The following is a 115,343-nucleotide window of genomic DNA, read 5'->3' as shown; positions in this document are numbered from 1 at the left end:
TTGTCTACAGTCTGGGTACTGCGTTTCGCAGTGCTTTTTTTATGACTAGTTCAATGAAAGATTAATGAGTGCAAAATACATCTGAGGGATATAAACCATGAAAAAGACAATCTTTATTTATTTGATAGGATTATTAATCTACTTGGTCGAAGCTAGCTTTCAACATTCATCCGCCTTAATATCGACTATCATTTTTTATTTTCATTTTTGTCATTGAAACTTTAAAATGGCTGAATCCTCAATTTATTATAACTACAAGTTGCTATAATGTTACCGTAAATAAATTATATCTTTAATATCACGATTCCTTCTTTGTTTTTCCTAGTCGCTGGGCAGCGGAAAGTTTTTCACCATCAAGAGCTACTATTGTTTCGCAATATTTATCATACTTCTACTCATTTTGGCAATCTCTTTTAATGATTCATCTTGTTAATAATAAAATTAACGTGACAATTTGCAGCAGAGCAGGAACAGAATATAACGAACCCAATTCCTGTAAATCCTAATAATATCGAAATGGCTTAAAGCAAAGTCGCTTTTATATGATCATTCATTGAAAAAACCAAACTTCCGATAAAACATAAAAGTAATGGCTTCCAGCCAGAATTAGTATGTAATAAATGTTTTCATAAATGGACAAAGTATCCTTTAGCAAATCCAGGTATGAAAAAAACCGGACTATTTAGCCCGGATTCTTTTCAAACATTCTTATAATCTTTTATAACCTACGAGTCTCGTTTTATAGTAATTCGTACTTAGAGAATTCATTTCAACGCCTTTACTTGAGCTGGCATGGATAAATTGTCCGTCTCCTAAGTAGATTCCCATATGGGAAATGATCTGTTTTTTATCCGGACTTGGCGAAAAGAAAATCAGATCTCCAGCCTGCGGATTCGTAACATTCTTTCCAAGATCAAAATAGGTGGACGATGATACTCTTGATATCTGATAACCGGCCTTTTTGAATACATAGTAAATGAAGCCGCTGCAATCAAAGCCGCTAGGTGAGGAACCCGCCCATGAGTAAGGAACACCTATTTGTTTTTTTGCTTCTGAAATGACTGTACTCACTTGCTTGGCCGGCGTTACGGGCGCTGATATTTTGTTTGTATTTTCTGAAGGAGTCTTGGCCGGCGCAGTGCTGCTTAGGTTCTTTGAATATTTTAAAGTTTGGCCAACATATATCGAGTCCGATTTCAGGTTATTTAAGGACTTTAGATTCGGAACTGTAGTGCCTAGTAGATTCGCAACCTTCCACAGGCTATCGCCTTTTTTCACAATATATGTATTTACCTGGTCAGGTTTTGTAGCATTCTGATTACTAGGTTTATTGCCCTTCACAGGCAAAATTACTGTTGAAGTCTTAGTAGATTTGGCCACGATTAATTTCTGGCCGGGATATATAAGATGGCCTTCAAGCTTATTCCATTCTTTTAGCTCCGCTAACGAAATGGCGTGTCTGTTGGCAATCTTAAGCAGAGAATCACCCGATGCAACCGTATAAGTCTGTGTTTGCTTGGTTTGGATTGATACGGTTTTCTTAGCGACTGAATGATTGGTTTGGGAAACAATCAGCTTTTGATTAGGATAGATCCGATCAGAAGTGAGTCTATTCCATTCTTTTATTTTGGCGGCAGTCGTGGACTGTGATCTTGCTATGTGCGAGAGAGTGTCGCCGTTTTTTACTGTGTACGCATCAGCCAGGGCAGATGTGGTGAAAGCAGTCGATAAAACGGCTGCAGCCGACAGAGTTATCATTTCCTTTTTCATTTTTCCCCCTCCAATATGCATCTATTGTTTACAGCTTTTTTATTTCTTTCTGTTCTTTAATATTTTCTTAATGGCCGGCGTTCTTCGATCGGCTACTTGTATAGGTTTAGATTGCGTAAGTGCAGTCTTAGAATTGGATATGCGGGCAACAAGTTTATATGTGCCGCTAGAAGCATAGGTACCGTTATCTAATTTTCCATCCCACTCTGATGTTATGTTTCCACCAGTCCAAGATTTCTTGGGAATAAGCCTTTTAACTACCGCATTTTTTGAATTGAGCACTTCCAATGACACCGATCCACCGGATGTTGCATGAAACGAGATTGGAAGTTTAGTAGTTCCATTCATAGTAAAAGTTGTGCTCTCTACTTCTATAGGCGATAGTGGCAATGGAGTATTTGATAAGGATTTAGCGGCATCAATTCTCCCGTAACCATATAGCGTATCCTTCCCTATATTTCCTAAATCAAGACTGGATTTCTTTAAAATATCTATCACTTGAGAAGAAGATAGAAATGGGTTTTTTGATAGAATAAGGGCTGATACTCCTGTCACCATTGGTGCGGCCATCGAAGTGCCACTCATGTATTGATAAGTACTTTTTGTGATTGTTGAATAGATATTATTTCCAGGCGCTGCAAAATCTATATATTTTCCATAATTCGAGTAATAAGTTATTCTATCGTTTTCATCTGTGGCGCTAACTCCTATTGTCTGTGAGAGGGCTGCAGGATATGAAGGCTGAAAAGTTCTTTCATTTCCTGCGGCTGCGACTAGCAGCACTCCTTTAGATTCCGCATAATCGACAGCATACTCTAATGCTGAGCTTTCAGAATCCGTCCCTAGACTAAGATTCATAATGTTTGCGCCTTTATCAGCCGCGTATATAATCGCATCTGCCACTGTATAAATATCTGCATCTTCCCCTTCAAAAACATTAATCGGCATAATTTTTATATTTGGCGCGATACCTGCGATTCCTGTCTTGTTCATTGTAGCTGCAATGATACCAGCGACATGGGTACCGTGATCATCGGCTGGAAAGGTTGAACGGCCAGTAATGGCATTATACGGATTCACTATTTTTCCTATTAAATCGGGATGGTTAACTTGAACACCGGAATCAATCAGTGCCACTTTTATACTGGATGATCCTTTTGTTTGCTGCCACGCCCCCGGCAAGTTCAGTTTTCCTGTATACCATTGTTTTTTATAGTTAGGATCAACAGGAGTAAACCGAGCATCCATTCTATAGTTTGGTTCAACATATTCAACCTGTTTGCTTGCCATTATTTCTTTCGCCATATTTTCAAGGTGCGGGCTGCTGCTTTTCACAAGCGTGAAGTTCCCTGTTGGGTTTGATTCGAGCTGGACTAGAGCATGCTTTTGAAGTAATTTACTTTTTTCGTCAACTGATGTGCCGGACTTAAATTTTACAATGAGTTCTTGTTTTATGTAGTCGCTTGATTGCTTGAATAGTTCATAAGTGTTTATATGATTATTAGACTTAACCTGTGCCTCGGCTGACGATGGAGATATAGTTTGGAATAAAAATATACAAACTGCTAATAGTAATGCAGAAAAATGTCGCATGATGTTAGTCTCCTATTCTATGCTTTCAGTTTTTCCCTTTTTAATATTATCGGATACTCAGAGTTATCTTTTACTCTTAATATATCTTAAAGCTTAGATGGCTTCTTACCAACCATCTATTTTCCTATCTGTTTGGTGTTATATTTTTAAAATCATTTGCATAAGACATTCTCCACTCCTATCAAATTACCTATAAAACTTCCATTTTTTATAAAAAAATAAAAATTTCGCGAAAAAAGAAGGAATTTTGTAAGCGTATTCAGAATATATAGAATAGTGAATGAATAACCATTCATTTTACTATACTTTATTACGAACAAGGGGGTACCTTATGAAAGGTCTTGGCTTACAAAATAGCCGTTTTGGCGAGAGGAAAGGTTTCACCGTTGCAATTATTGCTGCCTTATTAGTTCCGCTTATCTATGCGATGATCATCCTTACCGCCGATTGGGGCCCGTATGACAACTTGGACAGTCTCCCAGTAGCTGTGGTCAATAATGATGTCGGGGGTATGTCGGGGGAAAAAGCAATTAATGTCGGTGATGATTTAGTGGCTGATTTAAAGGAAAACAAAACCTTGGGATGGGATTTTGTTGACTCTAAACAAGCCGAAAGAGGATTAAAAGATTTAGATTATTATATGGTAATCGAAATTCCGGAGAACTTCTCAAAGAATGTCGCTTCTGTTATGGATGAAAATCCTCAAAAGCCGGAATTGAAATTCACGCAAAATGAAGGCTTGCACTTCATGGCGGCACAGGTAACAAACAATGCTGCTGAACGGCTTAAAAATCAATTGTCTGATAAGATTACCGAGACTTACACAACGACTGTGTTCGCCAGTCTTGGAGACGTTGCAACAGGCTTTAAAGATGGTGCTGATGGTGCCGAGAAAATAAATGCCGGTGCAACTCAACTCCACGATGGGACAGGCCAGATCTTAGGATCACTTACAGAAAAAGCGCCTGATATCAGCAGGTTGGCGGATGGCACAAATAAGCTGGCGGATGGGTCAGGTTTGCTCTTGAGCTCACTTCAAGGCGGTGCCGGAGATATCAATAAGCTGGCGAATGGAGCGCAACGATTAGATAGCGGCGCGAATGAATTGGCTGCCGGTACGGGCGAGATTGAAGCTGGAGCTGCAAAAGTACTAGCTGGCCTAAAGTCTGCTGAAACTGGAAGCAACGATTTAAATGCGGGTCTCAAAGGTAAGCTTATTCCTGGGAGCAAAGCAGTTGCTGATGGAGCTGACGCTGCCAATAAAGGGGCACAAGTACTAGCGGGTGGTACGCAGCAGGTTGCTGATGGTATTGAAAAACTTAGTCAGCATCCTCTGCTAGGTCCTGTGTTAATGGCTGATCCAGAATTCCAGAGACTTCGTGCTGGAAGTAAAGAAGTGGCTGGCGGTGCTGGAAGATTAGCCCAGAGCACACCAACATTAGCGGCAGGAGCCCAAAGTATTTCAACAGGCCTCTCCGGCCAAGTGGCACCGGGCATGAATAAACTTGCTGGTGGGCTTGACCAATTAGTGGCTGGCCAAACAGCATTGCACGCAGGTGCGCAAAAATTAGATGCTGGAGCAGGTACATTGGCAGCTGGAACAGGGGAACTGGCTGCAGGAAATGCAAAAGTGAATTCTTCATGGGGTAAGCTAACAGATAGCGTCGCAACGATAAACGGAGGACTTACCACCGTAAATAATGGAACACAAACGGTTAAAACCGGTTGGGGTACATTAACAGATGGCGTGAAGAAAGTGGACGGCGGTATCGGCGAACTCGAAAGCGGTTCTAACGAATTAGCAACAGGGCTTGCTGGTGGCGCTGAGGAAACGGGAAACATTAATGGAGCAGATGATAACATTGCCCAATTTGCCTCTCCCGTGCAATCAGACGTTAAAAGCATAAATACATTCCCGGAATATCGCTATGCGAATGCGCCTTACATCATGTCATTAGCCCTTTTCGTCGGCGTATTAATCCTGTCTCTTCTATTTGATTTGAGTAGACCTGCTGTGACAGCTGTTTCTTCTTTCAGATGGTATGCAGGAAAGTTCGGTACTATGGCCGGATTTGCAACCGCGCAGGCGTTAATTGTGTCGTTCTTTGCATCATTCTTTTTAAAGTCAACACTGACAAACGGTTTTATGTTAATCCTTTTCTCAGTGTTTGTAAGCTTAACATTCCTAACGATTGTTTTCTTCCTGGTAGCCTTAGCTGGAAATATCGGTCGCTTCGTAGCCGTTATGTTCCTTGTCCTTCAGCTATCAACAACAGGTTCGGCCCTGCCGATCCATATGCTTCCGGATAATCTTCAGGCGTTAAGTAAATTCTTGCCATTGACTTATTCAATTGGCGGATTCAAATCAATCATTACGTTAGACCATTACGGATCATTCTGGGCAAATACAGCTGCACTGTTTGTCTTCCTTGCACTATTTGCTGTCTTAACATTAGCGACTGTGTTAATCCGCGGCAATAGGCGGATTAAACAGGATGAAGCCGCAGCTTAATTTTGATTCAGGCCTTCCCTGAGGAGATTTTTCCTCAGGGAGGTTTTTTACTGTTCACACGAAAAAAAAGAAGAGCCTATTGCAGCTCTCCTTAAACGATCCATTTTGGTTCAAAAGATTATTTTACGGAAGTGGTGATTGACTTTCTATTCTTTGCTGAATCTATTGCATTGATCGTCAATTTGCTTCCCTTTTTCTGCGGCTTTATCGTTACTTTATAATTTCCTTTGCTATCAGCTGTTGCCTTGCCCAAAAGTTTGCTTCCTAATTTAACTTCTACGATCATCTTGGCTTCTGTCTTGCCTGTGACTGATTTCGTTTTGGTCGTCACTGTATTGACCGATAATGCTCTTGGCGGTGTTTTATCGATAACGTACAATTCTGTGTATTCACTCTGATTGTCATCGTCATCCGTAGTAGTAACAGCAATATATGTTCCTGCCCTTTGCGGTTTAATCTTTACTGAAAAGGTTCCATTTGCCTTTACTAATGTTCCATCATTCACATAATCATCATTCACTTGAACCCACACGTAACTGCCAGGATCCGCCTTTCCAGTTACTTGTGTATCATTGTCATCGACGGGATTAACGATTGGTTTCATTAGCACAGGGATATCGCTGCCTCCGCCTTCTGCCATAGAGGCAGACAGGACATACGGAGCACCTGATGCATAATTTGCTAGATCCAGCGCTACAACATTATATGTTCCAGGTTCTAAATGATAGGCTAATAATCTAGCACCATCCTCTTCTAGCATATCATCCATTTCTATCCATTCATCATTCTCATCAATTAAGCCAAAACCCAACTCAATCGGATCGGAATAATTGGTCGCCCCAATTAATACGAGCGTGCCGCTTTCAGGAACTGTAACTGTGTAACGATCAATGTCATAAGGTGTAAATGACCCAGTCATAAACGTATCCAGCGGTAATTCATTGGCATTATGATAATCATTATTCGGTTCTTTTTCTGTAAGATACTCCTCATCAGCGTATGCCTTCACAGAGAAATTCTTTTTCGTAATCGATGCTTTTTTAATAGGTTTTTTACTCTTTTGGCTATCGATCATCGCTTTCCTTATAGAATCATATGTTGAGGAATTGGCTAAAACATCATGGCTATTGCCAAATGCAAACAAAAATATGATTGCTAAGAATAATGTCCCTAATTTTTTCACAAATCATGCCCCCTAGTAAAATATACCTAATTATAACATTAATCTAAGAAATATTTACCATAAATATTTGATGTTTTCTGTTTATAAAGTCAGATTTTCAGTTTTTATAAGTAAAAAGCCAATTGGCATCGGTACTCCGGGCCAATCGGCTTTTCCATCCAGTTATTGAATTAATTCCGTGCTTTCAGCTTCCATTCCATCTTCAGACGGTATTTCACTTTCATTGTAAATATCTTCCGTTCCTTCACTAGAGTCAGAGTTTTCCTCTTCTAACATAGGATCCTCCTCTTCATAGCTTCCCTCTTGTTCTTCCTCATAATATTCTTCTTCGGTATAAGTCTCACTGTCTTCTTCTGGAGCATATTCTTCATAAGTATCTTCCGTTAATTCGTCTTCAGAGTAAGACTCATCTGTATATGAATCTTCATACTCAGAGTATGCATCTTCCGGAATATCCCACAATTCATACGTATCGTAAAAGTCTTCATATACCTGCACGTCTTCCCACTCCATCGGATTTTTGATCCAGGAATCAATAAGTGATACAACCTGCTGCATTGGAATAGAAAAACTAAGCGCTGTTTGATTGATATAAGAAGCGCTATTAATGGCGATTACTTCGCCGGTCTCCTTATCAATCAAAGGCCCGCCGCTGCTGCCCGGATAAATTGGAGCGGTTGTTTGGTATACGTCATCATAAACAAAAGGAGAGATGTCGAAGTCCCTTTTTAAACCGCTGATTATCCCTGTCGAAACCGAATCCTTCAATCCGTTGGGGCTGCCGAAGGTGATCACCTCATCCCCTTTCACTGCCTGATTTTCGGCAGTCGGCAAAGGTTTCTTTCCTTCTAACGCGGGCACATGAATAACGGCTACGTCCATTTCATCGCCAATTCCAATCACTGTGCCTGAAAGAACTTCATCGTCGACGGTTTGTACATGTACATCCTTGTATCCCGAAACTACATGGGCATTCGTCACAATATGCCCCTTGTTATCATAAAGAAAGGCAGAGCCGAGAGAGGAATCTGTTAATACCTGAAATACTTTATCCTCTGAAAATTGGATTATATCTTTTAAGCTTCTCTGCTTCTTTACTTGTACCGGTGCAGCAACTTCCTTTTCCACCACCTGTACTGTTTTCACCGTCTCCACTTCTTTTACTACCGTTTGAGGTGCTGGCTTTTCCATCTTATACTCCCAGACCAACCATCCTGCAACTAAAACGGCTGCTGTTGCGAAAACAGCGAAAAATTTAGATTTAAATACGGATTTCACAATTTTATGCCCCTTTGTTTATATACTGGTTTACTCCATTAATATCGACCAATCTATTAACAATTCAATAAACAGTAGAATCATTTTTATATTTCGACAGAAACCAGCTTAATCCTGCAAAAGGTTAACTGCAGGAACAAAAAAAGGTAAAAATCTTAACGATTTTCACCTTTTTTATCCTATGATAGAATTCGATCTATGTTCTCCATAAATTCTTCTGCCACCGTATCCAGCTTTTCGCGGGCTGTCTCCATCGTATCCCCTTGGACACCGAAGTAGAATTTAATCTTTGGCTCTGTCCCTGATGGGCGGAGACAAATCCAGGTACCGTCTTCGAGGAAATATTTCAGCACATTCGATTTTGGCAGCTCAATCGTTTCTTCTTCGTTTGTTAAGAGAGAAGATTTGATGCTGTTTTGATAATCCTCTTGGACTACTACTTTTCTTGAAGCCAGTTCTTTAGGTGGGTTTTCCCTGAATTCATTCAGGATCCCTTGAATTTGGCGGTTGCCTTCAATTCCCTTTAAGGTAAGAGAACGTAAGCCTTCCAGATAAAAGCCGTACCTTTCGAAGACAGAAAGCAAGCCTTCATAGAGGGTCATGCCTCTTTTCTTATAATAAGCACAGACTTCCACAGCCAAAAGAGCTGCCTGAATCGCATCTTTATCCCTGGCGAAGCCTTTGGCAAGATAGCCATAGCTTTCTTCATAGCCAAAAAGGAATGTGTGGCTCCCTGTCCGGTCATATTCGTTCATTTTTTCGGCGATGAATTTGAATCCGGTTAAGACATCTTCTGTTATCAGGCCGAAGCGGCTGGCAATCGTTCTTCCTAACTCGGAGGTGACGATCGTTTTTAACACGATTCCATTTGAAGGGAGTGTTCCTTTTTCCTGTTTTTGCGTCAAAAGATAGTCCAATATTAATGCGCCGGTTTGATTGCCGGTTAAGACTACGTATTCACCTGCATCATTTTTCACGGCTATTCCGAGCCGGTCGGCATCAGGATCGGTTGCAATCAGGAGGTCGGCGGACACTTCATTGCCAAGGCGAATCGCCAATTCAAACGCGGCATGCTCTTCCGGATTTGGAGAAGCAACGGTCGAAAAGTTCGGGTCCGGCAGCTCTTGTTCTTTCACAACATGAACATTCTCGTATCCTAAATCGCTAAGGGCGCGGCGCACTGATTTATTAGCCGTTCCATGCAGCGGTGTGAAGACGATTCCTAGATCCACTTCTTTGGGGAGACCCGGATTTTCAGAAATCGAGAGTAATTGCGTATTATATTCATCATCTATTTCTTCCCCGATGATTTCAATGAGTCCGTTTTTCTTTAGAATCTCTTCCGCTTCGACTTGAAGCAGCAGTTCGTTATCAATTTCATTCACGTATTCGATTACTTGGTCAGCAGACCCAGGAGGAAGTTGTCCACCGTCAGGGCCGTATACTTTGTATCCATTATATTCTGGCGGATTATGGCTGGCTGTGATGACGATGCCGGAATAGGCATTAAGGTGTCTTACCGCGAAAGAAAGCTCAGGTGTTGGACGGAGCTCGTCGAATAAATACACCTTTATCCCCCCGGTGGCGAGCGTTTTCGCTGCTTCTAGTGCAAATTCAGGAGATTTGTGACGTGAATCATAAGCGATTGCCACCCCGCGTTTCTTTGCGTCTTCTCCGAATGAGCAGATATAGGCGGTGAGTCCTGCTGTCGCTTTTCTGATTGTATATAGGTTCATCCGGTTTGTTCCGACACCGATTTCGCCTCTCATTCCTCCTGTTCCGAACTCTAGATTCTTGTAGAACGCTTCTTCCAGCTTGCTTTCGTCCCCTTTGATTTCTTCCATAAGAGAGCGTAATTCTTCATCCAACTCCTGATAATTGTTCCATGATGAATACGTGTCTTTCCAGCTCATCCAATCCGCTCCTTTTTCCATGCTTTTTTATATAAAAGATACCATATTTTGTCCTAAATAATAAGGTATCATTGGACTCAAAACTGCAGAAAAATCATAAGTATTTGCTGCCTTCGCGAATGCTCAAATTAGCCAAGTGATTAGATGCGATAAATCTCCCGACGGATTCGGGGTTGGTTTTTGAATACTCTCTTAAGGCCCAGCCAATCGCTTTTTGGATGAAAAACTCTTTGCTTTCATTATTTCGCAAAATAAACTTATAAAGAAGCTCTTCATTTGTTTCTTCTTTGTATTTCAACTGATAAAGGATGGATGTTCTTCGGAGCCAAAGATGATCGCTGATGCTCCAATTTTCTATTTCTTCATGGATCACTTCTGGATGTTCCCCGGCAATTTTGCCTACCGGCTTCTGGGCAAGCATATCAACGGTATCCCACCATGATTTCGCTGTTATTAAATCTTTCACTAGCAGCAGCTCCTGTTTCTTGAGCTTCTTAAGTGACCTTTCTATATAATCAATTGCCGCATATTGATATTCTCTTTCATCCTGTTTCCAGAGTTCGGTGACAAATTCCGGTTGAAAGTCTTCTTTTAATATTCCACTTTCCTGATAAAACTCCTTCATTAACACTTTTCTTTGCGGTGTTTTGATACCAAGAAACGGGAATAAATCCTTCATATATTTTTGCATCGGCTCTGCCTGTTCTTTATTTCGATGGCTTTCAAATATACTAATTAATCTTTCGATGTTCAAATCAACCCACTCCTTGTTTATTGCAATATGATGTTCTCTTTACAATAGCCGTTTATGAAGCAAACAATTAAAAAGGGCTTTGGACCTAACCCCAAAAAAGGAATTTGTCTATTTCATGTCGAATGTTATATTAATTTAGCAAATCATGAAAAAAATCGGGACTTTGAGTTCATTTATTTTGGGGTATTATAGGTCCGCGACATGGGATAACAAACTTTCGATTATCATGAAGTTTGGATCTTAAGATTAGGGTACCCAGACCCGGATCGGGACCCACATACGTAGAAAGTTACGGGTCACAAATTATAATCTGCCTTTCTCTCTTAGCATAGAAAGGGTCCCCTATTTTCGCTCCAATTCAGCAGAGGGGGGGCCATACATATATTGGAGGTAGTCAACTTTGGAAATTACCAAGCATTTTTTATTTAACCTGTCTTTATTAATGATACTGTTATTTTTTTGTTTGGTGTGTTCTGAAAGATCTAGCGAAAAGCCTTTTTCCAAGTTGAGGACCACTTTTTGTTTCATCGTCTCTTTAGCGATTTGCATGGTGTTTTCTTATGAGCTTAGCAACGATTTAAGGTTAGATTTACGGAATTTACCCGTTGTGATCGGCGGCCTCTATTTAGGAATCGGTCCCCTTCTCGCGGTTGTGACCATCGCTATACGCGGGTGTTTCGGTTTGGACATTGGATTCTTGACAAATATCCCTTTATATGGAATTTTACTCTTTTTGTTATGGCGCATCCATCCTTGGTTTTGGCGACAAACTCCAAGATGGCGTATCTTAATTTCGATTCTTTTAGCAACTTTCATTAATTTTATCACGATGGCAGGTCTGAAATATTTTTATCCATCCGTTTTAGGATGGGATGTTTGGATTGCTTATTTGGTTATTCCGCCTCTTGGCGTTGCTATTATTTCCTATTGTATAGAATTTGTGAGGAAAAATATCGTCATCCGGCAACATTTGGTTAAGTCTAAAAAATTAGAAGCCGTTGAGCAAATGGGAGCTGCTATTTCCCATGAGATTCGAAATCCTCTAACCGCTGCGATGGGGTTCGTACAATTGCTACAGGAGGGTGACATTGAACCAAAGCAACGTTCGACCTACCTATCTCTTGTAAAAGGTGAATTGCAATCAGCCGAGCGGGTTATCCAGGATTATTTAACCTTTTCCAAACCGTCGCTCCATAAGCTGGAGGAACTGAATGTCTCGACTGAGATTCATCATGTTTTAAATATCTTGCAGCCTTTGACTAACCGGAATTCTATTGAAGTTTCCACTAAATTTTCTGCGATAGGGCTCATACAGGGAGACCGGCAGAAATTTCATCAATGCTTTCTGAACCTGATTAAAAATGCGATTGAATCCATGCCGCACGGTGGATTATTAGTCATAGAAACAAAGTCCTCCACCTCTCTGGTAACCATCTCCGTAAAGGATACGGGGGTAGGCATGACGAGAGAACAGATAGACCGATTGGGAGAGCCATATTACTCCACAAAAGAGGCGAAGGGCACAGGACTTGGTATGATGGTGGTCTACAGCATCGTACGGGCGTTGAACGGAACCATACGCGTACATAGTGAACCAGGAACAGGCACAGCATTCGAGGTAACATTCCCGCCATACCTTCCCTCGATGAAGAATGAGAAGTTTTGAACATGAGGTGGCACCCTCCAGTATTTGGAGGGTGCCTGTTTTTGTGATCATCGTAAAATTTATAGTTAGGAAAATATCAGAATTGGGCTATAGCTTGTAAAATTAGGATTAGCGCTCGTAAATTTGGATTAGCGCTCGTAAATTTGGATTACCGCTCGTAAATCTGGATTACCGCTCGTAAATCTGGGTTACCGCTCGTAAATTTGGATTACCGCTCGTAAATTCGGATTGGCGCTCGTAAATTTGGATTAGCGCTCGTAAATTTGGATTACCGCTCGTAAATCTGAATTACCGCTCGTAAATCTGGATCACCGCTCGTAAATCTGAATTACCGCTCGTAAATCTGAATTACCGCTCGTAAATCTGAATTACCGCTCGCAAATCTGGATAGCCGCTCGTAATTCTGAATATCCGCTCGTAAATCTGGATAGCCGCTCGTAAATCTAGATCACCGCTCGTAAATCTGAATTACCGCTCGTAATTCTGGATCACCGCTCGTAAATCTGAATTACCGCTCGTAAATCTGGATAGCCGCTCGTAAATCTAGATAACCGCTCGTAATTCTGGATTACCGCTCGTAAATCTGGATTACCGCTCGTAAATTTGAATTACCGCTCGTAAATCTAGATCACCGCTCGTAAATCTGAATTACCGCTCGTAAATCTGGATCACCGCTCGTAATTCTGAATATCCGCTCGTAAATTTGGATCACCGCTCGTAAATCTAGATAACCGCTCGTAAATCTGAATTACCGCTCGTAAATCTGAATTACCGCTCGTAAATTTGAATTACCGCTCGTAAATCTGAATTACCGCTCGTAAATCTGTTATTACCGCTCGTAAATCTGGATTACCGCTCGTAATTCTGAATAACCGCTTATAAATTCTATTAATCTAGTATAAAAACAAACAATGCTGCCTATCAATTAGAATTTTTTCATTCCCCCAGCAGGATCCTTATTCAAGTATATAAAGAATTTTATGCCCTTCACGAATATTTCTATTTGTCCTCTCCTATTTCTGTTTTTTCGAATGCACAAAAAAAGAGCCATTCATTTCCCCCTTCCCTTCTATGAGGGAGGCGGAATGAATGGCAACCTTATGATAAAAAGATAAATGATGCCTGGCACCTACAACTTAACTATGTTGTGCAATGCTGTAGGTGTTTTCGATGAGACGTTTGTACTTTCTCTCTACGCTTACCGATGAGCGGTCTAGTTTTTTGCCGACCGCGGCATAGGATTCACCTGATGAGATGAGTTGTATGACTAAGCGTTCTTCTAGGGTTGACCAGTTTTTATAATTGTTTTTGCTGCCGCTCTTTCTTTCTTTCATTCTTTCATTCCTGCACCAGGCGGGCTCGGGTGGGATAGATTGATATTTGATTTTGGAAAATGTGATTCGCTCTTTGTTTTCCGCAGCCCAATTCCAAAAATCATCGGGATCAATCAGATACCATTTCTTTATGTTTCTTGTCGTTTTCTTTGTGCACTTTAGACCGTGCTTCAGAATCCAATGTCTCACGGTTTTCGCGTCCACCTGCAGCAATTGTGATAATTGATAGGTCGTTAATAAACCGGTTGAGGCTTTTGTATTAGACAGCCCTAATTTCTTGAGCATTTGAAGAACGGAGTCTTCCGTCCTCCCTAATTTATCAGCCATTGTCGAAATCTTTAATTGCCCAACATTCTCTCTCAGGTAATTTCTTTCCTCATTTGTCCAATATCTTCTCATTTAAGACAAACACCCCTTTTATAAGAACATCTCTTACAACGTGTCAGAGTTAAATGTCATTTCATAGAAGTGATTCAAATGATTTACAATGAATTGCTGGTTCAATCCGATGAAACTTTGCAAGCTATCCGGAATGAAAGGATCCATGCATTCTAGTGTTACAGGATCAAGCGATACCCTCAAAAGCGCTTTTTCATCCTTATCCATGCATCTCACCGAAATTTTTGTTTGTTTGCTGACGATATCGATTAATTCGTATCTCATTAGTATGCCAACTCTTTTTCTAGAATTCTATTATAAGCGAGGGATAAGTTTTCCAAACATTCTACACGAAGCTTTTCGTCACAGATAAAATCATATTTAAGTTCGTCTTCCATTCTTGAATAAATAATCGTGATGTCCTCATCTCCCAGCTTTACTAGCTGGTTATTTCCCGCATAATTTAAAATTTCTCTTTCAAAAAACTCTACAGTTCCAAATAAAACAGTCAACACAGTCTCCACCTTCCGGAAAAAAATATTTTTAAAAATGTGGCTGCCAATTGGTTTTCGATAAATAAAAAAGGCAATTCTAAAAAGTCAGAATTGCCAAAAAAGTAAAATACGCTCGTCTATTTTTTGGCAACCCGGCGATCATAGTGCATTTGCACCTTAGACCCGTGGCTTTGCGTCCTTATTTTTCAATAAGTTTGCCTTTTTCACATTTTCATTACCATTATAATACAACTAAATTACTAATATTTCAACATATTTCGTCAAATTTTTTACATTTTATTGGCTTTTTATGATATTTTATGTATTTTCATTATGTAATTTGACCCAATTATCGAAAAAGTCCGAAGATATTTTTAAAAAATAGGTTAATAAGTCCATAAAAAAAAGAGTCCGAAAATCGGAATCTTTAAGGTTCATAGTTATATAGGTATTTAGCTTCACAGGTGTGAAGGTGTGAATTTTCCTATTTAAATCTCTCTGTCTCTTCCGACATCTTTATCTCCGGTCTTCAAACAGCGGCAGGAGGATGATAACGGAAGTTCCCTCATTTTCTTTGCTTTTTATATGTAAGTTACCGCCATGATTTTTGATAATTTTATTGCATATCATTAGTCCCAAACCGGTGCCTTTTTCCTTTGTGCTGAAAAATGGTTCTCCAATCTTGGATAAACGCTCTTCCGGAATGCCTACTCCTTCATCTTGAACGCTAATCAATGCAAAATTCCTGTCTTTTTTTACACTGACTCTGATATTTCCACCGTCTGGCATAGCCTCGATAGAGTTCTTTATGACATTAATAACCACTTGTTTGATCTTATCAATTTCACAGCTTATTGTAAGTTCAGGTTGTTCATAGCTTATATCAATGGCAATGTTAGAAAGCACTGCTTCAGAGTTAAGGAGAACGACGACACTTTTGACAAGGTTTACGAGATTGACTTGTTCGAAGTCATTCGATTCAGGTTTCGCCAATACCAGCAAATCATTCACGATTCCTTCTATTCGTTCTAATTCCGTTAAAATAACCTCACCATAATGGCTCGACTTATCTTCCGTTAAAAATTGGGCAAACCCTTTAATGGCGGTTAACGGATTGCGAATTTCATGAGCGATCCCGGCTGCCAACTGGCCTACGATAGACAGCTTTTCGGCATTTTGCAATTGTTCTTCCGTTTTCTTTTGCCCGGTGATATCCTTGATGATGATTTGAAAGATTTTTCGGTTTTTAAAAACGGTGGGTATGAGCTGGATTTCTACTTTCCTTACTTCCCCGTCGATTCGGGTCAGGTTTTTTTCGAAATTGATGTGCTGTTTAGCAGTAAGAAAGCTGTTTAAAACGGTATGGTCAGAAGGAGAAATATAGTCATATAATGACGTTCCCACAATTTCGTTGCTGCTTGTAAAGCCTAGCAGTTTCTTTCCTTCATCATTGATATACGTCCACACTCCAGATTCGGTTAGCATCCCGATAGTATCCTTGGAGAACTCTACTAATAACCGATATTTTTCCTGAGTCTCGAGGATTTCTTCCTCTGTTATCATTTGCTCGGTAATGTCCCGGGATATGCATACCAGTTGGTCATTATTGATACTTGAGCAGTTCATCTCCAGCCAAATATAATCCCCTTCTTTTCGTCTGAAACGGAATCTTTTTCTTTCTTCGCTGTTATGGATGTATTCCTTGAATTTCTTCTTCAGTTCTTCTTGATCATTAGGGTGGCAATATTCAAAGAGGCTATTTTTATGCAATTCGTGTTGGGCATATCCAAGCATGGAAGTGGCCGAAGGAGAAACGTAAGTAAACGTACCATTTTTATTATGTATGGAAATTAAATCCTTAGAGTAATTGAGGGCCAAATGTAAATTAGTATCCTCGTTTTCATCAATAAATATATTTAAAGAGTTCTCGTTACCCGTTGTGAACTGCAAGTGACTTTCCTCCTTGTTCAAAAATCAATTTACTTCATTTATGTATACCTAAAGAAGTTGTCGAATGGTAAAAAGTCCTATTTCCATTATCAAGAAAAAAGCCATTATTATCAATGTTTTTTTACAAAAAATCCTTATGAAATTTATGTAAGACATATATAAGCGACAAGCACCATCCAAAACTTGGATAGTGCCTGTCGAATTCTTTCTATTTAAGATACTTTTCTAGTACTGGTTTCACCTTTTCTACAACATAGGGAGAGCCACCCTTGTCTTCGACGTTTTCCATCATCCATGCCATCAGCAGGCGTGGGTTTTCGGTGTTATAAACGGCAAACCAGCCGTTCTCGGCTCCTTTTTCAGCTTTAGTTTTCTTCATTTCCGCGGTTCCTGTCTTTCCGGCAAGCGGAATGCCCAACTCACTTGCGGAGTGCGGTGTGCCGTTCGGGTCTGTGATGACCTTTTCCAGCATGCCTGAGACCTGTGCTGCTTGGTCGGCAGAGATTGCGTTCTCCTTCCACACTTTCTTTTCCGTTTTATCGCCGATGATTAACGATGGAGCGAGTACGTTTCCTTCATTCTGGAAGGCCGTGTAAGCCGTTGCAACATGCAGTGTGCTCATTTGTGTCTGTCCCTGCCCGTAGCCGCTGTCCGCAAGGCGTCCCTCACTTTCAATCTTGCCTACTTTCGAAGACGCGATCGGGTAATCAAACGGCATCTTCTCTTCATAGCCGAAACTTTTGAGTCCGTCCGAGAATTTGTCGGTTCCCAACTCAAGTGCGCGTTGTGCAAAGTAAATATTGTCCGAATAAATCAGCGCATCAGACATATTTACAGGCTTACCAGGGTCTGCCACCCTTGTAATGGAGTGGTCCTTCCAATTCTCCTTGCTCCACTGTTTTCCGGAAACCTTCATTGTCTTCGCCGGATCTACCCCGTTTTTCAGCGAGATCGCGGCTGTCAACGGCTTTATGGTCGAACCGGGTGCATATACCGAGTTAAAGCGATTTAGCAGCGGTTTTTCCGGGTCATCTTCCAGCTCTTTTTGCTCTTCGTTTGAAATGCCGAGCACAAATTTGTTCGGATCGAATGACGGACTGCTAACGAGCGCTAACGTTTCACCGGTTAGCGGGTGAATCGCTGCGGCAGACCCGGTATCATTTTTATATTGGGCAAAAATTTCCTTCTGTAATTCGGCGTCTATCGTGAGCATGATGGTTTCGCCTTCCTCGGCCGGTGTTTCGGCGATAACCTTGTCCTGCCCATTTTCGCCCTTAATGAAAATCTTCGCACCTGACTTCCCTTTTAACCGGTCTTCGAAAATCTGTTCAAGGCCTCGTTTTCCAACTACATCGCTTGCGCTGTAGCCTTTCCCTTTTTGCTTTTCCAGTTCTTCTGCAGAAATGGGTCCTACATACCCGATCAGATGAGCCGTAATTTCTTTATACGGATATACACGTTCGGCAACATCTGATATCGCTACAGAAGGGATCGCTTTCAGTTTATCAAGTAGGGCAGTTTGTGCCGGGTCGACTTTTTTAATCGGCACACTCATAGACGGCTGTACCCATGATTGGTTTAGCTTCTTCTCAATTTCTTCGTTAGACATATTTAATAGACTGCCAACCCGTGAAATGATGCTAGTTTCTTCACCTACCATTTTCTCAGGCACCAGTGCAACTTCGGCAACACTTCCGTTCATGGCCAGCCCCCGCTCAAGACGGTCAACAATTTCTCCACGAACCGCAGGATCGGTCGTCATACCAATTTCATCGTTTGCCTTCATTCCTGCAAAAAAATAACCCGGATTCCAATTAATATACCAATTCGTTTGATCATCACGTTTTTCTTTTACAAGCTTGGCCTGCTGATCAAAGTTTACGGGTCCGGCGAGCGTGTCCATTTTCACCGAAAATGGCAGGGTTGCCGTTTCATCATGCTTCTCAGGATCTTCCGGTTTTTTATAGGTGACCTTCAGGTTGTTAACCTCAATGTCCTTGTAGATTTTTTCATAACGTTCCATGAAATCTTTTTTACTCAATGTTTCTTTCGCATCCGTTGACAGATAATCATACATTTGGTCAAACTTCTGTTCATTCCAGAGCTTTGTGTACGCGGTGAGGCGGTCCTCCGGTGCAGGCTCTTTCTCACACCCGGCTATCACCAGCAGTATACTAAAAAGCAAAAGCAGCTTCTTCATTCTCTATCTCCTCTTTTTTTCTATGAATTTGCCAAAATAGCAGAATCTATTTGTTGGGGTAAATTAACTCAAATGGGCGAATAGTCCCTTCTACCATTATATACAGTCCGGTTAAAAAATGAAATATGGGGCACTTTGACAATGATTCTTCCGGGCGGAGTGTGAATGGGAAATCCATGCAGGTATAATTTTCGCGATACAGGGGTATAGATAGATAATTCTTACATACAAAAAAAGTTTATCCTCTCTCTTTCTACAAAAAAATTCCCCAAACGAGGTGTCATTCTTGCCAAACACAAAATATTTCCGAATAGGCTATAGCCTTATTATTATCCTAATCATCATTTTACTGGCTACTAAGGTAGATTTCATATTCAGGCCTTTCGTTATCTTTTTCCAGACTCTTTTTCCTCCTTTCTTAATTTCAGGTGTGCTTTATTATCTCTTAAGGCCGATTGTATTCTTTCTGCATGACAGAAGGGTGCCAAAGTCATTGTCGATTATCCTGATTTATTTGTTGTTCATCGGAATCGGCACTCTGGTAGTGTTTCTCGTGGGTCCTGAATTGCAAACACAATTCAGGAGCTTGATAGACAATTTGCCTGCCATCGTGGAAAGTCTAAGAGGGCAGGTACTTGACCTAAGAGAAAGCCCATGGTTTTCCAGATTTCAGGAAAACGAATATCTCACCTTTGAGGAAGTCAGCACAAGCGTGAGTGATTATTTTACATCACATGTTCCTGAAATCGGAAGCAATCTCGGAAATTTCATTGGCATCATTACGAGCATTGTTGCCGTGATCGTCACGGTCCCCTTTATCGTTTTCTATCTATTGAAGGATAGTGAAGGTGCTTCAAATGGAGTTCTGAAATTCCTTCCTTATTTTCAAGCAGAGGAAGCAAAGGTGATCGTAAAAGATATGGATGAAGCGCTAAGCTCCTATATCCAAGGACAGGCAATCGTTTCTTTTGTCGTCGGGGTCATGATGTACATCGGGTATTTAATCATAGACATTGATTATTCGCTCATCCTGGCAATCATCGCGATGCTCACCAATGTCATACCGTTTGTCGGTCCTTTCATTGCCATTATTCCGGCCATCATCATTGCGTTCATCACATCACCTTTCATGGCCATTAAGGTTATCCTCGTCGCTGTCGTCGTCCAGCAAATAGATGGGAATTTTACATCTCCTTACATCATGGGCAAGAAGCTCGACCTGCACCCTCTCACCATCATCCTGCTGCTACTCGTGGCCGGAAGCATGGGAGGACTGCTCGGGATGATCATCGCCGTGCCGTTTTACGCCATTTTAAAAGTAATAACTAGCCACGCATACAGGCTTTATCGACTTCATAAGGATAAGGGTAAGATTTTGGAGTTATAAGATTTTTGTTATTGTGGTGGAGGCCCGGTTTTGTTGCGAGTTTCCGTAGTTTTGTTGCCGGGTTTCCGGTTTTGTTGCTGGTTTCCTCTGTTTTGTTGCGGGAATTCTGTTTTTGTTGCCGGGCCACTGATTTGAGCAGAAATCTTACTTCTAGCAGGTATACGGATTCTCATGTTTTTTTGGATTTCTCACTCATTTCTTTTACTAAGTCTCCATTCGCTCGCAAGCATTCCGTAGACAACATGATCCACATAATGGTCGTATAACCATTCCGCTTGCCGGATTTGTCCTTCTTTTGTGAATCCTAGTTTTTCCGGGATAGCTCTGCTTTTTTTATTTTCCGGGGCGGCCCTGATTTCAATTCGGTTCAGGTCAAGCTCTGTAAATCCATAGTTCACAAATTCTCTGCAAGCCCTTGTCATAATCCCCTTACCCTGAAATGGTTCTCCGAGCCAATATCCGATCACGCCGATTTTATTTTGTTTATGAATGTCGTTATAATTAATTATTCCGGCGATGGATCCTTTATATAGGATGGCAGCGGATTTAAGAAATCCCCCGGTTTCGATTACTCCATTTAAATGGTCGAGAATGAATTCTCCTGCATCATTGACATCCTGAATATAATCGACCCAGCCCAGCCATTCGCGAAGATAATTTCTCGAGCCTTCTATCAGCCTGTAAAGTTCCTCTGCATCCTTTACATTCAGCAACCTCAAGGAAAGATCCTGATCTATATGATGTGAAAACATGTTGGCCGCCCCCTTTTCCATAACTTTATGAGAAGCGAGCGGAATTCATACTTACCCTTGAATCAAAAAAAGAGACACCACTTTGAAAGTGATGCCACCCTTGTATTAGTTTACCGTTTGACGGCTTTGTTCGATGATTTCATCGATCCCGTCGATATTTTGAAGCATCTCGATTGGGTTTAGGAGATTGATTAGCGTATCGTTCGCTCTGACTACTCCGATTAGGTAAGAGGCGTTTTGACTGAACAATCCGTCTATCTCCTTGACTTCACTCTCCGGCACATCGAGAATTTCCTTTGCTTCGTTCACCATCATTCCGACTTGGGAGCCGTTGATATCGATTAAGATGATAATGCCGTCTTCGTTCGTTTCTAACGTGCGGTTAAACAAAATTTGGGACATATCGAGTACCGGTACGACTGCATCGCGTATGGTTGTCAGTCCTTTTACATACTTAGGCATCTGGGGGAAATCGGAAAGATCGAGTACTTTCTCAATCGAAATGACAAAGGAAACCGGTACTCCAAAATCTTGTTTGCCTATACGAAAAACAATATACTTTAAAGAATTCATAATAGCCTCCTAGTTGATTTTTTTATACTTTGTTAAAGGTGAAATCGTTTCCAGCTGATCATAAACTGCAACAAACGCGTCCACGACCTCAGGACGATACATGGTTCCTCGATTGCGGACGATTTCTTCGAGGGCCTCTTCCTTGCTTAGGCTTGGGCAGTATATCCGGTCTGAAACCATTGCATCATAGGCATCCACTACAGAGACAATTGAAGCACCCAGGCTGATTTCTTCCCCTCTGAGGCCATATGGATATCCTTTTCCATCCCATTTCTCATGATGCTGTTCCACGATAGAACTTGCTTCAGTTAAATAGGCAAAACCTGTTTCCCGCAAGATCTCTGCCCCATACAAAGGATGCTTTTTCATGACTTTCCATTCTGCTGAAGTTAACTTTCCAGGCTTTTGTAAAATTTTCAAAGGGATTTTAACTTTCCCAATATCGTGTAAAAAGGCACCGTATGTAAGGGTGATGAGTTCGTCACTGGAAAGACCCAGCTTGTCTCCAACTAAATCAGATAGCCGTTGGATTCTTGAGCAGTGGTTTAATGTATACCCGTCCTTTTCTTCTATATCGGCTGCAAGTTGATGAATTTTCATCCCTTTGTTTACATAAATTTCTTCGAATATCGGTTCGGATGTAACAATTAAAAATTCACAATTTGTAATGGCCTTGAATCTGATAGGGGATGACGACGGAATGCTTGTTGTCGTACTTCCTCCATTAATGGTCACTTTTTCATGTCCGATATGAATTTCAAGAGAGCCTTTTAAAGACGTTATTGATCTTAGAAAATCGGGGTTGGTTGCCCAGTCAGGGCTGTTGCTGAATATATCGCCTTTCCCCAGCTTGAAATGGATCACTTCCACACCGTCTTCAGAAGACTGTAATGTAATTTCTGTGTTGATTATACATATTTTTTTGGTTTCCCCATTTGGGGCATTCATTAATTCCATTGGTTTCATCACAGTTATTACATCCTCCCTTATTAAACAATGCTGTCTCCATCACCTAAGAAGCTTTATTAATTAATCGTTTGATTGAAAACTATCACGAATTTGATTGGCGCTTCCCGATAGCTCTTTCATATGGTTGGCAATTTGGATATTATCGTCGCTGATCGTTTCGATGGTGGCGCTCATCTCTTCCAGGCCGGAAGAGGCTTCTTCGATGATCGCGGCTAATTCATTGGTGGATACCTCGACCTCCGATGACTTGCCCCTTACATCCTTGACTAGGCTTTCAAAGTTGCCAAATTTGTTGTTCAATCCGTCCATGGTTTGATTCAATTCAGTGAAGTAATCTGAGACTTCCTTAGTCACTTGTACGCTTTCCGTAAATTTGCTAGCGCTTTGGGTCATCTTGTCGAGGGCAATAGAATTCGTTTCATTCACTTCGACCAGATTCTGGGCAATGTTTTCCGTCGTTTGCTTGGTTGTTTCCGCCAGCTTCCGAATTTCCTCCGCCACGACGGAGAAGCCTTTTCCTGCCTCGCCCGCTCTGGCAGCCTCAATACTTGCGTTGAGCGCAAGTAAATTCGTTTGGGCTGTAATGTCTTTAATTGTATCCGCTAATTCATTGGTCTCGTAGATCTTGCTTGTAAGATGTTCAAAGGTTGAACTTAAATCTGTGATCAGTTGATTCAGATCATTCATTTCCGTTTGCAGGTGGTTAACCTTTTCTTCGCCATTCCGGGCAATGGTGTTTGTTTTTTCTGTTTCCTGGAACAACTCGCCCGTTACTTCTTCCATTTGGTTCATGGCAGCAACACTGGAATGCGCATGGTCGGCAATCATCGTCACTTGTTCACTTTGGGTCTGGCTGCCCGCTGCCACCTCGGTTATCGCCGTTTTGATTTCCCCCTGTGCATCGGAGTTATGCTGGATTTGGCTGTTGATGTTATTAATCCTTCCAACCATCGAGGTTACTGCACGCTCCAGCAATTCTTTTTGCTCCTGTTTCTCGACAGTGCTCTTTTCAGCAGCTAATAATAAAGTTTCCACCCGTTTCTCTTGACCTTGATTGAGTTTTATTAAAATCCAAAGCGAGACAGCAGTTAAAACAAATGTTAATATGCCTCCTGAAAATGCGTCCTTCGCTGCTTGACCATCTGCAAATAAGAAGTTGGTAATCGTAGCAACCAGACCTAACCCTGAACCTAATAGAAAAACGGTAGGATTGAACTGGATGACGGCATAAACTTGAATGAATGCGATGATTTGATAGTTTTGCACGCTTCCTCCATCTAAGACAATAAGGAGTAATTGGAATGCATATATTACAAGAATGCTTACATAAGGAAATATGATTTCTTTTTTTACGATATATTGAAATAGTACAAAGAAAACCGCGAACAATAAAATTTCAGCACCGTATATGATGCTTGCTAACACGTCTCCCATTGAAAGGCTATAGATAATTCCGACTACCAGAGAGAATAAAAAAGAATAGAACATAATTAAATTTTTCTGCCGTAACGTTTTGTGATTCATTTCTTTGATTTCATTCATAGATGATTCCTCTTTTCTTTTTGTTATTACTTATATCGGCAGGGATCATTTTTAATTAATACATTTTTAATTAATTTATCTTTAATTAAATGCTTTTTTATGTTGAGTATTGGTTTGAACGACTTATAGGAATATAATACTAGTTATATCGACCTACATTATTTATATTTAATATTAAATAATAACTTTTTTAGTAAATGACAAAAAAATAGATCCCATGCAGCATTGTGCACAGGATCTAGTATCTAAAATATTTTATTTTTTTTGCTGCGGTGTTCTTTAATCCACTTCTCCAACGCTACAATTCCCAATATTGCCGAAATGGCAATTCCTGATATGGCTACAAACAAAGAAATGTACTCAAAAAAGCTATAGTCGGGAATTTTGCCCCAGCGGATTTTTCCTTTCCAGTCTTCTATGACCAGATTCATTCCGTAAATCCCTGATAACACTGTATAGATGGTCAAGATTTGCAATAGATAATTGTTCCGGTTCGTCGTCAATTTATCTTGATTCTGGTATAGACCCGAGAGAGTATTTACAACATCCTCATAAAGCCGGTCGATATCGAATACTTCCTTTAAAATATGCGTGATCTCTTTCCCGGATGTCGTGCTGTTTACTTCCGGGAACAGATATTTCGCAGAAAACTCCGTGATCATAATAATTAAGAGTTCTGTCTCTGATTGGTCTTTTTCAATATCGATTCTCGAATGTTCATGCGTCAGCTTTAAAAGCACAATTTTATAGTAGAAGAACAGTAGCAGCGCATAGTACTGCTGGCCGTACATCTCGCTCGCAAGCGCCTCTTCAAGTTTTCCGGACGCTTTGGTCACACAAGCGAAATGATACTCGCTTGCGATAAAATAGGTTTCATCTCCCCAGCGATCATAGACATTTTTTTTGTAATGTCGGTCAATGTATGCGGGGTTCAACGCACCCACATATGGTTTGCCGTCCAAGTCATAACCGTTCAATTGGCTCGCACGATACAAATCAGTTTTTGTAATGGAGCTGTCTTCATCCAAAGAAATATGGCCAACAACATACATTCGCTCGTCTATAAAAAAAGGCAGACTGCCAAAATAAGTAGAATTAGATTCTTGCTGATCAATGAAATCTGTCAAATTTGGGATTAGCTCATTGAAGATAAAATCCTTTACTTTTGTATAAGATCCATTTGCACAACCGACTTTCGTGTTTTCTTCATCTTCAACAATCGGCTCTAATACCCGAAAGGTGTCACCAAAATAAAGAACATCATTGTAATCCAGTTCATCAGGCAAGGTAACACGTATGTTCATCATCCCAATATGGAACGGACACAACATAATGTCAATTGAATTAATTGTAAAGTCGGTTTGCAGGTGTGGTGATTGAAGAGTCGCCTCCAGCTCCAGGTTTTTCGTAAAACGTCGAATGCCTTCTTTGGACTGAATACTCCTGGGAAACAAAATCGGTTCTATATTTGGGAGGAAAAATTTCTCAAGCGTACGATGGGAAACCTTCATGCCTCCATAGAAATCGTCCTGCTGTTCCATGTCCTTCAGGTCAAAAAAAACAAAATCGTCCTTCAACAGTCTGCTTGTAAATTCCTTCGTCTTGCTATTCTCCATCATAAAAGGAAAAATAAACTGAAGCATCGACCGTCTCGTTTTCAAGTCTTGTGTCATCTCTTTGTTTTTTTCTTGAAAATCAGCCATGCCGATTCCTCCTGCACTTCATTATCTCTATAAATGGTACCCAACCAACTGGTTTTTCAAACGAGGGCGGAATTGTAGGGGTTTGAAAAAAAGAGACCTGTTATGGCCTCTTTTGAATATATGTTTCAATCCAATCACAAACTTCATCGAAGCTCACTGGTGATTCTTTATCGGCCACCATTCGTACTGTAAAATCCTCTGCTTGTTTCGGATGAACTTTTAAATGAAATCCATTTAATCCAAGAAACATATATAATCCTGCAAACGCTGTTCTTTTATTCGCATTATGGAAAGCATGGTTCTTAGCCAAGCTTTCATATAATGCCGCTGCTTTTTCTATAATGGTAGGATAAGCATCCTCGCCAAATGCACTCTGCTTTGGACGATTAACCGCACTTTCTAATAACTTATAATCTTTTACACCCATCATTTCCCCTGGAGTGTATAGATTAATCTGGTGTGAATTAAGAAAGATTACGCGTTCCGCAGATAAATAATGCATATTATCTCTTAGCTAATCCTTTGAATGTTTCATCATACTCATTTATCATATTATTCATTAGATCAAGAAAATTGTTATCAATGCCTTTCGGAAGGGGAACTTTCCGAGCCTTTTCAATTTTTACCGCTCCTTGTTCAAAATGGAATGAAACTTGATCGCCCTGTTTTACATTTAAGTGCTCTAAAACCTCTGCTGGAAAAGTAACACCTAAGCTGTTTCCTACCTTTGTGACCTTTCTTTCCACTTGTTTAACCCCCGTTATCGTCATATTATCACTCCTATCTTTATCATATGCTTTAAAATTTATAACAGTAATAACAAATTTTATTCCACTTTACATTATAACATATTATAACACGTTATAAATAAATTTAGGGGATAATAGACAATAAAAAAATTCCTCAAGCATAAGTTTGCCTGAGGACCATCGGGAACACATCTACTATGCTCCCCCATTTGGGTACTAGAAACAGAGGTTTCCAGAAATTAAGAAAATAGTTGAAATTGCTTTCAAGGACTTTCTTAACATGACACATAATCATTCGTTATATCGAAAAGACAGTCCTTTTCCGATATTAGTTCTATTTAATCATTATTTCTACCTTAAAATAAAATGCGATTTTAGGACATATTAAGTGAATAAGGACGATGAGAGTTCATTTTCTTTAAAATGGCTATATCTCAAGGATCAAAATATAACTATAAGTATATTTTTTCAATACTTGACTTAATTTTGATTTTCGAGATATTTAAAGGGAATTGTCAGGATGAAAAAAAAATTATGAATTTAGGTTTCCTTTGATTTCAAAGTGGGTATTTAGAAAGAAAAAGCATAACTTCAAAGGAGAGACAGACTTGAGTCGAGTAAATCCCAAACCTGCCGGACAGCTTTCAAACAGCTTGGCAAAACCGTTGCTTAGTTCAGAGCAAGCAGGAATGAGCAAACGAAAGCAAATGAAAGAATGCCTTAGTAAGATGAAGAAAAAGAAATTTCAATCATAATCACCCATGACGAATCGATGTCGTTATGGGTTTTTTTCTATTATATCCCACTGACCGGAGATCTCAGTTATATGGAAAATCATCATATTCATTCCTTCCACAGGGATGATTTTTTTTGCAGAAAAAAAAGATTGTTTTTCAGAAAACCCGGTCGCTCCCTTCAAATTACCATGCAAAATGAAGTATAATAATAAGATGTAAAAAAATCGGACATGCGGAGGCTGAATCATGAATAGTGAGTTGATGTTTTTTGCTGAACAGCTGGCAGATATGTTACATCCGGGAGAGGAAGAAAGTCTCACGGTTGTTCAAAAAGGAATGATGCTCTACCGTCAGGAGCTTGTGTACCAGAAGCAGGAATCAGAGGATAAGATTACTGCTTTTGTCCAAGATGTTGTTCCAGTAAAGGTCGAGTTGGATTTGCATATGGCCAGTCTCAGCTTTTGCAGCTGTAAAGCAGAGTTTTTTTGCCGCCACCGGATGGCTGTTTTCTTTTCCTCCTATGCTAATATTGCGAGTGTGACCGATTGGGTTCAGAGCTGGAGGGAAAACAGACGTCCTATTGCCCAGCAGAAAACATCTCTTCCTATCCAGATAGCCAGTGATATCCTAAAAGAGAAATCAAGTTCAGTGCTGGAAAAGAACTATCCTGCCTGGAAAGAATTCTTTACTTCGGCCTATTCAGAAATCGTTGAAGCTAATTTGAACCTCCCCCCTTACTTAATTGATGAAAAAATCAGATTGTATTTGCAAAAAATCAGGTCCAAGTCTCCCTTGGAAAGAGAATGGAAAAGTCTGTATTCATTTGTAGCCGACCTTACGACATTGCTGCTTGCTTTGGAAACAATTAAAGAAAACATGACAAAGTCAAGCGTTGCAAGGATTTTTTATTCGCTCGCAGATGACCTGGCAGAGGATGTGCATGCTTCAGTCCAGCATGTTAGCAGGCAAGCTCGCCCATTCGCTTTCGATCCTTTTTTGGAGGCTATCAAAAAAGAAGTAACCGGTCTGCTTGATGGCCTGGATGCGCTGGAGTATGAAAAGACAGATGTTTATCGGTCGATATGGAGCTATCTTTTGACCAATTCCTCCTGGAGGCAACAGGAGCTTGAGCGTGTACAGGAAAGGCTTGGCTCCAAAACACTTCATCCCATAGAAGAACAAACCTATACGATTGCAGCCATCCATCTTAGTATTCTGGCTAATCGGGATAAAGAGGCCGCAATGCTACTCGACAAGCTTAATGCTGATGCATGCCCTTATTTATTTTACTGGCTGAGATTATTGTCAGACCTTGATATGGACCATCGCGCCGCTCCTTACATTGATTTTCTGAATGCCAATGTTGGCAGCTTTCTAAAGGGGTTGGACGATTACTATAAAGGCAACGACTTTGTGAGAACCTTTTCCGGTCCGGTAAGCCATTACTGCTATAAAATGAAGCGGATGGATGTGCTGGAACGATTCTACCGCGAGTGCCTCCCATACAGCTACTGGAATTATGCCAACTTCCTGTTCGAGCAGGAGCACTACAGAAAATGGGTGGAGATGCATATTTACAGCAATATTAGTATTGATGTGATTGGAACGGAGAATTTGAAAAGAATAGCGGCCCACGACCCCGCTTTAGTATTGCCGCTTTATTACCATGCCGTCCAACAGACGGTCAGCATGAAAAACCGCTCGGCCTACAAACAGACGGTGCGTTATTTAAAAAAGATGCGAACTCTTTATAAAAAAATGAAAAAAGAAGAAGTATTCCTCGAATACATGCAGTATGTAACGGAATCGACAAAACGATTGCGTGCATTTCAAGAAGAATTGCAAAGGGGTAAGCTGATCGATGCTTAATCTTAATAGAGGAAAATTCAAGGTCAACACCACCGCGTTGGAGAATGGTTCATACGCGATCTCGGTCGTTGATGAGAAAAATCAATATATAAATACGGAGTACAGCCGCAAGCTGCTTTTTACTTGGGATGAGGCGAGTTTTTACGGAACCCGGTTGGATACGGATAGTATCGATGGTATGCCGGTATTTATTCTCGATGCCTGGGGGCTACTTAATTTATTTGCGACAGAAGGCTTTAATTCTTTCATTAATTGGGAGTGGTCGGAGCTGTCTTCCCTTTGTTTGTCGGCCGCACCAATCCTCCATGAAACCATTATCGGCGGAATACCGATGCCTGATTTTAAAAGCCTTCAAAACGGGCAAGTAGCCTGGAAGCTCCCCGAAGAAGTGGAGGAGGAATTTTCTTCTTCTTTCTGGGATGAAAGGATTCAAGCAGACGATCATGCTGACGTGGATATGACGGTTAGAACATTCGTTAGCAACTGGTATAACGAGTCGGCTAATGTATTTCTCGAACGCTATTCACCGGTCAAGGAGAATTGGCTAAGTGCTGTAAGGGCGCTGAGGGAAACCCGTCTTTCTCCTGAAGAGCTAGAGGCTTTTTTTGACCGGGACAGTTGGCTTGCATGGCTTGGGATCACCGAAGATGCCAAGCCGTTCACAATCGGACTCCGTCTATCTGAACCGATAGGCGGAGAAGGGCCTTGGAAGCTGCAAATCATTCTTCGTTCAAAAAAAGACGAAACAGAGATTATCACACTTCCTGAAAAAAGGCTACCGCGCGGATGGAATAAATATAGCAGCGAAATCAATAAAATGGTGAAACGGTGGCTTACAGTGGTCCCTTGGCTTAAAGACAAAGGTGGCTCTTTCAAGGAAGAGCTTTCTGAATCCGAGGCATGGGAATTTTTGACGGAAGCGAGCGAGAAGCTGATGTTTCTCGGTGCTGAAATTCTGCTTCCTTCCTGGTGGTTGGCGCTTCGAGAGTCCTCCTTGAAAATCAAGGCAAGAGTGAAAAGCCAATCTACCCGCGGTCCTTCCTATGTCGGACTGCAGGCACTGATGGACTTCGACTGGAGATTTTCAATCAATGGCGAGGACCTGTCTGAAGATGAATTCCAGCAGCTCGTCGAGGATAAACGAAGGCTCGTCTACATCCGCGGCCAGTGGGTAAAGCTTGACCCGTCATTTATTAAGCAGATTCAGGAGCTGATGGATGAGGCTAACAAAAAAGGGCTGCAGCTGAATGATTTGCTCCGACAGGAATTTCTCGATGAAGTTGAAGATGAAGCCGAAAATGATGATGACGAAGACATGCTGAAAATCCAATTTGAGCTGAACCGAGATTTAGAGAAGATGATCGGCAGGCTCCGGGAAACCAAAAATATAGCGATCCTAGAAACGCCCGAGGCACTTCATGGTGATTTACGCCCTTATCAGTCATTGGGCATGAGCTGGCTATTATTTTTACGGGAAAACGGCTTTGGCGCCTGTCTGGCTGATGATATGGGTCTTGGGAAAACGGTGCAGATGATTGCTTATCTGCTGCATGTTAAAGAACAGCAAAAGCTGGTCGAGCCTATTGAAGAGGATAAGCAAGATAGCAACGACCAACTTGCTGACGGTTCAACGATACCGGCTGTTAAGGCTTCGCTTATCGTTTGCCCGACTTCTGTCCTCGGCAACTGGCAGCGCGAACTTGAGCGGTTTTCGCCCGATTTGAAGGTCCACCTTCACTACGGCTCGAACCGCGCCAAAGGAGAAATATTCTCACGTCTTGTCGCAGATTATGATGTTGTGCTCACCTCTTACGGCTTGACGCATCAGGATCATGAGGAATTGATGTCGGTACACTGGAACAGTATCATTTTGGATGAAGCACAAAATATTAAAAACTCCCAAACAAAGCAGTCCCGCGCCGTACGTAAATTGAAGGGCCAACATCATGTTGCCCTTTCAGGGACGCCAATGGAAAATCGCCTTAGTGAATTGTGGGCCATTTTTGACTTTATTAATAAAGGATATCTCGGCACACTTGGCCAATTCCAGGAAAAATACGTAACAAGCATTGAACGTGAAGATCAGAAAGAGAAAATCAAAGAGCTGCAAAGCTTGATTCAGCCGTTCCTGCTCAGGAGGACGAAACGGGATAAAGAAGTCGCTTTGAACCTGCCTGATAAACTGGAACAAAAGGAATTTGTCCCACTAACCGCCGAGCAGGCATCGCTTTATGAACAGTTAATCAAGGATACGTTTGCCAACATCGAACAGTTATCCGCGTTCGAACGAAAAGGCATGATTCTGCAGATGCTCGGAAAGTTAAAGCAGCTTTGTAATCATCCTGCCCTTTATCTAAAAGAAGAACAATCTGACATCCGTGAGGCACCGAAACGCTCCGGAAAGCTCGAGAAACTTGCCGAGCTCGTAGATGCCGTGCGGGAGCAGGATGAAAGCTGCCTGATCTTCACTCAATATATCGGAATGGGCAATATGATGAAGGAATTACTGGAAAAACGGTACGGCTTTGAGGTACCTTTCTTAAATGGCAGCTCTGGGAAAAAACAGCGCGATGACATGATAACCAGCTTCCAAAACGGTGAATTCCCGATTTTCATCCTGTCCTTGAAAGCAGGAGGAACGGGCCTTAATCTCACCGCCGCTAACCACGTCATCCACTTCGACCGCTGGTGGAACCCCGCTGTTGAGAATCAAGCAACGGACCGGGCCTATCGAATCGGGCAGAATCGTTTTGTTCACGTTCATAAACTCATCTGCACCGGAACGCTCGAAGAAAAAATTGACGCCATGCTTGATAAAAAACAAGCATTAAATGACGAAATCATCTCAAGCGATAATTGGATCACCGAACTTTCCACAGATGAAATTAAAGAACTGATTGCGCTTCAATGAGGCTTGCGGTGATAAATTTCTGTTTTCGGTGATATAACCTAGGTTTCGGGCATATATTCTAGATTTCGGTGATATATCCCTGTTTTCGGTCATATATCTCAAATATCGAGCATATATCTCAGATTTCGGGCATATATCTCAAATATCGAGCATATATCCCAGATTTAGGCATATCTCTGTTCAGTGATTTATCTCAAGTTTCGGTGATATCTTTGTTTCGGTGATATATCCCAGATTTCGCGCATATATCAGGTTTCGGTCATATATCTCAATTTTCGGGCATATATCTCAAATATCGAGCATATATCTCAGATTTCGGGCATATATCTCAAATATCGAGCATATATCCCAGATTTAGGGCATATCTCTGTTCAGTGATTTATCTCAAGTTTCGGTGATATCTTTGTTTCGGTGATATAACTCAAATTTCGGTGATATATTCTAGATTTCGGTGATAAACTTTGTATTTCGATGATATATCTTAAATTTCAGTGATATACTCCTGTTTTCGGGCATACATCTCGGATTTCGAGCCTATATCCCTGTTTTCGGTCATATATCTCAAATATCGAGCATATATCCCTGATTTCGGGCATATCTCTGTTCTGTGATTTATCTCAAGTTTCGGTGATATATTCTAGATTTCGTTGATACACTTCGTATTTCGATGATATATCTTTAATTACGGTGATATACTTCTGTTTTCGGGCATATATCTCGGATTTCGAGCATATATCCCTGTTTTCGGGCATATATCTCAAATATCGAGCATATATCCCAGATTTAGGGCATATCTCTGTTCAGTGATTTATCTCAAGTTTCGGTGATATACTTCTGTTTTCGGGCATATATCAGGTTTCGGGCATATATCTCAGATTTCGAGCATATATCTCAGATTTCGGGCATATATCTCAAATATCGAGCATATATCCCAGATTTAGGTCATATCTCTGTTCAGTGATTTATCTCAAGTTTCGGTGATATAACTCGAATTTCGGTGATATATTCTAGATTTCGGTGATAAACTTCGTATTTCGATGATATATTTCTCTTTTCGGTGATATCTTTGTTTTCGGTGATATATCCCAGATTTCGGTGATATCTCGAATTTCAAGCATATCTCTCATTCTGTTACAAAAAGGCAGCTTCCGTTTCTCCGGAAGCTGCCTTTTTTCAAAACTTATCTTCTGCCTCAGCAGGAATATCTCTTAATTTTTCATTCGTGGATCGAGTGCGTCACGCAGGCCGTCACCCATTAAGTTGAAGCCTAGCACCGTAAGCATGATCGCAAGGCCTGGAAATAAAACAGTCCATGGTGCTTGAAGAATGAATGAACGTGAGTCAGCCAGCATTTTCCCCCATTCCGGTGTGGGAGCTTGTGCGCCCATTCCGAGGAATCCAAGTGCCGCACACTCGATGATGGCTGTTGCAATCGCCAGCGTGCCTTGGACAATGATGGGCGCTAAACTGTTAGGGAGAATATGATGGATTAAAATCCGTGAATCTTTCATGCCGATTGCCTTTGCGGCCGTGATATATTCTTCTTCTTTCACGCTTAATACGCGCGAACGGAGTAGGCGCCCAAAGGTTGGGACGTTAATAATCGCAATGGCTATAAGAGCATTTTGCAAAGACGGGCCCAATGCCGCGACTACTGCGATGGCCAGTAAAATACTCGGAAATGCAAGGATTATATCAAAGATCCGCGATATAATCGTATCCACCCATCTTCCATAATAGCCGGCAACAATTCCAAGAAAAGAACCTACGATTACTGAGCCTGTTACCGAAACAAAACCTACCCAGAGGGAGATCCTGGCTCCATAGATGATCCGGCTGAAAATGTCCCGTCCGAATTCGTCCGTCCCGAACCAGTGCTCCCCGGACGGAGCCAGGTGTTTGTTTGACAGTTCTTGTTTCGCCACATCATAAGGAGCGATTAAAGGGGCAAGTATTGCAAGTAAGATAAAAAATGCAACGATCGATAATCCAACAATAGCCAGTTTATTCTTTTTAAAGTTTTTCCATGCCTCTTTCCATGGTGACACGGCTTTTTCCTCTGCCGACTGTACTTGCTGAGGTAATATGGGAGGTATATTACTTGCAGTTTCTGCCATGATTCTTCCCTCCTATTTATACTTGATTCTCGGATCGATTGCCGCATACAGCAGGTCCACGACCAGATTAATCAAGACAAAGATTGTAGCGATTACAAGAATTCCCGATTGAATGACCGGATAGTCCCGGGAGCCAATTGCATCATAAATATATGTACCAATGCCCGGCCATCCGAAAATGGTTTCTGTCAAAATCGCACCGCCAAGTAATAGTCCGGTTTGAAGTCCAATTACTGTCACTACTGGAATTAGTGCGTTTTTTAAAGAATGCTTGTAGACAACCCAGAACATTCTCATTCCTTTTGCCCGGGCAGTCCTGATAAAATCAGAACGCATTATCTCAAGCATTGACGAACGTGTCATCCTGGCGATGATTGCCATTGGTATCGTCCCAAGTGCAAATCCAGGCAAAATTAAATGTTTGATGACTTCTATGAATTGATCGAACCTGCCAGCCATAAGTGTATCAATCAAGTAAAGGCCGGTAATCGCTTCTACCGAATCACGTATATTATCTCTGCCTGTTGTCGGTAATAAATCCAACTGTATCGACACAACATATTGTTCCATTAACCCTAGCCAAAAAACGGGCATCGAAACTCCAATCAAGGCAAGAACCATGGCAACATAATCAAACCAGGAGTTCTGGAACCAGGCGGAAATGATCCCTGCATTCACGCCGATTACAATGGCAAACAGCATCGCCACTAGTGCTAATTCGATTGTGGCCGCTAGATATGGCCAGATTTCCTCTGAAATAGGAGAACCCGTTTTTAACGAAATTCCTAAATCTCCTCTAATAATACCACCTAGATATTCTATAAACTGTGTATACCAAGGCCTGTCCAAGCCTAGTTCAGCCGTCAGAGCCGCTATGGCTTCCTTAGTTGCTTGTTGTCCTAACATGATCTGAGCCGGATTGCCGGGAATCGCGCGGATCATCATGAAAACGATGAACGCCATACCGAGCAAAACCGGAATCAGCGCACCTAAACGCCGTACCGTGTATGAAAACATCGTGTCACCTGCTTCTTATTTGTCTAAGCTTTCATAAAAAACGGGGAGTATGCATGAATCCATACTCCCCAGTTGTACTAAATTAATCCAATGTCACATCCTGGAATGATTGTGAGCCCTTTGGATGTGGGACGAACCCTTTAATTTTACTGGTACCCGCCAGCAACGGTGTTGAGTGTACAAGTGGAACCCATGGTGCATCTTCATGGATGATCTGCTGTGCTTGTTTATATAATTCATTTCGTTTTGCTTCATCAGGAGTCGTTTGTGCATCAATCAACAGCTTATGGACTTCATCATTGCTGTATCGTGAATAGTTATTAGACCCGATGCTATCCTTGTCAAGCAATGTGTAAAGGAAGTTGTCCGCATCACCGTTATCTCCTGTCCAGCCTAGCATGAACATTGGAGCTTCACCGGCCTGAACCTTTTCAAGGTAAGCACCCCACTCAAAAGTAACGATTTTTGCATCTATGTTTACTTCTTTTAAGCTAAATTGAATGGCTTCTGCCACTTTTTGTCCGTCAGGCATGTATGGACGCGGTACCGGCATAGCCCAAAGATCCATTTTGAATCCTTTTTCAAGTCCTGCTTCTTTAAGTAATGCTTTTGCTTTTTCTACATCGTATTCATATCCCTGTACGCTATCATCGTATCCACCAATAGAAGGTGGCATTGGATTCTTCGCAGGTTCTGCTGTTCCCTCATAAAAGTTTTTGATAATATCATCTTTGTTTACAAGGTGGTTAATTGCCTGCCGTACTTCTTTTTTATTAAACGGCTCTTTTTCTACGTTAAAGCCTAAATAGCCAACGTTCATGGATGGACGCTCGAACAATTGAAGCTTGTCATCCTCTTTAACCTTGCTCATATCGCTTGGGTTCATACCGTCTATTAAGTCGATTTCACCTTTGATCAAAGCATTAAGACGTGCAGAATTATCTTTAATAACCTTAAATGTAACTCCGTCAAGCTTTGGTAACTCTTTGTTCCAATATTTATCATTCTTTACTACTTTAATCGTATCGCCAGGTTTCCAGTCTTCAAATTTGAAAGGACCAGTACCTACGGGATTCTTGTCAATTTGATCAAATTTCGAAGGACTTGCAATTGCGAATGGACTCATCGCTAGGTTCTTAAGGAATGGAGCTTGTGGACGTGCCAGTGTGAATTCAACTGTCTTTTCGTCTACTGCTTTAACCTCTTTAATGACGTGTCCTTCGTCACCTTCAAAACCTCCGAACATGGACGCATAATAAGCAAATTTCGCTTCATCCTTGCTCTTTGCCCAGCGTTCGAAGTTCTGGACGACAGCATCTGCATTAAAGTCTTCGCCGTCATGGAATTTAACACCTTCACGTAGATTAAATGTGTATTTCAAGCCATCATCAGAAACGACCCATTTTTCAGCAAGGCCTTCTACAATTTCCGTGCTGTCTTTTTCAAAGTCTACAAGAGTTTCATACATTTGTTCTGTGACAATATAAGATTCTCCATCTGTTACGATAGCCGGATCAAGCGAAACTGCATCTCCGCCTTTTCCGTAAATCATAACACCTCCGCCTTTTTCGCTGCTGCCGCCTTCTTCAGAAGATCCTCCACCGCAACCAGCTAGAACTAGAGAAAGCGCAAGAACACAGCTTAAAAACAGCCATAACGACTTTTTCTTCTTCATATTTCTGACCCCCATTAATCTTTTTTTAATTAACTTATGCCAATTTATATATACGCCTTGTCATTCATATAAATGACAAGCTGCGTAGTGGCCTGGTTCAATTTCTTTCATGATCGGTTTCACCGATTTGCAAACATCCATCGCATGCGGGCATCTTGTATGGAAAGCACACCCTTTTGGCGGATTGGCCGGGCTTGGCACATCTCCCTGTAAAATGATCCGTTCCTTTCGATACTCTATATCCGGAATCGGAACGGCAGACAGAAGTGCCTGGGTATACGGGTGCTTCGGACTTTCATAAAGCGCCTCACTTTCTGAAAGCTCGACGATATTCCCAAGGTACATCACTCCGACGCGGTCACTAATATGGCGGACCACCCCAAGGTCATGCGCGATGAAAAGATAAGTTAAATCAAATTCCTTCTGAAGATCATCCATCAGGTTCAGAACCTGTGACTGGATCGAAACATCGAGAGCTGATACCGGTTCGTCCGCGATAATCAGCTTTGGATTAACGGCCAAAGCACGGGCTATCCCGATCCGCTGTCGCTGTCCGCCGCTGAATTGGTGCGGAAATCTTTTGGCATGCCAGCTGCTTAAACCGACAATCTCGAGCAACTCTTTCACACGCTTTTTGCGCTCCGCTTTGCTCTTTACACCGTGGACGATCAGAGGCTCTTCCAATATCTTCTCGACGGTATGCCGCGGGTTAAGCGATGCAAAGGGATCCTGAAAGACCATTTGCATTTCCCGGCGCATCTTCCGCATTTCTTCAGCTGAAAGTTCGGTAATGTCTTGTCCTTCAAAATAAACCTTTCCATCACTTGGTTCCAAAAGGCGGAGCAGCATCCTGCCAGTCGTTGATTTACCACAGCCGCTTTCCCCTACCAAACCTAATGTTTCACCTTTATTGATGTAGAAGGAAATCCCGTCTACCGCCTTTACTGCACCGACGGTTTTCCCGAGCAGTCCACCCTTTATCGGAAAGTGTTTTTTAAGGTTTTCTACCTTAACTAATGGTAATGGCTGAGTCATGTGTGTTAGCTCCTTTCCCATCTTCATAGAGCCAGCATCTGACCTGTTGCCCATTTTCAAGCGGGGTAAGACGAGGAGTCTCGCTCAGACATTGCTCCATTGCATGTTTACAACGGGGAGCAAATTGACAGCCAAGGTTGAGCGATCCCGGCTTCGGTACGTTCCCAGGTATCGAATAAAGGCGATCCACTTTCTTTCGTATATCTGGCACGGATTTAATCAGACCGACCGTATACGGATGCTTCGGGTTTTGGAAAATCGTTTTGACGTCGCCTTCCTCAACGATTTTTCCTGCGTACATGACGGCAATCCGTTCACACATTTCAGAAACTACCCCAAGGTCGTGGGTTATCATCATGATTGCCGTATCCGTTTCTTTATTTAACTTTTTCATTAGTTCCAATATCTGAGCCTGTATGGTTACATCGAGCGCTGTTGTCGGCTCGTCTGCAATCAAAAGCTTTGGCTCACAGATCATCGCCATTGCGATCATGACCCGCTGACGCATTCCGCCTGACAGCTGGTGTGGATATTCTTTCACCAGTTCTTCTGCCCGCGGAAGCCCAACCAGCTTCAGCATTTCGACAGCCCTTGCCATCGCTTTCTTTTTGTTCCATTTTCTATGTATGCGTAAGGATTCAATCAGCTGTTCCCCAATTGTAAAAACAGGATTTAAGCTTGTCATTGGCTCCTGGAAAATCATTGCTATTTCATTTCCGCGGATTTGGCGCATCCTTGATTCGGAGGCATCCGCAAGGTTTTCTCCCTTAAACAGGATTTTCCCTTCTACCTTGCTTGTTCCCGAAGGTAATAGTCCCATGATAGATAGCGAAGTCACACTTTTTCCACAGCCGGATTCTCCTACAATACCGAGGACTTCCCCCGGCTTTATATGAAAATCGATATTGTTCACGACCGGTAGTTCGCCATCATCCGTTAGGAAACTAGTCCGTAATTCCTTCACTTCAATAATAGAACCGCTCATAGACCAAACTCCTCTCTTGATGATGACTTCCTGATTCTCTAGAGGTCAATTTGAATTATGCCATTTATAAAATAATTTTTCAATAAAATTCTGAAAATATTTTCAATACAGAATTATTTTATAAGTGTGTCTTTCGTTCTATGTCATTTTCATTAATTTTATAATTAAAAATGGCTGCCAGAGCGGCAGCCGACGACTTTTATTATATTAGTTTTTCTTGAGTGTCATGGAAACACTGAAATGCATAACTCCGAGCAAAGTTCCCACAAACAATAAAAACGATAGTGGAATGATATGAAATCTATCAACTAATTTCACTGAAACTATCGTTAATACAACTGTTAAGATTGCAAGAATAATAATCCATGTCCCGATCTTTTGGAGCCAATAACCAAGTAAACTTATCATGCTGCTAGCCAGTATGAAAGATGCCGGGACAAAAATAAACACACTTACTAAATCAGTAAAAAGCGGATACATTTCCTCTTCTGGGTAAGTCAGATCAGGCGGGTAAGATTCATAAGCTAATGTCAGGCTTATTAAAAAACTAATCGATAACCATACTTTATATTTCATCATCTTCACCTTAGTCGTTAAATTAGATCCAGTATAGACCCGTTCCTGCAGAAATTTTATAATAGCCCTCTTTCGTTTTCTTGGCATAAAAGATAGTCGGTGTCATACCCACCACTTCCTCTTCTATCTCCAAAATCCAATTGACTGACCTCATATTTGCTGAAGGATAGTTTACTATTAGACTGTTTATTTTAAAAATCTGTGCTGAATGATAATTTGTAGATGTTTTTTAAAAGCTTCTTAAATGAATTGTAGAAACGGTTTCCACTGTTTTCAAAGGAAGTTCTTAACTTTCAAATAAATACTCCTTCATCGTTTATCATCTAATACAAATTGCTACATATTCATTATATATATATTCGGTATTTAATTCGTCAATACAAGAAAAAAAGCCGCCAAAAGGCGGCCAAAAAAAGGAGAGGTTCAGAAGAATGCTTCTCTTTATAGAGGTTTGTAAGGGGCTGCAATACGGGGTTTTTCAAGGTCCAGGTTTTGGTCGTTACGGTAGCGGTCTATCGTTGAATTATGGGGCAATATCAAGAAGTTATTAAGTTGAAGGATTACAGTCTGTCAGAGGATTGTGGAAATCGATCCCTGCCCTCCAGTACGAAAGATTGTCTTCTGTTCATTTCAGCGCTCAGCTTAGCCAGTCTTAACAGAATCGATTCATGTTTCTTTTCGAGTATTTTGTATCGGGAGTCCAACCGGGCAAGAATGAACTCCAGCTCGGCCAGCTGATTTTCCTCATTCGCTATCCTTACATTCATTTTTGCCGTTAAGCCGATAAGGTCGCCCAGTAATTGCTCGATTCTTTCCGTACGCTGCTGTGTTTGACCCCTGCACTCGTTGCAGGAACAGAAACTTTTTCTTTCCCCCACACTATCACCTCCATCATTTTACTTAATTTCTCAGTCTTACATTTCTACCGGGCTTAATTCTTCTTGTTTCACGTTTTGCTGCTTTGGTCCAACAAAGCGGACAGACTCAGCTACGACTTCGGTTACGTACACCCTTTTGCCTTCCTGATCGTCGTAATTTCTTGTCTGGATCCGTCCGGTAATGCCGATAATCGACCCTTTTCGGCAATATTGGACGGTGTTTTCAGCAGTTTTCTTCCAGAGGGTGCAATATACGAAATCCGCATCGTACTGACCTTCGTTATTGCGATAATTTCTGCTTACTGCCAAGGTTACATTTGATACGGCTTTTCCTTCCGGAGTGTAACGCAGCTCAGGGTCTCTCGCCAGTCTTCCAACCAATGTTACTTGATTTATCAAACAAACAACTCCTTTCTTATCGAATACCCTCATCATAAAGAATTTAATTCTTCCAGTAAAATCGACAAATTACCGCAGGGAGAAAATTTTCGCTTAGAAAAAACAACCTATTTCCTTCTAAAAAAGTCATTTTGTGCATATACTATTGATTAAAAAAGTTTTTTACAAATTTTTTATTTTTTTCGACTTTTTTCGTTTGCTCTCGATTGAGACATATTTTATAATTCTTATTACTTTCCTATACTGTTATGTATCAGGTATGCTATAGGTAGAAAATGGTCGGAATACATGTTGGATTATAGAATACTGTATTGGGGAAAATACAAAGAATGGAGGGATCGGATGAAGACATTTAAATTAATTTCTCTGCAAATTGTAACAAAAGAAAAAGAGTATATTGATATCCCACTGACTGATGGCCTCATCATCAATAAAGAGGATGAAGGCAATACGTGGATCATCGAGGCTTTTGTAGCGAATGAATATTTCAGCAACCTTAAACAGTTTGTCTCTGCCGGGCAAGAAATCAATGTTCAGGCCGTGATTACGAAAAAAGACAATGATCCGGCAACCTTTAAAACGGTCGTAGATACGCTCAAAAAAGTGGACGGACATGTTATCATCCTCTTGGAAGGACATCTTCAAAAGACCCGCAACAAATATGCCGAGCTCCTGCTTGAAGATTTGGTCAGCCAAGGCGCCGATGGTAACGAATTAATAACCCAATTTAAAGAAAAAATGCGGTCCCGCCCGAAGTTAGCCACAATAAATAAAATTCGATTGAAAAAAGACTGACTGCTGAGAGTGATAGAACAAGACGAAAAGCTGAGGGGACCCTCCTGTGAGGAGCCCCGGGTCCCACCGTCTCTGACATGTTCATCATTTCAGTTAGTCAGTCTTTCTGTTTAGGTTTTTTTATTTGTTATTATTTTCATCATCACCTAAACCATCATCATTAATTATGCCTTCATCATCCGCGCCGTTGTTGCCGTTGTTGCCGTTATTTCCGTTATCATCATTCATGCCATCGTTCATATCATCATTGTCGATGCCTTCATCGCCATTTTGACCAGGATCCATGTCTACATTATTGTCCTGCTGATCTTGGTTATTGGTATTATCTTCTGGTGGTGGATTGTTGTTATCATCATTGTTACATCCAGTCATTAACATCGCTGATAATAATGATCCACCTATAAGAGCCATTAGCCGCTTTTGCATAGACAGTAACCTCCCTTCGCAATTAGTGGACTATAAATATGTCCTGCTGCTATTTTGCCCGCATTCGATAAAATATTGCATTTTAGTCAAAAAAAATAAGCCGGGAAAGAAAGCCGGCCTTTAAAATATATAAACGTATTATGTATCGACACAAGTTATCCAGCGAAAATCATGACTCCTTATCACCGAAGCCAAACATAATTTCTGTTTCACATGCCAGTTCACCATCGACTGTGGCCACTGCTTTGCCTTTTCCGAAAGAACCACGGATGCGTACCATTTCGACCTCAAGCCTTAACTGATCCCCCGGCTTTACCTGCCGTTTAAAGCGGCAATTATCAATTCCCGTGAAGAAAGCAAGGCGCCCTTTATATTCCTCCTGCCTAAGCATCGCCACCGCGCCGACCTGTGCCAGTGCTTCGACAATCAACACGCCTGGCATTACAGGATAGTCAGGGAAATGTCCATTAAAAAACTGCTCATTGGCCGTTACATTTTTAATGCCAACCGCTCTTTTACCATCTTCAACCTCGATTATTTTATCAACAAGCAAAAATGGATACCGGTGTCTGATTATTTCCTTTATCTGAGTGATATCAAGCATAATTTGGGTTCCCTCCATTAAAAAATTGTTCTTTTCCAATCATATCATGAACGTATGGGACGACACTACCTGGACCTATTTCCTTAACCTAAGATACCTCAGACATGACAAAGGATCTGAATGAGCATTCAGACCCTCTTGAAGCATTATATATCTTTATTAACAAGGTCAACAATATGAGTCCATGTCGACTTTTTAAATACATCAGACACATTGCCTCCACCGATCACACTATAGCCGATGACCGCGCCTACCGAAACACTGGCAGCAATAAGCACCGTTACGATGATCAATCTTAGCCAAATGGGCAAAAGCCTGATTTTTACCCGTTCCTCTGCCTGATCTTTCTTGTTTTCCTGCTGACTATATTCTTCTTTGGTTAATTGTTTTTCTTCCATGTTAATGTACGTAATCCCCTTTTACAGTAATTCACTGTCTATAAGATTATCTTAACGGATACCATTAATTAAGCCAAGCATTTGATCAGCCATTGTGACAGATCTTGAATTAAATTGGTATTGTCGCTGTACATTCATTAAATCCGTCATTTCTTTTGAGAGATCGACGTTCGAACTCTCCAAAGCTCCTTGGCGTAAGGAAATATCATCTCTTAATCCGCCGTTCAACGCCGTCATAATATCTTCTTCCTCAATTCCGAGTTGATCGATATTAGCCGGCATTCCTAGAAGGTTTTCACCAATTTGCTCTAAAAATTGCGGTTTCTTCACGGAAACAATACCCAGATTAAAGGTTTGTGTTCCATTATTATCTGTTTGCACCTGGAGCTGTCCTTCTTTTGAGAAGGTCAGGTTATTTGCTCTCCCGTTTATGACAATTGGCGCATCATTTTCGTCGAGAACCGGATACCCTTTTCCGGTAACGAGCATCATTTGCTCTGGATTATTCGAAACAGGTGTCAAATAGAAGGCACCATCTCTTGTGAACCGGACATTTTCTCCATTATTATCAGCCACACGAACCCGGAAGAATAAATCTTCTCTTTCAAGCGCGACATCGAGGTTGCGTTCTGTGTTTTTAATGTTTCCTTGAGTAAGAACCAGTTGGCTCTGGCTTATTCTTGCTCCCGTGCCCTGCCTGATCCCAAGCGGTGTTAATCTTCCTGTTTCGTTTTCCTGTCTTTGGTTATTGAACGCCTGGACGAGCAAATCATTGAAATAGGATTCCTTGCGTTTAAATCCATTCGTGTCAATATTGGAAATATTATTGCTGATCATATCCATTTTATGCTGCAACTGGCCCAGTGTGTTCGTTGCGGTAATCATCGTTCTATTCATCGTTATTCCCCCTAGGGCAGGACTTGTACAGGGTGTACAGAGGTCGTCATTCCTATGTTCCCTACGCTTTCGTTTTTATAACAAATTGGCAAATATTTTATCCAATCCGGCCAATTTCATTGACGGCCTTTTCCATGCTTCGATCATATGCCTGCAATATCTTTTGGTTTGCTTCAAACGAACGATAAGCTGACATCATATCTGTCATTGTCCGTGACGCATCGACATTCGATCCTTCGATGAAGCCTTGTTGCATTCCGAAGGTTATATTGCCTTCATTATAAGCGTTAGCGAGCGGTTGGTCAGATGAGCGGTATAGGCCGTCACCTTCTTTAATAAGCGTATATGGATTTTCGGCAAAACCAATCCCAATCCGGGCAACCTGCTGATTATTCTCCGTGATGATCCCGTTCTCGTTTACCGTGAAATTCTCGCTGTTCAGCTGAATTCGGTTATTATTTTCATCAAGAACGTAATATCCTTGCGGAGTTGTCAAAAAACCCTGTCCGTCTAGAGTAAAGTTCCCATTTCTCGTATAGCGCGGCTCTCCGCCGGCATTAGCTACTGTAAAAAATACAGTTCCCCTCTTGCCGTTTTCATTATTGATGGGCATATCGCCATCCACAAGCGCAATATCCGTATTCCGTTGTGTCACTTGAGGGTCGCCCTGGAAGAATTTTGGTGCTGCCTCCTGCATATAGACGCCCGTATTCAAATACCCAACCTGGGAATTTACCGGCAGATGCAGACCCTTTTCAGTAGGGATTGATTTTGATCCGAGGCGGTGTAACAACATTTCTGGGAATGACCTGACACTTGATTGGTCCGCTTTAAATCCCGGTGTATTGGCATTGGCCATATTATTTGAAAGCATTTCCGTTCGTCGTTGCTGTGCAAGCATCCCGGAGGCTGCCGTAAAAAAACCTCTTAACATATTCTCACCTCTAATTGGTAACGTGTAATCCTGTACTAGTAATTGAAAAAACAATATATATATATGTTATCGGCTAGAAGCAGTGATGTCTTAAGTTTCAAGGAAGGAATTTTCAAAAACACAGGAATCTTTTAAATAAACCATAAGGGCCGTTTGTGTCTTCATGTCTAATTGAATCTTGGCCCGTATAATTGATGTTGTAACTAGGAAGCAGATCCTTTGCAGTGAGAAATTTGATCAGCCTATTTTTCGTCGTGATAGCTTATCGATATTCTCCAGCATCATGCCTGTACCGATTGCCACGCATTTCATCGGCTCCTCTGCTATTAACACCGGTACCTTCAATTCATCAGCAAGCAATTGATCCATGCCATGCAATAATGCACCGCCGCCTGTTAAAATGACTCCCCGGTCAATGATATCAGCAGATAGCTCTGGAGGGGTACGCTCTAATACACTTTTTGCTCCATAGACAATCCCCGCCACAGATTCACGAAGTGCTTCCTCAATTTCATCTGAGTTAACGGAAATAGTTCTTGGTAGCCCTGAAATCATATCACGTCCACGAATGTCCATTTCTTCGCGACGGGCACCAGGGAATACAGTACCAACATTAATTTTAATGTTCTCAGCTGTACGTTCCCCGATCAGCAGCTTATATTTACGCTTAATATGATTCAAGATTTCACTGTCGAATTTATCTCCTGCAACCCTGATGGATGATGAAGTAACGATGTTTCCCATAGATAGCATCGCAATATCAGTGGTTCCGCCCCCGATATCGATAATCATATTACCAAACGGATGGAAAATATCCATTCCCGCTCCAATGGCCGCTACCTTAGGCTCCTCTTCAAGATAGACTTTCTTTCCGCCGCTCTTTTCAGCAGCTTCCTTGATTGCCTTTTTCTCAACGCTTGTAATGTTCGCCGGACAACAAATCAAAATACGTGGCTTAGACAAAAATCCTTTAACATTCAGCTTATTTATGAAATACTTCAGCATGGATTCAGTCACATCAAAATCTGCAATAACCCCATCCCTCAAGGGACGCATGGCCACTATATTTCCTGGGGTACGCCCTACCATTCTTCTGGCTTCTTCGCCTACTGCAAGGACGCGTTTCGTATTTGTATCAATGGCTACTACAGATGGTTCATTTAAAACGATTCCTTTGCCTTTGACATGTATTAAAACATTGGCAGTTCCAAGATCGATTCCAATATCTCTAGCAAACATAAGTCTTATTTCCTCCTTGTTACCTCAACATTAAACCTACCTCTATTCTAATTATTAATTTTATCATACGAACTAGGCCGAAAGAAGGGGGTAAGCAGAAAAAAGTAAAATTTTGCATATTACTGTCGAAAAATCTTTATTTCCTTCATAATAATAACCGGGTCATACAGCGACGATGAAGCTACCTCTGATTTATCTTTCAATCAGATAGTATCTTATACTCGCCGCGGCTTCCCGGTTTCATTAAAATCCTTTTATTTTACAGCCTCTTCTTCTCGTTCTGAACGCTTGTATTTCAGCTTTGTTGCCTCGCCCCCGCGCAGGTGGCGGATGGATTTATGGTAATCTAGAATATCCTTTACCTCATTTGCAAGATCAGGATTAATTTCCGGCAGTCTTTCGGTTAAATCTTTATGGACAGTACTTTTGGAGACACCAAACTCCTTCGCAATCACGCGAACCGTTTTCTTTGTTTCCACGATATACTTTCCTATCTTGATAGTTCTTTCTTTGATGTAATCGTGCACACCACTCGCCCTCCCCAAATTGGATGTGAGAAGTGTGAAATGAGTTACGTTCCAACTTGAAAAATACTGCTTCCCCAGAAAAATGTATAATATATCCGCAACTAAATGTATGAAATATAATAAACGATCACTCACCTCAAACACTCTCTCTTTAGTATCGTTTATAGATGTTTATTAGCTTGGTTTAAGATATATGCACAAATTACTGAATAGGGACGAGGTGTTACACAATATTTCTGAAATTTCTTATTAATTGCCAAAATAAAAACCCGTACTAAGACGGGTTTTTTTACCAAATTTTCAGTTGTTAATGGGCACGTAACATGTTTGTTTTGTAATGTTTTATTTTAATTTTGTGTAGAATCCTTGGTATCTTCTGTAGTGTCACGGTTTTCTTCGGAATTTTCAGGCTGGTCCGTGTTTTTATCTGACTCAGCATCTTTTTCCTGATCAGATGTTTCATCTGACGGTTGACCATCCTCATTTTCAGTGGATTTGTCATCGGATGATTTAACTGCTTCTTCTTCTGTTGCTTTATCCTCCGTGGCTGGCTCTTCAATATCAGTTTCAGTGCCTTCAGCTTTTTCAGTCATTTCTTCGATAGAAGAAAGCTGTTTTTCATCCAGGTCAATTGGATTTAGCGCAACATTATCTTTTCGGATTTCAAAGTGGACATGGACACCTGCTTCTTCATTCAATAAGCTTTTACCTGCTTTGGCAAGAGCTTGTCCTTGCTTGACTTCATCGCCAACCGCTACTTCTATGTCCTTTACGGATTGATAATGAGTAACAACGCCATTATCATGCTCGATTGTAATTTCATTTCCAAGCAATGCGTCTTCTTTGACGTTCTTAACAATACCGCTTAAGGAAGCTACTACATCAAACGTTTTGCCATCCCTCATTGCAATGTCGATACCTTTGTTTGGCTCGTATCTGTTATTGTAAGATACTAGAGCGGCTTCTTGCTGTTCCTTCGTTCCATTCTCGGCATCGTAAAATTGCTTCTTGATCACCATTTCCTTGCTATCGGTTACAGGCATTTTAATATTCTCAAGCTTGCTGTTTACTTCAATTGCAGGCTCTTTGAAATTCTTGCCTGTTTCCGTTTCTTTGGCAGGGTTCGCTGAATCATTGAAACCGTTTTGGATGATTAAAGCTGCTGCCAAAATGATTGCTGCGCTCGCTATATAGATGGCTGGTAGTGCCCAACGCTTCTTTAATATGCGCTGGAATTTAGATTTTCGAGAAGTTTGTTTCTTTTCTTCCTCTCTCATTTTTATCACCTCAGCAATCATTCTGAACAGATTGGAGGAATTATATACCTTCTTTTCAAAAAAAATTTTTTGTGTTTAGCTTTTGTTAAGCGTTTGCTTTTTATACATTTATTTTTTTTGCTTCTCTTCCCATGGTAAAATGAGCATATCTTATCTGAAAGAAGTTGTAGGAATGAAGAAATTAATGCGCAGTACATTGATTGTTTTGCCTTTTATTTATATGGCAACTATCTGGACTTTGTCCAGTTTCCCGGATAATGCAGTAGTGGAGCTGCCTGATCGTTCCATAGACCGTTTTACTAAAGAAGGCTTGCATCTTGTGGAGTTTGCGATTCTTTATATGCTGTTTGCGGCGGCGCTGGCTTCCGTTGGTAAGCTGACCCCTGCTTTCAGCCTGCTGGCAGCTATGGCTGCGGGGTCATACGGAGTCCTTGATGAAATTCACCAATACTTTGTACCTTCCCGCAGTGCCAGCTTGATTGATGTTTTAAAAGACTGGATTGGCGTTGCGGCAGCCTATTTCCATGTCCGATACCATTATTTCAAACATAACCGAGGCTTTTTGACGCTAATCGAAAGATTGGACAATAAAAAATAGAGATGGAACCTCCTTTTCGGGGGCCCCCAACTCTATTTTTTTTATTTTTTTGCTGTTATGGTTTTCAATAGATTATTCGAGGATTGAATCGCTACGCCTTTGTAATAATATTTCACGATATCCTCATATTTGCTGCCTTCAAGGGCCATGCCGTTTGCCCCGTACTGGCTCATTCCAACTCCATGGCCATAGCCTTTGGTAGAGATCATGATGTTATTTCCTTTCCGTTCCCAGCTAAAATCAGCCGACCTCAAACCAAGGGCTTCGCGGATCTCTTTTCCTGTCAGCTTTTTACCTCCGAAATTGACTGTGGCTACCCGCTTTCCAGGTGTTCTTTTTGTAATTGTGCCAATGCTTTTCCCCTCTGAGACCGTAACATCCAGCTTTTTCTCAAATTCGGCAACGGAAATGGCGGTGGTGTTATGGAATTTCGGCGAGTCCTCATCCCACTCGCTTGGGACACTCTTCAAGTATGGCAATTCACTTTCCCAGTACGCTTCAGAATTTTCCGTATAGCCGTTGCTCGTAGAAAAGAAGCTGGGTGTTATCGGCTTTCCATCATAAGTTAGGATCTGCCCTTTTGTATCATTAACTGCTTTGGAAATTTTTTTGATCTTCCACTCATAATCTGTGCCCCATATTTTCTTAAGCTCATCATTATTGCTATAAACCTGATGCGTGACAGTATCGGTAACATCGGCGCCTTTTGGGAGGTCAGCCGCATTCTTGTTCAACATTTGGTTCACGATATACGTACGCGCTGCCAGAGCCTGGGCCTTTAATGCCTCCAGCTCGAAATCTGCCGGCATTTCAGCAGAGATCACGCCGGTAACATATGCTTCAAGCGGCAGCTGTTGAATCTCCTTGGTTTCCGCCCGATAAACGGCGACTTCAACAGCTGGTGAATTAACCGCTTCCGGCTTTTTATTTTCACTGTTCTGCTCTAGCTTTTCTGATAACTTTCCATCTGCTTGATTCGTCGAGAATGGAAGCACAAGCATAGCCGGAATCATTATAATGACAAATGCTGATACTACAAATAGTGCGATCATCGGTTTAATCGTTTTCAATACTCCTGGGCCTCCCTATATGGTAGTCTCACTTAAAATATATGGGGTAGGACAAGCATTTATGACAACCGTGAAATGGAAATAAACCGATTGTAGGTCTCAAGGAGGACCCGTGTATCGATCGCTCGTAATTCCTGATTTGCGCTCGTAAATTTATATATTCGCTCGTAATTCCTGATTAGCGCTCGTAATTCCTAATAAGCGCTCGTAAATTTCTATATTCGCTCGCAATTCTCGATCACCGCTCGTAAATTTCTATATTCGCTCGTAATTTTCTATAAACGCTCGTAATCCCTAATCATCCCTCATAACCATGAAATAATCAGCCATATTCTTTAAAATAAAAAAACCGATTCCCACTTACATAAAGGGAATCGGTTTTTTTATATAGCTTATGCGTTTAAGTCTGCTACGATTGTTTCGTTTTCTACGGTAGATTCTTCGTTGATGCGTTCCACATCTGCGCCAAGAGCGGCGAGTTTTCCGTGGAAATTTACATAGCCTCTGTCGAGATGCTTCAATTCGGTAACTCTTGTAATGCCTTCAGCAACCAATCCGGTTAGGATTAATGCTGCAGCAGCACGTAAATCGGTCGCGGCCACTTCGGCACCCTGCAAATCAGTCGGTCCGTTCGCAATGACAGAACGGCCTTCAATCTTGATGTCCGCATTCATACGACGGAATTCTTCCACATGCATAAAACGATTTTCAAAAACCGTTTCTGTGATCATGCTTGTTCCTTCCGCACGTAGTGATAATGCCATCATCTGGGATTGCATATCAGTAGGAAAGCCAGGGTGAGGCATCGTTTTGATGTCGACTGCCTTTAATTTTTCCGGTCCAATAACACGCAAACCGTCTTCTTCTTCCGTAATCGAAACACCCATTTCTTGCATTTTTGCAATCAAAGAAGATAAGTGTTCAGGAACCGCGCCTTTTACAAGGACGTTTCCGCCTGTAATCGCCGCAGCTGTCATGAAAGTACCTGCCTCGATACGATCAGGAATAATCGAGTGCTCAGCACCGTACAATTTTTTTACACCTTCAATTTTAAGTGTCCCTGTTCCTGCACCCTTCACCTTTGCCCCCATTTTATTAAGGAAGTTCGCAAGGTCTACAATTTCAGGTTCTTTTGCTACATTTTCAAGGATAGTCGTTCCCTCTGCAAGGGATGCTGCCATCATAATGTTCTCAGTTGCACCAACACTTGGGAAATCAAGGTACACTCTTGCTCCTTTTAACCTTCCATCCACTTCTGCTTCGAGAAAGCCGTTTCCGACTTTAACGGTTGCACCCATGGCCTCAAAGCCTTTTAAGTGCTGGTCAAGCGGACGGGAACCAATTGCACATCCTCCAGGCAATGCTACACGTGCCCGGCCGTTTCTTGCTAGTAATGACCCCATAACCAATACAGAAGCACGCATTTTTCGAACATATTCAAAAGGTGCTTCATCGAATAGCTCTTTTGATGCATCTACAGTAACTGTATTATCGTGAAATGCAACCTCGGTGTTGAGGTTACGCAAAACTTCATTAATTGTATATACATCGGAGAGCGTTGGTACGTCTTTAATGATGCTTTTTCCATCACTTGCTAATAATGTTGCAGCGATAACCGGCAAAACGGCGTTTTTTGCGCCTTCGACTTTAACTGTCCCGCTTAGCCTTTTTCCGCCGCGGACGATGATTTTTTCCAAAAGTATTCCCCTCCGCGTCCATTTTCTCTATATTAATATTCAAATGTGACGATTGGTGTGCCAACTACAAAGGTAGTCTTACCGCCCAATCCGTCTGTCCTTAAAGCCAGTTGCAGGTTCAATTTTTCATTAGTTAGCGTTTGTTCAAACAAAGATGTCTGCGCCGATACGGAAATGAAACGATCTTCCTTTATACTTTCAATTTCCCGCGCTTGGAATAATTCTAATAATCTTCCAATTTCATTGCTTAAATCCTTTTCAATATTATCATTGATAACGCCTTTGATACAAGAGAAAATTGTAGGATTCTCTCGAAATATGTCGGATAACCTATTTTGAAAATCGTTCTCGAAGAAAAGGGCATGCCGATCTTCCCAAGACTGACCTTTTACTTCATATATGATATACGAAACCGGTTCAGCTTTTTTGCCGGTCGCCACCAGCTTAATCGACTCTGTTAATCCAGTTCCGATATTCTTATATTCAGCTCGTGCTTTCCATTCATCCTGGTGTTTATCAACTTTCCATTTAAAATGCGGAAAAGCCTTACTTACTTTTTTTACTGCTTTGTTGAAATCAGTCTCGCTTCGTATTTCGGTGTTTTTTTCTCTTGCATAAACAGTCCATTCTTCTATTTCTACGTTTCTATCATGCTGCATAAATTCAGTCATTGTAATGATATCCGTTTTATTCTTTGCCACAATCGTACTATTCCCAAACATAAATCCTATGAAACCAATAAATACTATGTATGGCAAAAGTTTCTTCATTTTATTTTTCATCTATACCACCCTCTCCTATCTTCTATTTTTTCCAGATAGCAGGGATGCATACTTCAAGTTTATCGTCAGCAATCGACAGGACGCCATTCTCGAATGACAAAATAAATGAAAAAAGGCGGATATCACCGAACCTATTAAATTGTTCGTTACAAACTTCACAATAAATCTAGTAAAAAATAAACAGCTTTTATTCTTGATTAAACAAATATGGAAGCTGTCCCGACCAAGAGAGGTAATCCAGGAAGAAATTGCTGACAACTGATCCAATTGCAACGGTGACAAGAATATATAACACTCGTGCTTTCACAACTGAATTGGACCTTAACAATTTATCAAACTGTAAGGCTTGTAAAGCCCACCAGGTGATGGCAATAAAAAACAAATGTGCCACAATCCCGATCAGTGCCTGTTGGCCCATGGCTGAAAACATATAGCGACCTCCTTAAAAACAACTCGAATTTCATTCTACCACAAACCGGACAACAAATTAAATGAAAAATGGAAAAAAATTTACTTTTGATGGTTATAATAACAAAAAGCGGTAGCGCCTTATAGAAAGGACATCGTTATGTCTTACATCGAGGCTAGGCGCTGAGCTGGACATTAATTCTCAGATTCAAAATGACCAACATGGACATTATTTTATTATCACGCTAAACAATAAGAAAAGGAGCTCTAAGAGCCCCTCTCATCGTTTATTTGCTATTGAAAAAAATTCGAGAAATCATCAAAATTACTGTGAAGGAAATCGAGCGGCAGGCTCGGAGCCACTCCAAATAGCACGGTGCCTATCGCACAAACGGTCAGGACAAGCGAAATCCCCGCCGGCATTCTCATTTTTTCATTCGTATGGGGCTGCCGGAAAAAGATTTGCGTCAAGATACCAAAATAATAAAAATAAGATATGACAGTCGCCCCCATCATGATGGAAGCTAAAACGTAATGACTTGGTTCGACCGCAAAGGAACCAAGAATGATGTTCAGCTTTCCGATAAACCCAGCTGTTCCCGGAATCCCCGCGAGTGAAAGAATAAAAATCGCCATCAGCACGGCCAGCAACGGCGAGCGTTTATAAAGGCCGGCAAACTCTGAAATATCCTCTGACTCCGATTTATCGGTGAGCAGCTGGATGATCGCGAACGCTCCCAAATTCATCAGCATATATGCCAGTAAATAAAACCAAACCGTATCGAATAAAAACGTTCCTCCGCCCAGGGTGGCCACAGCTACAAGCACATAGCCCGCCTGTGCAATACTTGAATAAGCAAAAAGGCGTTTTATATTCCGAGACCGCAGCGCGATTACATTCCCGATAATCATGGTCGCACTAGCCAGGAATGCCACATATACCAGATTCTTTTCAAGGAAGGTAAATGCTCCAGAACTATCACCAGGAGCGGTGATGTACAGATAAATCAAAATGCGGTATATGATTACAAAGCCTGCTGTTTTCGAGATGACACTCAGAAAAGCGGTGACTGGTGTCGGTGCGCCCTGATAGACATCTGGTGCCCACATATGAAATGGTGCCGAAGCTATTTTGAAGGAAAGGCCGACAAGGATCATGAAAAAGGCGAGACCGAATAAATATTGAAACTGGCTGTCAAAGTTACCTACCATTCCTGCAGCCATGTCTCTTAAATTCGTCGTGCCTGTCAAACCGTAGAGATAGCTCATCCCGAATAAAGTGACCGCTGTAGAAATACCTCCATTAATGACGTATTTCATCGCCGATTCATTCGATTGAAGGTTCTTTTTTCTCATACCCGCCAATATGTAAGAAGAAATCGAGAGCAATTCAAGCCCGACAAACAAAGTAATTAAGTCACCGCTCGAAGACATGACCATTGAACCGAGCAGGGCTGCGAGGAATAAATAATAAAATTCACCGCGGTACTCACCAAAGCCTTCGGGCGGTTCATAGCTATGGGCAAGCAGAATGACCAGCGCGGCACCTACCAGTAAAATCAGTTTAAAAGCAATCGCAAATGAATCCAGCTTAAAGGTGTCATAAAGGATACTTACCGTTTCTTGATTCATTAAACTGAGCAAGCTGACTAAAGCAAGCATGATTCCTGTTAGACCAAGCCAGGCAAGTGAACGCCGATTGAATTGCTTCGGAGCGAATAGGTCCAGAAGCGCGAGCAGGATAGCTGTGCCAAGAATGATAAACTCAGGTGCCATCGCTCCCCAATCATAAGAAAGCATTGTTTCCATATCCATCCCGCATCACCCCCCTATTCCTAACATTATGTTTTTCAATGCTTCCTGCAAGGGCGAACTCAAAATCGCCGGATAAACACCAATGGCTATACTTAAAGCCAGTAATACCAGTGCAGGCGCCCATTCGATTTTTCTCAGATCGTATATTCCTTCGGCTGCCGTATATTTGCGAGAACCGAATGTTATGCCGAGCACTGCTCTTAGCAAATAAACAGCTGTTAAGATAATACCTATGGCTCCAATTGCCGCCAGGACCGGTTCTTCCTCAAACAAACCGAGGAAGGCCATAAATTCGCTGACAAACCCGGACATGCCCGGCAAACCAAGTGAAGCCATCGCACCAGCGAGAAGAAATCCGGATGTAATCGGCATATATTTTGCCAGTCCGCCCAAATCACTGATTGTCGAAGTTCCGACCCGTTCATGCATAACACCGACAAGAAAGAATAACAATGCAGCAATCAGTCCATGTGATACGACCTGGAATATCGCTCCCTGGATGCCTGCTTCATTCATTGCCCCCACCCCAATGAGGACAATGCCCATATGGGAAATGGATGAATAAGCGAGTACCCTTTTGAAGTCTGTCTGGAGTAGTGCCAAAAAAGCTCCATAGACAAAATTAATAACGCCGAGAATCGCCACAAATAGCGCAATTTCCCGGAATTCATCTGGAAAGATTCCCATCCCAAAACGGATTAAACCGAAGGCCCCGATTTTCAACAGCACCCCCGCATGAAGCATCACAATCGCAGGCGGAGCCTGAACATGCACCTTAAGCATCCATGAATGCAGCGGGAAAATTGGAAGCTTGATACCGAATGCCACTAGTAAGCCAAACAGAAGCGCGTACTTCATCGGTTCAGAAATCGGTGCAAACAGCGGAACGCCCCCGACAGTCATAATATGCTGCAACGCTTCAATATTCACAGTACCTGTCCGCGCAAATAGCACCATGATTACAATCAACAGGATCGCTGAACCGAGCCCGTTATAAATCAAAAAACTAAAGGCTGCTTTTTCCTTTTCCAAATACCCCCACTTTCCGATTAAAAAGAACATCGGAATCAAGGTGATTTCAAAGAAGATGAAGAAAAGAATCAGGTTTTGCGCCGTAAAAACGCCAAGCATTCCAATCTCCAACAAAAGGAACAGCGTAAAATATCCCTTCCATTCCTTTTTGATATGTATCGAGGCAATTGCCGCAAGCGTCGCAAGCGTTGAGGTCAAGCTGACCATGATTAATGAAAACCCGTCGACGGCAAGCTCATAATCTACCGCAAACAGATTGGGATCATAACTTTTTAAATTGCCGAACCTAAACCAGTCTACTTTAATCGAGAATCTTGAAAGCTCTGTTCCTGTAACGTACTGAAAATAGAGGTACAGCGAAATCAACAAGGCCGGCAATGTACCTAAAAAGCCAAGCAATTTAAGGTTTCTTTCATCTGTCTTCGGAACAATGAGCATGAGCAGCATTCCTAAGATGGGGGAGAATACTAAAAGTGTCAGTAGATCTAAGTTCATCCGAAATACCCCCCTGTTAACGCAAAGATCACCAGCAGAACCGCTAATCCGAAGAAAGCAATCATTCCATATACCTGAACCTGCCCGTTCTGAAGCCTTGAGCCAATCCTACCGAGGCTTTGAACCGTTCCGGTGACAGCATACACAAGGCCGCCGACTATGAATCTATCAATATATGATAAGAAAAGGGCAATCCATCTAGTCAGCGCCACAAATGAAAACTGATACATTTCATCAACGAAATATTTATTAGTTAACATTGTATAGGCAGTCGAATTTTCCCCGCCCAGCCAATCCCTTGAAATCAGGCGCTTCCCATAGATAAGATAAGCGAGCAAAATCCCGCCCAGTGAAACGGCAGTTGCGGCAATCATGATCCAGCCAGGTGCGTCACTATGCGACTTCGGCAAGTATTCATTTCCCTCGGTCAACCAATCGCCAAGAAATGTGCCGAACCACGGAGTATTCACGTAACCACTGATGATGGCAAGAACGCCGAGTACAATCATTGGCAGCGTCATCACTCCTGGAGATTCGTGTACCCTTGTTTGCGGAGTTCGGGCTTCTCCTGTGAAAACCATGAAAAATAAACGGAACATATAAAATGCAGTAAGAAAAGCAGCGAACAAGGCAATCCAGAACAGCCCATGGTTTCCGTGCACCCAGGCCGAAATTAGAATTTCATCCTTACTGAAAAAACCTGAAAATAAAGGAACCCCGGAGATAGCCAATGCTCCAATCAGAAACAGTGGTCCGGTGATTTTGAGCTTTTTCCAGAGGCCGCCCATCTGTTCGATATTCTGCGTATGGACAGCATGGATGACACTTCCTGCCGCCAAAAACAACAAGGCTTTAAAAAAAGCATGCGTCATAAGGTGAAACACGCCCGCTACATAACCAGCAGAACCGAGGGCCAGCATCATATAACCAAGCTGGGAAACCGTTGAATACGCGAGCACTCGCTTAATATCTTTCTGGACCAGTCCGATGCTTGCCGCAAAGATAGCCGTGAAGCCTCCTGTGACCGCGACTACCATCATCGCCGTTTCACTTGCCGAGAATAGCGGGAACATCGCGGCCACTAAATATACACCTGCAGCAACCATTGTCGCGGCGTGAATTAACGCCGAAACAGGCGTCGGTCCTTCCATCGCGTCAGGAAGCCATGAATGAAGCGGGAATTGTCCCGACTTTCCGACGGCCCCAACAAAAATCAAGATCGCGGTCAACGTAATCATTTCCGCCGAAATCTTTCCTGCCTGAACAGCCTGGAAGATTACATCATATTCGAAGCTACCGACCTGCCAGAATAAGAGAATGATACCGATCAATAAACCGACATCCCCGATCCTCGTCATAATAAAAGCTTTTATGGCCGCTTTTTTGGCCTCCTCTTTATTAAAATAAAAACCGATTAATAAGAATGAGCCTGCCCCTACAAGCTCCCAGAAAAAGTAAAGCTGCAGCAGATTAGGAGCCATAACAAGCCCGAGCATCGCGAATGTAAAGAATCCAAGATATGCATAAAATACCGGGAACCGCTCATCGCCATGCATATATCCTTTTGAATACATATGTACCAAAAAACTGACGAACGATACGATTACTAACATTAAAGCATTTAACTGGTTAATCTCCATTCCCGCCGTTAATTGAACATCCCCTATTACCAGCCAGCCGGCCTCGGCTTTATAAGTCGGTTGCTGAAAGCGTTCAAACAGCACGAGTACGGACCATACGAAAGAAGCAAAGGTGAACAACATTCCTACGTATGAACTGCCTGCTTCTTTTAAACGTTTACCGAATAGAAGAAGGAACAGAAATGAGACAAGCGGGAAAAGTGGTATGAGCCACGCAATCTCCATCATCGTATCAATCCCCTTTTTAGAAAAGCGTAAGCGCCCTGGTCAGCCCCGACAGGCATAAGACGAACCGCGAGGAGGCAGCTCCTCAGCCACCACAGCGGTTTGGCTTATGACCCCGAGGGGCTGGGCGCTGTAGCTAGACAACTTTAAAAGTTCAACATCTAATACTTTCATTTTTTTGAAAAGCGTAAGCGCCCTGCAAGTTATGAAGAACGACTAAGACCGCCACATCATTATGTCTTCATCGTTCTGTCCCGTTAAAGGAACGTCGACTAAGAACCGCCACGTCCTGTGGCGAACTTCGACGCCAACCCATCCTGGGCAAGTCCAAGTCCAAATATTAGTGCTTCATGGAATCCATTTCATCAATATTGACCGTCTTGCGGTTGCGGTATAGCGCCATCAGGATGGACAGTCCGACTGCTGCCTCAACCGCAGCGATCGTTATCGTAAATAATGAGAAAATCTGGCCGGTTATTGATGGCGTAACTCCGTACTTACTGAAAGCGACCAGGTTGATATTGGCTGCATTCAACATTAGCTCGATGCAAATCAAAACGATGATGACATTTCGTTTGGTCAAAACTCCGTATAGCCCGATGCAAAACAAAACGAGCGCCAATACAAGGTAAGCCGATAAAGGTACGGAAGTCATGACTGATCTCCCTCCTCTTCATCATCCTTTTTCGCCAGTATGATAGCCCCCACAAGTGCCACCAACAATAGCACGGACGTTACCTCAAACGGAATGACGTACTTAGAGTATAGCTCCATTCCGATTTGTTCTGTGTTTGATTCATGGAGGGAAGTCTGCTTACTGGGTATATCCAGATTATAAATTCCCATATAAACAGCAAATCCAAATCCGCCGATTGCAAGAATAATCGTTAGTCTCTTCCAAATGCTTGCCTTAGGTGCCTGTTCATCATTATGGCGGGTAAGCATAATCCCAAACAGCATGATGACCGTAATCGCACCTGCATAAATCATAATCTGGACAACAGCGACAAATTCGGCCGAAAGCAGTATATAGATGCCGGCAATACTGATAAATGTGAAAGTGAGCGCCACGACCATATGGACAACCTTTGTCAGATTCAATAGAAGTACACCGCAGATAATGGCTACAAGTGAGAGCGAGATAAAGGCTAAAAACTCACCTGACAGGCTCATACTTTATTCTCCTTCCGAATACTTTCGTCATTTTCATCAAGCCACTCCAGATTTTTGAACAGCTCATCCCGACTATATTCAGCAAGCTCGAAGTTATTCGTCATCACAATAGCCTCAGTGGGACACACTTCCGTACACAGGTCACATAATATACAAATCTCGAAATTAATATCATATGTATCAATGATCTTACCCTTCTTTGCAGGATCAGGATGTTTGTGGCCCGTTAACTGAATACAGTCGGTCGGACAAATATTCACACATTGGTTACAGACAATACATTTCTCAGGATAAAACTTTTGGATTCCGCGAAACCTGTCTGGAAGCGGAAGCGGCTTGTTCGGATAATCATAGGTTACTTTTTTCCGGGTCAGGTTTTTCATTGTATATCCTAACCCCTTCATTAAACCTAGCATTTTATCACCCCTTGCTTTCTGTAACGGCGATGTGAGCGAGAATTTCCTTATAACGCTCACACTCCCGTATGTATCGTCTTCATATCGTGCTGAATATCTCCTTTAATATCGCTGTGATGAATATATTTGCCAGCGCAACCGGCAGCAGCAACTTCCAGCCGAATTCCATCAGCTGGTCAGCCCGGAGACGCGGGAAAGTCACGCGAATCCAGATGAGCAGATAGATTACGAGACTGAATTTAAGCGCGAACCAGACCGCGCCCGGAATGAATCCTAAAAACGGCAATGGATTCCATCCACCTAAGAATAATATGGTAGTCAGCGCTGCCATTGCAAACATATATACATATTCCGAAAGCATGAACATCGCCCAGCGAAATCCTGAGTATTCGACATGATAACCCGCAACCAGCTCAGATTCCGCTTCAGGAAGGTCAAAAGGCACCCTATTCAACTCAGCGACAGAGGCGATTAGAAAAACAATAAAGGCAACCGGCTGTAGGACGATATACCAGATGTTTTCCTGTGCGGCAACGATTTCATTCAAGTTCAAGCTTCCGGTTAACAAGATAATGCCGATGACAGACATGACCAGTGGAATTTCATAAGAGATCATTTGGGCCGCAGCACGCATGCCTCCGATCAGTGAATACTTATTATTCGATGCCCAACCCGCGGTTACCATGCCAACGGTAGTTAAACCAGATACTGCGATATAATAAAGCAACCCTACGCCAAGATCGGCAAATTGAAGTCTGTCGGTAAAGGGCAACGTCGCTAGCACCATGAATGCCGGCGCAAAGGCGATGATGGGCGCAATGATGTAGAGCGGTTTGTCAGCAGCCTTTGGAATCGTATCTTCCTTGATTAACAGCTTTAAGACATCCGCTACCGTTTGCAAGAGGCCCCACCTGCCGCCCACCTGATTAGGCCCGATCCTCATTTGCATAAAGCCCATTACCTTTCGTTCGGAAAGAATGCCAAAGGTTACAAATCCCAAGACTACGAAAAGGAATATCACTGCTAGCAGAAAAAAGATTCCGAAGTTCAAAAGACCTGGAGAGGATTGCAGCAATTCTTGGATCATCAGCCGTCCACCTCCCCAAGAACAATATCAATCGCCCCTAATATCGCGATAAGATTAGCCATATTTTCACCCTTTAGCAGCTTTGGCAGGATTTGCAGATTGTAGAAGGACGGTCTTCTAAATTTCAACCGATAAGGCTCCTTCTTTCCTTCACTAGCAATATAGCAGCCAATTTCGCCCCGCGGAGATTCGATCCTCACAAACGCCTCTCCTTTTGGTGCTTTAATGATTTTCGGAACCTTAGCAAGAATCGCGCCCTCGGATGGAAATTGTCGGGTGGCCTGCTCGAGGATTTTCAGTGACTCTTCAATCTCCTCAAGGCGGCAATGATAGCGCGCCCAGGCATCTCCTTCCTGCCGGACCGGGATATCGAAATCAAAGCGGTCGTAAATCGAGTATGGCTCATTCTTACGTAAATCCCACTTAACACCTGTACATCTTAAATTCGCGCCGCTCAATGAATAGTTAATTGCATCTTCCTTCGTGTAAGCGCCGACGCCTTTTACGCGGTTCATGAAAATTTCATTCCCGGTGACGAGCTGATGGTACCCTTTCAACTGCTCTCTCATGTAAGGGACGAAATCGCGCACCTTTTCAATCCAGCCCTCTGGTGCATCCCATTTAACGCCGCCAACACGCATATAGTTGAAGGTGAGTCTTGCCCCGGACAATTCATTCAACATGTTGATTATCATTTCACGTTCCCTAAAAGCATATAGGAATGGGCTCGTGGCCCCGAGATCAAGCAGATAAGTTCCCCACCATACGAGGTGTGAAGCAACGCGGCCTAATTCCATCGAGATCACCCGCAAGTATTCAGCGCGATCCGGGATTTCAATATCCATCATCGTTTCTACCGCATGACACAAGACATAATTATTGGTCATGGCAGCTAAATAATCCATTCGGTCTGTATACGGAATGATTTGTGTGTATTGCAGATCCTCAGCCAATTTCTCCGTACCCCGGTGCAGATAGCCAATTACCGGTGTGGCTTCCTTGATGATTTCGCCGTCAATTTTGATGATCAGCCGAAAAACACCATGTGTACTGGGGTGCTGCGGACCTACATTCAGAAGCATTTCTTCCGTCCGAATCATATGCTACACCTCCACATCGTACGGCTCATAATCTTTTCGAAGCGGATGTCCAATCCAATCTTCCCCGAGCATGATTCTCTTTAAATCTGGATGGCCTGTAAATTTGATGCCTAGAAGATCATATGCCTCACATTCAGGCCAATTGGCACCTTCCCACAACCGCACGAGGGATGGAATTTCCGGCCTATTCCGGTCAATCTTCACTTTTAAAGCAACGGCCTGCCGCTTGTTAAACGAATAGAGATGTATGTAAATTTCCATATGTGTTTCAAAGTCAGTGCCATGAAGCTCTGACAGATAATTGAAGGCCAGTTGTTCATTATATTTCAAAAATTCAGCTATTTTACTATATGTATCCGGCTTGGCAACAAGGGTGGGGACATCTTTTGAAAGTTTATTAATATAGGATTCTTCAAGGACTTCTTTTCCTAGATGATTCTCAATCACATTTACATATTTATCAAGAAGGGGCTGATTGGGTACTTCTGCTGTGGGTTCTTCTTCCAAGTTGCCCGATAAAGTTGCTTTTGCTCTCGCGGCAGCAGCGGCGATTGCTTTTTTCTTTTCAAGGTCTCCACCATCTGTGGCTTCTCCTTCTTTTTCCTTCGCTTCCATTTTTGCAAGTGCCGCAGCCTTTGCCTTTGCTACAGCGGCGGCTTTTTTCTTCGCTAAGTCTTCTTCTCCCGCCGGCCCTGCCTCCGCTTCTACACTTTGTTCCTTCGCCTGTTTCATTGCGAGTGCGGCGGCTTTTGCTGCGGCTGCAGCGGCGGCTTTTTTCTTCGCCAAGTCTTCTTCTCCCGTCGACCCTGGTTCTGCTTCTACACTTTGTTCCTTCGCTTGTTTCCTTGCGAGTGCGGCGCTTTTTGCAGCGGCTGCGGCTGCGGCTTTTTTCTTCGCCAGATCTTCTTCTCCCGCCGACCCTGGTTCTGCTTCTACACTTTGTTCCTTCGCTTGTTTCCTTGCGAGTGCGGCGCTTTTTGCAGCGGCGGCGGCGACGGCTTTTTTCTTCGCCAAGTCTTCTTCTTCTCCTGCTGACTCCACCTCTGCTTCTGCACCCTGTTCTTTAGCTTGCCTTCTTGCGAGTGCTGCCGCTTTTGCTTTCTCTGCTGCTTCCTTCTTTAATTGTTCGAGGCTTTTTTCTTCGCCCATGTCTACATCACCTGCTTCCCGGTTTTTGCTTCATGGCGAATCTTCTCTCTCAATTTATTTATTCCATAAATGAGCGCGGCCGGGTTTGGCGGACAACCGGGTATATACACATCCACAGGAACAATTTGGTCCACACCTTTTACAACCGCATATGATTTTATGTACGGGCCTCCTGCAGTTGCGCATGACCCCATTGCAATCACCCATTTGGGCTCGGGCATTTGATCGTATAAACGTCGTAAGATTGGTGCCATCTTTTTCGTAACGGTTCCCGAAACAATCATGACATCAGATTGTCTGGGAGAAGTCCTGAAAAATGAGCCAAAACGGTCCAAGTCGTAATGAGAAGAACCAACGCCCATCATTTCAATCGCACAACAAGCCAGTCCAAACGTCATAGGCCATAGTGAATTACTGCGGGCCCAGGCCTTAACTTGTTCAAGGGTGGATAAAAAAACGCTGCTGCGTAATTCTTCCATTTCCTTAGCTGTTATTCCATCTAATTTCAATTCCATTTTAGCACCTTCTTCTTCCATGCATAGACAAGTCCAATGGCAAGCATGAATACGAAAATCAACATCTCGACGAGCGCGAAAATCCCAAGCTTCTCATAAGCTACTGCCCATGGATATAAAAACACTGTTTCTACATCAAAAATGACAAACATCAGTCCGAAAATATAGTAACGTACGTTGAACTGAACCCTGGAATCATGGAAAGGCTCAATACCGCTTTCATAAGTGGTATACTTCGCTTCCGTTGGTTTATACGGCCGTAGCAGCTTCCCTATAAAAAGAGCTACTATAGGCAATAGCACGCCTAAACATAGAAACACAAAAACTATCAGGTAATTATTCTGATAAATATGTAATCCTTCCATGCCCATCCTCCCTCATTCCATTCCGAAACGATAACATCCCCATCACTACCTCATTGGTTTAATAGCTATGTAAACGTATACATTATATCATTATGACTTTAGATTGTGTAGGGATTGTTTGGAAGTTCTGCCTTTCTTTATACTATAATAGTATGCAAGAAAAAAAGCACTATCCATATGATTTATATCATGGATAGTGCTTTTGTTAGAAGTTTCGTTCTGCAATTGTAATGCGGTTGAGGGCGCGCTTTAATGCAAGCTCCGCTCTCTTTGTATCAATATTGTCCTGTTGATCCTGCAAGTTTTTTTCAGCACGGGTTTGGGCAGACTTGGCACGCGCGAGATCGATGTTTTCCGCTCTCTCAGCTGATTGAGCAAGAATCGTAACGACATCCGGTCGTACTTCAAGAAAACCGCCGTTCACTGCAATATATTCAGTCTGGTTCCCTTTTTTCAAACGAACAGCACCGATTTGCAGTGGAGCAACCAACGGGACATGGCCTGGCAAGATACCAAGCTCCCCGCTTTGCGCTTTTGTACTAATCATTTCGACTTCAGCATCATATACTGGGCCATCGGGAGTAACAACACTGACTTTTACCGTCTTCATTTAAATACCCTCCTTGGTCCCTTCATTAAGCCATTTGCTTTGCGTTTTCAATGACTTCTTCGATTCTTCCAACAAGACGGAATGCATCTTCAGGAAGATTATCATACTTACCATCGAGAATTTCCTTGAAGCCTTTAACTGTCTCTTTTACCGGTACATAAGAACCTTTCTGTCCAGTAAATTGTTCAGCTACGTGGAAGTTCTGCGATAAGAAGAATTGAATACGGCGGGCGCGGCCAACAACAAGCTTATCTTCGTCACCAAGCTCATCCATACCAAGGATTGCAATGATATCTTGGAGCTCTTTGTAGCGCTGCAATGTCTGCTGTACTTGGCGGGCCACTTCATAATGCTCTTCACCGACAATTTCAGGAGAAAGGGCACGTGAAGTTGAAGCAAGCGGGTCAACCGCCGGATAGATACCCATCTCGGAAAGCTTACGCTCAAGGTTCGTTGTTGCATCCAAGTGAGCGAAAGTTGTAGCCGGAGCCGGATCCGTATAGTCATCCGCAGGCACGTAAATCGCTTGAATCGATGTTACGGAACCCACGTTTGTAGATGTAATACGTTCTTGTAATTGTCCCATTTCTGTAGCAAGGGTAGGCTGGTAACCTACAGCTGATGGCATACGGCCGAGTAAGGCGGAAACCTCAGAACCCGCTTGTGTGAAACGGAAGATGTTATCGATGAAGAACAAAACGTCCTGTCCTTGCTCATCACGGAAATATTCTGCCATTGTCAGACCGGTTAGTGCAACACGCATACGTGCGCCTGGTGGCTCATTCATTTGTCCGAATACCATCGCTGTTTTCTTGATAACGCCTGAATCAGTCATCTCATGGAAAAGGTCATTTCCTTCACGAGTACGCTCTCCGACGCCGGCGAATACCGAAATACCGCCGTGTTCTTGCGCGATGTTGTTAATAAGTTCCTGGATTAAAACCGTTTTACCAACACCCGCTCCACCGAATAGACCGATCTTTCCACCTTTAATATATGGTGCAAGAAGATCAACTACTTTGATACCCGTTTCCAAAATTTCCACTTCCGTAGAAAGGTGTTCAAAAGTTGGCGCTTGTCTGTGGATAGGGTCTCTGCGGCTATCTGCTGCAAGCGGTGTATCAAGATCGATGTTTTCGCCAAGTACGTTGAATACACGACCGAGAGTAACGTCACCTACTGGTACCGAGATTGGTGCACCACTGTCAATAACTTCAGCACCACGAGTTAACCCGTCAGTGGATGACATCGCAACTGTACGGACTGTATCATCGCCTAGATGAAGGGCTACTTCAAGTGTTAAATTAGTGCCAGACGCTGTTTTTTCAATTCTTAAGGCATTGTAGATCTGAGGAAGCTGACCGCTCTCGAATTTAACGTCAACAACCGGACCCATAACTTGGGTAATGCGTCCTTTATTCATCTTGTTCCCTCCTAACATTACTTATCAAATCGGCATTAGGAGGCCACTAGTACCTTTGCCCCCATAGCCTTAAAGCGTGTTTACTCTATTCCAATGCAGCTGCGCCGCCGACAATTTCAGTGATTTCCTGTGTAATTGCAGCCTGACGAGCACGGTTATATACCAATGATAGGCTGTCGATTAGATCTGCCGCATTATCCGTTGCATTTTTCATTGCCGTCATACGAGCGGCATGCTCACTTGCTTTTCCATCCAATAATGCACCGTAAATCAAGCTTTCCGCATATTGAGGAAGAAGGACTTCTAAAATCTCTTCTGCCGATGGCTCAAATTCATACGAAGTCAAGCCCCCGGAAGCTTCGATTTCCGTTAACGGAAGAAGTTTCTTCTCGGTAACATCCTGCTGAATGGCGCTGACATAATGGTTATAGTACATGTAAAGTTCATCATATACCCCTTCAGAGAACAAACCGACTGCAGACTTTGCGAGTTCACTGATATCAGCGAAAGAAGGCTGGTCAGAAACTCCAACGACTTCAAGCTCTACATTCATCTTGCGGCTTACGAAGAAGTCACGGCCTACCCTGCCGATTGCAATGATTGCATACTCTTCCGGTGAATTATGCCGATTCTTTATCGTTTGGAAGACTTGGCGCAGGATACTGCTGTTATAAGCTCCAGCCAAGCCCCGGTCCGATGTGATGACCAGGTAGCCGGTCTTTTTAACTGGACGGGATACCAGCATTGCATGCGAGGAGGCTCCACTGCTGCCGCTTGCGATACTGGCGACAACTTCCTGGATTTTTTCCATGTACGGGACAAATGCTTTCGCGTTTGATTCGGCACGGCTCCATTTAGAGGCGGACACCATCTGCATTGCTTTCGTAATCTGGCTTGTTTTTTTCGTCGAATTTATACGACTTTTTATATCACGTAATGATGCCATTCATTTTCACCACCTTTTACAATTTTTAGACCGATTACTCAGAAATAGCGAAAGTCTTTTTAAATTCGCTAATTGCGGCAACAATTTCATCCTCTTTAGGCAGGTCGCCTGTCGTACGGATGTGGTCTAATACTTGCTGGTGGTTATGGTCTAGAAAGCTATGAAAATCTTCTTCAAAGCGGCGGATGTCCCCAACAGGAATATCATCTAAATGACCGCGTGTTAAAGCGAAAAGGATCATAACTTGCTTTTCTACCTTAATCGGCTTGTTCAAGTCCTGCTTTAGCACTTCAACGGTACGCGCACCGCGATTAAGCCTGGCTTGAGTAGCCTTATCAAGATCAGATCCGAATTGAGAGAAAGCTTCCAATTCACGGAATGCTGCAAGGTCAAGACGCAGTGTACCTGCAACCTTCTTCATCGCCTTGATTTGTGCAGACCCACCAACACGGGATACAGAAAGACCGGCGTTGATCGCAGGACGAACACCCGAGAAGAACAAGTCGGACTGTAAGAAAATTTGTCCATCTGTAATGGAGATAACGTTTGTTGGAATATAAGCGGAGATATCCCCTGCTTGCGTTTCAACGAACGGTAGAGCTGTAATCGAACCTGCTCCATGAGTGTCGTTCAGCTTAGCTGCGCGTTCCAATAAGCGGGAGTGCAAGTAGAATACATCCCCTGGGAAAGCTTCACGGCCCGGCGGACGGCGTAGTAATAGAGAAAGTTCACGGTATGCAGATGCTTGTTTAGAAAGATCATCATAAACAACCAGAACGTGCTTGCCGTTGAACATGAATTCTTCAGCCATAGAAACACCGGTATAAGGGGCCAGGTAAAGAAGCGGAGCCGGTTGGGAAGCAGAAGCTGTTACAACGATTGTGTAGTCAAGGGCACCATGCTTACGAAGAGTTTCAACAGTTCCGCGAACCGTAGATTCTTTTTGGCCAATCGCAACATAAATACAAATCATGTTTTGGTCTGCCTGGTTTAAGATTGTATCGATTGCAACGGAGGTTTTACCCGTTTGGCGGTCTCCGATGATTAATTCACGTTGTCCGCGTCCGATTGGCACAAGTGCATCGATCGCTTTAATGCCTGTTTGCAGTGGCTCATGAACAGATTTACGGTCCATAACCCCAGTTGCCGGGCTTTCAATAGGACGAGTTTTCGTAGTGTTTATTGGCCCAAGACCGTCTACCGGTTGTCCAAGCGGATTCACTACACGTCCGACTAATTCCTCACCTACAGGTACTTCCATGATACGTCCGGTACGGCGAACCTCGCTGCCTTCCCGAATTTCGCTGTAAGGTCCAAGAATAACGATACCAACGTTATTTTCTTCAAGGTTTTGTGCCATACCCATGCTGCCATTTGAGAATTCGACGAGTTCTCCAGCCATGACATTATCTAAACCATGCACGCGTGCGATACCATCACCAACAACGATTACAGTACCGACGTCGCTTACTTGAATTTCCGACTGATAATTTTCAATCTGTTTTTTAATCAGTGCACTAATTTCTTCAGCTTTGATGCTCATGAATTTCACCCCTATCTAATGAATGTTAACCTAACAGTCCTCTTTCAAGACGTTCAAGCTTGCCGCTTACGCTTCCGTCAAAAATGCGGTTGCCGATGCGAAGCTTAATTCCGCCCAGAACACTGCGGTCTACAATATTTTCAATTCGTAATGTTCGTTTTCCCACTTTAGCTGCAAATGCAGAAGAAACGGCTTCCCGTTCATTGTCGGTTAACGGGCGTACAGAATAGACAAACGCGTCAGCCACCGAGTTTTCTTCATTAGCAAGCTCAATAAAACTGGCGGCCATTTGCGAAATCACATCTGTGCGGTGACGATCCGTCATCAACAATAATGTATTCTTCACCTGGCTTGATAGATTTGCGAACGCTTCGTCAATCAACTGCCTCTTCGCTTCAGCAGACACCTTCGGATGCTGTAGGAAGGTTTGAAGTTCGTTGTTGGTTGAAAATACTTCTTTAACTGCCCGGAGCTCTTCCTCAATGGAATCCAGGAGATTTTGCTCTTTGGCTATTTCGAAGAGAGCTACGGCATAACGCTTCGCTACTGATGTATCGCTCATCTCTCTTCTCCTGCCTCTTGGATATACTCATTGATCAGTTTTTCCTGATCAGCTTCGGAAAGTTCTTTTTCGATAACTTTGGAAGCAATCAATACGGATAAGGAAGCAACTTGCTCGCGTAAAGCCGTAACCGCTTTTTCCTTTTCCTGCACGATTTCACGTTTTGCCGATTCTTTCAAACGTTCGGCTTCAGAACGTGCCGCTATAATAATATCCTCGCGCTGCACTTCCCCTTGTTTTTTTGCGTTTTCGATAAGTTGTCCAGCTTCTACGCGCGATTGTTTTAGTAATTCGCGCTGTTCTTCTAAATGCTTGCTTGCTTCCGCTCTGTTCGCTTCAGCCGCCTTGATTTCGTTTGCAACGTGTTCTTCACGTTGAGTCATGATGCCCATTAACGGACCCCATGCATATTTCTTAAGTAACGCTAACAAAATGAGGAACATCGTAAGCTGGAATAAAATATCTCCACCATTGAAGCCGCCTGCTGATGCCCCCAATACTAAACCATTTGTTAACACACCATTCACTCCCTTCAGAAGTTATTAATACGCCGAGTAAAATTCTTCTTATAACGAACGTTTATTAAACACTGTATAGGAAATACTGTGATTTATGGACATAAAGGAATGGCGAAGGGCCACATGGAACGCACTTCGCCATTTTTGAATTGTGAAAACTTCTATTATTGACCTACTACCATGAACGCGATAACTACCGCGATAATAGGCATTGCTTCTACTAGACCTACCCCGATGAACATTGTTGTTTGAAGCATGCCGCGAGCTTCTGGCTGGCGAGCGATACCTTCTACTGTTCTAGAAACGATAAGACCGTTACCAATACCTGCACCTAGTGCTGCTAAACCAATTGCGATTGCTGCTGCTATAAGACCCATTATAAATATCCTCCTTAAGTTGTTTGCATTTTTTTTATTATTTTAGTTCATAATGAACTTATATTAATGGTCGGAACTGACTTTGTGAGCCAGGTAAACCATTGTTAACGTAACGAAAATGAACGATTGGATGGCCCCTACGAAAATACTGTATCCCATCCAGACGATTGAAGGGATGATTGCCCCTATCAATCCAAAGAAACCACTTGCAGCCAATGTTCCCGCCAATAAACCAAGCAGAACTTCACCTGCGTAAATGTTACCGTATAAACGCAAACCGAGAGTCAGCGTATTTGAAAACTCCTCGATTAATGTCATCGGGTTTTTATAGGCTTTGAGGTAACCCTTGAAGCCTTTCATTTGGATCCCGTAATAGTGCGTTAAAGATATGACCATAACTGCGAGAGTCAAAGTTACAACCGGATCGGCTGTCGGCGATTTCCACCATAGATAATGATCGTGTACAACCGCAAATGGAAGCCCCAGCATATTCGACACGAATAGATACATGAGCAAGGTCATCCCCAGCAATTGGAAGCGTCCACCCGTTTTCCAATCCATCGAACTGCTTATCATGTTTTTAACAAAATCCATGACCCATTCCATAAAATTCTGCATGCCCGTCGGTTCCATCGCAAGCTTTCGGGTACCAAGGACAGCGATTAAGAACACAACCGCAGTTGCGACAGTAATCATTAAAATATTACTCAGGTTAAAGGTTAACCCCATAAATTCAGTTGTTGGTGATAAATGATTCAACGATATTCACCTCTCTTCCCCGCTATCGACGTTTTAACTGTATGAGATAATCTATAGCAATGACAATATAAGCTGTCATTAATCCCAGCACCACACTGATTAAATTGAATTGTTGGGGATATGCGAGCGCAATAATCGCAGCAAGGGCAGCAGACGCCATCCTGGACATCGTCCCTAATGACCTGAACTTCCCCCCCGAGCTGATAGCTGCATTAAACGCGTACATTCTCCGCATGATCAGCCATAAATTAAAAAAGCTGAAAGCCGTGCCAAGCGCTAATCCCGCAAAAATAGGCCGGAAATCGGTCAATCCCCATCCGAGGACGCAAATTGCCAGGAGATAAAGTAGATATTTAAGATGCCTGTTAAACATTAGCTGCATTTCTGGCATATTTTGAATGAGTCTCCCGAGAAATATATTGTTGAACAGTGCGGAGAATTGCATAAAAATCTGCATAAAGTCCAAAAGAGGACGATTTGATTGACTCAACTTTTGGTTCCTGCGGTTGATTAGTAGGAGGATATAAACATTTCCACTATGTATAAATGGAAAAATGAAAACCTTCTCATTTATATCCTTTGTTAGCATACAATAGGCATATATTAATGTCAACGAATCCATAGTGAAATTTGTCACAACTTCGAAATCGTTAACGAAATGTTCACATTTATTTTTCGATAAGTGATTGACAAGCCGGCTGATTCGTACATACACGATTTATTCAATTAGAATGCTTGTGTCGATTCTGTCTTCTTTTCCTGATTTCTTCGCATAAATGACCGCTTTGTAGATTCCTTTTGACGGGAGTTTATCCCTGGGAATTTCCTTTTTAATCATTCCACCTGCCTTATTCCTTCCCCAATCCATGAATCCTGCAAATTGGAGGGTCTCCATTTCGTATAAAGCAATTCCATATTCCTCCGCCCCTCGAGGTAAATACATTTCATATCGGTACATCCCCTCCTTATCGCCTGCAGCAAAATCAAAGCCCATAACCCGCGGATAATCCGGCTCTTCCTTCACATATAAAAATGGCAGACTGATGTGATTGGTTCCTTCCATCAGGGTAAGATAGCCATCATAGATGCCTTTTTTCATTTCTTTTGGATTGACTTGGAGGCCGATCGCGATTTGCTTTTTCTCTCCCGGCTTTACTGTAAATGCAGAAGGGAGATCCCAGGTAACGCCATATTCGCTTTTTGGCATGTTAAATGAATAATGCTTGATTGTTTTTCCATCGTTTTCTACTACCACTTTTTCTCCATGTTCATCTATACCCCCCTTTTTTTCATACATGCCAAAGGATAATGAGCTTGGAACGAGCAAGGAATCTGCTTTTACCGCCTGTTCGATTTGCAATCGCCCCGCTCCCTGTTCATAGGTGCGGTATAATTCCTGACCTGCTTTTTGTAAAGGTTTGGAAGTAGACATCAATGCGGATTTAACTTGTTCCGGCGTCCAGTCAGGATGGGCTTGCAAAATAAGCGCGCAGGCACCGGCAACGTGCGGGGCGGCCATGCTCGTCCCTTGCAAGGACAAATATCCAGAAGGAATCGTGCTTGTTATCGCTACTCCGGGCGCTAAGATATCCGGTTTTATTCCCCAACTGACCGTAACCGGTCCTCTTGAACTAAAATCAGCTAATTTATCTTCTTCCTTCTTATATATAAATCGTACAACATCATCTTTCTTCGTAAGAATTTGTTTTTTTAATGTTTCTCCTTCTTTTTCATTGATCGTTACCGCCCGCATGGTTGTTTTTTCTTCAATGGCTCCGATGATTTCACCTTTTGTATTATTGTAAATAATGACTGCCTTTGCCCCGGCTCTTTCTGCGTTTTTCAGCTTATCTAAAAAAGTGATTTTTCCGCGTTTAAGTAAAACCACTTTGTCTTTGACTTTACGCAATTCCTTGCTATATCCCAGCCCCCCGTAAATGATAGAAGACGAAAAGGTGAGGTCCCACTTTTTCGAGCCTTGAAGCGGAAGCAAGCGGATTTTCTGTTTCTGCCCGCCTAAGCCTGTGACAAGATATGGAACTTCAAGCGGCGGGGTCGAAGCGCCTACTGATATCGCTTTCTCAGCTGTTCCCGGTGATCCGACCGTCCAGACGTCAGGGCCTGAATTTCCATTTGATGTGACAGCAATAATCCCATGATCAACCGCTTTATTCAACGCCTGAGAAATGGGCAGGTCAGGGCCGTTGATATTATTGCCCAATGAGAGATTCAGGACATCCACCTTATCTTTGATAGCAGCATCTATCGCAGCGAGAACTTGCTCTGTGTTGCCAACACCACCCGGACCGAGAGCACGGTAAGCAAAAATCTCCGCTTCCGGCGCAACTCCTTTCATTTTGCCATTTGCCGCAATGATCCCCGCGACATGCGTTCCGTGAACAGTGGATAAGGGTCCGCCGCGATCCTTTGACTCCATTGGATCGTCATCTCCGTCAACAAGATCACGCCCAAAATGGTAAGATCTCCGTAGGTCCGGGTGCTCATAGTCTATTCCGGTATCGATCACGCCAACCTTGACTCCCTTTCCCGTAATTCGCTGATGCTTTTCATCAAATAAATGACGGATCTTGTCCGCACCAATAAAAGGGACACTTTCTTCTATGTCTGCATGATAATAGGAAACCTGAGATACATAGCTAATCCGGCTTTCCTTTTTGAGCTTCGCGATTTCTTCCGGTTTCCCGGTAACTGAAAACCCGGATAAAGCGTACTGATAAATGTGACCTATCTTTAATGGAGAATATTTTTTTACGAGGGATTGGATGGAGGCTTGGTCTGCCGGGCGCTTTAACGCGACGATAGCCGTCATTTTTTTCGCTGGATCCTCTATCTTAGGCAGCGGAGGAATGCGGACAGCCGCAAGCGGGGCTGACATTGGGATGAGTAAAAACAATACCAATAACAGAAAAATGATTTTTCGTTTCACAATGACGCCTCCTTTTTTACATAGGATTTCACTGCGGAAATAAGCTATGCAAAAAAGGAGGCATTAGGAAAGTGGTGCTATTTGGTTACAAACGACCAACGGAGCCATTTTAATCCCTCAGACCTTGTCGCGAAGATGGTCATTATCTGTATCGGTTTGGTCATTTGATTCGACTCCGCTGGGGTTACTTCGTTCCGAACAATCTGTCACCGGCGTCACCGAGCCCAGGAACGATGTAGCCGTGGTCATCCAACTTCTCATCCAGTGCTGCGATGTAAATATCCACATCCGGGTGAGCGGCTTTCAATGCCTCCACACCTTCAGGGGCGGCAATTAAGCACATAAATTTAATATTTTTTGCTCCGCGTTTTTTAATAGAGTGTATCGCTTCAATCGCTGATCCCCCTGTTGCAAGCATAGGGTCAACGACGATAAATTCCCTTTCTTCGACATCGCTAGGGAGCTTGGCATAATATTCTATCGGTTTTAATGTTTCGGGATCTCGGTAAAGACCGATGTGACCGACTTTCGCAGCCGGTATTAATTTCAGGATGCCATCGACCATCCCGATTCCCGCTCGCAGGATTGGAATCACTCCAAGCTTTTTCCCGGAAAGCATTTTAACTTTTGCTTTTCTAACTGGTGTTTCAATTTCCACTTCCTCAAGCGGCAAATCCCTGGTAATTTCAAAAGCCATTAACGTTGCGACTTCATCCACCAGTTCGCGAAATTCCTTTGTACCTGTTTTAATATCTCGTATGTAAGCTAGTTTATGTTGAATTAACGGGTGATCAAACACAAATACCTTTGCCATGAAAAGAATCTCTCCTTTTAATTGTTATTTTTTCGGATTCGCACAATATCAGACTTCTACTCATTTTACAGAAAAAGAAATAAGAAAGGAAGGAGATTGTTCTCCTTTTTTAAATAAGGCTCTGTTAAACGATAATGTTGTTTTTGGGAAGGGAATCTGCGAGACTCCTGGAAAATGCATACGCATTTTCTCGTGCGGTGTCTATTCAAGGATGATGATTCAACGTCCTGCGGAAAAACGGGCTGGCAAGACCCCGCAGCGAGGTACGAGTGAGGAGGCTTGCCAGTTCGTCCGCGGAAAGCGAGTAGATTCCATGACCATTTGAAAATCAACAATGGAATTTAACAGAGCCTTAAATAAAGAAAACTCGTCGATTGACGAGCCGTAAGGCAGAGATTAGACATAGTGCAGAAAGGAAAGTTTATACTTTCCTTTCTGCCAAAAAACCGTTCCCCTAATAAGGGAACGGCTGATGATTAGTATGATGGGTATAGCTCGTATTTGCCTGAAAGTGCTTCGACACGCTGTTTAGCTTCTTCCAGCATTGGTTTGTCTTCATGGTTTTTAAGGACTAATCCAATGATTGCCGCGATTTCGTCCATATCCGCTAACCCAAAACCGCGTGATGTAACAGCCGCTGTTCCGATACGAATCCCGCTTGTAACGAATGGGCTTTCCGGGTCGTAAGGAATGGTATTTTTGTTTACGGTGATCCCGATCTCATCCAAAACCTCTTCCGCTATCTTGCCTGTCAGATTGATCGTACGAAGGTCCAATAATAGCAGGTGGTTATCCGTCCCACCGGAAACGAGGTTCAGTCCTTCCTTTGTTAACGCTTCGCCGAGACGTTTGGCGTTATCAATAATCTGCTGGGAGTATTGTTTGAAATCACTCTGAAGCACCTCACCAAAAGCAACGGCTTTAGCGGCGATGACATGCATCAATGGGCCACCCTGGATTCCAGGAAAAATAGATTTATCGATTTTCTTCGCGAATTCTTCTTTACATAAAATCATTCCGCCGCGTGGACCACGAAGTGTTTTATGCGTCGTAGTCGTCACAAAATCGGCAAATGGGACCGGATTTGGGTGATGCCCGGTTGCCACCAAGCCTGCAATGTGAGCCATATCGACCATTAAGTAAGCGCCGACCTCATCGGCAATCTCTCGAAACCGTTTAAAATCGATTTCACGCGGATAGGCACTTGCGCCTGCAACAATCAATTTTGGTTTATGTTGACGCGCTTTTTCCAAAACATCGTTATAGTCGATCAATTGCTTTTCCTGGTCGACTCCGTATTCCACAAAATTATATTGTACACCGCTGAAATTAACCGGGCTGCCGTGTGTTAAATGTCCGCCATGCGACAGATTCATGCCAAGAACCGTATCCCCTGCTTCAAGAATCGTGAAGTATACTGCCATATTTGCCTGCGCGCCTGAGTGAGGCTGTACATTGACATGTTCTGCCCCAAATATTTTCTTCGCACGGTCACGGGCGAGATCTTCGACCACATCGACATATTCACAGCCACCGTAGTAACGCTTGCCTGGATAGCCTTCTGCATACTTATTCGTTAAAACAGATCCTTGCGCTTCCATAACAGCTTCACTTACAAAGTTTTCAGACGCAATCAATTCAATCTTGCTTCGCTGACGCCCCAATTCTTGTTGAATCGCTTTAAAAACTTGTTCATCCTGTTTTGCTAAACGGTCCATGGAAATCCTCCTCTTGATCATAAATTTATTTGTTTTTATGTATATTTTGCATTTGGAAATCCTCCAAAAATTCTTCTCTATTTTAACACGTTCATCGTAAGAGGCATAGTCTGAATACTAATTTTTTCGAACATTTTAAGAATGACTTGTTTGAACGTTCGTCTTTTAGCGTAATATTGCTTTTCTAAAATACTTTTATTCTATATTTCGACCCAAAAAGATAGAAAAACGGCCGGTAACAAACCCAGTTGTCAGACTGCCGTTTTTGAATTTCAGGTAAAACCAATCGCGTCGAAGTTCTTCCCACTTTCAAAAGTTGGTCCCTTTAGGTACAGCTTTCATTATCCTTTCCTTTTTCATAGACCGCTCGCGCACCACCTATCAATTTCGGCCGTGTTTTCGCCATTGTCACATGGGCATGCCCAATCTCTTTCACGGTGCATCTGATTGGAACCACCACATGTTTAAGATGCATGCCGATAAAAGTATCTCCTATATCAATCCCGGCATCCGCTTTTATATGCTCGACTACGATCGCATCTTCCATATGATTATAAGCATAGGCGGCCATAGCCCCTCCTGCTGTCCGTACAGGAATAACCGAAACTTCCTCATAGCCTCGACTTCCAGCAATATCTCTCGGTATCACTAATGCCCGGTTTACATGCTCGCAGCATTGAAAAGCGATTTGCACTCCCGTAGCATGTTGAAACCCTATTAATTCTTCGTATAACATTCGGCCGACTTCCAATGATCCATCTGTACCGATGCGTTCTCCGGCAACTTCACTTGTGCTGCAGCCGATGACAAGCAATTTCTTTTCATTTAACCCGGCTTCTATTTGAAACTCTCGTAAAAGGGAATGAAATTGACTTTTCCACTCAGCTAGACTGTTTGCATCCATTTCCATGAAAAAACTCCTTTCGAGATCTTTCCGAAAAATTATTGGTTCTTCGCCTCATACTCCGTTATTTTTCCTATGCGATTCGCATGTCGGCCTGCCTCGAACTCAGAAGTCAGCCAGGTTTGCGCAATTTCCCTGGCAAGGCCCGGTCCGATTACACGTTCACCCATTGCCAAGATATTGCTGTCATTATGCTGGCGTGTTAATTTCGCGCTATACACATCATGGACAAGCGCACAACGAACTCCCTTAACTTTATTAGCCGCAATCGACATGCCGATTCCCGTCCCGCAAATTAAAATGCCTCTGTCAAACTCTCCCTTGGCTACCTTTTCAGCTACCGGAAGCGCATAATCAGGATAATCTACAGAAGTATCACACTCGCAGCCAAAATCCTCATATTGAATACCCAGTTCATCCATCAGTTTCTTGATTTCCTCGCGGATAATGAGTCCGCCATGGTCGGAAGCAATCGCAACTTTCATACTATATCCCCCTTTTTCATTAACCGATTCTTATATCGTATTATTGTGTCACAAAATTGGGAAAAGATAAAGAATCTGAAACAAGGGAAACCCGGGAGATACTAATTGGCGATTCTTTTAAGGTAGCTGGTTTGATTAGTTTGATAGCCGGAAGTTTGGGTTTTGTAGCCGCAATCTTCGTTTTGTAGCCAGTTCCTGTTTTTGTTGCTGGAATTTCGTTTTTGTAGCCGGTTTGGTCAGTTTTGTAGCCGAAACTTTGGGTTTTGTAGCCGGAATCTTCGTTTTGTAGCCAGTTCCCGTTTTTGTTGCTGAAAGTTCGTTTTTGTAGCCGATTTGGTCAGTTTTGTAGCCGAAACTTTGGGTTTTGTAGCCGGAATCTTCGTTTTGTAGCCAGTTCCCGTTTTTGTAGCCGGTTTGATCAGTTTTGTAGCCGAAACTTTGGGTTTTGTAGCGGGGATTCTCGTTTTGTAGCCAGTTTCCGTTTTTGTTGCTGAAAGTTCGATTTTGTAGCCGGTTTGACCAGTTTTGTAGCTGGAAGTTTGGGTTTTGTAGCCGGAATCTTCGTTTTGTAGCCAGTTCCTGTTTTTGTTGTTGGAATTTCGTTTTTGTAGCCGGTTTGGTCAGTTTTGTAGCCGGAAGTTTGGGTTTTGTAGCCGGAATCTTCGTTTTGTAGCCAGTTCCTGTTTTTGTTGCTGGAATTTCGTTTTTGTAGCCGGTTTGGTCAGTTTTGTAGCCGGAAGTCTGGGTTTTGTAGCGGGGATTCTCGTTTTGTAGCCAGTTCCCGTTTTTGTTGCTAGAAGTTCGTTTTTGTAGCCGGTTTGATCAGTTTTGTAGCCGAAAGTTTGGGTTTTGTAGCTGGAATTTTCGTTTTGTAGCCAGTTCCCATTTTTGTAGCGAAAATTCAAATATGTAACCGGATTTCCTTTGAGTTTTGGGACATATTTGTGATCCGGGAATGTGTATATGTTCTAATCAAAAAAAGCTTTGTTTCCAAAGCTTTTTTGTTATTTATAGTTGAAAGCGGGTGATCGTTTGCTTTAATTTGGCAGCTTGCGCTTTTAATTCATCTGCCAGTTTGTCCACATCTTCAATGACCCCAGTTTGATCCTGAGTCGCAGCCGTTACTTCTTCTGCACCCGCAGATGTTTCCTCTGCGATCGCGGCTACTTCCTGTGATTGGCGTGCGGTCATCTGGATGCTGTCCATTTGCCGGTCGACTAATCCTGTAATATCCTGAACTGCCCCAGCTACTTTGTGAACGGCCTTTGTCATTTTCTCAATAGCGGTGTTTGTTTCATTGCCTTTTTGCGCTTCCTTATTAGCGCTGTCCACCTGTTCACTGATTTGTTTTACAACACTCTGCACATCTGTCTGAATGTTTTGGATGAGCGAGGAAATGCCTTGTACCGCCTGTGCGCTTTGATCAGCAAGCATTCGAACTTCCTCAGCGACTACCGCAAAACCTTTACCATGTTCTCCAGCTCGGGCTGCTTCAATCGAAGCATTGAGGGCGAGCAAATTCGTCTGCGCAGCGATATCGCCAACCAGTTGAATGATTTGTTCAATCTTTTTCGCGTTCTCTTCCAGCCCTTTGACCGCTTGCAAAGAATGCTGATTTTCTTCAGCCAACTGATGGATTCCACTAACTAACGAATTAATGACATCCTTACTTTTTTCAAGCTCGGCAACCATTTCATGTGACGTATCGGCAGAAGCGTTTGCTTTCATCTGGACTTCTTTTGCAATCATGATGACATCTTCCACCGATTCGGCCGTATTTTGAATCGAAACCGCTGAATTATCTGCACCCAGTGATATTTCCTCAACCGTTCGCGCAATACTTTCCGCTTGTTCCGCAGCCAATGAAGAGGCATTTGAAATAGAGATTACTTTTTCATTCGTTTCCCGGAAGTTCTCTTCAATGCTCTGCACCATCCCTCTTAAATTACGAAGCATATGGTTAAAAGCAATGCCAAGGGAACGAATTTCGTCATCCGAATTTGATACTTCAACATTCACTTTAATATTTCCGTCCGCTGCTTCCAAAGCAACTCTCTCAAGCTTTTGCAATGGTTTAATAATTAATCCTGCAGCGAAGAAGGTCAGGATCGCGGACCAGACGATTCCTAACGAAAGCGTGATGGCCGTAAACAAAGCTTCACTCATTTCTTCAAAAAATAAAGGATAGAGAACATAAATAAACAAGTAGCTCGTTGAATACGTAATAAGCGCAAGAGTCGTGCTAAGAATGATCAACTTTTTTCGCAATCCTAATTTGTATGTCTTTTTTTCCCCCACGGCAATTTCCCCCTATCACCTTCCATAAAATCTAAGCTTATCGATTAACTGGTCGATCAAATCGGAAAGCTCCCGGAAGGTTTCATTGTATATGTTTTGTGATCCTCCAAATGGATCGGAAACATCTCTATCTTTTATATCGGCAAAAATAAATTCTTTTAAGGTAAAAGTTTTATCCATAGCGCTCGGATACGAATCCATGATCATCCATTTATGTGACTCTGTCATCGTAAATATATGTGTAGCCCAATTAACTTCCCGTTCCGTTAAAGGGGTCGATATGTGATTGTGTGCAATCGAATTTTCAGTTAAAACATCCTTTGCGTATGGAGAGGCGCCCTGACCAGCAGCCGCAAATACACCCGCTGATTTCACTTCGATGCCGGGTATCTTCTTGCTTCTCAATATCGCCTCTGCCATCGGGCTCCTACATGTATTTCCCGTACAAACAAATAAAACTCTTATCATGATATCCGCCTCCTTTCTGCTATTATAAGCCAAAGCCTGCTATTTAACATATTCCCCCATTTAAACATAGCACGTCTGAGCTTGACAAATTCAGTTAAATTCTTTCAAAAGTTTGACAATTCCCGCGAAAAATCCCAAAAATAAAAACCCCTATCAAAGGGGGCTTAAAATCAGACGGTAAATAGCAGCTTTAACCCGAATGCGAAGAGGATACTCCCGCCCAGTACCTCGCTGTAAACACCCAGAAGCCCTTGTACCCTTCGACCGAACAAAAGTCCAAGCCACGTAAGAACAGTCGCTGCAAAGCCAAAGCAAATAAGCGCCACTGCCGTTTTTGCTCCATAAATGCCCAGTGTCAAGCCGACTGAAAAACTATCCAAGCTTACGCTCAAGGCAAAGATAAACAGGCCGATGCCGACTGGCGCAAGCAACGAACCTTCACCATTCCTAATCCCTGAAATAAACATTTGCAGACCGAGTATCAATAGCAACATACCGCCGGCGTAAATAGCATATGTTCCGAACTGGACTGATAGAAAGCGGCCCGTTAAAATACCTAGCAAAGGCATCCAAATATGAAAAAACCCGACTGTCAAACCAATGATAAAGATCTGCCTAAGCCGAAGCTTAAACATTCCCATCCCCAATCCGACAGAAAAGGCATCCATTCCTAGCGCAAACGCCATGAGCATTAATGTAAGCAATTCTCCAGCCATGTATAAAACCTTCCTTCCCGTGGACGTGTTCCATTCATGTTATGCATGTCCATTTGGAAATAGAAGTGGCTCTGTGAACTGCTGAAATATCTAATTTTCCTTGTGAAATATAACCATCAAAAAGGATAAATACCTAAATAAACAGTATTTGAACAATTTTAAAGGTATCGTTGAAGTTGACGAGACCTATTTTCTATACTCTGAAAAAGGAAAGCGGGGTATTACAGAACGTAAACCTCGTAAACGTGGTGGGAAATCCAAACACAGAGGGATAAGTCACGAACAAGTATGTGTTCTTGTTGCCAGAGACCGCACCAAAGCAACTGTTTCAAAGATTGATTGTATGGGGCGTGTTGTGAAAACTAAGGTTGATAAGTTGATTGGCTCTAAAATGTACTTGTTACATATGCTTGGAAAGCCTATAAAACGTATGCGAAAGAAAAAGAAATAGAACATTGCCGTATTAAATCAAACGCTGGAAAACACGTTATCAAGGATCTGTAACACATCCAAAATGTCAACGGACTACATTCTCGATTAAAACAATAGATGGACCGTTTTAAAGGTGTCGCTACAAAGTATCCCGACAATTACCTTGCTTGGTTCTTATTCGTGGATAGTCGTAGCAATGTGAGTACCAAACAGAATATCAAAGAATTTTTATTAACATCATTTGTATTTGAAATGATAGATACTTATGATAGTCTGTCAAAATTCGTTGTGTAGTGCTACTTAATAAGGTAATCGGAATATTAAATAAACATTGTTATAATTAATTATATGGGTACTTAACAGGAGGTGTATGTCATTTGAAAACTTTTACTATTTTGTTTGTTGTTATAGCTTTAATGCACACTATTACTCTAATTAACGTTACACTTTTTGATGGGAATTGGAATGGAATTGTTTTAATGCTATCTAATATTTTATTTCTCATAGGTGTAGTCTATTATGGTATAGAATTTCGAGCGAACAGAAGTCGTAAGGGATAACTGTGATTATTAGAAAACCGACTACAACGGTTTCCCCTATTTTTGTTAAATTATCAGCATTAAAATTTAACACAGCCTAAAACAAAATAATGGCCATCGATTAAATTTCTTCAGTCTTCATGCAGGACGATTCAAGCAGAGCCGGATGATTAAACTTTTCTAACCGTAAAAGAAAGGCGACTTACCGTCGCCCTTTAAACTTGCTTAATCAATTGTTGTCCGGCCGCCTTTAGCAGCCTGTTCATGATTGCTTCACCGATGCCGGTTTCCGGAAAAACCTCGCCAAAAATGATATCTACCCCGAGTTCATCGAATTTGCGTAAAGTGTCATATAAACCTGCAGCAACGCTGTGTAAATCATTAGAAGTACCGGGTGCTAAAATATAATCCGCTTTGAGCTCCGCTTCATGCTCTTTTGCCGCAAACACCCCTACGTTTAAGCTCTGTGATTTCTTTTCATCAATCAAACCTTGCAGAAAGGGCAGGTCCCCATCCACCAGGATAAATGTGGCCTTTGGTGCATAATGGGTATATTTCATGCCGGGAGATTTCGGGACTGCTGTCTTATTTTTCATGGCAGCATCCACCTTGACTTTGCCAATAACCGCTTCAATTTCTTCCCGAGGCAAACCGCCGGGACGAAGGATTACCGGGGTGTTCTCTGTACAATCAAGCACGGTCGATTCCACTCCTACTCCCGTTGCTCCTCCATCCACGATCGCAGCGATTTTTCCTGATAAATCATCCTTCACATGCTCGGCGGTTGTCGGGCTTGGTTTTCCGGATGTGTTGGCACTAGGGGCCGCGATAGGCAGGCCGCTTTGCTCAATAAGGGCGAGGGCAATCGGATGATCCGGCATTCTGACCGCAACTGTATTGAGACCGGCTGTCACAAGCTGTGATAATTGACCTGGCTTTTCCTTAAAAATCAGGGTAAGCGGGCCTGGCCAAAATGCGTCCATTAATCTTTCGGCCGCCTCGGGAATTTCCATTACCATCCCATCAAGCTGCTCGCGGGATGCTATGTGGACAATTAACGGATTATCAGTCGGACGTCCCTTTGCAATGAAAATTTTATTCACCGCTTCATCGCTTTTTGCGTTGGCGCCAAGTCCATATACCGTTTCTGTTGGAAATGCGACTACTTCATTTTCTATTAATAACTGTGCAGATTTTCTGATTTGGGGATAATCGATTAAATCATCCACAGAGTTATCCACTTTCCAATACTTCGTTTTCATGTTAACACCTTCAATTCAATTTCCCATTCTAGTTATTCAGAACCCTAATATAATCATAAAAACATCATTTTGGGCTAAATGGTACTTTGAAAGTATAAAAGAAGAAAATAGAGAAAACAAGTTTTTATCCACAATTTGTGGATAAATTCATTATAATTGTGGATAACTTTGTGGATATGTTTATTGTTTTAACTATAAGGGACGATACATGAAGCGGCAGTTATCCATACCCGCAAGCTGTTTTCCATGCTCAGAAGCGTAAAAAACAGCCGGAAGCTCCTCCGGTTCTATCTGTCTAAAGCCGAGCGCTTCGAATAAAGATAGTGAGCTTTGTTTATTTGTGGCCAAGTAAACGCTGTGAAGATTCTGGTTTTTCGCAATAAGCAAAATCTGTTGCAGCAATGCCGGAATGTTTTCGTGCGAAAATGATGGATCAAAAACAAACGACCTGAGCAGTCCGATGTTTTTCATAGGCTCGAGTCCGACTGTTGCTATCATTTTCCCTGCCGTATCGCGGGCCAGCAAATAATAGTCAAAATGAGGCCTTATCCCTTCCGCACTCACATTTGCGTTTGTTAAAAATTGCTCCAGCTCAAGAATATCCTTTTCTTCCGCTTGTTGAAAGTTTGTTATCATAACCTATCATCTCCCTATTTTTCATGCGTCTATTTTCTCTAGTAATAGGTATATGAACGAGCAAAATAACTAGAACTCTTTTCTGAGCAAGTAATTGTGGGTAAGTTGTTGATAATTTTTAAAAACGCTATGTTAAAGGGCATTGTTCCAAAAATCAACAGTATTATGTAAGAAAGTATTTCAAAAAGGAAAAGCCATCATATCCCGATGACAGCTTTGTTACCCGACTATTAAAAAACATCTTCAAATAATTCAGCAAAGAACGACTTAACTACAACAGGAGATTCATCTTGGCTTACGTACATCTGTTCATTACTTTCAATGTTATCGCCTGTTTCTTCCCGCTTTTCTCCTGTAACTTTTTGCTCCGGCTTACCCTTTGCTTCATCTGTTTGACCAGTTTCTCTCTCTTCTCCATTTGACTGTTTTTCATTCGGATTCTCCTCCTCATAAGGGCTTTGGCTTACGGCCGTTCCGTTTGAGAAATCAAGAAAGCAGAGTGGCGGGAACAATACACACCACCAATTAGCTCCTTCCCCTTCTCCAAGAGTGATGACAATTGCCTCGTATTCACCTGCGGGATAAAGAAATTGCCCGTACAGCTTTGTCGGAAATTTCGCTTTTCCAAAATGAACGTTCACCTTCTGATCCAAACCCTGTTTATCCACAATTTGTTCCGCCGTTTTCTGGATTTCCGGCAATTGTGACTGGATGACTCTTTTTGCTTCTTCTAATGAGGTCAATTCTTCCACCCAACCAGTGATATTTTGATTGACTTCATCTCTAATCAGTCTTTTGACATCTTGATCGGCTTTAGTATCACTGTTTGCGAGAATGCGAAGTCGAATAGCTTCTTTAGGGATAACCACTGTCTCTTCTGACTTAGTAGCACTTTCAACCTTAGGCATATATATACTTAAAATCGTACCGATTGTTAAGATTAGTAGATAAGCAATGGATAAATGCTTTTTATATTTCATATCATTTCTCCTCCCCTTCACAAGAACAGTCTCGCCAGTTTGCCTGTATCTTAAACTAGTAAAAATATTTTTTTGGAAGAAGGACAAAATAAAAAGGATTCGGCCCGTAAAAGCCAAATCCTTTGATTATCATAATTCCGCAAAAACCATCCGGTCTTTGCCGTTGATATCCAACTCTATCGATACAGCAGCATTTGGAAAAGTCTGTTGCAGCATGTCGGCCACAGCTTTTCCCTGCCCTGCTCCTATCTCAAAGCCCACCAATCCAGGCCGATTGATAACCTGGGGCAGTTCATTCATGAAACGGCGGTAAAAATCAAGCCCGTCCGTCCCGGCAAATAAAGCCCGGTGCGGTTCATGCCCGGTAACAACAACTGACATCGTTTCCTGATCAGAAAGCGGGATATAGGGAGGATTAGATAAAATGATATCAAACTTTTCTCCCCTTTCTAAAAAAGGCTGCAGCAAGTCTGCCTGCATGAAAGTAACGTCTGCTTCGAGTACTTTTGCATTGTCTCGGGCAACGTTGAGAGAGCACTCCGCAATATCCGTTGCAATGACAGTCAAATCTGGTACTTCAAGCTTCATCGTAATCGCAATTGCTCCGCTTCCCGTTCCTATATCAATCAATGCTAACCCCGATTTTTCGCGGAATCGTTTTGAAATCTTCCTGAGCGTGTGCTCAATTAATTCTTCTGTTTCCGGTCGGGGAATGAGCACTTCTTTATTGACCGCAAACGTACGCCCGTAAAATTCCTCTGCTCCGATAATATACTGAACAGGGGTTCCAGAGACATGAAGCTCAACGGCTCTTTTGAATTCTTCCGCAATCCGTTCGGGGAGGGTTGTTTGAAAATTAGCCAACAGCTGCGACCGGCTCATATTCATCAGATGCTTTAACAGAATCTCCCCTGCATTCTCATCTCTGTCGTTGGCTATTAAAAAAGAAGAAGCCCACTTTAGGGCTTCATATACTTTAGTCATCCGCGTTTTGAAGCCTGGAGGATTGATCCTCTAAGATAAGATTATCAATAATTTCATCCAGCTTTCCTTCGATAATTTGATCCAGCTTCTGGATCGTCAGCCCAATGCGGTGGTCAGTCACACGGTTCTGCGGGAAGTTATACGTTCGAATCCGTTCTGAGCGATCCCCTGTCCCGACAGCAAGCTTTCTGGTCTGGTCATATTCAGCCTGGGCTTCCTGCTGGAATTTATCATAAACACGGGCACGCAGAATCTTCATTGCTTTTTCTTTGTTTTTGATCTGTGATTTTTCATCCTGAATCGATACAACCGTTCCGGTCGGTAGATGTGTCAGGCGGACAGCAGACATGGTTGTATTTACACTTTGCCCGCCCGGTCCACTGGAAGCAAAGGTATCAACGCGGATATCTTTTTCATGGATTTCTACTTCTACTTCTTCCGCTTCCGGAAGCACAGCGACTGTTGCCGTGGAAGTATGGATCCGGCCGCCGGACTCAGTTTCCGGTACACGCTGAACGCGGTGTGCGCCATTTTCGAACTTTAATTTGGAGTAGGCACCCTTGCCGTTGATCATGAAAATAATTTCTTTAAAGCCGCCCAGTCCCGTTGGGTTTGAATCCATGACATCGATTTTCCACCCTTGAGTTTCTGCATAACGACTGTACATACGATACAGACTTCCTGCAAAAAGTGCAGCCTCGTCGCCCCCGGCCGCTCCGCGAACCTCCATGATTACGTTTTTATCATCATTCGGGTCTTTGGGAATGAGGAGAACCTTCAGCTTTTCTTCCAGCGAATGCATATTTCCCTCAAGCTCATTCAATTCTTCCTTGACCATCTCGCGCATGTCCGCATCGAGCTTCTCTTCAAGCATGGCTTTAGCGTCTTGGTGCTGCTCACGCACTTCCTTATATTCCTTATACGTTTGAGCCGTTTCCTGGATATCCGATTGCTCCTTGGAGTACTCTCTCAGCTTTTTGGAGTCGTTAATGATTTCCGGGTCGCTTAATAATTCGTTCAATCTTTCATATCTATCTTCAACAGCCTGCAGTCGATCTAACACATTATTCACCTCATACATTCATTACGCAAAAACGAATATAGTTATCTATAGCATGTTCATTATAGTATAGGTGAATAATGAACGTCAAAGAGATTCAAGTATCAATCCTTATCCGTTTTCATGTTCACTTCAATATTGTACCTAGGAAGCGCTTGTTTTAGAAGCTCCCTCACCCGTTCCTTTTCCCGGTTTCTTTCTTCATTCGAGTGAAATTCTGCCCGTTCATGAATCGTGACACTCAATGTTTTGCCCTTTAGCCAGACAGCCCCTGCTTCAAAATCTGTATTTTCTTCAACTACAGCTCTAGCTTTTTTCACTTCGGATCCGGTAGTAGGCGTAATATTGGAATTGCTTCCGGGAGAGTTTAACAGCTGATCAGAAGGCTGTTCAGCCGCATCACCCCTATTATTTACTGATTTGCCCGGCTTGTTGGAAATGAGCGTTGTCCCGTCTCTTGATTCACCTTCATATGTGGAATCCCTGTCTTCGTTTACGCCGCATCCTGTCATGATCGCTAATAAGACCGTTACGAAAAATATAAATCCTTTTTTCATACTAATCACACCTCCTGACATTAGCTTTCCCTATTCAAATGGAATCTTTCAAGAATGTCAGCGGCAGAAGCAGAAGTAATTTTTGTGGTATATTCTGTATTTCGATGATTTATCAGATTTCGGTGGTATATTCTGAATTTCGATGATTTATCAGATTTCGGTGATATATTCTGTATTTCGATGATATATCAGATTTCGGTGATATATCCTGAGTTTCGATGATATATTCTGTATTTCGGTGATATATCCTGAGTTTCGATGATATATCCTATATTTCGGAGATAAATCTTCAATTTCGATGATAAAACAAAAAACTGCTCAAGACAAAGTCTTCAGCAGCGAAATAAATTATATTTCAGATAATTTTATACCTTTTTCTTTAATGACTTCTTTTTTTCCCGGAACCTCATGATGGTGCCGACAGCGGGCCTCATAAGATTCTGAAGCCCCCACGAGTATGACAGGGTCATGGAATGATGCCGGGGCTCCGTTGATTAACCTTTGTGTTCTGCTTGCCGCCGAGCCGCAAACGGCACAAACAGCTTGCAGCTTTGTGACGGATTCAGCCAATGACATCAGAAAAGGTACGGGGCCAAATGGTTCACCACGGAAGTCTTGGTCAAGGCCAGCCAGGATGACACGATAACCACTGTCCGCAAGATGCTGGGCAACTTCTACAATTTCCTCATCGAAGAATTGTACTTCATCGATCGCAATGATATCTAACTTGTCATCAAGGTTTTTAAAAATCTCCGTAGAATGCGATATCGGTTTTGCGATGACCGACGTGCCATTATGTGATACAACAGCCTCTTCCGCGTAGCGGTTATCTAAAGCAGGCTTAAAAATAGCTATATTCTGCTTGGCAAATTGAGCACGGTTCACCCTTTTAATCAATTCCTCGGACTTCCCGGAAAACATGCTGCCACAAATAAGTTCTATCCAGCCTGATTGTTTCATTTCGTACATTGAAACTGCCTCTCCCTTCGACATTCGATCCTTCCATTTCAAAGGATCGCCTATAGCAAAAATTATACCAGGACTTTTCAATTCCCCCAACAACAGAGAAGCAAATCACATAAACCGCGTGTCATTTATGTAAAAACAGCGTTATCTTTCATTAAAAAAAACAGGCAAGAAAAAAGTACTTGCCTGTTTCTAAGTTCTAGAGCAGTAATAAAACTCCCATCCATAGATGGAAGTTTCATCAACTTACTTCATGCCGTATTTTTTATTGAATCGATCAACACGTCCGCCTGCTTCAGCGAATTTTTGACGGCCAGTATAGAATGGGTGGCATTCAGAGCAAGTCTCAACGCGCACTTCATTTTTTACAGAACCAGTTTCAAAAACGTTACCACAAGAACATGTAACAGTTATCTTTTTGTATTCCGGATGAATTCCAGCTTTCATTCTTTTCAGCTCCTTCTGCCCTGAATCATTCGAAACAGAGTTATATACTTCAAGGTGAGAAACAATCTCTCACATATATTGTAAACACACATTGACTTTATTATAGCAAGTAATGAACGGTTTTGCAACTGCATGTTAGATATTGTTAGAGCGTTTTACAGAAGTTGCTCCCTTTTTCATTTCCTCTTCCAGCTTCGCGAAAAACTCTTCATTTCCCTTGGTTTGCTTTAACCGGCGAAGGAATTTCTCCACAAAGTCAGGGGTATCCGACATCGTTTTACGGATTGCCCAGAGCTTATCAAGATGGTCTTTAGGAATAAGCAGTTCTTCTTTACGGGTACCTGAACGTCTAATATCGATGGCAGGGAAAATGCGCCGCTCGGCCAATGAGCGATCAAGGTGAAGCTCCATGTTGCCTGTCCCTTTAAATTCCTCGTAAATGACATCGTCCATACGAGAACCAGTATCGACAAGCGCAGTAGCAAGAATTGTCAAGCTCCCACCTTCTTCAATATTCCTCGCTGCCCCAAAGAACCGTTTCGGCCTGTGGAACGCGGCTGGGTCAATTCCACCGGAAAGCGTTCTTCCACTTGGCGGAATCACGAGGTTGTAAGCCCGGGCCAGACGGGTGATGCTATCCATCAGGATAATGACATCCCGTTTATGCTCAACGAGGCGCATCGCTCTCTCTAGCACTAGCTCGGCCACTTTAATATGATTTTCCGGTACTTCATCAAACGTGGAGCTGACCACATCACCGGCAACGGATCGTTCGATATCCGTTACTTCTTCCGGACGTTCATCGATCAACAGAACGATAAGCTCTGCTTCGGGATGGTTCGTTGTAATCGAGTTGGCAATCTCCTTGATTAGCATCGTTTTCCCTGCTTTTGGCGGGGCAACGACCAAGCCGCGCTGTCCAAAGCCGACAGGGGCTAAGACATCCATAATCCGGGTAGATAGATTTTTCGGCTCAGTTTCCAATTTTATCTGCCTGACAGGATATAAAGCAGTTAAGCCTGGAAAGTGAACCCGCTCCTTCGCTGATTCAGGGTTATCCCCATTCACGGCTTCCACATGCAGCAATCCGTAATATCGTTCGTTTTCTTTAGGCGGTCTTACTTTGCCTGAGACCTTGTCGCCGTTTCGGAGATCGAATCTGCGGATTTGTGAAGCTGAGATGTAAATATCCTCGGAGCTTGGAGAATAGTTAATCGGACGCAGGAACCCGAAGCCTTCGGATGGAATGATTTCCAGCACTCCCTCCATAAAGAGCAGTCCGTCTTGTTCTGCCTGCGCTTTTAAAATCGCAAAAATAAGTTCCTTTTTGGAGAGTTTGCTGTAATAGGATACTTTATATTCGCGCGCGTGCTCATATAGATCCTTCAATTTCATGTTTTCTAGATTGGTAATAGTTAAATTCATTATGACACCACTCTTTATTTAATTGAACAGATAGGGATGATACATTCTTAGGGTAAAGAAGAAATAGTTGAAGGCTTCCGTGAAGATTTGGAGTAGTAATTGCAGAATGATCTCTCTTTATATTCTTAAAACAAGCTTAATTTTACTTTCTTTGTCGTAAATATTCAACCATAAATTTAAAAGATAAAGAAAACGAGCGAAGTAATCGCCCGCTTTTTGCGAGTTCTGGGATTATTTCATAACCAGGTTTGGCTTTTTCTTCAAGCTGTGGCGGCCTTCAATGAAGCGGACGGTGCCAGACTTTGCTCGCATAACAAGGGAATGCGTTAGCCCATAATTCTCTTTAAACTGGACTCCCTTTAATAATTCTCCGTCTGTTACTCCGGTCGCGGCAAAAATGGCATCATCTCCACGAACAAGGTCTTCCATTCTTAGTATGCTGTTCAAATCAATGCCCATTTTATTACAGCGCTCGGTTTCCTGGTCATTTTGCGGCAGAAGTTTACCCTGAATCTCCCCGCCCAGACATTTTAGCGCTACAGCGGCGATTACCCCTTCAGGCGCTCCGCCGGTGCCGAATAAAATATCCACGCCGGTTTGGTCGAAGGCCGTGTTGATTGCCCCGGCCACATCCCCGTCATTAATCAATTTAATCCGTGCTCCTGCTTCACGAAGTTCATGGATAATCTGTGCGTGGCGTTCTCGGTGCAACACGGTCGCTACAACATCCTGGATATCTTTATTCTTTGCCTTAGCGACTGCTTTCAGGTTGTCCAAAACGGAAGCGTTAATATCAATTTGACCCACTGACTCAGGGCCAACCGCAATCTTATCCATGTACATATCCGGAGCATGAAGAAGGTTGCCATTATCAGCGATCGCAAGTACTGCTAAAGCATTCCATCCTCCCGAAGCAACAATGTTCGTCCCTTCCAAAGGGTCAACGGCTACATCCACACGAGGGCCAAAGCCTGTACCAAGTTTTTCGCCAATGTACAGCATCGGCGCTTCGTCCATCTCGCCTTCTCCGATGACAACTGTGCCTTTCATCGGAACGGTATCAAACACATCCCGCATAGCCGATGTCGCAGCATCGTCCGCTTCATCCTTCTTTCCTCTTCCCATCCAGCGTGCGGAGGCTAATGCGGCCCCTTCCGTTACGCGCACCAGCTCCATAGATAAGCTTCTCTCCATTATTGCTTCCCCCTCAGTGCTACTTAGCAATCCATTACATATAATTAGTATAACACAATTCAATTATTATTGTAACACATTAAGCACTGAGATTTGGTCAATTTTTCAACTGTTCGACTTCCTCTTCAGACATCTTTTCGCGCCAGATTGTCGCGCCCAGACCGGAGAGTTTTTCAACAAGATGACTATAGCCCCGGTCAATATGTTCAAGTCCGGTTACTTCGGTAATTCCTTCTGCCATTAACCCGGCAATGACAAGCGCAGCTCCTGCACGGAGGTCACTTGCCTTCACCTTGGCACCTTGAAGCTGGACTGGACCGCTGATAATCGCGGACCTGCCCTCGACCTTAATGTTGGCATTCATTCTGCGAAGCTCGTCGATATGTTTAAAACGGGCTCCATAAATGGTATCCGTCACAACGCTCGATCCTTCTGCCCTCGTCAATAACGATGTGAATGGCTGTTGCAAATCGGTTGCAAAACCAGGATAAACCAACGTTTTTATATCGACTGATTTAAACTCGGAACCAGGAGAAACGAAAATTTGGTCATCTCCCGCTTCGATGTTCACGCCCATTTCCCTCAGCTTTGCCGTTAAAGATTCTAGATGCTGTGGAATGACATTATCAATTAAAATGCCTTGTCCAACAGCTGCCGAGAGAATCATGAACGTTCCCGCTTCGATCCGGTCAGGGATAATCGTATGTTTACAACCGCTTAAGTTCTCAACCCCGTCGATCCGGATGATATCTGTACCAGCACCTTTGATTTTCGCTCCCATGTTGGTCAGCAACGTCGCTACATCGATAATTTCCGGCTCTTTTGCCGCATTCTCAATAACGGTTCTTCCTTTAGCCAGTACAGCAGCTAGCATAATATTAATTGTGGCGCCCACACTGACAACATCCAGATAAATACGGGCTCCTCTTAGCTCGTCCGCTCGCAAATAAATCGCACCCTGTTCATTGGTGATCTGCGCCCCCAGTGCTTCAAACCCCTTGATATGCTGGTCAATCGGGCGTGGCCCCAAATAACAGCCTCCGGGAAGGCCAATAACCGCCTTTTTGAATTTGCCAAGCATGGCCCCCATCAGGTAATAAGAAGCGCGGAGCTTTTTAACACGTCCGTTTGGCAATGGCATCGAAATCATCTTGCTTGGATCAACCGTCATTTCTCCATCATCAAAAGAAACGGTTCCGCCTACTTCTTCAAGCAGACCTTTAAGAATTTGCACATCTGATATATCAGGAAGACCTTCGATCGTAACAGGGGAATCCGCAAGAATGGTAGCAGGTATTAAAGCGACCGCGCTATTTTTCGCGCCGCTGACACGAATGCTGCCTTTCAGCGGATAGCCGCCGGCAATTTTGAGTTTTTCCATTGTAGACTCCCTTCTAATCTAAGCAGTTAAGAAATATTTTAACCAAAACACCTTTTTATTCAGGTATTATTTTCCAGGACAAATATATAAATGATAACATTTTTTTCTTACCATTTATTACTTTACACAAAATTAGGAAATTCATGTAAAATTTTTAAAAATTTATTTGGATAAATATTCATATTGTGCAGAAGAGGTAAGTAACGAAAGAGTTAGCTTTCAGAACGCGCATTCCAGTCTGCGATAAAGGCTTCGATGCCTTTATCAGTCAATGGATGTTTGAATATCTGCAGCAGTAGTTTATACGGAATCGTGGCAATATGGGCTCCGTTTAAAGCTGCTTCCGTAATATGCATCGGATGCCGTATGGATGCGGCAATAATTTCCGATTGAATGTCATGAATGGCGAAAATGTCCGCAATATCTGAAATTAATTGCATGCCGTTGAACCCGATATCATCAAGACGCCCTAAAAATGGGGAAACATAGGTCGCTCCCGCCCGGGCTGCAAGCAGGGCCTGATTGGCACTGAATATTAAGGTGACGTTCGTTTTAATTCCTTCTTTGGTTAGAGCAGAAACAGCTTTAAGTCCGTCCGGAGTCATCGGAACTTTGATCGTAATGTTCGGCGCAATCGCGGAAAGCTCTTTTGCTTCCCTCATCATCCCCTCAAAATCGAGTGAGATGACTTCGGCACTGACTGAGTCCTGGACAAGGCTTGTAATTTCTCTTAGTCGGTCATGAAAAGAAACGTTTTTTTCCCGTGCAACCAGTGATGGATTCGTCGTAACGCCGGCAAGAATGCCAAGTGAATGGGCCTCGCGTATTTCATCGATGTTAGCGGTATCAATAAAGAATTTCATGTTAAAAACCTCCATCTCTTTTTCTATATAAGCATACAATACATACAATAATGAATTGTGTAAATGGCGAATTTTTTATTTTTTCTATAAATTAAAAGAAAAGAGCCTGTTGTCCCGAGTTACAATGCCGCATCGATGATGGACTTGCATACCCGTGATGTTCAGGCTCTGATTGGAATATGTTTAAAATGACTAAGCTTTATCGTTTGAACCGAATTCACGGATCTTGCCAACAACTGTTTCCTTGATTGCATCACGGCCCGGTCCGATGAATTTACGAGGATCATACACCTCGGAATCTTTACTTAGAACCTCTCGAACAGCCTTAGTAAAAGAGATTTGATTTTCGGTATTTACGTTGATTTTTGAAGTTCCTAAAGATACAGCTTTTTGAATATCTTTAGTTGGAATGCCTGTACCACCGTGTAGTACTAGGGGAATTCTTGTTAAATCACGGACTTCTTCCATTTCTTTAAAGCCGATGTTCGGCTCGCCTTTGTAAGGGCCATGGACAGAACCCAATGCAGGTGCAAAACAGTCAACACCTGTGCGTCTAACCAATTCTTCGCATTCTTTCGGATCTGCATAAATAACTCCGTCTGCTACTACATCATCTTCCTGGCCGCCAACAGTTCCTAGCTCAGCTTCGACAGAAACTCCTTTTGAGTGAGCATAATCAACAACCTTGGAAGTGGTTTCGATATTCTCTTCTAACGGATGGTGAGAGGCATCGATCATAACAGAAGTGAATCCTGCATCGATCGCTTCCTTACATTTATCAAAGCTTGAACCATGGTCAAGGTGTATCGCTGCAGGTACTGTGATTTTCATGTCTTCCATTAAACCTTGGACCATCATCACAGTCGTTTTAAACCCGCCCATATGGCGAGCTGCTCCTTCTGATACACCAAGGATTACCGGTGATTTTTCCTGCTCGGCGGCAGCTAATATAGCTTGGGTCCACTCCAGGTTATTGATATTGAACTGACCGACCGCATACTTACCTTCCAACGCTTTATTAAGCATATCCTTCATTGATACTAAAGGCATTTGATTTCCTCCTTATAGCAAATGTTTTCCTGCAGACGCAGATTCTCTCTAAAATATTCCCTTACTTATGTATTTACTATACCTCATGCAGGCTGGGAATATTAAAAACACTATTAGCATATCAGTCCATGAAAAAAACAGCAACCAATTAACTTATTGGGGGAATATTAAGAAAAATGGAATCGTTTTCTACAAAAAACACGGTCATATTTCAGGATAAAATCCTTCCTGAAATACAGCCGTTGGGTTACACATTCAATATATGAGGTTTTTTTCTATTTAAGATTTTTCAATATGAATTCCATTTACTATTCGGACTTTCGGACAGGTAAATACTCTTTAACCGCTTTCCGTATGTCATCGATATCAAAAGGTTTAGCAAAATGAGTCATGGCACCTAAATCCTTGGCTTTTTGAATCATGTCTAATTCTCCATAGGCCGTCATGATGATGACTCGAATATCCTGATCAATCTGTTTCATTCGTTTCAGAATTTCAATGCCGTCCATTCCCGGAATTTTCATGTCTAACAAGACCAAATCAGGGGAATGATTTGTAACAATGTCCAGCGCTTGCACCCCGTTTGCGGCCTGAAATGTATTGTAACCTTCCTTGTTGAGCACTTCATTGAGCAGAATTCTGATTCCAAATTGATCATCTACAATTAATATTTTTTCTGCCATTCCCTCACCTCTTTCCTATCTGAAAGAATAAATAGCTATAAACTTGATGAATTATTATCTAGATACCTTTTGCCCAGTTTATGTATGGCATGTAACCCGTGTTTTCCCTCTATTATATTTGCATATTGAATGTCTACTTTATATTTTTATTCGCTAAATATTTCTCAAATCCTGCCGTCAAGTGGAAACAAATTCAAGAATTTATTTCTTCGCCTTCACAAAATCGTTGTTTTATAATGAATACTACGATTATTTAAAGGAGACCACTACATGCTGAAAATGTTTTCGACCCAGACGACCGGGTTATTTAAAAAGATTATGGATGAAGAAGAGTTCGCATTTGAGGACTGTGCCCGGTTGCTCGCCCAGGCTTCCATTGGAGACGGCACCATATATTTACACGGCTTTGGCGAAATGAAGGGAATATTGTCAGAAGCCTTGGAAGGGGTTGAACCCTTTCCGAATGTGATGGCTCTTTACGATGATAAGAAAGAGCTTGCTTCGCTCACGAATGCAGACCGGGTGCTATTCTTTACGCGTTACTCGGATGATAGCGAAGCGCTAAGTCTTGCCAAATATCTTCAGAAAGAAGGGGTTCCTTTCACCGCGGTTTCCACTCTTGTCCTGTCGTCAGGTTTATCGCTGGACGAACTGGCTGATGTGCATATTGATTTACGGCTTCAAAAAGGCTTGGTTCCAGATGATAATGGAAAACGGGTTGGTTTCCCATCCCTGATGGTGGCTTTGTTTGCTTATTATGGCATTAGGTTCACGTTGGATGAAATTTTACAAGAGTATGCGGAGGAATAACTGTATAGAAACTTATAGTTCTCAGGTGTATTGATCTGATATTTCTACTTGAGTTTTTGATTTCTGGGCGAGTGTTTGGATTTCTGCTCGATTATTTGAATTTGTGCTCGACTATTCGTATTTCTGCTCGATCATCTGGATTTGTGCTCGATTATTTGAATTTCTGCTCGATTATTCGGATTTGTGCTCGATTATTTGAATTTCTGCTCGATTATTCGGATTTGTGCTCGATCATCTGAATTTGTGCTCGATTATTCGGATTTGTGCTCGATTATTTGAATTTCTGCTCGATTATTCGGATTTCTGCTCGATCATCTGGATTTCTGCTCGATTACCTGGATTTCTGCTCGATTATTCGGATTTGTGCTCGATCATCTGGATTTCTGCTCGATTATTTGAATTTCTGCTCGATTATTCGGATTTGTGCTCGATTATTCGGATTTCTGCTCGATCATCTGGATTTCTGCTCGATTATTCGGATTTCTGCTTGATTATTTGAATTTCTGCTCGATCATCTGGATTTCTGCTCGATTATTCGGATTTCTGCTCGATTATCTGGATTTCTGCTCGATTATTTGGATTTGTGCTCGATTATTCGGATTTCTGCTCGATTATTCGGATTTGTGCTCGATTATTCGGATTTGTGCTCGATTATCTGGATTTCTGCTCGATTATCTAGATTTGTGCTCGATTATTCGTATTTGTGCTCGATCATCTGAATTTGTGCTCGATTACCCAAATTTACGAGCGATTATTAGAATTTACGAGCGGTATAAAAATTTACGAGCAATTATCCATCCAAATACTGCTCGGTGACGGTTGATAATTCATACTAGCCCTTCATATTAAAAAACGCTTGGTCATGTTGCACCAAGCGTTTTTTGCTTTTATAAAATTACTGCTGTTCTCCGTACTTTAGTGACGCTTCTATAAAGTCGCGGAACAACGGCTGTGGACGTGTTGGTCTTGAAGTGAATTCAGGATGGAATTGACAAGCAACAAACCATGGGTGGTCTTTGATTTCGATAATTTCCACGAGACGTCCATCAGGGCTTGTACCAGAGAATACAAATCCCGCCTGTTCCATAGCCGGACGGTAATGATTATTGAATTCAAAACGATGGCGATGGCGTTCATACACTACTTCATCCTGATAAGCGGCATGCGCTTTCGAACCTTCTGAGAGCTTGCAAGCATATAAGCCAAGACGTAGTGTTCCGCCAAGGTCTTCTACATCCTTCTGTTCAGGAAGCAAGTCAATGATCGGATCCGGCGTTTCAAAATTGATTTCTGATGAGTGGGCGCCTTCAAGGCCTAATACATGACGTGCATATTCTACAGAGGCGAGCTGCATGCCTAAACAGATACCGAAAAATGGTTTTTTATTGATCCGTGCATATTCGGTCGCAGAGATTTTCCCTTCAATTCCGCGGTCACCGAATCCGCCCGGTACAAGAATTCCATCAACATCTCCGAGCAACTCGGCCACGTTTTCACGGGTAACATGCTCTGCGTTGACCCATTTAATTTTAATATCTGAATCGAACGTATAACCAGCATGCTTAAGCGCTTCTACAACCGAAATATACGCATCCTGGAGTTCAACATATTTACCAACCAATGCGATTGTCGTGGCCTTTGATAGGTTGGTGACTTTCTGGACTAGCTCTTTCCATTCGCTCATATCCGCTTCACGGCAATCCAGCTTTAAGTGATTGCAGACGATTTGGTCCATTTTTTGCTTTTGCAGCGCTAACGGAATCGAATACAAGGTATCGGCATCCTGGCATTCAATGACTGCTTTTGTGTCAATATCGCAGAATAAAGCAATTTTGTCTTTCATATCCTGGGATATTGGCATTTCTGTACGGACTACGATAATATTCGGCTGAATGCCCAGGCTGCGAAGCTCTTTAACACTGTGCTGGGTCGGCTTCGTTTTCATTTCACCGGCTGCTTTAATATATGGAACGAGGGTACAATGGATGTACATCACATTATCGCGGCCAATGTCACTCTTGATTTGACGGATGGCTTCAAGGAATGGCAAGGACTCAATATCGCCAACTGTTCCCCCGATTTCCGTGATGACAACGTCTGCATTGGTTTCATGCCCGGCTCTGAATACGCGCTCTTTAATTTCATTAGTAATATGGGGGATAACTTGTACGGTTCCGCCTAAGTAATCACCACGGCGCTCTTTTCTTAAAACGGTGGAATAAACTTTTCCTGTTGTTACATTGCTGTGTTTGCCAAGATTAATGTCAATAAACCTTTCATAGTGGCCTAAATCCAGATCGGTTTCTGCCCCATCGTCCGTTACGAAGACTTCCCCATGCTGATACGGGCTCATTGTCCCGGGATCCACATTAATATACGGGTCGAATTTTTGAATGGTCACATTCAAGCCCCGGTTCTTTAACAGCCTTCCGAGAGAAGCTGCCGTTATTCCTTTTCCTAATGAAGAAACGACTCCACCTGTTACGAAAATATATTTTGTCATTGTCTTTTCCCCCTCTTCTATCTTTATGAGTAACAAAAGGACGGATTATTTAAAAATCAGACCTTGTTGGATATTCATGTAGTTTTTCCCTACAACGAAAAATCATTACTAAAATAAGCTCATTAGGAGGTCGTTATCTGTACTAAAAAAATAAAAACGCCCCTCTTACAAAAGTAAGGGAGCGCTGTATTTTATCAACATGTCCTTTTTTAAGGAGCCCAAAAATGATTTTACAAATTCCGACTTGAAAAGTCAAGCGCGTCAGAGAAACTTATCATTTCTCCTCTTCGTCGGTATCCTCCGATTCCTCTTCGTCATCTTCGTCATCCTCGTCATCTAGTTCAGCAAGTTCAGCTTCTTCATCAACTAAATCTTCTTCAAGATCCTCATCGAAGTCGTCATCATCGTCATCATCATCTACTTCAATCAAATCATCATCATCGAGAAGATCGTCTTCTTCCAGTTCTTCTTCCTCAAAATCAAGGTCATCTTCATCTTCAATATCTTCCACAACCGCTTTCTTCGATTTCTTCTTCTTTTTCGGTTTGGTGGCAACGTGGACGACTTCATCTTCAATTTGATCGACAGGATACCACGCCTTTAAACCCCAACGGTTTTCTCCAAGCGAAGTGAATCGGCCATCGACATTAAGGTCGGTATAAAATTGAGAGATTCTTTTATTTATCTCTTCATCCGAAAGACCCTGTAATTTTGAAACTTGAGCCATTAAGTCCTTAAAAGAAACCGGCTGCTTTTTTTCAGCAAGTAATTCATAAGCGATTTCTAAAAGTGACATTTCCGATAATTTCTCTTTTGAGTATTTTTTTAAAGCCAAGCTCTGCACTTCCTTTCTCTATTCCAAACATATACATTATGTTTTTTTACATAAAAAAATAATCTTAACAAGGATTCTTGCCTGTCAAATTGAAATTCTTGCCAGACATACTATTCATTATAAACAATTAAAATAGGTTTATGCCAGACATATCTCAATCTTTCAACGTTTTTTCACCGAGTTTTCTTTACTTTTCGCTCATTGAACGCGACCGTTTTTCCATTGGCGATAGGCCATCCAGAAAAAGAAAATAGATAACAGCAAAAAAGAAACAGCACCCAATGCATATTCATAGAATTTATAAAGGATAAAAAGTGCTCCTAAACAAAAAATGCCGTTTCTCACATGTTTCACATTCATTTTCTATCACTCCAAACAAACGCTTAAAAAACAATGGAACTATCATTATAGCCTTTTTTACTGATTATTATAAGTAAAAAATACCATTTGCTATTTCTATTCTTGATTTAATTAAAAAGCAGGTACTGAACCACTGTTTTTGTCGTTCAGTACCTTTCAGATATGCTACATATTCCTCCTATATTGTCCGCCAACCTCGTAAAGCGCGTGGGTGATTTGTCCAAGGCTTGCGACCTTTACGCATTCCATTAATTCGGCAAAAATATTTTCACCGTTCACTGCCGACTGCTTCAGGCGATTGATCGCCGCTTCATAGTGAGATCGGTTCCGTTCTTGGAATTCACGGAGATTTTGGATCTGCCCTTCCTTCTCTTCCGTGGTCGCACGAGCGATTTCCATGCTGTTCATCGCTTCCTCTGAAGGAGGGTTCGGGTTCAGATAGGTATTCACGCCAATAATCGGAAGCTCCCCTGAATGCTTTTTCATCTCGTAGTACATCGATTCATCTTGAATCTTTCCGCGTTGGTACTGTGTTTCCATCGCACCCAGTACACCGCCGCGGTCATTGATGCGGTCGAATTCTTCAAGCACCGCTTCCTCTACTAAATCGGTCAGCTCCTCGATGATAAAGGCACCTTGCTGCGGATTCTCATTCTTTGATAATCCATGTTCCTTCGTAATAATCATTTGGATCGCCATCGCTCTGCGCACCGATTCTTGTGTCGGCGTTGTGATCGCCTCATCATATGCGTTTGTATGGAGCGAATTACAGTTATCCTGGAGCGCCATAAGCGCCTGGAGTGTCGTACGGATATCGTTAAAGTCGATTTCCTGAGCATGCAGCGAACGGCCTGAGGTCTGGATATGGTATTTAAGCTTTTGGCTCCGTCCGCCTCCGCCGTACTTATCACGCATGACCGTAGCCCAAATTCTTCTCGCTACACGTCCGATTACGCTGTATTCCGGATCGAGTCCGTTAGAGAAAAAGAATGAAAGATTCGGTGCAAAATCGTCGATATTCATCCCGCGGCTTAAGTAATACTCGATATAGGTGAATCCATTGGCAAGCGTGAAGGCCAGCTGCGAAATGGGATTTGCGCCCGCTTCGGCGATATGGTAGCCCGAAATTGAAACGGAATAATAGTTTCTCACTTTATGTTCTATGAAATATTCCTGGATGTCACCCATCATCCGCAATGCGAATTCAGTTGAGAAGATACAGGTGTTTTGTCCCTGGTCTTCTTTTAAAATATCAGCCTGTACCGTACCGCGAACCGTTTGAAGAGTATAGGCACGGACTTCGACAAATTCTTCGGGAGTTAAGACCCTTCCGAGCTCCGCTTCCTTTTTCTGGACCTGCTGGTCAATGGCCGTATTCATGAACATTGCCAGAATGATCGGGGCCGGACCATTGATGGTCATCGAAACGGATGTGGAAGGAAGACAAAGATCAAAGCCGTCATATAGCTTCTTCATGTCATCCAATGTACAGATGCTGACGCCGCTTTCGCCGACCTTTCCGTAAATATCCGGGCGGTAATCCGGGTCTTCGCCATATAATGTCACGGAATCAAAAGCCGTACTGAGACGTTTTGCCTCATCATCCTTTGAAAGATAATGGAAACGGCGGTTCGTCCGGACGGGGGAGCCTTCTCCTGCGAATTGGCGCTTTGGATCCTCACCCTCACGTTTAAACGGAAATACTCCAGCGGTATACGGAAAATGTCCCGGAGCATTATCGCGGTATACCCAACGTAAGATTTCACCGTAATCGACGAATTTAGGAAGTGAGATTTTTGGGATCATGAGTCCTGCAAGGCTTTTTGTTTTCAATTCTGTAATAATCTCTTTATCCCTGATTTTCGCAATAAACTTCTCTCCTGAATATTGCTCTTTAAAGGCTGCCCAGCCATCAAGGATCTTTTTTGACTCCCCAGTAAGCTTAGAAGCTGCCCCGTCCCTTAATGTTTCCAGTACAGAAAGGATTTCTTGTTTTGTTCCTGTTTCTTTTACAGCATCAATGGCTCCTTCAATCTGGAACAACTTCCGGGCAAGATGAACCTGTTCTTCGGCTTGCTTATGATAATTGCGCACCGTTTCCGTAAGCTCCCGTAAATAATAACGGCGGTCGTTCGGGATGATTACATTTTGCTTCTTTACCTCAGCTTTCTTGGAGAACGATACCACCCAGTCCGTCCCTGCTTTTTCATTGACCTTCTCAATTAATGCCGCAAATAAAGCATTCGTTCCCGGATCATTGAATTGGGATGCGATTGTGCCGTATACAGGCAGTTCATCCGCATCCTGTTCAAACAGCAAATGGCTTCTTTGATATTGTTTTTGGACCTGTCTCTTCGCATCCTCTGAGCCTTTACGCTCAAATTTGTTTATGACAATTAAGTCGGCATAGTCGATCATATCGATTTTTTCCAGTTGGGATGGCGCTCCGAATTCACTTGTCATTACATACATCGATACGTTGCAAATATCGGTAATGCCGGCATCGCCCTGACCGATCCCGCTTGTTTCGACAATAATCACATCAAACCCGGCCGCTTTCACGACAGAGATGGCATCTTTCATTGCAAGCGACAGTTCACTCTTCGAAAGCCGGGTCGCCAGGCTTCTCATATACACCCGATCAGAGAAAATCGCATTCATCCGGATGCGGTCTCCCAACAGCGCGCCCCCTGTTTTTTGCTTTGTGGGGTCAACAGAGAGAACGGCAAGTTTCTTTTCAGGGATTTCAGTTAGAAATCGACGTATCAGTTCATCAGTTAATGAACTTTTACCCGCCCCGCCTGTACCGGTTATCCCGATAACCGGTACGTTTTTTTCGGATATCTTAACTTGCTCAAGGAGGCTTTCAGCCGCTGCTGCCATTTCAGCCGCTGCGTCCTGTTTGTTTTCAGCAAAAGTGATATACTGGGCTATCGTTCCTGATTCCCCGGAAAGCAACTTATCGAAACGTTCCTGGAGCGATGACTCTACTGTTGAATAATCACATTCCTCCAGCATGAGATTGATCATGCCTTGAAGGCCATTGACCCTTCCATCTTCCGGTGAAAAAATATGGGCAATTCCATAATCATGAAGCTCTTTAATTTCACGAGGGATGATGACTCCGCCGCCTCCACCGTAAATACGAATATGGCTTGCTCCTTTCTCCTTCAATAAGTCATACATGTATTTAAAATATTCAACATGCCCGCCTTGATAAGACGAAATCGCTATGCCTTGAGCATCCTCTTGAATTGCGGCATTGACTACCTCTTCTACAGACCGGTTATGACCCAGGTGAATCACCTCTGCCCCGCTTGATTGCAAAATCCGCCTCATAATATTGATCGATGCGTCATGGCCGTCAAATAAACTGGAAGCGGTTACAAAACGAACGTGATTTTTCGGCTTGTATTCCTTAATTGTACTCATATCGCTCCTCCTTTATGGTAGTGCCCTTGATTGTAATACATTCCGTTTATAAGCAATTCCGTTTGCAGTTCGATATATTCTTCAAGTGAGTACATTTTTTGAAGGGCCCAACGGCGGAACCCCCACATTTGTCCTTGGACGAAAATATTGTGTGCAAGCAGGCGAATTTGGCGCTCCGATAAATAACATTCGCCATTTTCTACACAACGCGTAATAACCAGTTCAAACATATGAACCATTTCCATTTCTTTTTTTAATACATAAGGAAGCGCGTCCTTTGTCAACGACTTGGCTTCCTGGTACATGACAAGCACCTCATCCTGCATGTCATCCATTACCTGAAAGAAATAGGAAATCGTCAACTTCAAGCTTTCCATTGTGCCTACACTTTGTTCCAGGTCCTTTTGCAGCCTGTCTTTTACTTCATCGTAGATAAAATCACAGACCAAATATAAAACATCTTCTTTTGTACGGATATATTCATATAGTGTACCGATACTAAAACCGGCTGCCTTGGCGATTTCTCTTGTTGTGGTCCGGTGGAATCCTTTTTCTTTGAATAAGCTAACGGCTCCTTTAATCATCTGTTCGCGCCGCTTGCTAACAAGCTTCTCGTCTTTTACGGAAGCATGGATTTCTCTTTTTTTCATACGTCACCCACCTTATTGCTTAAACGGTGCATTTTTTGAAGAAGAATAGTTCGAAGACTGTGGAAAGGCCATCCTGCCAAAACGTTTTCGTTTGGCAGGTTGCCTGGATTATTAATCTTTCGTGATCATTCTCGAGATAACCAGTTTTTGAATTTCCTGGGTTCCTTCATAGATTTGCGTGATTTTTGCGTCTCTCATGTAGCGTTCAACCGGATAGTCCTTTGTGTAACCATAGCCTCCAAAAACTTGGACGGCTTCTGTTGTTACCTTCATAGCCGCATCTCCGGCAAACAGTTTGGACATGGCTGATTCCTTCCCGTATGGAAGTCCTTCCGACTCAAGCCACGCTGCTTGATATGTCAGCAATCTCGCTGCTTCTACACTCGTTGCCATGTCAGCAAGCTTGAAACCGATTCCCTGTTGAGCTGCGATCGGCTTTCCGAATTGCACTCGTTCTTTTGCATAGTCTACTGCGGCATCTAAAGCGCCCTGTGCAATTCCTACAGCCTGCGCTGCAATCCCGTTCCTGCCGCCGTCAAGTGTCATCATCGCAATTTTGAAGCCTTCCCCTTCTTTGCCAAGCAAATTTTCTTTTGGAACCTTGCATTCTTCAAAAATAATTTCGGTTGTAGGTGATGAACGGATCCCTAATTTCTTTTCCTTTTTGCCTACGCTAAAGCCCGGAAAATCTTTCTCGACGATAAACGCAGTTGTGCCTTTTTGTTTGGATTCCGGATCTGTTAACGCAAACACGACATACGTATCAGCGATTCCACCGTTCGTGATAAATATCTTTGAGCCATTTAGAATGTAGTGATCACCTTCTAATCTCGCAGATGTCCTCATACCGCCCGCATCCGAGCCCGCTCCTGGTTCTGTCAAACCATAAGCGCCGATCTTTTCGCCTTGAGCCAGCGGCTTCAGGTATTTTTGCTTTTGTTCTTCAGATCCGAATTTATAAATTGGCCAGCCCGCAAGCGAGGTATGTGCCGATAACGTTACTCCTGTAGAGGCGCAAACCTTGGACAATTCTTCAATCGCAATACAATAGGCAAGATAGTCGCTGCCAATACCGCCATACTCTTCCGGCCATGGGATACCAGTGAGGCCGAGTGAGGCCATCTTATCAAAAATGTCACGATCAAATCGTTCTTCTTCATCTCTTTCAGCCGCTGTAGGTGCTACTTCATTTCTGGCAAAATCGCGAACCATTTTTCTAATCATTTCATGTTCTTCGGTCAGTTTAAATTGCATGATCCATATCCCCTGTCTTTGTTAAATATAGGCATTGTTTGAAATCGCCATCGTCTGAGTAAGCCTCTGCTAGCACGAAGTAGGCGATTTAAGCGATAAAAGTGATGATTTAAGTGAAAGGTACCACCCATTCACGCGAAAACTCCGATGATTTAAGCAAAACGATGCTTGTTTTAAGCGAAAATGGACCTGATTTAAGCGAAACTTAAATTCCACTTATTTTGGAAGTCCCGGGTAATAGGAATTTAATTATAGAGATGTTTACTGATAACGATCCGCTGGATTTCACTTGTGCCTTCATAGATTTCCGTAACCTTCGCATCCCGGAAATAGCGCTCCACCGGATATTCCTTTGTATAGCCGTAGCCGCCAAACACCTGGATGGCTTCCGTAGAGACCTCAACTGCTGTTTTTGAGGCCATCAGTTTTGCGATGGATGCTTCTTTTCCGCATGGCAGTCCCTGTGACCTTAAATAGGCGGCCTGGTAAACTAGTAACTTGGAAGCTTCAATAGCCGTCCCCATCTCCGCCAGTTTAAAGCCTATGCCCTGCTGTGCACTGATTGGCTTTCCAAACTGGACTCTTTCCTTTGCATAACGGACAGCATGTTCGAAGGAGCCTTCAGCGATTCCTAAGGACTGTGCAGCAATCCCGATGCGTCCGGACTCAAGATTGGACATTGCGATCCTGAAGCCTTCTCCTTCTTTACCAAGCAGGTTTTCCGCAGGAACCATCATATCCTCAAACGTAAGCTGCACCGTACGTGAACCGTGAAGGCCCATTTTGTGTTCATCCTTGCCGATGATTAAGCCCTTTGTGTTCTTATCAACAATAAAGGCTGAAATCCCTTTACTGCCGTACTCCGGATTCGTGGAGGCAAAAACGATGTAAACCTCTGCTTCTCCACCATTTGTGATAAAAACCTTGGAGCCGTTGATTTTATAATAATCTCCGACTTTAATAGCCTTTGATTTGAGGCCGCCCGCATCCGAGCCTGAGCTCGGTTCCGTCAAACAGAAAGCTCCGAGATACTCTCCCGATGCAAGCTTTGGTACGTATCTTTGCTTCTGTACTTCATTGCCGAAATAAAGAATAGGATAGGTGCCCACCGATGTGTGAACGGATAGAATTACCCCTAGAGCGGGACTTATTCTGGAAATCTCGTGGATGGCAATGATATAAGAGATGAAGTCCATTTCCGAACCGCCATATTGTTCAGGAACCGGTATTCCCATCAAGCCAAGCCCGCCCATTTTCTTCAACAGCGATCTTGGAAATTCACCGTCTTCCATCCTTCCAACAAAGGGAGCTATTTCGCTTTCCGCAAAATCGCGCACCATTTTGCGCATCATATTCTGCTCTTCATTCCATGTAAAATTCATAAAGTGCCTCCCGGATGCCTATTTACGAGATTAGTTGTATTCGTAAAAACCACGGCCGGATTTTTTGCCGAGCCAGCCTGCTTTTACATATTTTCTAAGCAATGGACACGGCCGGTATTTATCGTCTCCAAAGCCCTCGTGTAACGTCTCCATGATATAGAGGCACGTATCCAGGCCGATGAAGTCTGCAAGCGTCAGCGGGCCCATCGGATGGTTCATCCCTAACTTCATCACCTCATCGACCGCTTCTTTAGAAGCGACCCCTTCGTATACTGTATAAATGGCTTCATTTATCATCGGCATCAGTATCCGATTAGAGACGAACCCGGGAAAGTCATTCACTTCAACCGGGACTTTATTTAACGTTTTCGACATATCTTCAATGGCGTCATAAACTTCATCGGCTGTGGCAAGCCCGCGGATAATCTCGACTAGCTTCATGACAGGGACCGGGTTCATAAAGTGCATCCCGATCACTTTCTCAGGCCGCTTGGTCGCTGCTGCAATTTCGGTGATGGGCAGCGATGAAGTATTGGAAGCTAAAATGGTATGTTCCGGTGTTATTTCATCCAGGTCACTGAACAGCTTCGCTTTGATTTCCATATTTTCTACCGCTGCTTCAATGACAAGATCCACATCAGATGCATTTTTTAAATCTGTGGAAAGCGTCAGTCTAGCCAGTGTATTGCTTTTAACTGGCTCTGCCATCTTTCCCTTTTCTACTTGGCGGGAAAGGTTTTTATTAATAATTGAAAGTCCCCGTTCAACAAATTCTTGCTTTAAGTCATGCAAAATAACTTCATACCCGTTCATCGCGCATACCTGGGCGATTCCCGAGCCCATTTGACCGGCTCCGATGACCATCACTTTTGCAATCTTCATGAATGCTCCTCCACTCTGGACAATTGGCAATCTATCAAGCTTGTTTCGGAACCTCGATTAAAATGGCATCTCCCTGGCCGCCGCCGCTGCAGATGGCCGCAATCCCGATTCCGCCGCCACGCCGTTTTAATTCATGCATGAGCGTAATGATCACCCGTGCTCCGCTGGCCCCAATTGGATGCCCAAGCGCAACCGCTCCGCCATTTACGTTCACTTTTTCAGGATCTACGTTTGCCAATTTCCCGCTGGCAAGAGCAACAGCTGCAAAAGCTTCATTGATTTCAAATAAATCAATTTCCTCTAACGACCTACCTGTTTTTTTCAACAGCTCATTGATGACAAGTCCAGGGGTCTTAGGAAAATCCTTTGCTTCCACAGCAATCTCTGCATGTCCAATGATATAAGCAAAAGGAGTTTTCCCTTCCTTTTCCGCTCTTGCTTCGCTCATAAGCACTAGCGCACCTGCCCCGTCATTGACACCAGGGGCATTACCGGCAGTAATCGTGCCCTCATTATTAAAAGCGGGTCCAAGCTTAGCAAGCTTTTCAACGGAAGTATCTTTTCTCGGCGCTTCATCGTTCTTAACCGTTACCGGTTCACCTTTCCTGACGGGAACCTGGACAGATATAATTTCTTCGGCAAGGACACCATCTTCAATAGCAGCAATCGCTTTTTGGTGGCTTCTGAATGCCCAGTTATCCTGCTCTTCGCGCGACAACTCCAAGTCCTCAGCCGTACTGTTGCCATATGTCCCCATATGCACGCCGGTGAAGCTGCAGCTTAAACCGTCATGAACCATTACGTCTTTCATCACGGCATCTCCCATGCGGGCTCCCCATCTCGCTTTAGGCATAATATAAGGGGCATTGCTCATCGATTCCATGCCGCCAGCCACGATAACTTCCTCATCACCCAGGCGAATAATCTGGTCAGCTAGCGTCACACTTCTCAGCCCAGAGGCACAAACTTTGTTGATCGTTTCTGTTTTCACTTCCCATGGAAGTCCGGCATTTCTTGAAGCCTGACGCGAAGGGATCTGTCCCTGGCCTGCCTGAAGTACATTTCCCATAATGACTTCATCAACCTGACTGCCATCTAAACCTGCCCGTTGTAACGCTTCTTTAATAGCAATCCCGCCAAGCTCAGATGCAGTCAAGCTGCTCAATCCCCCGCCAAATTTTCCAAAGGGTGTTCTTACTCCACTGACAATAACTGTTCTAGCCATAAAGCTCCTCCTTTAATTTCTCTTTAACTTGCTATATAAATATTGAATGCTAAAAATAAACTGACTGAACGCTCGCTCAAAATGATGAGATAAAAAAACACCGTTAATGTAAGCGCTTTATTATATCTTATATGAAAATTGGAAAAAATTTAACTCTTAAATTAATTTTTTAAGAAAAAAAGTGCCTGCTTCTTCAAATAAATATTTCATTTTTGGAAGCAGGCATCTTGATATAGGCATTACTGATGAAAAGATTCGTTTGTTAAAGCTTAGGAAGCTTCGCCGAGGATTGATTTTTCCAATAACTCAGCGACATCATATGTTTTCACGTCTTCTTCCACTTCTTTTGCTTTTGTTCCATCTGTAATCATAGTCAAGCAATAAGGACAGCCTGAACTGATGACAGTAGGGCTTACTTCTAACGCTTGCTCTGTACGGGCTACGTTGATGCGGTGTCCGGTTTCTTCTTCCATCCACATCAGTCCACCGCCGGCGCCACAGCACATGCCATTTTCACGATTACGTTCCATCTCAACAAGCTTAGCGCCCGGGATCGCATTGAGAATATCCCTCGGTGCGTCATATACTTCGTTATAGCGTCCTAAGTAACAGGAATCATGGAATGTGATCGTTTCATTAACCGGATGCTTTGGCACAAGCCTTCCTTCTTTAACAAGCTCGGCAAGCAGCTCCGTATGATGATACACTTCCGCTTCCAAACCGAAATCAGGATATTCGTTTTTGAAAATATTGTATGCGTGTGGATCGATCGTTACGATCTTCTTCACTTCATTTTTCTCAAATTCTTCAATGTTCTTCGCTGCAAGCTCCTGGAAGATGAACTCATTACCTAAACGGCGCGGCGTATCTCCGGAGTTCTTCTCTTTGTTTCCTAAAATCGCGAACTTCACGCCCGCTTCATTCATAAGCTTAGCAAAGGATAATGCGATCTTTTGGCTACGGTTATCGTAAGAACCCATTGAACCGACCCAGAATAAGTATTCAAATTCTTCTTCAGCCTTTTTCATTTCCTTGACTGTTGGCACGACGACATCGTCACGGATTTCTCTCCAGTCTTCTCTTTCCTTACGGTTAAGGCCCCAAGGGTTGCCCTGGCGTTCGATGTTCTGCATCGCGCGCTGTGCATCCGGGTTCATTTTACCTTCTGTAAGTACTAAGTAACGACGCATATCGATGATTTTATCAACATGCTCGTTCATAACCGGACATTGATCTTCACAGTTACGGCAAGTCGTACAAGCCCAAAGCTCTTCTTCCGTGATGACTTCGCCGATTAAGGCCTGGTTGTATTCAACAGCTGCTGCAGATTCCTGAGCACCTTGTCCAGCACTTGCTAAGGCAATTTGGTTGCCCTGCGTATTTCCGAATACGAATGTTGGTACCCAAGGCTGTTTTGCAGTGATGGCAGCCCCTTTATTAGTCAGATGGTCGCGCATCTTGATGATGATATCCATCGGAGACAGCATTTTACCTGTTCCGGATGCCGGACACATATTCGTACAGCGCCCACATTCCACACAGGCATATAAATCTATCAATTGTAATTGGTTAAAATCTTCTATTTTTCCTGCACCGAAGGATTCCTGGGATTCGTCTTCAAAGTCAACCGCCTTAAGCTTCCCTGGATTATCTAGGCGACTAAAATAGACGTTGACAGGCCCTGCAATTAAATGCGCGTGCTTGGACTGCGGTATATATACTAGGAAGGTGAATAGGAAAATCGTATGAATCCACCATGCCATGTAGAATATAACCGTGGCGGCGGTTGGTCCCATCCAGCCTAAAAGAAAGGCGATCCCCGAAGCAACAGGCTCTGTCCAAGTCGCTTCATGTCCGTGCCAGATCATGCTCATTCCATTTCCCAAAAGGACGGAAAGCATTAATCCACCGAGTAAAATCAGGACTATGCCTGATTTAAAGCCGCGCTTTAAACGCACAAGCTTTTCAATATAGCGGCGGTAAAAAGACCACGCAACTGCAACGAGAATAGTCAGAGTGACGATTTCCTGGAAAAACGTGAACGCAGGATACAAGGGACCGAATGGTAAATTTGCACCCGGTTTAATTCCCTTTATAATAAAATCAATCGCACCAAACTGTACGAGAATAAAACCATAGAAGAACACGACGTGGATGGTTCCACTCTTCTTATCCTTTAACAGCTTCTTTTGGCCAAATACATTGACCCAAATTTTCTCGAGCCGTTCTTTTACACGGTTATCGAATTCTGCTTTTTTACCAAGCTTGATGTAGGCTGTTCTTGTTCTGATAAGGTATACAAACAGGCTGATAGCGTAAGCGGTTACAAACAAAAACGCAATTAGGTTAATCCATAGTAACGCATTCATAATCTTGCGCTCCTTTCTCTGCATATGCTGGTCTTAAAATGCACGTCGCTTCAAATGCTTTAAAATTAGAAACAGTGACATTTTTCTGAATTTGATTTAATTACATTATATAATGAATGAGCATTCAGTCAACTTTTTTCTTACTCTTCTCGCTATCTTTTTTACATGGGAAATTTTTTATGTGGGTGAATCAATTTCATAATTCCTTTTTATAAAGAAATACAGACCAACAGAATATTAGGTGCTCAAAAAAATTTCTTAGTTGTACCTGTTGAATTTGGCTGTTGATTTCCGCTACAGGCGGACGCTTTCCGCGGGCGGTCCGTGAGCCTCCTCGTCGCTTCGCTCCTGCGGGGTCTCAGCTGGCCACGCTTTTCCCGCAGGACGTTGAGTGATCATCCTAGAATAGACACCGCACGAGAAAATGCGTAGCATTTTCGAGGAGTCGCCACCCTCCACTCCAATCAACTGGTTTGGAAATCAAGAGTGAGTACTGACATAGACTATATTTTGTTGATTTAACTGAGCATTAATACGATCAAGGAATAAATCATTGCCGCATAGTTTAGCTCAGACAGGTCTCCCAAACATGATTTCTTCGATACCAAAGCGAATATCAATAGCTGAAAAAACAGCTTCAAATCTTTAAGGGTGAAATTATGAAATTGATTTAGGTATCCTGATTTTCATCTATTAATTTCTGTATTAGTGTTTATTTCAACATGAATGGATTATGATGATAAATTTGTACAAAATAAATATAACCCCTGAGTAAAGGTGAGGATGATCTTGATAATTACAATAACGATTGGCGTCGTTATCATATGTTTCCTCGTCTGGTTGCCACTCGATTTTCATCTAGGACGGAGAAGGCATAAGCGCAAAGTTTTTAAGAAAAATTTACCTAATCGCCAAAGCGACATCCAGCTATACACAAATGGAAAAAAGCTGTTCAACGATTTTTTTCACGAAATACAGGATGCCAAAAAATATGTACATATCCTCTTCTATATCGTTTCCAACGATCAATTTAGCAAGGCATTCCTTCAGCTATTGAAGGAAAAAGCACAAACCGGAGTTGAGGTCCGATTAATGATTGACCGGATTGGCGGGTATCGAGTCAGTAAAAAGATGATTTCCGATTTAAAAGCACATGGGGTAAGATTCACGTTTACAAACAGCCTGAAGTTCCCCTACTTATTTTATTCTCTTAATAAACGGAATCACCGGAAGATTACGATCATTGATAGTGAGATCGGTTATTTAGGCGGCTACAATGTCGGCAAGGAATACATTGACCAAGACTCCAAGCTGAGCCCATGGCGGGATTACCATTTAAAAGTTACTGGAGAGGGAGTACAGGATCTTCAGTACGAGTATTTTGAAGATTGGTTTCGCGCGACAGGGGAAGATCAGCGCAGTAATCAGCAGTATTTTCCGTCCTTAAAAAAAGGGGATTGTCTTCATCGGTTCCTACCCACCGAAGGGATATTTCTTGAAAAAGCCTTTTCCGAAATGATCTTAACGGCAAATGAAAGAATCATAGTTGGAACGCCTTATTTCATTCCAAGCCGGAAACTCTTCTCTGATTTAAGAAAAGCTCTCACGCGGGGTATTGATTTGACTGTGATCGTTCCAAAAACAGCGGATCATCTTTTTGTCCAGGAAGCATCCTATCCTTTTTTTCGGGTTCTTTTAAAGGAAGGAGCAAAAATCATGCAGTTTGAAAAAGGGTTTTATCATTCGAAAATCATTCTGATTGATGATAAGGTTTGTGATATTGGCACGGCAAACTTTGATAGGCGTTCTTTATTTTTGAACCGTGAAATGAATTGCCTAATTTATGATAAAGCTTGCATTGAAGATATTAAGAAAGAATTGGATTACGATATCTTTCATTCCACACCTTTAACAATTGAAATGATTACAACGCCTAATCCTGTCCGTATGTTCAAAGAATCAATCGCTTATGCAATCTCACCGTTTCTATAAGACATTACCCGGAAAAAGGAGACTGCCATGCAAATACGCCTGGGATATGTTTCAACCGCCACTTCTCTTTGGGAGGCAACACCTTCGCGAACGTTAACATTCAAAAGATACGGCGAGCTTGAAAAGGAAAAACGCATGCAAAAGCTTTATGATATAACTCGGCGAAATATTGCCAGTACCTTACGGACTCTCTATTACAATACAGGACATGAAATCCAAGTGTACCGGCTTTCGAGCTCAATTGTCCCGCTCGCTACTCACCCGTACGTTAATTGGGACTTTGTTACACCTTTTCGTGCCGAGTGGCGGGAGCTTGGGGAATGGATTAAACGCCATCATATGCGGGTAAGCTTCCATCCTAACCAGTTCACTCTTTTTACAAGTCCGAATCCGTCGATCACCGCCAACGCTGTTAAAGATATGGAGTTTCATTACAAAATGCTTGAAGCCATGGGTGTGCATGATCATTCTTTCATCAATATCCACGTCGGAGGGGCATACGGAGATAAATCGTCTGCTACGGCCAGATTCCACGAAAACCTTAAACAGCTCCCCCTACACGTGAAAAGAAAAATGACCCTTGAAAACGACGATAAAACGTATACGGCCGAGGAAACGTTAACGGTCTGTAAGCTTGAGAAAATCCCATTAGCATTTGATTACCATCACCATATGGCTAATCCCGGAGTAATATCGCTAGAGATGCTGCTTCCGCTTGTTTTTGAAACATGGGACCATACAGGTGTATGTCCTAAGATCCATATTTCCTCACCCAAGTCAGAAAAAGAATTCCGTTCGCATGCGGATTATGTGAATCTTGAATTTATCATGCCATTGATACAAGTACTTAAAAGCATGAAGCAGGATATCGATTTTATGATTGAAGCGAAAACGAAGGATAAGGCCATGTTGAAATTGATTGAGGATCTGTCGAAGGTCCGCGGTGTAAAAAGGATAGGCGGTGGAACGGTTGAATTAAAATAAGGCTCTGTTAAACGATAATGTTGTTTTTGGGAAGGGAATCTGCGAGACTCCTCGAAAATGCATACGCATTTTCTCGTGCGGTGTCTATTCAAGGATGATGAATCACCGTCCTGCGGAAAAACGGGCTGGCAAGACCCCGCAGCGAGGTACGAATGAGGAGGCTTGACAGTTCGTCCGCGGAAAGCGAGTAGATTCCATGACCATTTGAAAATCAACAATGGAATTTAACAGAGCCAAAAATAAAAGGCTGCCCCGTGCCGGCACCTCCCATACAAGATATAGACACGAACGTCATATGTTGTATGCGTTGGAGAGAAAGCCAAGCACTTATGGGACAGCCTCTTTTTAATGACCTGTATTTATGCTATATGATCAAGTTTTCGGATTTATTATCGAGTTTTGCATATATATTATCAAGTTTTTCGATTTATTATCAACTTCGCTACATTTATTATCAACTTTTCTCGTATATCGATTTTTCGACAGTAACCACCCTAAATCGACAAATTCAACAAAGTTCCTAATAAGTGGAATTCCTGTTATTATAGCCTTTTTACATTTTTTCCGGAGCGGATACGCCGATCAATGACAGCGCATTTTTGAGCGTGATTTGTACTGCCTTCACTAATCCCAGGCGCGCTTTGCTTCTTTCGACGTCATCCGTATCCAGTACTTTTTCAGCATTATAAAAGCTATGGAACACGGAGGCAAGATCAAAAATGTAATTCGTCATCCGATGTGGCATGCGTTTTTCTGCCGCTTCCGCAATTGCCTGCGGGAATTCCCCAAGCTTCTTCAGTAGCTCCATTTCCTTTTCCGAAGCAATAGGCGAGAAATCAAGTGTACCCTCGTAGCTAAGGTTCTGCTCCTGACCCTGGCGCAGGATGCTTGATATGCGTGCATGGGCATATTGAGAATAGTAAACCGGGTTATCATTGGACTGTGATACGGCCAGATCAAGGTCAAAGTCCATATGAGTAGCCGCGCTTCTCATCGCAAAAAAGTAACGTGTGGCATCCAAGCCTACCTCTTCAATCAGATCCCGCATCGATACAGCTTTACCGGTACGTTTGCTCATCTTCATCTTTTCGCCGTTTTTATATAGATGAACAAGCTGAATCACTTCAACTTCCAGCTGCTCTTTTTTATAGCCCAGTGCTTCAATCGCGGCTTTCATACGCGGGATATAGCCGTGATGGTCCGCTCCCCAAATGTTGATCAGCTTTTCAAAGCCGCGCTCAAGCTTATCACGGTGATAGGCAATGTCAGGTGTTAAATACGTATACGAGCCATCTTGTTTGATCAGGACACGGTCTTTATCATCGCCCAATTCCGTGGAACGGAACCAGGTGGCGCCATCCTGTTCGTATATATGGCCGCGTTCTTTTAAAGCGGCAAGGGCTTCGTCGATTTTCCCATTCTCATATAAGGAGGTTTCCGGATACCAGACATCAAAGCCGACGCGGAAGTTTTCGAGATCCGCCTTCAATTTTTCCATTTCATATTTCAAGCCGTACTCACGGAAAAAGTCGAAGCGCTCCTGCTCATCCGTGTT

The 115,343-nt window shown here is 42.6% G+C and carries 102 protein-coding genes, 1 pseudogene and 1 riboswitch (1 of these 104 cut by a window edge); of the genes and pseudogenes, 12 read left to right on the top strand and 91 right to left on the bottom strand.

Going from position 1 to position 115,343, the window contains the following annotated elements:
- Window positions 1-708 precede the first annotated feature (708 nt).
- Together LQ216_RS06830 and LQ216_RS06825 are read right to left on the bottom strand one after the other, a co-directional pair.
- Complete coding sequence (locus LQ216_RS06830; RefSeq protein WP_230128172.1) at window positions 709-1,770, bottom strand: peptidoglycan endopeptidase; 1,062 nt, start codon at window positions 1,768-1,770, stop codon at window positions 709-711.
- 39 nt (window positions 1,771-1,809) lie between these two features.
- Window positions 1,810-3,363 carry a S8 family serine peptidase gene (locus tag LQ216_RS06825; protein ID WP_230128169.1) on the bottom strand — a complete coding sequence of 518 codons (1,554 nt, stop codon included), beginning with the start codon at window positions 3,361-3,363 and terminating at the stop codon, window positions 1,810-1,812.
- Between the two features lie 331 nt (window positions 3,364-3,694).
- Between LQ216_RS06825 and LQ216_RS06820 the strand changes: the two genes are divergently transcribed.
- Window positions 3,695-5,875: a YhgE/Pip domain-containing protein gene (locus LQ216_RS06820; protein WP_230128166.1), complete on the top strand. Its 2,181-nt coding sequence runs from the start codon at window positions 3,695-3,697 to the stop codon at window positions 5,873-5,875.
- A 118-nt stretch (window positions 5,876-5,993) separates the two neighbouring features.
- Here LQ216_RS06820 and LQ216_RS06815 read toward each other — a convergent pair whose 3' ends face one another.
- From LQ216_RS06815 to LQ216_RS06800, 4 genes are all read right to left on the bottom strand, one after another.
- Complete coding sequence (locus LQ216_RS06815; RefSeq protein ID WP_230128163.1) at window positions 5,994-7,058, bottom strand: Ig-like domain-containing protein; 1,065 nt, start codon at window positions 7,056-7,058, stop codon at window positions 5,994-5,996.
- A 162-nt stretch (window positions 7,059-7,220) separates the two neighbouring features.
- Window positions 7,221-8,336: a trypsin-like peptidase domain-containing protein gene (locus LQ216_RS06810; RefSeq protein ID WP_230128161.1), complete on the bottom strand. Its 1,116-nt coding sequence runs from the start codon at window positions 8,334-8,336 to the stop codon at window positions 7,221-7,223.
- 179 nt (window positions 8,337-8,515) lie between these two features.
- Window positions 8,516-10,249, bottom strand: coding sequence for a phospho-sugar mutase (locus tag LQ216_RS06805; protein WP_230128158.1), 1,734 nt, complete (start codon window positions 10,247-10,249; stop codon window positions 8,516-8,518).
- 94 nt (window positions 10,250-10,343) lie between these two features.
- Window positions 10,344-11,003 carry a DNA alkylation repair protein gene (locus LQ216_RS06800; RefSeq protein WP_230128155.1) on the bottom strand — a complete coding sequence of 220 codons (660 nt, stop codon included), beginning with the start codon at window positions 11,001-11,003 and terminating at the stop codon, window positions 10,344-10,346.
- A gap of 547 nt (window positions 11,004-11,550) precedes the next feature.
- Here LQ216_RS06800 and LQ216_RS06795 point away from each other — a divergent pair.
- On the top strand, window positions 11,551-12,669 hold the full coding sequence (locus tag LQ216_RS06795) for a HAMP domain-containing sensor histidine kinase (protein ID WP_230128152.1): 1,119 nt from the start codon (window positions 11,551-11,553) through the stop codon (window positions 12,667-12,669).
- Between the two features lie 1,136 nt (window positions 12,670-13,805).
- Here LQ216_RS06795 and LQ216_RS06790 read toward each other — a convergent pair.
- From LQ216_RS06790 to LQ216_RS06770, 5 genes are all read right to left on the bottom strand, one after another.
- Complete coding sequence (locus tag LQ216_RS06790; RefSeq protein ID WP_230128149.1) at window positions 13,806-14,402, bottom strand: DNA-binding protein; 597 nt, start codon at window positions 14,400-14,402, stop codon at window positions 13,806-13,808.
- 33 nt (window positions 14,403-14,435) lie between these two features.
- Window positions 14,436-14,666 (bottom strand): hypothetical protein, encoded by a 231-nt coding sequence (locus tag LQ216_RS06785; RefSeq protein WP_230128147.1) that lies wholly within the window; start codon window positions 14,664-14,666, stop codon window positions 14,436-14,438.
- Entirely contained in the window at window positions 14,666-14,893 is a 228-nt protein-coding gene (locus tag LQ216_RS06780; protein WP_230128144.1) for a hypothetical protein, read from the bottom strand. Before LQ216_RS06780 ends, LQ216_RS06785 begins: the two co-directional genes overlap by 1 nt.
- Window positions 14,894-15,018: 125 nt before the next feature.
- Window positions 15,019-15,105: riboswitch (cyclic di-GMP riboswitch) on the bottom strand.
- A gap of 286 nt (window positions 15,106-15,391) precedes the next feature.
- Window positions 15,392-16,825 carry a PAS domain S-box protein gene (locus tag LQ216_RS06775; protein WP_230128141.1) on the bottom strand — a complete coding sequence of 478 codons (1,434 nt, stop codon included), beginning with the start codon at window positions 16,823-16,825 and terminating at the stop codon, window positions 15,392-15,394.
- Between the two features lie 208 nt (window positions 16,826-17,033).
- Entirely contained in the window at window positions 17,034-19,025 is a 1,992-nt protein-coding gene (locus tag LQ216_RS06770) for a penicillin-binding transpeptidase domain-containing protein (RefSeq protein ID WP_230128138.1), read from the bottom strand.
- A 277-nt stretch (window positions 19,026-19,302) separates the two neighbouring features.
- Between LQ216_RS06770 and LQ216_RS06765 the strand changes: the two genes are divergently transcribed.
- Window positions 19,303-20,412 carry an AI-2E family transporter gene (locus LQ216_RS06765; RefSeq protein ID WP_354958595.1) on the top strand — a complete coding sequence of 370 codons (1,110 nt, stop codon included), beginning with the start codon at window positions 19,303-19,305 and terminating at the stop codon, window positions 20,410-20,412.
- A gap of 188 nt (window positions 20,413-20,600) precedes the next feature.
- Here the strand turns inward: LQ216_RS06765 and LQ216_RS06760 are convergent, their stop codons facing one another.
- The 7 genes from LQ216_RS06760 to LQ216_RS06730 form a co-directional block, all read right to left on the bottom strand.
- Window positions 20,601-21,164, bottom strand: coding sequence for a GNAT family protein (locus LQ216_RS06760; RefSeq protein ID WP_230128133.1), 564 nt, complete (start codon window positions 21,162-21,164; stop codon window positions 20,601-20,603).
- Between the two features lie 105 nt (window positions 21,165-21,269).
- Complete coding sequence (locus LQ216_RS06755; protein WP_230128130.1) at window positions 21,270-21,737, bottom strand: chemotaxis protein CheW; 468 nt, start codon at window positions 21,735-21,737, stop codon at window positions 21,270-21,272.
- A gap of 9 nt (window positions 21,738-21,746) precedes the next feature.
- Window positions 21,747-22,703 carry an HD-GYP domain-containing protein gene (locus LQ216_RS06750; RefSeq protein WP_230128303.1) on the bottom strand — a complete coding sequence of 319 codons (957 nt, stop codon included), beginning with the start codon at window positions 22,701-22,703 and terminating at the stop codon, window positions 21,747-21,749.
- Window positions 22,704-22,766: 63 nt separating this feature from the next.
- Window positions 22,767-24,248 carry a methyl-accepting chemotaxis protein gene (locus LQ216_RS06745; protein WP_230128127.1) on the bottom strand — a complete coding sequence of 494 codons (1,482 nt, stop codon included), beginning with the start codon at window positions 24,246-24,248 and terminating at the stop codon, window positions 22,767-22,769.
- Window positions 24,249-24,493: 245 nt separating this feature from the next.
- Entirely contained in the window at window positions 24,494-25,951 is a 1,458-nt protein-coding gene (locus LQ216_RS06740) for a CorA family divalent cation transporter (RefSeq protein ID WP_230128124.1), read from the bottom strand.
- Between the two features lie 100 nt (window positions 25,952-26,051).
- The gene (locus tag LQ216_RS06735; protein WP_230128121.1) at window positions 26,052-26,453 is read right to left on the bottom strand and encodes a type II toxin-antitoxin system death-on-curing family toxin; all 402 of its coding nucleotides are present in this window, start codon (window positions 26,451-26,453) and stop codon (window positions 26,052-26,054) included.
- 1 nt (window position 26,454) lies between these two features.
- Complete coding sequence (locus tag LQ216_RS06730) at window positions 26,455-26,721, bottom strand: AbrB/MazE/SpoVT family DNA-binding domain-containing protein (protein ID WP_230128118.1); 267 nt, start codon at window positions 26,719-26,721, stop codon at window positions 26,455-26,457.
- 587 nt (window positions 26,722-27,308) lie between these two features.
- Between LQ216_RS06730 and LQ216_RS06725 the strand changes: the two genes are divergently transcribed.
- From LQ216_RS06725 to LQ216_RS06715, 3 genes are all read left to right on the top strand, one after another.
- Window positions 27,309-27,455, top strand: a complete 147-nt coding sequence (locus tag LQ216_RS06725; RefSeq protein ID WP_230128116.1) for a hypothetical protein — start codon at window positions 27,309-27,311, stop codon at window positions 27,453-27,455.
- 228 nt (window positions 27,456-27,683) lie between these two features.
- Window positions 27,684-29,306, top strand: coding sequence for a hypothetical protein (locus tag LQ216_RS06720; RefSeq protein WP_230128113.1), 1,623 nt, complete (start codon window positions 27,684-27,686; stop codon window positions 29,304-29,306).
- Window positions 29,299-32,217, top strand: coding sequence for a DEAD/DEAH box helicase (locus LQ216_RS06715; RefSeq protein ID WP_230128110.1), 2,919 nt, complete (start codon window positions 29,299-29,301; stop codon window positions 32,215-32,217). The genes LQ216_RS06720 and LQ216_RS06715 overlap by 8 nt, the downstream gene beginning before the upstream one ends.
- A 1,208-nt stretch (window positions 32,218-33,425) precedes the next feature.
- Here the strand turns inward: LQ216_RS06715 and LQ216_RS06710 are convergent.
- The 8 genes from LQ216_RS06710 to ssb form a co-directional block, all read right to left on the bottom strand.
- The gene (locus tag LQ216_RS06710) at window positions 33,426-34,334 is read right to left on the bottom strand and encodes an ABC transporter permease (protein WP_230128106.1); all 909 of its coding nucleotides are present in this window, start codon (window positions 34,332-34,334) and stop codon (window positions 33,426-33,428) included.
- A gap of 12 nt (window positions 34,335-34,346) precedes the next feature.
- On the bottom strand, window positions 34,347-35,351 hold the full coding sequence (locus LQ216_RS06705; protein WP_230128103.1) for an ABC transporter permease: 1,005 nt from the start codon (window positions 35,349-35,351) through the stop codon (window positions 34,347-34,349).
- Window positions 35,352-35,433: 82 nt separating this feature from the next.
- Entirely contained in the window at window positions 35,434-37,026 is a 1,593-nt protein-coding gene (locus LQ216_RS06700; protein ID WP_230128100.1) for an ABC transporter substrate-binding protein, read from the bottom strand.
- 60 nt (window positions 37,027-37,086) lie between these two features.
- A complete protein-coding gene (locus tag LQ216_RS06695; RefSeq protein ID WP_230128097.1) occupies window positions 37,087-38,061 on the bottom strand; it encodes a dipeptide ABC transporter ATP-binding protein in 975 nt (324 codons plus the stop codon).
- The gene (locus tag LQ216_RS06690; RefSeq protein ID WP_230128094.1) at window positions 38,036-39,046 is read right to left on the bottom strand and encodes an ABC transporter ATP-binding protein; all 1,011 of its coding nucleotides are present in this window, start codon (window positions 39,044-39,046) and stop codon (window positions 38,036-38,038) included. Before LQ216_RS06690 ends, LQ216_RS06695 begins: the two co-directional genes overlap by 26 nt.
- A gap of 207 nt (window positions 39,047-39,253) precedes the next feature.
- On the bottom strand, window positions 39,254-39,625 hold the full coding sequence (locus LQ216_RS06685; RefSeq protein WP_230128092.1) for a hypothetical protein: 372 nt from the start codon (window positions 39,623-39,625) through the stop codon (window positions 39,254-39,256).
- A gap of 557 nt (window positions 39,626-40,182) precedes the next feature.
- Complete coding sequence (locus LQ216_RS06680) at window positions 40,183-40,500, bottom strand: hypothetical protein (protein WP_230128089.1); 318 nt, start codon at window positions 40,498-40,500, stop codon at window positions 40,183-40,185.
- Window positions 40,501-40,536: 36 nt separating this feature from the next.
- Window positions 40,537-40,899, bottom strand: coding sequence for a single-stranded DNA-binding protein (gene ssb / locus LQ216_RS06675; RefSeq protein ID WP_230128085.1), 363 nt, complete (start codon window positions 40,897-40,899; stop codon window positions 40,537-40,539).
- Window positions 40,900-41,241: 342 nt separating this feature from the next.
- Here ssb and LQ216_RS06670 point away from each other — a divergent pair, with 342 nt between their 5' ends.
- On the top strand, window positions 41,242-41,694 hold the full coding sequence (locus tag LQ216_RS06670) for a YwpF-like family protein (protein ID WP_230128082.1): 453 nt from the start codon (window positions 41,242-41,244) through the stop codon (window positions 41,692-41,694).
- A gap of 120 nt (window positions 41,695-41,814) precedes the next feature.
- Here the strand turns inward: LQ216_RS06670 and LQ216_RS06665 are convergent, their stop codons facing one another.
- The 8 genes from LQ216_RS06665 to LQ216_RS06630 form a co-directional block, all read right to left on the bottom strand.
- Complete coding sequence (locus LQ216_RS06665; RefSeq protein ID WP_230128079.1) at window positions 41,815-42,120, bottom strand: hypothetical protein; 306 nt, start codon at window positions 42,118-42,120, stop codon at window positions 41,815-41,817.
- Window positions 42,121-42,289: 169 nt separating this feature from the next.
- Complete coding sequence (gene fabZ / locus LQ216_RS06660) at window positions 42,290-42,724, bottom strand: 3-hydroxyacyl-ACP dehydratase FabZ (RefSeq protein ID WP_117308863.1); 435 nt, start codon at window positions 42,722-42,724, stop codon at window positions 42,290-42,292.
- Window positions 42,725-42,870: 146 nt separating this feature from the next.
- On the bottom strand, window positions 42,871-43,122 hold the full coding sequence (locus LQ216_RS06655; RefSeq protein ID WP_230128077.1) for a DNA-directed RNA polymerase subunit beta: 252 nt from the start codon (window positions 43,120-43,122) through the stop codon (window positions 42,871-42,873).
- A 51-nt stretch (window positions 43,123-43,173) separates the two neighbouring features.
- Window positions 43,174-44,019: a flagellar hook-basal body protein gene (locus LQ216_RS06650; RefSeq protein WP_230128074.1), complete on the bottom strand. Its 846-nt coding sequence runs from the start codon at window positions 44,017-44,019 to the stop codon at window positions 43,174-43,176.
- A 97-nt stretch (window positions 44,020-44,116) separates the two neighbouring features.
- Window positions 44,117-44,953: a flagellar hook-basal body protein gene (locus LQ216_RS06645; protein ID WP_230128071.1), complete on the bottom strand. Its 837-nt coding sequence runs from the start codon at window positions 44,951-44,953 to the stop codon at window positions 44,117-44,119.
- 237 nt (window positions 44,954-45,190) lie between these two features.
- Window positions 45,191-46,192 carry a rod shape-determining protein gene (locus LQ216_RS06640; RefSeq protein WP_230128068.1) on the bottom strand — a complete coding sequence of 334 codons (1,002 nt, stop codon included), beginning with the start codon at window positions 46,190-46,192 and terminating at the stop codon, window positions 45,191-45,193.
- A 254-nt stretch (window positions 46,193-46,446) separates the two neighbouring features.
- Complete coding sequence (gene spoIIID / locus LQ216_RS06635) at window positions 46,447-46,719, bottom strand: sporulation transcriptional regulator SpoIIID (RefSeq protein WP_230128066.1); 273 nt, start codon at window positions 46,717-46,719, stop codon at window positions 46,447-46,449.
- Between the two features lie 347 nt (window positions 46,720-47,066).
- The gene (locus LQ216_RS06630; protein ID WP_230128064.1) at window positions 47,067-47,996 is read right to left on the bottom strand and encodes a M23 family metallopeptidase; all 930 of its coding nucleotides are present in this window, start codon (window positions 47,994-47,996) and stop codon (window positions 47,067-47,069) included.
- Window positions 47,997-48,078: 82 nt separating this feature from the next.
- Between LQ216_RS06630 and LQ216_RS06625 the strand changes: the two genes are divergently transcribed.
- Window positions 48,079-48,594, top strand: a complete 516-nt coding sequence (locus tag LQ216_RS06625; RefSeq protein ID WP_290369235.1) for a VanZ family protein — start codon at window positions 48,079-48,081, stop codon at window positions 48,592-48,594.
- A gap of 41 nt (window positions 48,595-48,635) precedes the next feature.
- On the opposite strand, the gene spoIID is transcribed toward LQ216_RS06625, so the two are convergent.
- The 32 genes from spoIID to LQ216_RS06465 all read right to left on the bottom strand — a co-directional run bounded on the left by spoIID (window position 48,636) and on the right by LQ216_RS06465 (window position 80,651).
- Window positions 48,636-49,664 (bottom strand): stage II sporulation protein D, encoded by a 1,029-nt coding sequence (gene spoIID / locus LQ216_RS06620; protein ID WP_230128057.1) that lies wholly within the window; start codon window positions 49,662-49,664, stop codon window positions 48,636-48,638.
- A gap of 392 nt (window positions 49,665-50,056) precedes the next feature.
- The gene (gene murA / locus LQ216_RS06615) at window positions 50,057-51,361 is read right to left on the bottom strand and encodes a UDP-N-acetylglucosamine 1-carboxyvinyltransferase (protein WP_230128054.1); all 1,305 of its coding nucleotides are present in this window, start codon (window positions 51,359-51,361) and stop codon (window positions 50,057-50,059) included.
- A gap of 32 nt (window positions 51,362-51,393) precedes the next feature.
- On the bottom strand, window positions 51,394-52,143 hold the full coding sequence (locus LQ216_RS06610; protein WP_230128051.1) for a YwmB family TATA-box binding protein: 750 nt from the start codon (window positions 52,141-52,143) through the stop codon (window positions 51,394-51,396).
- 187 nt (window positions 52,144-52,330) lie between these two features.
- Window positions 52,331-52,573, bottom strand: a complete 243-nt coding sequence (locus LQ216_RS06605) for a DUF1146 family protein (protein ID WP_230128048.1) — start codon at window positions 52,571-52,573, stop codon at window positions 52,331-52,333.
- Between the two features lie 272 nt (window positions 52,574-52,845).
- Window positions 52,846-54,366, bottom strand: coding sequence for an NADH-quinone oxidoreductase subunit NuoN (gene nuoN / locus LQ216_RS06600; RefSeq protein ID WP_230128045.1), 1,521 nt, complete (start codon window positions 54,364-54,366; stop codon window positions 52,846-52,848).
- A gap of 6 nt (window positions 54,367-54,372) precedes the next feature.
- The gene (locus tag LQ216_RS06595) at window positions 54,373-55,893 is read right to left on the bottom strand and encodes an NADH-quinone oxidoreductase subunit M (RefSeq protein ID WP_230128042.1); all 1,521 of its coding nucleotides are present in this window, start codon (window positions 55,891-55,893) and stop codon (window positions 54,373-54,375) included.
- Window positions 55,890-57,761, bottom strand: coding sequence for an NADH-quinone oxidoreductase subunit L (gene nuoL, locus LQ216_RS06590; protein ID WP_230128039.1), 1,872 nt, complete (start codon window positions 57,759-57,761; stop codon window positions 55,890-55,892). The genes LQ216_RS06595 and nuoL overlap by 4 nt, the downstream gene beginning before the upstream one ends.
- Window positions 57,762-58,098: 337 nt before the next feature.
- A complete protein-coding gene (gene nuoK, locus LQ216_RS06585; protein WP_230128036.1) occupies window positions 58,099-58,413 on the bottom strand; it encodes an NADH-quinone oxidoreductase subunit NuoK in 315 nt (104 codons plus the stop codon).
- Window positions 58,410-58,931: an NADH-quinone oxidoreductase subunit J gene (locus tag LQ216_RS06580; protein WP_230128033.1), complete on the bottom strand. Its 522-nt coding sequence runs from the start codon at window positions 58,929-58,931 to the stop codon at window positions 58,410-58,412. Before LQ216_RS06580 ends, nuoK begins: the two co-directional genes overlap by 4 nt.
- Window positions 58,928-59,347: an NADH-quinone oxidoreductase subunit NuoI gene (gene nuoI / locus LQ216_RS06575; RefSeq protein ID WP_230128030.1), complete on the bottom strand. Its 420-nt coding sequence runs from the start codon at window positions 59,345-59,347 to the stop codon at window positions 58,928-58,930. The genes LQ216_RS06580 and nuoI overlap by 4 nt, the downstream gene beginning before the upstream one ends.
- Window positions 59,348-59,426: 79 nt before the next feature.
- On the bottom strand, window positions 59,427-60,434 hold the full coding sequence (gene nuoH, locus LQ216_RS06570; protein ID WP_230128027.1) for an NADH-quinone oxidoreductase subunit NuoH: 1,008 nt from the start codon (window positions 60,432-60,434) through the stop codon (window positions 59,427-59,429).
- Entirely contained in the window at window positions 60,434-61,534 is a 1,101-nt protein-coding gene (locus LQ216_RS06565) for an NADH-quinone oxidoreductase subunit D (protein WP_230128024.1), read from the bottom strand. The genes nuoH and LQ216_RS06565 overlap by 1 nt, the downstream gene beginning before the upstream one ends.
- A 3-nt stretch (window positions 61,535-61,537) precedes the next feature.
- A complete protein-coding gene (locus LQ216_RS06560; RefSeq protein ID WP_230128021.1) occupies window positions 61,538-62,683 on the bottom strand; it encodes an NADH-quinone oxidoreductase subunit C in 1,146 nt (381 codons plus the stop codon).
- Window positions 62,684-62,685: 2 nt separating this feature from the next.
- Window positions 62,686-63,198, bottom strand: coding sequence for an NADH-quinone oxidoreductase subunit B (locus LQ216_RS06555; protein WP_230128019.1), 513 nt, complete (start codon window positions 63,196-63,198; stop codon window positions 62,686-62,688).
- On the bottom strand, window positions 63,189-63,563 hold the full coding sequence (locus LQ216_RS06550) for an NADH-quinone oxidoreductase subunit A (protein ID WP_230128015.1): 375 nt from the start codon (window positions 63,561-63,563) through the stop codon (window positions 63,189-63,191). The genes LQ216_RS06555 and LQ216_RS06550 overlap by 10 nt, the downstream gene beginning before the upstream one ends.
- A 205-nt stretch (window positions 63,564-63,768) precedes the next feature.
- A complete protein-coding gene (locus LQ216_RS06545; protein ID WP_230128012.1) occupies window positions 63,769-64,173 on the bottom strand; it encodes a F0F1 ATP synthase subunit epsilon in 405 nt (134 codons plus the stop codon).
- A gap of 25 nt (window positions 64,174-64,198) precedes the next feature.
- Window positions 64,199-65,596: a F0F1 ATP synthase subunit beta gene (gene atpD, locus LQ216_RS06540; protein WP_230128009.1), complete on the bottom strand. Its 1,398-nt coding sequence runs from the start codon at window positions 65,594-65,596 to the stop codon at window positions 64,199-64,201.
- An 85-nt stretch (window positions 65,597-65,681) separates the two neighbouring features.
- Window positions 65,682-66,542, bottom strand: a complete 861-nt coding sequence (locus LQ216_RS06535; RefSeq protein WP_230128006.1) for a F0F1 ATP synthase subunit gamma — start codon at window positions 66,540-66,542, stop codon at window positions 65,682-65,684.
- Window positions 66,543-66,576: 34 nt separating this feature from the next.
- Window positions 66,577-68,085 carry a F0F1 ATP synthase subunit alpha gene (gene atpA / locus LQ216_RS06530; protein ID WP_230128003.1) on the bottom strand — a complete coding sequence of 503 codons (1,509 nt, stop codon included), beginning with the start codon at window positions 68,083-68,085 and terminating at the stop codon, window positions 66,577-66,579.
- Window positions 68,086-68,110: 25 nt separating this feature from the next.
- Window positions 68,111-68,647, bottom strand: coding sequence for a F0F1 ATP synthase subunit delta (locus LQ216_RS06525; protein ID WP_230128000.1), 537 nt, complete (start codon window positions 68,645-68,647; stop codon window positions 68,111-68,113).
- A complete protein-coding gene (gene atpF / locus LQ216_RS06520) occupies window positions 68,644-69,165 on the bottom strand; it encodes a F0F1 ATP synthase subunit B (protein WP_230127997.1) in 522 nt (173 codons plus the stop codon). The genes LQ216_RS06525 and atpF overlap by 4 nt, the downstream gene beginning before the upstream one ends.
- A gap of 164 nt (window positions 69,166-69,329) precedes the next feature.
- A complete protein-coding gene (gene atpE / locus LQ216_RS06515; RefSeq protein ID WP_117307387.1) occupies window positions 69,330-69,542 on the bottom strand; it encodes a F0F1 ATP synthase subunit C in 213 nt (70 codons plus the stop codon).
- 63 nt (window positions 69,543-69,605) lie between these two features.
- Entirely contained in the window at window positions 69,606-70,301 is a 696-nt protein-coding gene (atpB, locus tag LQ216_RS06510) for a F0F1 ATP synthase subunit A (protein ID WP_230127994.1), read from the bottom strand.
- 22 nt (window positions 70,302-70,323) lie between these two features.
- A complete protein-coding gene (locus LQ216_RS06505; protein WP_230127992.1) occupies window positions 70,324-70,692 on the bottom strand; it encodes an ATP synthase subunit I in 369 nt (122 codons plus the stop codon).
- Window positions 70,693-71,019: 327 nt separating this feature from the next.
- A complete protein-coding gene (locus LQ216_RS06500) occupies window positions 71,020-73,248 on the bottom strand; it encodes a S8 family serine peptidase (RefSeq protein ID WP_354958575.1) in 2,229 nt (742 codons plus the stop codon).
- Between the two features lie 184 nt (window positions 73,249-73,432).
- Window positions 73,433-74,062, bottom strand: coding sequence for a uracil phosphoribosyltransferase (upp, locus tag LQ216_RS06495; protein ID WP_230127988.1), 630 nt, complete (start codon window positions 74,060-74,062; stop codon window positions 73,433-73,435).
- Between the two features lie 476 nt (window positions 74,063-74,538).
- Window positions 74,539-75,780 (bottom strand): serine hydroxymethyltransferase, encoded by a 1,242-nt coding sequence (gene glyA, locus LQ216_RS06490; RefSeq protein ID WP_230127985.1) that lies wholly within the window; start codon window positions 75,778-75,780, stop codon window positions 74,539-74,541.
- Window positions 75,781-76,105: 325 nt separating this feature from the next.
- A complete protein-coding gene (locus LQ216_RS06485) occupies window positions 76,106-76,690 on the bottom strand; it encodes a TIGR01440 family protein (protein ID WP_230127982.1) in 585 nt (194 codons plus the stop codon).
- Window positions 76,691-76,722: 32 nt separating this feature from the next.
- Complete coding sequence (rpiB, locus tag LQ216_RS06480; protein WP_230127979.1) at window positions 76,723-77,169, bottom strand: ribose 5-phosphate isomerase B; 447 nt, start codon at window positions 77,167-77,169, stop codon at window positions 76,723-76,725.
- A 1,008-nt stretch (window positions 77,170-78,177) separates the two neighbouring features.
- Complete coding sequence (locus LQ216_RS06475; protein WP_230127976.1) at window positions 78,178-79,467, bottom strand: methyl-accepting chemotaxis protein; 1,290 nt, start codon at window positions 79,465-79,467, stop codon at window positions 78,178-78,180.
- A gap of 15 nt (window positions 79,468-79,482) precedes the next feature.
- Complete coding sequence (locus LQ216_RS06470; protein ID WP_230127973.1) at window positions 79,483-79,935, bottom strand: low molecular weight protein arginine phosphatase; 453 nt, start codon at window positions 79,933-79,935, stop codon at window positions 79,483-79,485.
- A 170-nt stretch (window positions 79,936-80,105) separates the two neighbouring features.
- Window positions 80,106-80,651, bottom strand: a complete 546-nt coding sequence (locus tag LQ216_RS06465) for a manganese efflux pump (RefSeq protein WP_230127971.1) — start codon at window positions 80,649-80,651, stop codon at window positions 80,106-80,108.
- Between the two features lie 157 nt (window positions 80,652-80,808).
- Here LQ216_RS06465 and LQ216_RS06460 point away from each other — a divergent pair.
- Window positions 80,809-81,377, top strand: a pseudogene (locus LQ216_RS06460) (IS1595 family transposase); the annotation flags it as partial.
- 460 nt (window positions 81,378-81,837) lie between these two features.
- On the opposite strand, the gene LQ216_RS06455 reads toward LQ216_RS06460, so the two are convergent.
- The 14 genes from LQ216_RS06455 to LQ216_RS06390 form a co-directional block, all read right to left on the bottom strand.
- A complete protein-coding gene (locus tag LQ216_RS06455) occupies window positions 81,838-82,884 on the bottom strand; it encodes an L-threonylcarbamoyladenylate synthase (protein WP_230127968.1) in 1,047 nt (348 codons plus the stop codon).
- Between the two features lie 192 nt (window positions 82,885-83,076).
- On the bottom strand, window positions 83,077-83,520 hold the full coding sequence (locus LQ216_RS06450) for a hypothetical protein (protein ID WP_230127965.1): 444 nt from the start codon (window positions 83,518-83,520) through the stop codon (window positions 83,077-83,079).
- A 230-nt stretch (window positions 83,521-83,750) separates the two neighbouring features.
- A complete protein-coding gene (gene spoIIR, locus LQ216_RS06445; protein ID WP_230127962.1) occupies window positions 83,751-84,500 on the bottom strand; it encodes a stage II sporulation protein R in 750 nt (249 codons plus the stop codon).
- A gap of 129 nt (window positions 84,501-84,629) precedes the next feature.
- Window positions 84,630-85,484 carry a peptide chain release factor N(5)-glutamine methyltransferase gene (gene prmC / locus LQ216_RS06440; RefSeq protein ID WP_230127960.1) on the bottom strand — a complete coding sequence of 285 codons (855 nt, stop codon included), beginning with the start codon at window positions 85,482-85,484 and terminating at the stop codon, window positions 84,630-84,632.
- Window positions 85,477-86,547, bottom strand: a complete 1,071-nt coding sequence (prfA, locus tag LQ216_RS06435; protein ID WP_230127957.1) for a peptide chain release factor 1 — start codon at window positions 86,545-86,547, stop codon at window positions 85,477-85,479. The genes prmC and prfA overlap by 8 nt, the downstream gene beginning before the upstream one ends.
- A gap of 101 nt (window positions 86,548-86,648) precedes the next feature.
- Window positions 86,649-87,101 carry a hypothetical protein gene (locus tag LQ216_RS06430; RefSeq protein ID WP_230127954.1) on the bottom strand — a complete coding sequence of 151 codons (453 nt, stop codon included), beginning with the start codon at window positions 87,099-87,101 and terminating at the stop codon, window positions 86,649-86,651.
- Between the two features lie 348 nt (window positions 87,102-87,449).
- Window positions 87,450-88,070, bottom strand: a complete 621-nt coding sequence (locus LQ216_RS06425; protein WP_230127952.1) for a thymidine kinase — start codon at window positions 88,068-88,070, stop codon at window positions 87,450-87,452.
- Window positions 88,071-88,313: 243 nt separating this feature from the next.
- On the bottom strand, window positions 88,314-88,514 hold the full coding sequence (rpmE, locus tag LQ216_RS06420; RefSeq protein ID WP_230127949.1) for a 50S ribosomal protein L31: 201 nt from the start codon (window positions 88,512-88,514) through the stop codon (window positions 88,314-88,316).
- A gap of 135 nt (window positions 88,515-88,649) precedes the next feature.
- Window positions 88,650-89,942 (bottom strand): transcription termination factor Rho, encoded by a 1,293-nt coding sequence (rho, locus tag LQ216_RS06415; protein WP_230128297.1) that lies wholly within the window; start codon window positions 89,940-89,942, stop codon window positions 88,650-88,652.
- A gap of 228 nt (window positions 89,943-90,170) precedes the next feature.
- Complete coding sequence (gene glpX / locus LQ216_RS06410) at window positions 90,171-91,133, bottom strand: class II fructose-bisphosphatase (RefSeq protein WP_230127946.1); 963 nt, start codon at window positions 91,131-91,133, stop codon at window positions 90,171-90,173.
- 97 nt (window positions 91,134-91,230) lie between these two features.
- Window positions 91,231-92,514, bottom strand: a complete 1,284-nt coding sequence (locus tag LQ216_RS06405) for a UDP-N-acetylglucosamine 1-carboxyvinyltransferase (RefSeq protein WP_230127943.1) — start codon at window positions 92,512-92,514, stop codon at window positions 91,231-91,233.
- A 212-nt stretch (window positions 92,515-92,726) separates the two neighbouring features.
- Window positions 92,727-93,377 (bottom strand): fructose-6-phosphate aldolase, encoded by a 651-nt coding sequence (gene fsa / locus LQ216_RS06400; RefSeq protein WP_230127940.1) that lies wholly within the window; start codon window positions 93,375-93,377, stop codon window positions 92,727-92,729.
- Window positions 93,378-93,569: 192 nt separating this feature from the next.
- Window positions 93,570-94,427 (bottom strand): class II fructose-bisphosphate aldolase, encoded by an 858-nt coding sequence (locus LQ216_RS06395; RefSeq protein ID WP_230127937.1) that lies wholly within the window; start codon window positions 94,425-94,427, stop codon window positions 93,570-93,572.
- A 308-nt stretch (window positions 94,428-94,735) separates the two neighbouring features.
- Window positions 94,736-95,110 (bottom strand): response regulator, encoded by a 375-nt coding sequence (locus LQ216_RS06390; protein WP_230127935.1) that lies wholly within the window; start codon window positions 95,108-95,110, stop codon window positions 94,736-94,738.
- A gap of 270 nt (window positions 95,111-95,380) precedes the next feature.
- Between LQ216_RS06390 and LQ216_RS06385 the strand changes: the two genes are divergently transcribed.
- Window positions 95,381-95,920, top strand: coding sequence for a DUF2529 domain-containing protein (locus LQ216_RS06385; RefSeq protein WP_230127932.1), 540 nt, complete (start codon window positions 95,381-95,383; stop codon window positions 95,918-95,920).
- Between the two features lie 895 nt (window positions 95,921-96,815).
- Here LQ216_RS06385 and LQ216_RS06380 read toward each other — a convergent pair.
- From LQ216_RS06380 to LQ216_RS06335, 10 genes are all read right to left on the bottom strand, one after another.
- Window positions 96,816-98,423 (bottom strand): CTP synthase, encoded by a 1,608-nt coding sequence (locus LQ216_RS06380; RefSeq protein ID WP_230127929.1) that lies wholly within the window; start codon window positions 98,421-98,423, stop codon window positions 96,816-96,818.
- Window positions 98,424-98,697: 274 nt separating this feature from the next.
- A complete protein-coding gene (gene rpoE, locus LQ216_RS06375; RefSeq protein ID WP_354958566.1) occupies window positions 98,698-99,267 on the bottom strand; it encodes a DNA-directed RNA polymerase subunit delta in 570 nt (189 codons plus the stop codon).
- Between the two features lie 189 nt (window positions 99,268-99,456).
- Window positions 99,457-99,618, bottom strand: coding sequence for a hypothetical protein (locus tag LQ216_RS06370; protein WP_230127923.1), 162 nt, complete (start codon window positions 99,616-99,618; stop codon window positions 99,457-99,459).
- Window positions 99,619-99,783: 165 nt separating this feature from the next.
- Window positions 99,784-103,050 (bottom strand): fused isobutyryl-CoA mutase/GTPase IcmF, encoded by a 3,267-nt coding sequence (gene icmF, locus LQ216_RS06365; RefSeq protein ID WP_230127920.1) that lies wholly within the window; start codon window positions 103,048-103,050, stop codon window positions 99,784-99,786.
- Complete coding sequence (locus LQ216_RS06360) at window positions 103,047-103,700, bottom strand: TetR/AcrR family transcriptional regulator (protein WP_230127917.1); 654 nt, start codon at window positions 103,698-103,700, stop codon at window positions 103,047-103,049. Before LQ216_RS06360 ends, icmF begins: the two co-directional genes overlap by 4 nt.
- Before the next feature lie 111 nt (window positions 103,701-103,811).
- Window positions 103,812-104,954: an acyl-CoA dehydrogenase gene (locus LQ216_RS06355; RefSeq protein ID WP_230127913.1), complete on the bottom strand. Its 1,143-nt coding sequence runs from the start codon at window positions 104,952-104,954 to the stop codon at window positions 103,812-103,814.
- Window positions 104,955-105,199: 245 nt separating this feature from the next.
- Window positions 105,200-106,336 carry an acyl-CoA dehydrogenase gene (locus tag LQ216_RS06350; RefSeq protein ID WP_230127911.1) on the bottom strand — a complete coding sequence of 379 codons (1,137 nt, stop codon included), beginning with the start codon at window positions 106,334-106,336 and terminating at the stop codon, window positions 105,200-105,202.
- Between the two features lie 30 nt (window positions 106,337-106,366).
- Window positions 106,367-107,218, bottom strand: coding sequence for a 3-hydroxybutyryl-CoA dehydrogenase (locus tag LQ216_RS06345; RefSeq protein ID WP_230127908.1), 852 nt, complete (start codon window positions 107,216-107,218; stop codon window positions 106,367-106,369).
- Between the two features lie 34 nt (window positions 107,219-107,252).
- A complete protein-coding gene (locus tag LQ216_RS06340; RefSeq protein WP_230127905.1) occupies window positions 107,253-108,443 on the bottom strand; it encodes an acetyl-CoA C-acetyltransferase in 1,191 nt (396 codons plus the stop codon).
- Between the two features lie 269 nt (window positions 108,444-108,712).
- Entirely contained in the window at window positions 108,713-110,812 is a 2,100-nt protein-coding gene (locus LQ216_RS06335) for a heterodisulfide reductase-related iron-sulfur binding cluster (protein ID WP_230127902.1), read from the bottom strand.
- A 783-nt stretch (window positions 110,813-111,595) separates the two neighbouring features.
- Here LQ216_RS06335 and cls point away from each other — a divergent pair.
- Window positions 111,596-112,804 carry a cardiolipin synthase gene (gene cls, locus LQ216_RS06330; RefSeq protein ID WP_230127899.1) on the top strand — a complete coding sequence of 403 codons (1,209 nt, stop codon included), beginning with the start codon at window positions 111,596-111,598 and terminating at the stop codon, window positions 112,802-112,804.
- Window positions 112,805-112,831: 27 nt separating this feature from the next.
- Window positions 112,832-113,788, top strand: a complete 957-nt coding sequence (gene uvsE / locus LQ216_RS06325) for a UV DNA damage repair endonuclease UvsE (RefSeq protein ID WP_230127898.1) — start codon at window positions 112,832-112,834, stop codon at window positions 113,786-113,788.
- A 553-nt stretch (window positions 113,789-114,341) separates the two neighbouring features.
- Here the strand turns inward: uvsE and argS are convergent.
- A protein-coding gene (gene argS, locus LQ216_RS06320; RefSeq protein ID WP_230127895.1) for an arginine--tRNA ligase crosses the window boundary here: on the bottom strand, window positions 114,342-115,343 show its 3' portion. The gene runs 669 nt beyond the window's last position; the window shows 1,002 of its 1,671 coding nt (coding positions 670-1,671); its start codon lies off the right edge, out of view; its stop codon occupies window positions 114,342-114,344.

The sequence above is a fragment of the Bacillus sp. CECT 9360 genome, assembly GCF_918741275.1.
In the GTDB taxonomy this organism is placed as follows: Bacteria; Bacillota; Bacilli; order Bacillales; family DSM-1321; genus Peribacillus.
The sequence above is the reverse complement of the archived record's forward strand: the minus strand, read 5'-3'. Positions and strand labels throughout refer to the sequence as shown.

Excerpts from the sequence above, each read along its gene's own strand:
- LQ216_RS06405 (WP_230127943.1), bottom strand. The coding sequence starts at position 92,514 with ATGGAAAAACTCAAAATTGCCGGCGGCTATCCGCTGAAAGGCAGCATT.
- LQ216_RS06425 (WP_230127952.1), bottom strand. The coding sequence starts at position 88,070 with ATGTACGAAATGAAACAATCAGGCTGGATAGAACTTATTTGTGGCAGC.
- nuoN (WP_230128045.1), bottom strand. The coding sequence starts at position 54,366 with ATGGATATGGAAACAATGCTTTCTTATGATTGGGGAGCGATGGCACCT.
- fsa (WP_230127940.1), bottom strand. The coding sequence starts at position 93,377 with ATGAAATTCTTTATTGATACCGCTAACATCGATGAAATACGCGAGGCC.
- nuoK (WP_230128036.1), bottom strand. The coding sequence starts at position 58,413 with ATGACTTCCGTACCTTTATCGGCTTACCTTGTATTGGCGCTCGTTTTG.
- rpmE (WP_230127949.1), bottom strand. The coding sequence starts at position 88,514 with ATGAAAGCTGGAATTCATCCGGAATACAAAAAGATAACTGTTACATGT.
- LQ216_RS06695 (WP_230128097.1), bottom strand. The coding sequence starts at position 38,061 with ATGACTCAGCCATTACCATTAGTTAAGGTAGAAAACCTTAAAAAACAC.
- nuoH (WP_230128027.1), bottom strand. The coding sequence starts at position 60,434 with ATGATCCAAGAATTGCTGCAATCCTCTCCAGGTCTTTTGAACTTCGGA.
- LQ216_RS06535 (WP_230128006.1), bottom strand. The coding sequence starts at position 66,542 with ATGGCATCATTACGTGATATAAAAAGTCGTATAAATTCGACGAAAAAA.
- LQ216_RS06545 (WP_230128012.1), bottom strand. The coding sequence starts at position 64,173 with ATGAAGACGGTAAAAGTCAGTGTTGTTACTCCCGATGGCCCAGTATAT.
- LQ216_RS06610 (WP_230128051.1), bottom strand. The coding sequence starts at position 52,143 with ATGAAAAATAAAATGAAGAAACTTTTGCCATACATAGTATTTATTGGT.
- LQ216_RS06710 (WP_230128106.1), bottom strand. The coding sequence starts at position 34,334 with ATGGCAGAAACTGCAAGTAATATACCTCCCATATTACCTCAGCAAGTA.
- LQ216_RS06550 (WP_230128015.1), bottom strand. The coding sequence starts at position 63,563 with ATGGAAGGATTACATATTTATCAGAATAATTACCTGATAGTTTTTGTG.
- LQ216_RS06395 (WP_230127937.1), bottom strand. The coding sequence starts at position 94,427 with ATGCCTTTAGTATCAATGAAGGATATGCTTAATAAAGCGTTGGAAGGT.
- atpA (WP_230128003.1), bottom strand. The coding sequence starts at position 68,085 with ATGAGCATCAAAGCTGAAGAAATTAGTGCACTGATTAAAAAACAGATT.
- LQ216_RS06760 (WP_230128133.1), bottom strand. The coding sequence starts at position 21,164 with ATGTTTTCACATCATATAGATCAGGATCTTTCCTTGAGGTTGCTGAAT.
- LQ216_RS06645 (WP_230128071.1), bottom strand. The coding sequence starts at position 44,953 with ATGTTAAGAGGTTTTTTTACGGCAGCCTCCGGGATGCTTGCACAGCAA.
- LQ216_RS06690 (WP_230128094.1), bottom strand. The coding sequence starts at position 39,046 with ATGAGCGGTTCTATTATTGAAGTGAAGGAATTACGGACTAGTTTCCTA.
- LQ216_RS06720 (WP_230128113.1), top strand. The coding sequence starts at position 27,684 with ATGAATAGTGAGTTGATGTTTTTTGCTGAACAGCTGGCAGATATGTTA.
- LQ216_RS06665 (WP_230128079.1), bottom strand. The coding sequence starts at position 42,120 with ATGCAAAAGCGGCTAATGGCTCTTATAGGTGGATCATTATTATCAGCG.
- LQ216_RS06565 (WP_230128024.1), bottom strand. The coding sequence starts at position 61,534 with ATGATTCGGACGGAAGAAATGCTTCTGAATGTAGGTCCGCAGCACCCC.
- fabZ (WP_117308863.1), bottom strand. The coding sequence starts at position 42,724 with ATGCTTGATATCACTCAGATAAAGGAAATAATCAGACACCGGTATCCA.
- atpE (WP_117307387.1), bottom strand. The coding sequence starts at position 69,542 with ATGGGTCTTATAGCAGCAGCAATCGCAATTGGTTTAGCAGCACTAGGT.
- uvsE (WP_230127898.1), top strand. The coding sequence starts at position 112,832 with ATGCAAATACGCCTGGGATATGTTTCAACCGCCACTTCTCTTTGGGAG.
- LQ216_RS06750 (WP_230128303.1), bottom strand. The coding sequence starts at position 22,703 with ATGAAACCAATGGAATTAATGAATGCCCCAAATGGGGAAACCAAAAAA.
- LQ216_RS06735 (WP_230128121.1), bottom strand. The coding sequence starts at position 26,453 with ATGCATTATTTATCTGCGGAACGCGTAATCTTTCTTAATTCACACCAG.
- LQ216_RS06795 (WP_230128152.1), top strand. The coding sequence starts at position 11,551 with ATGGTGTTTTCTTATGAGCTTAGCAACGATTTAAGGTTAGATTTACGG.
- LQ216_RS06655 (WP_230128077.1), bottom strand. The coding sequence starts at position 43,122 with ATGGAAGAAAAACAATTAACCAAAGAAGAATATAGTCAGCAGGAAAAC.
- LQ216_RS06755 (WP_230128130.1), bottom strand. The coding sequence starts at position 21,737 with ATGAATTCTTTAAAGTATATTGTTTTTCGTATAGGCAAACAAGATTTT.
- LQ216_RS06455 (WP_230127968.1), bottom strand. The coding sequence starts at position 82,884 with ATGAAAACGAAGTATTGGAAAGTGGATAACTCTGTGGATGATTTAATC.
- LQ216_RS06450 (WP_230127965.1), bottom strand. The coding sequence starts at position 83,520 with ATGATAACAAACTTTCAACAAGCGGAAGAAAAGGATATTCTTGAGCTG.
- LQ216_RS06355 (WP_230127913.1), bottom strand. The coding sequence starts at position 104,954 with ATGCAATTTAAACTGACCGAAGAACATGAAATGATTAGAAAAATGGTT.
- LQ216_RS06430 (WP_230127954.1), bottom strand. The coding sequence starts at position 87,101 with ATGAAAAAAGGATTTATATTTTTCGTAACGGTCTTATTAGCGATCATG.
- glpX (WP_230127946.1), bottom strand. The coding sequence starts at position 91,133 with ATGGAGAGAAGCTTATCTATGGAGCTGGTGCGCGTAACGGAAGGGGCC.
- glyA (WP_230127985.1), bottom strand. The coding sequence starts at position 75,780 with ATGGACCGTTTAGCAAAACAGGATGAACAAGTTTTTAAAGCGATTCAA.
- LQ216_RS06670 (WP_230128082.1), top strand. The coding sequence starts at position 41,242 with ATGAAGACATTTAAATTAATTTCTCTGCAAATTGTAACAAAAGAAAAA.
- LQ216_RS06350 (WP_230127911.1), bottom strand. The coding sequence starts at position 106,336 with ATGAATTTTACATGGAATGAAGAGCAGAATATGATGCGCAAAATGGTG.
- LQ216_RS06555 (WP_230128019.1), bottom strand. The coding sequence starts at position 63,198 with ATGGAATTGAAATTAGATGGAATAACAGCTAAGGAAATGGAAGAATTA.
- LQ216_RS06785 (WP_230128147.1), bottom strand. The coding sequence starts at position 14,666 with ATGAGATACGAATTAATCGATATCGTCAGCAAACAAACAAAAATTTCG.
- LQ216_RS06595 (WP_230128042.1), bottom strand. The coding sequence starts at position 55,893 with ATGAACTTAGATCTACTGACACTTTTAGTATTCTCCCCCATCTTAGGA.
- LQ216_RS06630 (WP_230128064.1), bottom strand. The coding sequence starts at position 47,996 with ATGAGAGAGGAAGAAAAGAAACAAACTTCTCGAAAATCTAAATTCCAG.
- LQ216_RS06745 (WP_230128127.1), bottom strand. The coding sequence starts at position 24,248 with ATGAATGAAATCAAAGAAATGAATCACAAAACGTTACGGCAGAAAAAT.
- rpiB (WP_230127979.1), bottom strand. The coding sequence starts at position 77,169 with ATGAAAGTTGCGATTGCTTCCGACCATGGCGGACTCATTATCCGCGAG.
- LQ216_RS06605 (WP_230128048.1), bottom strand. The coding sequence starts at position 52,573 with ATGTTTTCAGCCATGGGCCAACAGGCACTGATCGGGATTGTGGCACAT.
- LQ216_RS06345 (WP_230127908.1), bottom strand. The coding sequence starts at position 107,218 with ATGAAGATTGCAAAAGTGATGGTCATCGGAGCCGGTCAAATGGGCTCG.
- upp (WP_230127988.1), bottom strand. The coding sequence starts at position 74,062 with ATGGCAAAGGTATTTGTGTTTGATCACCCGTTAATTCAACATAAACTA.
- LQ216_RS06700 (WP_230128100.1), bottom strand. The coding sequence starts at position 37,026 with ATGAAGAAGAAAAAGTCGTTATGGCTGTTTTTAAGCTGTGTTCTTGCG.
- LQ216_RS06820 (WP_230128166.1), top strand. The coding sequence starts at position 3,695 with ATGAAAGGTCTTGGCTTACAAAATAGCCGTTTTGGCGAGAGGAAAGGT.
- LQ216_RS06650 (WP_230128074.1), bottom strand. The coding sequence starts at position 44,019 with ATGAATAGAACGATGATTACCGCAACGAACACACTGGGCCAGTTGCAG.
- icmF (WP_230127920.1), bottom strand. The coding sequence starts at position 103,050 with ATGAGTACAATTAAGGAATACAAGCCGAAAAATCACGTTCGTTTTGTA.
- LQ216_RS06705 (WP_230128103.1), bottom strand. The coding sequence starts at position 35,351 with ATGTTTTCATACACGGTACGGCGTTTAGGTGCGCTGATTCCGGTTTTG.
- cls (WP_230127899.1), top strand. The coding sequence starts at position 111,596 with ATGATCTTGATAATTACAATAACGATTGGCGTCGTTATCATATGTTTC.
- LQ216_RS06715 (WP_230128110.1), top strand. The coding sequence starts at position 29,299 with ATGCTTAATCTTAATAGAGGAAAATTCAAGGTCAACACCACCGCGTTG.
- LQ216_RS06340 (WP_230127905.1), bottom strand. The coding sequence starts at position 108,443 with ATGGCTAGAACAGTTATTGTCAGTGGAGTAAGAACACCCTTTGGAAAA.
- LQ216_RS06505 (WP_230127992.1), bottom strand. The coding sequence starts at position 70,692 with ATGCCAGAAATGCAGCTAATGTTTAACAGGCATCTTAAATATCTACTT.
- atpD (WP_230128009.1), bottom strand. The coding sequence starts at position 65,596 with ATGAATAAAGGACGCATTACCCAAGTTATGGGTCCGGTTGTTGACGTT.
- nuoI (WP_230128030.1), bottom strand. The coding sequence starts at position 59,347 with ATGCTAGGTTTAATGAAGGGGTTAGGATATACAATGAAAAACCTGACC.
- LQ216_RS06465 (WP_230127971.1), bottom strand. The coding sequence starts at position 80,651 with ATGGCTGGAGAATTGCTTACATTAATGCTCATGGCGTTTGCGCTAGGA.
- LQ216_RS06825 (WP_230128169.1), bottom strand. The coding sequence starts at position 3,363 with ATGCGACATTTTTCTGCATTACTATTAGCAGTTTGTATATTTTTATTC.
- nuoL (WP_230128039.1), bottom strand. The coding sequence starts at position 57,761 with ATGATGGAGATTGCGTGGCTCATACCACTTTTCCCGCTTGTCTCATTT.
- LQ216_RS06685 (WP_230128092.1), bottom strand. The coding sequence starts at position 39,625 with ATGATGAAATATAAAGTATGGTTATCGATTAGTTTTTTAATAAGCCTG.
- LQ216_RS06360 (WP_230127917.1), bottom strand. The coding sequence starts at position 103,700 with ATGAAAAAAAGAGAAATCCATGCTTCCGTAAAAGACGAGAAGCTTGTT.
- LQ216_RS06335 (WP_230127902.1), bottom strand. The coding sequence starts at position 110,812 with ATGAATGCGTTACTATGGATTAACCTAATTGCGTTTTTGTTTGTAACC.
- LQ216_RS06390 (WP_230127935.1), bottom strand. The coding sequence starts at position 95,110 with ATGGCAGAAAAAATATTAATTGTAGATGATCAATTTGGAATCAGAATT.
- LQ216_RS06370 (WP_230127923.1), bottom strand. The coding sequence starts at position 99,618 with ATGAATGTGAAACATGTGAGAAACGGCATTTTTTGTTTAGGAGCACTT.
- LQ216_RS06525 (WP_230128000.1), bottom strand. The coding sequence starts at position 68,647 with ATGAGCGATACATCAGTAGCGAAGCGTTATGCCGTAGCTCTCTTCGAA.
- LQ216_RS06740 (WP_230128124.1), bottom strand. The coding sequence starts at position 25,951 with ATGGCTGATTTTCAAGAAAAAAACAAAGAGATGACACAAGACTTGAAA.
- LQ216_RS06380 (WP_230127929.1), bottom strand. The coding sequence starts at position 98,423 with ATGACAAAATATATTTTCGTAACAGGTGGAGTCGTTTCTTCATTAGGA.
- LQ216_RS06580 (WP_230128033.1), bottom strand. The coding sequence starts at position 58,931 with ATGAGCCTGTCAGGTGAGTTTTTAGCCTTTATCTCGCTCTCACTTGTA.
- LQ216_RS06640 (WP_230128068.1), bottom strand. The coding sequence starts at position 46,192 with ATGTTTGCTAGAGATATTGGAATCGATCTTGGAACTGCCAATGTTTTA.
- LQ216_RS06770 (WP_230128138.1), bottom strand. The coding sequence starts at position 19,025 with ATGAAGAAGCTGCTTTTGCTTTTTAGTATACTGCTGGTGATAGCCGGG.
- LQ216_RS06485 (WP_230127982.1), bottom strand. The coding sequence starts at position 76,690 with ATGGAAATGGATGCAAACAGTCTAGCTGAGTGGAAAAGTCAATTTCAT.
- LQ216_RS06730 (WP_230128118.1), bottom strand. The coding sequence starts at position 26,721 with ATGACGATAACGGGGGTTAAACAAGTGGAAAGAAAGGTCACAAAGGTA.
- LQ216_RS06790 (WP_230128149.1), bottom strand. The coding sequence starts at position 14,402 with ATGAGAAGATATTGGACAAATGAGGAAAGAAATTACCTGAGAGAGAAT.
- LQ216_RS06560 (WP_230128021.1), bottom strand. The coding sequence starts at position 62,683 with ATGGGCGAAGAAAAAAGCCTCGAACAATTAAAGAAGGAAGCAGCAGAG.
- LQ216_RS06470 (WP_230127973.1), bottom strand. The coding sequence starts at position 79,935 with ATGATAAGAGTTTTATTTGTTTGTACGGGAAATACATGTAGGAGCCCG.
- prmC (WP_230127960.1), bottom strand. The coding sequence starts at position 85,484 with ATGACTAAAGTATATGAAGCCCTAAAGTGGGCTTCTTCTTTTTTAATA.
- spoIIR (WP_230127962.1), bottom strand. The coding sequence starts at position 84,500 with ATGAAATATAAAAAGCATTTATCCATTGCTTATCTACTAATCTTAACA.
- LQ216_RS06830 (WP_230128172.1), bottom strand. The coding sequence starts at position 1,770 with ATGAAAAAGGAAATGATAACTCTGTCGGCTGCAGCCGTTTTATCGACT.
- LQ216_RS06805 (WP_230128158.1), bottom strand. The coding sequence starts at position 10,249 with ATGAGCTGGAAAGACACGTATTCATCATGGAACAATTATCAGGAGTTG.
- LQ216_RS06385 (WP_230127932.1), top strand. The coding sequence starts at position 95,381 with ATGCTGAAAATGTTTTCGACCCAGACGACCGGGTTATTTAAAAAGATT.